Source organism: Bifidobacterium sp. LH_449 (genome assembly GCF_056356755.1).
This window is the reverse complement of the sequence record NZ_JBKEUV010000001.1, coordinates 1-115,343: the sequence shown is the minus strand read 5'-3', so window position 1 is coordinate 115,343 and position 115,343 is coordinate 1. Positions and strand designations below refer to the sequence as shown.

The following is a 115,343-nucleotide window of genomic DNA, read 5'->3' as shown; positions in this document are numbered from 1 at the left end:
CGAATCGATCGCGAGGGCCGAACGCAATACGGCGCCGTTGTCCATGCTGTTCTCGCACACGTCGTCGGTGACGTTGCTGCCTGTCGCGCTGCGTGCGTTGCATCCGATGCTGGACCGTTATGATTGTTCGGCCGATGTGCGCAATTCGGATGCGATTCTGGAGCAGGTCGGTCTGAAGGCCGTCCAGTTCGGCGTCGTGGAGAAGCCGATCATCAACGAATCGGTGGAACGGGTGACGTTGTGCGAGGATGAGCTGGTGCTGGCGGGAGATCCGGATGACGTGTGGCTGATGCGTGAGGCCGGGTCGGGCGTGCGTTATTACACCGAGTTGTTTTGCAAGATGAACGGCATCGTGCCGCGTCATACGATCACGATCTCCAGCAATTCCGCGATTGTGGCGATGCTGGGGAGCGGCGTCGGCTGTTCGGTGGTGTCGCGTTCGGCGGTGCCGAAGGATGTGCCGGTCCGTGGGATAGGCCGCGAATTCAAGCGTCGTTTCTATGCGCTGATTCCGCGTTCCGGATTGGGGCGTGAGCAGCGTGATGCCGTTGATGTGATGATCGCCGCGATGCAATCCGCGGTGATGTGACCGAACTCTGATTTGTCATTGATTTTTTCGATGACATGTATTGATATGTTCTATTTGACCGATGTTTAGCGGCGGTGTGTAATAGCAGGTATGAGAGAATTCTGTGTGAAATGGTGGAAACGCATCGCCACCGTCGATATGTTGTTCATCGCCGTGTTGACGCTGATCGCGTCCTTCATCGGCTCCTGGCTCAAACAGTATCCGGGGTTCAGCCTGTTCGGCGCGCTGATCATCGCGCTGCTGATCGGCATGGTCATCCAATTCCCGATCCGCAGCGCCTACATCGGCTCCAACGCCAGCCGTAAGGCCGGCGTCAAGGACGCGGCCGGCCTGATCTCCAACAAGCTGCTGCGCTTGGGCATCATCCTGCTGGGCTTCAAGCTCAACCTGCAGGTGCTGTTCACCCAGGGCGTCAAATGCCTGCCGATCGCCGCGGTCGTCGTCACGCTGACCATCGTCGTGGCCTACAACATCGCGCGCAGGCTCGGCGTCGAACCGCGACTGGCCATCCTGACCGCAGGCGGCACCGGCATCTGCGGCGCCGCGGCCGTGATGGGCCTGTCCGGCTCCATCAAGGTTCCGCCGGAGGAAGAGGAGGACAAAGCCGATGACGAAGTCATGGCCGTCGCCACCGTCGCCATCATGGGCACGATCTTCGCGCTGCTCGAAATCGCCATCGCGCCGCTGACCGGCATGACCAAGGACCAGATGGGCATCATGGCCGGAGCCTCCCTGCATGAGATCGCGCACGCAGTCGCCGCCGGCGACGCCTTCGGCGCGGTCGACATCGCCACGATCATGAAGCTGTCGCGCGTGCTGATGCTCGTGTTCGCCGCGATCATCATCGCCATCTGGTGGGACAGGAAGCATTCCGCCATCCACTCGGAAGGCAAGCGTTCCATCGCCTTCCCGTGGTTCATGCTCGGCTTCATCGGCGCATCCGTGATCGGCACCTTCGTGCCGGCCGTCGCCGCCGTCGCCCCGCAGCTGGTCGACCTCGCCTACATCGTACTCGGCATGGCCATGGCCGCCCTCGGCATCAACGTGAACTTCCGCGCCATCGCGGACAAGGGACGCAAGGCCTTCCTGGCGAGCTTCCTCACCTCCATCCTGCTGGTGTTCTTCGCCGCGGCGGTCGCCATCCTGTTCTTCTGACGGAAGCCCGTTTCGCATCTCCCCCTCGCGTTCCCATGCAACGCGAAGGGGATTTCCCATATTGCAGGCGAATGCCTGTCGATGCGGGTGAAAACATCGCGACTCGCGCATCAAATTTGTTTAAAGTCGGCTTGAAGTTGCTACGCTCGATATCGACAACATTAGAGAATCGAGGAGCAGCATGACCACGATGAATCTTGAGACTCTGGAGCATCGCACCGGCGACGAACGGGCCCCGGAGGTGTTCTTCACCAGCGTCATCACACCGGAAAGCCTGCAACGCGTCTACCGTGCGCTCGGCACGACGCCGAAGGGCAAGGTGGCCATCAAAATCCATTCCGGCGAATCCGAAAAATCCAATAACCTCAATCCTGCGCTGATCAAGGATCTGGTCCAGGAAATCGGCGGCACCCTCGTCGAATGCGCCACGGCATACGACGGCAACCGTGAGACCCCCGAAAAGAGCGAGGCCGTGTTCAAGGCGCGCGGCTATGGCGAGATCGCGCCGATCCAGATCATGGACATGGGCGGCGAAATCGAAATCCCGGTGGCCAGGCACCGCCACATCGCCTACGATATCGTCGGCAGGCATATCGACGACTACGACTCCTTCGTCGTGCTGTCGCATTTCAAAGGCCACCCGATGGGCGGCTTCGGCGGCGCGTTGAAGAACGTGTCCATCGGCATCGCCTCATCCAACGGCAAGCGTTGGATCCATTCCGCCGGCCAGACCAAGGACCATTGGCTTGCGGCCGAACAGGACGATTTCCTCGAGTCGATGGCCGAAGCCGACGAGGCCGTCATCACGCATATGAACGGCAACATGCTGTACATCAACGTCATGAACCGTCTGTCGGTCGACTGCGACTGCTTCGCGGAACCGGCCGAACCGGATATGCATGATGTCGGCGTTCTCGCCTCGCTCGACCCGGTCGCGCTCGACCAGGCCTGCGTCGACCTGGTCCATATCGCCCCGGACGGCGCCTCCGTCACCGAACGCATCGCCACGCGACATGGCGAACACACGCTCGAATACGCCGAGGAGCTTGGATTGGGGTCCCGCGAGTACCGCCTGACCGAGCTTGACTGACGGCGGAAGCCCGCCGAATGATGCGCCGCTTTCGCGGCATTGAATCGTTGATAGAAGGAGTATAAAGAATGTCCACCGCCATTGCGGCGCTGCGCCGCACCGATGCGCCGCGCCTGTCCGTAAGCGTCAAATCCGCCATCACCGTTCTGGGCGTCGCCGCCGCGGTCGCGTTGCCGCAGTTCTTCCATGTGCTGGGCGCCGCCTCCGGACTCGGCACGTCCCTGGGGTCGACGCTGCTGCCGATGCATCTGCCCGTGATCTTCATCGGCCTGTTCGCGGGTCCCGCAGCCGGCGCCGTCACCGGTCTGCTGGCTCCGATGATCAGCTTCGCGCTGTCGGGCATGCCGGTGCTGGCCATGGTTCCGTTCATGATGGTCGAACTGTGCGCGTACGGTCTGTTCGCCGGCCTGCTGCGTTCCGTGAAGCTGCCGGGTCTGGTGAAGGTCATCCTGGCTCAGGTCGCGGGCCGCGTGGTGCTGTCCGTGGCGACCGCCATCGCCGTGTTCGCGTTCGGCGCGCAGTCCAGCGTCGCCGCGATCTGGACCAGCACGCTGGTCGCCGGTCTGCCGGGCATCCTGCTGCAGTGGGCTCTGGTCCCGCTGGCGCTGTTCTGGGCAGAAAGCCTGATGGCGAAGCGTTCGTAGAATTCGTTTCACATAGGCGAAAGGGGCCGGTGCGGATTCTTCCGTGCCGGCCCCTCGAGTTGCCTTCCGAGTACGAGTATGTATTCGTCGGTTGCGGCGTAAGTAACAAAATGTGGGTCTAATAATACCCGTCGGCCCTTGCGGGAGTAAGCGTGTCGGGACGGTATTAACGTTTTGCCCATTAAAGGCGGCGTCCGGGATCCCCGTTTTATCCGGTGGCGTGGTTGACTGGGGCATGGCCAAACACAAATCGATCCGCGCCCGCAAATGCCCCTCGTGCGGCCGTCCGATGCGCAAGAAGGGATTCACCTCCGCCGGCAGGCAGCGATGGCGTTGCGACGAATGCCGGATGTCCACCACCGTCCGCCGCGACGATCGCACGAAGGAGGCCCGGTTCCGCGTATGGCTGCGATGGCTGCTGGGACGCCGCACCGCGGGCGAGGCCGCCGCCGATCTCGGCGTGAGCAGGCAGACGTTCTGGCGGATGACCTCGTGGTGCTGGCGGATACCTGTCCCGTCGCCGGAACCGCACGACCGCGACTACGCGCAGGCCGACGGCACGTATCTGTCCCATGGATGGTGCCTGCTGGTCGCGTGCGACGGCGACTGCCGCGTGCTGGCCTGGCAGTGGTGCGACCATGAGACCATCGCCGCGTACCGGCTGATGTTCTCAAGGATGGGCCGGATCCGGACGCTCGGCTGCGACGGGGCGATGACGACCGGCGCCGCCGCGCGCGAACGGTGGCGGGACGTGCGCGTCCAACGCTGCCTGGTGCACGTGCAGCGCGACGGAAGGCGCGACCTGACGACGAGACCGCGCACCGAGGCCGGAAAGTCGCTGCGGGGCCTGTACCTGAGGCTGACCGCGATCGGCGACGAGACACAGGCCGCGCGGTGGGCCGACGACCTGAACTCATGGCACAGCCGGTACGGTGCGTTCCTGAAGGAGCGCACCAGCGCGAAGGACGATCCGACCAATCCCAAGGCGTTGGCGGGCAGACAGTGGTGGTATACGCACATCCGGGTGCGTTCCGCGTACCACCGTCTCGAACGGCTCGTCGGCCGGGGCGAGCTCTTCGCGTTCCTGGATCCCGGCAATCCCGTGCGCGACGCGGTCCCGCCGACCACGAACATGATCGAGGGCGGCGCCGACAGCGGCGTCAAACGGCTGCCCGGCCTGCATCGCGGGATGAGCGAGGGACATATGCGCACGGCCGTCGAATGGCATCTGTACATGAAGACCGCCGACCCCGATCCGGAACGCGCGCTTGCGGCATGGCTCGCCGAACAGGGGAAGGACGCGGAACGGCCGGATCCCGAGCCGGCCGAGCCGGAACCCGGGACCGAGGTCGCAGTCCAGCTTCCCGGCGGGAAAGCCGACGGCGTCGATGCCTATGAATCCGGTTTCGGTGTCAGGAAGGGGTGGGTCCATTGAGCGGGAAACCATGTCATTAGACCCACATTTTGTTACTTATGCCTCGGTTGCGCATTCGCATAAAATCGAGGCCGCACGCTGATGCCGTGCGGCCTCGAATCGGTCAGTACGTAACGCGGGCCATTGCGGTTTCATGACTGCCGGCCCTGACGCCGTTCTGGAGAAAGTCCTACTTGCGGGTCATGTGCTTGATCGCGCCCCAGATCGCCTGGGAAAGCGCGTAGTGGCCCAGGGACGGGTCGGAGGCGGCGAGCGGGGAACGCAGAGCCTTGTTCATCATTTCGTTGTCCATCATGATGGACTCCTTTCCTTGGAATGCCGTGTTGCATACGGTGGTTTTTTCTTTATCCGTCTTCTGTTTTGCACTTATACGATAAAACGGCCCGCCTCGCGAATGCATGCCGAAATCATTGTTATTTTTGTATAATCATCGGGTAATCAGAGTTATTTACATTTTGTTCACGTACAAGGCGGGCACATATGACGCAGAACATCGTCAGCGAAGCGCGTCTGCGCTACCTCGACTTCATCGCGCGCGAAGACCGCATACGGCACCACCGTTATGTGGAGGAGATGAAACAATATGATCTGATGCGCGTCGGCGACGTCTCCGCCATCGCCGAAAGCGCACGCCTATGGGACTCCGGCCTGTACGGACACCTGTCGGACGATCCCCTGCGCAATGCGAAATACCGTTTCGTCACATCGATCACATTGGCCACACGCTTCGCCATCGACGGCGGCATGGATGAGGAGGACGCCTACAACGCCTCCGACCTGTACATACAGGACATGGACCGTTGCCGAAACGTGGAGGACGTGCGTCGTCTGCACACCGATATGATGACGTTCTTCACATGGGCGATGGCGGACATGCAGAAAACCGACGTGCATTCCAAAGCCGTCGCCGAATGCATGGACTACATCCACTATCATCTGCATGAAAAGATCACCGTGGCGATCCTGGCCGGGCACGTCCATCTGAATCCGACGTATCTTTCCGAACTGTTCGCCCGCGAAACGGGCACGCCCATATCGAGATACATCGCCGACCGGCGCATGGAGGCCGCCGAAAACATGCTGAAATATTCGCAATACGGATTCGCCGAAATCGCGCAGATTCTCGCATACCGTTCGCAAAGCCACTTTTCGAAGGCGTTCAAGCGGCATGCCGGCATGACGCCGAGCCAATACAGGAAGACCTACGCGCAGGCCGGCGTCTGGCCTGAATAGCCTCCCGTAAGATGCCACTCCTCCAAGCCTTCGATCGGGACGCGCCGAAATCGCAGGTCGAAGCCCCGGCGCAAGCCGCATCATCGGAAGACGGTTCTCGCCGCCGGGCAAGTCTGCGGATAAAGTAGGACGTCGTATATTCATGGCGGAATCGCGTGCGGTATATGCGCTGTGACGTGGAAAGCGGAATCATGCCGGAGAGAAGAATGTCGAATACAAAGTCATATGCCGCAAAACGGACGGACAGGCAACGGAGGTATCGCCGTCGCCGCATCGTGGCCGTCCTGTGCCTTGCGGCCTTCCTGCCATGTGTGGCGACGTCGGTGTTCGGCGTCGTCCAAATGCGCGCGAAGATGTTCGCCGCCGATGCGCCGACGCCGCAAAGCGTCGACGTGAGGAAGAACGGCGACGCCGACGGGAGGAACTCGGATGCGTCGGACGCGGACGATGCGCGGCCGTCCGATGCGGACGGTGAATCCGCGGCGTTGGATTGGCGTGCGCCTTCGGGCGGCGAATATCCTGATATAAGCGCGCTGCCCGATCTGTCGCTGAACGTCAGCATCGCCGACCAGCGCGTATACCTGCGGTCCAGCGGAGACGTGGTCTATACGATGATCGCCAGCACGGGACTGGACGACACCACGCCGACGGGCGATTACACGATCGGCATGCGCGGCGATCATTTCTACAACGAGTCCGAAGGCATGGGCGCCGACTATTGGGTCGCCTTCCTTGATACCACCTATTTGTTCCACAGCGTGCCCACCACGCAGAACGCCGGGGAATACATAGAGTCGGAAGCCATCAAGCTGGGGGAGCCGGCATCGCACGGATGCGTGCGGCTCACCGTCGCCGACGCGCAGTGGCTGTACGAGAACATCCCCGAAGGCACTCCCGTGCATATCGGCTGACCGCCCCCTGCGGGCGCTCCTCGACCGGAGAACGTGAATCGGCGGTGTCACGCTGCTGAATTTTTTGCGACATGATGATCGGACGGCCGTGTTTTTCCGCCGATTTCGGCTACGGTTGTGCTCTGGACGGTTATGGGCGCCCCATGCGAGGAGGAATGGGACGCGACGACGGATAAGGAGGACTCGGCATATGAGCATGCCGCTTGATCTGTATGTGATTCGCCACGGCGAATCGGAGGCGAATGTCATCGTCAACGCGGGCGAACAGGGAGACAATTCCCTGTACACGCAGGACAACGTCACCGTGCCGGACCGCTCATGGCGTCTGACCGGAACGGGCCGCAAGCAGGCCGATTGCATCGGCCGATGGCTGGTCGCGCAGCAGCCGCTGTTCGACCGCTACCTGGTCTCCCCGTATGTGCGCACCCGCGAGACCGCGGCCACGATGGCCTTGCCCAAAGCCAAATGGGAGGAGACGCGTGTGCTGCGAGAACGCTCCTGGGGCGAGATCAACACCATCACCAAAGAGGATTTCCGCAACAACTATCCGCGCAATTGGATGTTCAAAAACACCGATCCCCTATACTGGCGCCCGCCGGCGGGCGAGTCGATCGCCGACGTGGCGGAGGACCGCGTGCACAATCTGCTCACCTCGCTCAACCGCAAATCCGACGCGGAATCCGTGGTCATGGTCAGCCACGGCGATCTGATGCAGGCGCTGATGCTGACGCTCGAAGACCTGTCGGACGAGGAGTTCCTGCATCGCGCCGACGCCGAGGAATGGCGCATCACCAATTGCACATGCCTGCATTATTCCCGTCGCGATCCCGATTCGGGCCGAACCTATAAGCGCTTCCGCTGGGAACAGACCGCGCGGCCTGTGCATGACGAGGACGAAGGCCGTTGGCGGGTGCAGGTGGAGCCGTGGCGTGAATTCAAACGTCCGGTTTTGTCGAACGGAGACCTGGTCAACGTCGTGCAGACCGTCGACCCGCATCTGGTCGAATACCACGAACGCTGACGGCCGCGCCGCCGGTGGCCGGTATTTGGACATGTCTCCATTACAATGGCTGTGATGCGCGGCACAGTGCCGCCGCGCAAGAGAGTTAAGGAGATGTGAATGTCCAATCTGTTCACGTGGCAGCTGCACGGCGACGGCAAGACGCTGGCCCCCGGCGAGGTCGTCGAACCCGACGAGCGCCTGACTTGGGGCCGCACCATCGGCATCGGCGCCCAGCATGTGATCGCGATGTTCGGCGCCACCTTCCTGGTGCCGATCCTGACGGGCTTCGACCCGTCCACCACCCTGTTCTTCACTGCGATGTCGACGGCACTGTTCCTGCTGATCAACAAGAACGTCCTGCCGAGCTACCTCGGCTCGTCCTTCGGCTTCATCGCGCCGATCGCGGCCGTGACCACCGCCGACAAGGGTCTGGCCGTGGCGTCCTTCGGCATCATGGTCACCGGCCTGCTGCTGGCCTTGGTCGGCGTGCTCGTGCATTTCGCCGGCGCCAAGTGGATCGACATCATCATGCCGCCGGTCGTCAACGGCGCCATCGTCGCCATCATCGGCTTCAATCTGGCCCCGTCCGTATGGAACAACTTCCAGGCCGCGCCCGACACCGCACTGGTCACCCTGGTCGCCGTGCTGCTGATCGCCGTGCTGTTCAAGGGGCTGCTCGGCCGCCTGAACATCCTGCTCGGCGTCATCGTGGGCTATATCTACGCCTGCATCCGCGGACAGGTCGACTTCTCCGCGATCGGCGACGCCGCATGGATCGGCTTCCCGAAGTTCCACCTGCCGCAGGTCGACCTGACGATCCTGCCGATGTTCATCCCCGTCGTGCTCGTGCTCGTCGCCGAAAACGTCGGCCATGTCAAGTCCGTGGCGCAGATGACCGGTCGTGACTATGACGGCCAGATGGGCACCGCCCTGTTCGCGGACGGCCTGGGCACCGCACTCGCCGGTTTCGGCGGCGGTTCCGGCACCACCACCTACGGCGAGAACATCGGCGTCATGGCCGCGACCAAGGTGTATTCGACCGCCGCGTACTGGTGCGCCGCGGCCTTCGCGCTGCTGCTGAGCCTGTGCCCGAAGTTCGGCGCCATCATCAACACGATTCCCGCCGGCGTGCTCGGCGGCGTCACCACGCTGCTGTATGGCATGATCGGCATGATCGGCGTGCGCATCTGGGTCGAGAACAAGGTCAACTTCGACAAGCCGCTGAACGTCATGACCGCCGCGATCGTGATGATCATCGGCATCGCCGACTTCACCTTCGCCATTCAGGGCGTGTCCTTCAATGGCATCGCGCTCGGCACCATCGTCGTGCTCGTCGCCTACCACGGGCTGAAGGCCATCGGCAAGGCCACCGGCACGATCGAAAAGGACGATCCGGACATTCTGTGACGTCGGCTTCGTCCGGCGGCGATATCGTCGCATGGATGACGAAAAGCCCCTTGGAAAAGGGGCTTTTCGCTATCCATGCAAGCTGCGCGCGTATATGATGAACCATTGAAACGGCATACGCATGACAAGACAATGAAGGGATTCGCCATGGCAACAGCGCAGGGCAGGAAAATCGCCGTCGTCACGGGCAGCGCATTGGGATTGGGCTATGAGATGACCCGTCAGCTGATCGAAAAGGGATGGTTCGTCGCGGGCATCGATTTCAACGCGCGGCGACAGGCCGAACTTTCCGAGGAATTCGCGCAGGATTCATATCAGGCGTTCGTCGGCGACGTCTCGGATGAGGCATTCGTGGAGGAATCCATGTCGCGGATCGCGAAGCTGGGGCATGTCGATCTGCTGGTCAACAATGCCGGACAGCCGTCCTTCAAGGTCCCGGCCGCATACGTCGCCGCGGACGTCGACAAATGCCTCAAAGGCCTGAAGGGCATGATCCTGTGGAGCGTGGCGACATTGAAGGCCACGGGGGAGAGGGACGTCAAGATCGCCAACATCATGAGCACCGCGGCCACGCGCGGCAACGCCGGCGAAAGCGTGTACTGCGCGGCCAAATGGGGCGAAAAGGGCTATACGAAGAGCCTGCAGGCGGCATACAAGGGGACCAGCGTGAAAATCGTCGCCGTATACCCGGGCGGCATCGACACCGCGTTCTATCGCGACAGCCGCGACTACGTGTCCGAAGAGAAGCAGCACACCTTCATGCGCGCCGACCAGCTGGCCGAAGTGATCGTCTGCAATCTGACCTCACCGGCCAATCTGACGGTCAGCGACATCGAAATCAACCGCAACAGCTGACCGGCGCGCTGCGGCAGGGACATAAGGGCGCTCCGGCCGAAAGTATCGGGCGTACGGTACTGTGGATGGGCTTGCGCAACGCGCGCAACCTTTTGACATGAAAGGCCATTGTGCCAGAACACACTTTTGATGCCCTTGCGGCGGAATCGTCCATGCCCGAAACCATGCAGGACGCCGACCGCACCTACACCTTCGCCGAACTCGGCGTACCCGGTCCGCTCGTCCGAGCGCTGGCGGCGGACGGCAAGCGCACCGCATTCCCGATCCAGGCCGACACCCTTCCCGATTCGCTGGCAGGCCGTGACGTGCTTGGACGCGGCCGCACCGGCTCCGGCAAAACGCTCGCCTTTTCGATCCCGCTGGTCGCCCGGCTGGGTGAAATCGGCATGGGCGCCAATGCGCAGGGAAACCGCGGCGGCGGACGCCGTACCAAAAACCAGGGCGCCGACGAGAACGGCCGCGAAGACGACCGTCTGCCGCGCCCGCGCGGTCTGGTATTGGCTCCGACGCGCGAGCTGGCCAATCAGATCAACGATGTGCTGGCCCCTCTGGCCCGCATGTACGGCATGGCCACCACGACCGTGTACGGCGGCGTGCGCTACAACCGCCAGTTCCGCGAACTGCGCGAAGGCGCGGACATCGTCGTCGCATGCCCGGGCCGTCTGGAGGACCTGATCGAACAGAAGGCCCTCGCATTGGACAACGTGCAGGTCGCGGTCATCGACGAAGCCGACGAAATGGCCGATATGGGCTTCCTGCCGCCGGTCAAGCGACTGCTCGGCCAGATCTCCTTCGACGCCCAGGTCATGCTGTTCTCCGCGACCCTCGACCACGGCGTCGACGAGGTCGTGGAAACCTTCCTGTCCGATCCGAAGGTGCACAGCGTCGATTCGGCGACCTCCACGGTCGACGAGATGACCCATCACGTGTTCGAGACCACGCGTGACGACAAGCCCGCCCTGGTGAAGACGCTGGCCAGCGGCAAGGGCCGTCGCATCCTGTTCACGCGCACGAAGTTCCAGGCGACGAAGCTCGCCAAAACATTGACGCAAAGCGGCATCCCGGCCGCCGAGCTGCACGGCAACCTCAGCCAGAACCAGCGCGACCGCAATCTCGCGGCCTTCGACTGCGGCGACGTCCACGTCATGGTCGCCACCGATGTGGCGGCGCGAGGCATCGATATCAGCGGCGTCGAACTCGTCGTCCAGGTCGATCCGCCGGACGATCCGAAATCGTTCCTGCACCGCTCCGGCCGTACCGCGCGCGCGGGCCAGGCCGGTGACGTCGTCACCCTGATGCTTCCCGAACAGCGTCGCAAAACCCGTCGCACCATGCGCGAAGCCGGATTGCAGGTGCGCTCCGTCAAGGTGCGCTCCGATTCCCCGGAAGTGCTGGAACTGGTCGGAGAGATGGCCGAACCGGTGTTCGGCTGGACATTGGAGCAGTCGCAGCCTGCCGGCAATCCGCGTCGACGCGGCGAAAAGAACGACCATGACGGCGGTCGCGGCACGCGTCGCCGCAGGAACGACGACCGCTTCGGCAAAGGCGGCAGGAAACACGGCCGTCGCGACCGCGGGGACCGTCGCCGCGACGACGAGACCACGCGCGGTGTCGAAGCGTTCGAAGAGCCGCGCGGCAGCCGGACGGAAACCGAAGAGACGGATGTCGCCGCCAAGGGCGGGAGGCCACGCAACGACAAGCGCCGTGAAAAGTATGACCGTCGCCATGCCGCCTCCAAGGCCGAACGAGAGAGGCGCCGCCAGGAGGAATCCGGGGAGCGTGGCAACGACAGGCCGAAGTCCAAGCGCGATGCCGATCGTCCGGTGCTCCGCAAAGACGATCGCGACGCCGGCAAACCGGAAAAGCAGCGTAGAACGACGCAGAATCGTCGGGATGATCGGGATCGCCGTAACGACAGGAAGCGTCGCGGCGACCATACGCAGTATTCCGGCAAGCGCATCCACCGCGACGAGAACCGCATCCGCACCGATGAGCATTCCGAGGACGTGAAGCGTCACGAACGCCGTATGAAGGCGCGTTACGGCGAAAAACATTCCGGCGTACCCCGCCGTCGCCGCACGAAGGTCAAACGCGCCCCGTTCCGCACGCGTTGACGGACATTCGCGATTGGCTGCGTTCCATGGGCTTGGATGATAGCATGAGCCCCATGGAACGCAGCCAATCATTGTTTTCCGCACGGAACGTCACTTGCACCATGCCCGGCGAGCAAGGCGGGCGTACGTTGTTCGGCGGCATCTGCCTTGACATCGGTCCATGTGAGATAGTGGACCTGACAGGCCCATCCGGATCAGGCAAAAGCAGTCTTCTGACGGCATTCGCCCGATTGAATCCGAACGCACACGGCGAGCTCACCCTTGACGGGCGGCCGGATACGGAATTCACTCCCCAGCAGTGGCGTTGCAATGTATCATATCTGCCGCAGAAATCGATATTGCCGGGACGGACGGTGGCTGAAACGATTCGTCTGCCTTGGATGCTGCGCGCACGCTCGGCATCATATGACGCCACGGCACGTATGCGGTTCGCGCGGAACACTGCATTTCGGGGCGTCGACGACGACGCCATCCGACGCATGATGGATGCGGTCGGATGCGAGGACATCGAACTTGGCCGGCCTCCCCATGACCTGTCTGGTGGACAGGCCGCACGAGTCAGCCTGATACGAACCTTGCTGACGAAACCGCGTCTGCTGTTGGCCGATGAGGTCGACGCGGGATTGGATGACGACAACGCCGATAAGGTTGCCCAAATCATGCGGCAGGCCGCCGAAGAAGGCATGGCGATCATTCGTGTTCGGCATCGCGCGTCGGATGGCCGGGCCTCGCGCATCCTCGTATTGCGTGATGGCGCACTTCATGAGGAGCGGAACCGATGAGCGGCAACTATTATTCGATCGACCTGTGGGGGTTGCTGGTCGCCATGCTGATGGTGGCGGTGGCCGCCGCGGTGTCCGGACTCATGCGTCTGGGCGTCGGACGCACGCTGCTGTGGTCTGCCTGCCGTGCATTGCTGCAATTATGCGCGATGGGCCTGATCATGGGCTATGTCATCCGGTCGAACAATCCATGGCTGGTATTCGCGCTCATCGTGGTGATGCTGGTCGCCGCCGTGCAGATCACATTGTCTCGGGCCAAAGGAGTGCCTCACGGACTGGTCGGCCCGGTGCTGTTGAGCCTGGCCGTCACGATGCTGCTGATGCTCGCCCTCGTCGCGGAACTGATCGTTCGCCCGCAACCGTGGTATGCTCCTCAACTGGTCATTCCTTTGACCGGCATGCTGCTGGGAAACACCGTATCCGCATTGGCGGTCGGATTAAGCCGATTCTATGAGTCGATGCGAGAGCGTCGCGATGAAATCGACATGATGCTCGCCTTGGGCGCGACCACATGGGAAGCCGCCCGTCCATCCATCATGTCGTCGATTCGCCTTGGACTGTTGCCCACGACTGCATCGCTGGCATCCAGCGGCATCGTGACGATTCCCGGAATGATGGCAGGACAGGTGATCGCCGGCGGCGACCCGTTGGACGCGGCAAAATACCAGTTCGTGATTCTTGGCGCGATCGCGGCATTGACTTTGCTGGCCGATTCGCTGATCATGACGATGGTATACCGTACATGCTTCACCAAAGACGATTGCCTGAGGCTGCCGTAAGGGGGAATTTGAGTCGTATATGCAGGTCAATGCTTCCATAATGGAAGTGGTATGCGCTACTGTTGGCGCTTATGAATGAATTGATGCTTGGATATGCGGCCGGCGTTGCGCTGGCCGACGGCGTGGAATCGTGCGCCGTCGACACCGGCGGCTTCATCGGGGCCATTACGAATTGGCTGGTGCAGCTGATGTCCGCCATGGGCGCCATCGGCACGGGAATGGCGGTGCTGCTGGAAAACCTGTTTCCGCCGATCCCGAGCGAGGTGATTCTCCCTCTGGCCGGATTCACCGCCGCACAGGGGCATATGACAGTGGCCGAGGCGATCGTCGGCGCGACGGTCGGCTCGCTGCTCGGCGCCCTTCTGCTGTATGGCATCTCGCGTGCGATCGGCTCCGAAAGGATCCGTCGCCTGTTCGATTGGATGCCGCTGACCGACGCGAACGACATCGACACCGCCGATCGCTGGTTCGCCCGTTACGGTGGCGTTTCGGTGCTGATCGGCCGTGTGATCCCGATCGTGCGCAGCCTGATCTCCATTCCCGCCGGTCTGGCGGCCATGTCGCCGTGGCGTTTTGCCGCGCTGACCACGTTGGGATCGGCCGTCTGGAATACGCTGCTGGTGATGGCAGGCTATCTGCTCGGCGGCAAATGGTGCACGATTCTGGGATTCCTCGACCAGTTCCAGTATGTGGTGGCCGCGATCCTCGTGATTCTGGTCGTCTGGTACGTCGTCGTCAAAGTCAGGGAGCATAAGGCGAAGGCATCCAGGTCCTGACCGCTTTCGAGCGCGAAACGAATGGGCATCGTGAATTTCACGGCGCCCATTCGCATATTCCAATGTGATATCAATCACTGCCTGCGTCGCAGCAAGCCGTCGACAATGCCGATGACCAGGCCGACAACCGCGGGAAGCAGCCATCCAAGCTGGGCGTCATGCAACGGCAGCATCGCCATCGCTTCGGCCAGCGGCGGAATCGACAGGCCAAACAGGCCGATCAGACTGTTCACGCAATCCACGATGCTGACGATGCCGACCAGCAGCATCACCCAGAAATAGACGCGTGCGAAACGGCCTGCGATCAGTTGATGCGCGAACGAAAGGACGATCAGCACGATCGCCATCGGATACAGCGCGGACAATACCGGCACCGACACTTTGATGATCGTGCTCAGACCGGCGTTCGACACCGCAAAGCTGAATACGGCGAACACCGCGCTCCACATGCGATAACTGACACGACGGCCCGCAATGCGCGGAAAACGGTTCTGGAAATACGTGCCGCATGTGGAGATGAGGCCCGTGCACACATTGAAGCAGGCGATGACGAACACCAGCCCGACGAAGGCCGTGCCCCAAACGCCGAACGCGGAGGAGGTCAGATTCGTCAGCACCGTGGCGCCGGTATCGTTCGCCGGGTCGACGGACGCCAGCGAGCCCGAGACGACGCCGACGAATGTCAGCGCACCGTAGATGACGACCAGCATGACGCCGGTGCCGATGCCGGCCAGACCGGTCTCCCTGCGGTTCGCTTTTTCGTCCTTGACGCCCATCTGCGTGACGTTCACTGAAATGATGATGCCGAAATACAGTGCGGCAAGCAGGTCCATCGTCTGATAGCCGTCCAGAAAACCGCGGGCCATCTGTCCGGTGGCGTAATCGCCGAACGGCGCGGAGAAGACGTCGGGGGAGATGACCAGGCAGGCGACGAATAATGCGGCGATCAGCGTCAGCAGCACAGGTCCCATGACCTTGCCCAACGCTTTGGACAGACGTTCCGGATGCTGCGCCACCACATAGGACAATGCGAAGAACGCCGCCGAATACGCCAGCTGCGTCAGCCACCGCGGCGCATCGCCGGCGAACGGCACGACGACCATCTCATATGAGGTGGTGGCGGTACGCGGAATCGCAAAGCACGGGCCGATCGTCAGAATGATGGCCAATCCCAGGACGGAGGCGAACCGTGGGCCGACCTTGCCGGCCAAAGCGTCGAAGCCGCCGGCCCGGGACACGGCGATGACGCCCAGGATCGGCAGTCCCACGGCGGAGATGATGAATCCGACGGCGGCGGGGACGGCGGCCGATCCGGCCTGAGCGCCCAGGAACGGCGGGAAAATAAGATTGCCGGCGCCGAAGAACATGGAAAAGAAGGTGACGGTCAGCAATATGCGATTACGCGACGACAGGCCGCTTTGCGGGTGCCGTGCCGTAACGGCGCCCGTCTTGTCGGAATCGTCGGCGGGAGCCGCATCGCCTGTCGTCCGTGCTGATGCTGCAACTTGTGATTCGCTCATTCCGACCAGTGTAGTTGTCTTGGTTTGGGAAGGGAAAACGAATATGCATGTCGCGCATCGCGTCGATTTCCCCGATGAGCATAACCGTGAGACCGATTCTTGGCGATATGACAGGCTGGGGCTACACTGGCAACGGGAAAAGTACTACTTTTGATGGAGGACACCAGTATGACAGCTGAAGCAAACGTCGGCGTCGTCGGTCTGGCCGCAATGGGCGGCAGCCTGGCCCGCAATCTCGCACACCATGGCAACAGGGTCGCCGTCTTCAACCGCTCCTACGGCCGTACCGAAAAGCTGATGGCCGAACACGGCGGCGAAGGCGAGTTCCATCCGGCGAAGACCCTGGAAGAGTTCGTCGACAGCCTGGCCAAGCCGCGCACCGCCATCATCATGGTCAAGGCCGGAGAACCGACCGACGCGATGATCGACGCTTTGGCCGATCTGATGGAGCCGGGCGACATCATCGTGGACGCAGGCAACGCCTATTTCCCGGACACGATCCGCCGCGAAAAGGAGATCAGCGCCCGCGGCCTGCACTTCGTCGGCTGCGGCGTCTCCGGCGGCGAGGAAGGCGCATTGCGCGGCCCGTCGATGATGCCGGGCGGCACCGAGGAATCCTGGAAGACCTTGAAGCCGATCTTCGAATCCATCGCGGCGGTCGCCGAAGGCGAGCCGTGCGTGACGCATATCGGCGAGAACGGCGCCGGCCATTTCGTCAAGATGGTGCATAACGGCATCGAATACTCCGACATGCAGCTGATCGCCGAAAGCTACGATCTGATGCGTCGCGGCCTGGGCATGAGCCCGGCCGAGATCGGCGACGTGTTCGAAGAGTGGAACAAGACCGAACTCGACTCCTATCTGATCGAAATCACCGCCGAAGTGCTGCATCAGACCGACGCGAAGACCGGCAGGCCGCTGGTCGATGTGATCGTGGATCATGCCGGCATGAAGGGCACCGGCACCTGGACCGTGCAGACCGCGCTGTCCCTGGGCGTGCCGGTCACCGGCATCGCCGAAGCCGTGTTCGCCCGTGGCCTGTCCTCGCAGGGCGCGTTGCGCGAGGAGGCCCTCCGCCAGGGCTTCGAAGGCCCGTCCGATCCGATCGACATGCCGGTCGAAGAACGCCAGGCATTCATCAACGACATCCGTGAAGCGCTGTACGCCTCCAAGATCGTCGCCTACGCGCAGGGCTTCAACGAGATCACCACCGCCGCAGAGGAATACGGCTGGAACATCGACCTGGCCGCCGTCGCACGCATCTGGCGTGGCGGCTGCATCATCCGAGCGAAGTTCCTCAACCGCATCTCCGAAGCCTTCGAATCCGGAGAGGCGAACGTGTCGCTGCTGTTCGCCCCGTATTTCAAGGATGCCATCGAAACCGCGGAATCCTCGTGGCGTCGCGTCATCGCCCGCGCCGTGCGCTTCGGCATTCCGGTACCGGCCCTGTCGTCGTCGCTGGCGTACTTCGACGGCCTGCGCTCCCCGCGTCTGCCCGCCGCCCTGATCCAGGGCCAGCGCGACTTCTTCGGTGCGCACACCTACGGTCGCGTCGACGCTCCGGGCGCCTTCCACACGTTGTGGGCCGAACCGGGCCGCGAGGAGATCGAAGCCTGATCGGCGCTGACTGTCGTTGCGGCATGACGTGGGGGGCGGTTCACAATGAACCGCCCCCCACGTCATGTTTTTGGAAAATCCGTATGTCGGATGGTCCGACGACGCCTTGCGGCGCTACAGCCTGCTGACCGCTCCCACATCCACCAGCCACAGCAGCTCCTCGCCGTCGGCATAGGAGCTGGGCGCCTGCGGATTGCGCGGTTCGGCGAACGCGGCGCGCACTGCATCGGCCTTGCGCGCTTCGGACGTGAACACCCACGTATGAAGCGAACGTGCGATCATCGGCACGGTCATGGTCACGCGCAGCGGCGGCGGCTTGGGGGAGTCGCGTACGCCGGCCACCAGCACATGCGGGTCGTCGATCAGCACTTCGTCCTTGCCGGGGAACAGCGACGCGAAATGCGCATCCGGACCGACGCCGAACATAGCGATATCCATACGCGCATCATCGCCCAACTGCTCGGTCAGTTCGCGCTGGTATTCCGCTGCGGCCGCGGCGAGAACCGCGTCGGTCCGCTCAGGGGAGTCCCGGGCGATCTCCTCCGGGCGACGGCCGTCCGCCGGCATCTCATGGATGTTCTCGGCCGGCATGCGGCCTTCTTCGACCAGACGGCCGAACAACGCCTCACGCGCCTGCTTGGCGTTGCGGTCGTCATCGTCGTCGGCGACGAATCGTTCATCGCCCCACCACACGTGCACATGCGACCAGTCGACGGCGTCGCACAACGGGTCGGCGCCCATGACGGCAAGCACTTCGATGCCGTCGGTGCCGCCGGTGACGGCGATGTCGACGCGTCCACGGCCAGGTTCGGCCAGCATGTCGATGATGGTCAGCAGCGTGCGCGAAGCGACCGCCTGCGCCAACAGCTGCGGATTGGGATAGACCACGGTTTTACGTGTTCCCATATGGTGCTCCTTATATCAGATGATGACGGCGGGCGGGCGCGACGCATCGCATCGGGCGTCCGTATCGCGCCATCCGCCATGTCCGAAGACGATCGAAACCGCTATCGGCGTGGATGGATCAGATCCCAGCCTTCGGTGACGACCTCGGCGTAGATGTCGTCGGGGTAGAGGCGGCCCAGTTCCTCGCTCAGGCACTCCTCCAACGTGCGCGCAGGCACGCTGATGGTCTGCGGGGACTGGCCCGGCATGCTGATGACGGCGCAACCCTCCTCGGCGGAAGGGCGTTCCAGGCTCAGCTCGCCGTCCGCACGGGTCAGGTACACGCCGGTGACGGCGGTGGCGCCCGGAACATGCTCGATCGTGACCGGCACGTTCAGCTTCAGACGCAGCCACGCGGCGAGCAGGTCCATCGGCAGGAAGCCTTCCGGTCCGGCCACGCGCGCCGCGCTGATCGGCAGGTACGGCGGCTGGTCGAGCATCGAAGCGAGCATCGCCCGCCATACGGTCAGGCGCGTCCACGACATGTCCACGTTCTTCGACGACCAGTTGCGCCGCAGATCGTCCATCGTGCGCATGGGATTCGAAGAGCGCATCGCATCGGTGATGCGGCTGCGGGCCATCGAACCCAGCAGATCCTTCGACAGGTTCGCCGGCGCTTCGGTCGGCCACCAGGCGACCACGGGCGCGTCCGGAACCAGCAGCGGAATGACCAGCGTGTCCGCATGATGCACCAGACCGCCTCGCGGGCGAAGCACGATGATCTCGCCCGCGCCCGCATCCGAGCCGAAGCGGATCTCGGCGTCAAGATACGTGTGCGGAGCGACGCCGCCCGTTTCCTCATCGGCGTCGTCCGGGACGGCTTTGACGACCGCGCGGTTGTCCGGCGCGATGGCGATGACGCGGCATGGATGCTCGCGGCTGGCATTGTTCGCCAGCTTCAACGCATGTTCGAGCTCGTCGTCGTCGGTGGAGATCAGCAGCGTCAGCACACGGCCCAGCGCGGCCTCGCCGCGTTCCTCATGCAGGGCCTCGATTTTCTCGGCGATCTGACGGGTTTCGGTATTCGGCAACGTAATGATCATGGCATCCTCCACTGGCGTCCGTCACGGGCAAGCATCTCATCGGCCTCCTGCGGGCCCCACGTGCCCGAACGGTAGGGCTGCGGCTGGCCAAGCGTGGACCAGAACTCTTCGATCGGATCGAGGATCTCCCACGACAGTTCCACTTCACGAGTGGTGGGGAACAGCGGCGGGTCGCCCAGCAGCACGTCCAGAATCAGACGCTCATACGCTTCCGGGGAGGATTCGGTGAAGGAACGGCCGTAGCCGAAGTCCATCGACACGTCACGCACCTCCATCGAGGTGCCGCCCGGCACCTTTGCGCCGAAACGCATCGTCACGCCCTCATCGGGCTGCACGCGGATCACGATCGCGTTCTGGCCGAGTTCACGGGTCGCGGTCGATTCGAACGGCAGATGCGGCGCCTTCTTGAACACGACGGCGATTTCCGTGACGCGTTTGCCCAGACGCTTGCCGGCACGCAGGTAGAACGGCACGCCGGCCCAACGGCGCGTATCGATGTCCAGCCGGATCGCGGCGTACGTCTCCGTCGTGGACGCCGGATCGATGCCCGTCTCGTCAAGATAGCCATGCACCTCATGCGAGCCCTGCCATCCCGCGGCATACTGGCCTCGTGCGGTGTGCGCGGCCAGATCCTTCGGCAGGCGCACGGCGGAAAGCACCTTCGTCTTCTCCGCCGTCAGGTCGGACGGCGCGAAGGAGACCGGCTCCTCCATGGCGGTCAGGGCGAGCAGCTGCAGCAGGTGGTTCTGGATGATGTCGCGCGCCGCGCCGATGCCGTCATAGTAGCCGGCGCGGCCGGCCACGCCGATGTCCTCGGCCATGGTGATCTGCACATGGTCGACGTAGTTCGCGTTCCAGATCGGCTCGTACATGGCGTTCGCGAAGCGGAAGGCAAGCAGATTCTGCACGGTCTCCTTGCCCAGATAATGGTCGATGCGGAACACGCTCGACGGGTCGAACACTTCGGAGACGAGGCGGTCGAGCTCCTTGGCGCTGGCCAGGTCATGGCCGAACGGCTTTTCGATGATCACGCGACGCCAGGCGTCCTCTTCGGAACGCGCCAGACCGCAGTCGGCCAGCTGACGCGACACCTGCGGGAACGCGCGAGGCGGCACCGACATGTAGAACGCGTGGTTGCCGCGCGTGCCACGGTCCCGGTCAAGTTCGGCGACGGTGTCGGACAGGCGCGCGAACGCTTCCGGATCGTCGAAGCTGCCCTGCACGAAACGAATGCCTTCGGCCAGCTGGTTCCACGTCGATTCGCGGAAGGGGGTGCGGCAGCGGGCTTCGACGTTTTCGCGTACGAACGCCTTGAACTGGTCTTCGTTCCAGTCGCGGCGCGCGAAACCGGTCAGGCCGAAGCTGGGCGGCAGCAGACCGCGATTGGCCAGATCATAGATCGCCGGCAGCAGCTTCTTACGTGACAGATCGCCGGTCACGCCGAAGATCACGATGCTGCAGGGCCCCGCGATGCGCGGCAGACGCAGGTCGCGCGGATCGCGCAGCGGATTGGCCCATCCCTGAACCGTGTTCGACGGCAGGGATGAAGGGGAATTGGTTTGACTCATGCCCTTCATAGTAGTGCCTGTCCTGTTCTTATGCAGCATTACGCTCGTGGGGCAGGGCGAACGTGGAATATCTCACATGCGGGAATCGGCATTGCAGCCGGGCATGATGCATCGTTCCATCACCGCGCTCACATGTTCGATGGAATCCTTGCAGTCATCGTTCAGCCATTGCGAGATGATGGCCATCAATCCGTGTATGTGGAAGGACATGATGTATTGCTGATCGGGTTGCGGTACGTGGAATCGCTGCAAAATCGGAGTGAAGATATGTTCCATCATTCGCTTATAGGTCTTTTCCAATTCGAAGGGTTTGGAATACTTCAGTACGGTTCTGAACAATCGCTTATTCCGTGCAATATATTCAAGATATGGCGTTAGATATGTTGGTGTCACTAGATACAATTCATCCAAAGAACACTCACGAATATGGGAAGTGAAATCTTCTGAAGATAACGGCATTGATTCAAGGAAAAGCTTTTTCGTGTACCACATGCTTTCCGAAAGCAAATCGCCGATATTTGCATAATGCAGATAGAACGTCGAACGGTTTACACCGGCGAGGCTGCAGATTTCCTTTACGGTAATATACTCGATATCTTTTTTGTCCAATAATGTTAGAAATGCCCGATCCATACGAACGGCAGTGTTGAAATATTTGCTTTCGGATTTATTCATGGTTGCATTTCTCTTCGGCTGCGCCAATGGAACAGGCGGATAATATCGGCAATGATTGCATGGGACGCATAAGCGGCGTCACAAGATTGGTGGGTGGATGAATAAATGATGAAGGCCGCAAAAGCGTGACGGGGAAATAATCGTAGTGGATGCTTATCGGTCGCTTTGCTTTTGCAGACCGACCGATAAGCATTTCCCGTTGCATCCTGTACTGTTATTCGTTGCTGATTTTCTTTGCCAATTCCATGATTTCGAAAGCATATTTTTGTTTGCCCGCCGCCAGCATCTTCAGATGGATCGGGTAATTGACTCCCATACCGATCAACCCGATGACGCCGATTGCAATGCCGAGGATGAATACGGTGCTGCTGCCATCTCCGATCACGTTCATGGACATGCACATGCCGACTCCGGTGACAAGCGCCGCGATGATGCCGAAGGCGTAGGCGAAAATGATTGCGGGCATCTTTGCTTTGATATCCAACTTACGCAAGGCAACCACTTGGGAATCATTTTTCGGCGCGTATTCGTTGGCGATTTGCTCCGCATAGATTTTATCGGTATTCATGTGTTTTTCTCCTCTATTGTCATGGACATTTTTCAGTATAAGGACGGCAATCACAGGAGAAAAAGGACATTATCAGGCGTTTATGTTGAATTCAGCAAAAATGTCATGATATTTGTGCAGTGGACAATAGCGTTTTTATAAGTCAACGAGTTGCGATGCCGTTGAGGAAGCGGGCCAATCCCTCACGCATGCGGGAACGCGGACATGCGACATTGATGCGGACGAAGGAACGCCCGTTGCCGCCGAACTGCGCGCCGGGGGAGAGCATGACGTGGCATTCGCGCGTCAGATATTCGCATAGCGCGTTCGTGTCGGCGGTGATTGCGGAGCAGTCGACCCACAGCAGATATGTGGCGTGGGATTCGACGACGGCGATGCGGCGATTCGTCGGTGCGGCCGCGTTATACGCGTCGAACATGGCATAGGCTTCGCGTCTATTGGCCGCCAGATAGGCGCGCAGCTCCTCCAGCCATGGTTCGCCCTCGTTGAATGCGGCGATCGTGGCCGTCATCGCGAACGCATTTGGCTCGGCCACCTCGTCGGTGTTAAGCGCACGCCATACCTTATGGCGCAGCACAGGATCGGGAATCATCACGGCAGCCGTCTGCAAACCGGCGATGTTGAAGGCCTTCGTCGGTGCCAGGCAAGTCACCGAATTCATACGGCAATGCTCGCTTACCGACGCGAAAGGCACATAATCGTAGCCCGGATCGGTCAGATCGCAATGGATCTCATCGCTGATCACCGTCACATGGTGGCGGTAGCACAATTCGCCGATGCGCTCCAATTCGTCGCGATCCCAAATATGCCCCGACGGATTATGCGGATTGCACAGAATCATCAGCGTCGTCTGCGGGTCGGCCAGACCTTGTTCCAACGCATTCCAATCCACGTCATAATGGCCATTGCCGTCATATGACAGCGGCGCCTCCAATACGCGGCAGCCGTTGTTGACGATCGAATTGAAGAAGATGTTGTATACCGGCGTCTGAATCAGCACATTCTCGTTCGGCGTCGTCAACTTGCGCACCATACTCGAAATCGCCGGAACCACACCAGTGCAGAACACCAATGAATCCGCGTCAATGGCAAGCCCATGCCGACGACCCCACCAATCCGCATAGCTTTGCGCCCACTCATCAGGCACAATCGAATAGCCGAACACGCCATGATCCACGCGCCGCCGCAGCGCCTCGCGAATCTGCGGCGCCGTCGCAAAATCCATATCCGCGACCCACATCGGCAACGCGTCGCCGGCCTCATCCCACTTCAATGAAAACGTGCCGGAACGGTCAATCGGAGTGTCAAAATCATAAAACATCGGAATCATCGCCCCATCATCGCAATATGATCACTGTTCGCCAAGGACGATCGTCGTCCTGTCCGGATCGACCTTCGTCGGATCCAACGTCAGCTCCTTGATGGCGTCCGCACGGATCGTGCCGGCCAGGGGATTGAGCACGCTGTCGATCGTGCCGCGCACGTCGGCGTCGACCGTTGAATATTCGAACGCCAACGTCGTGTTGATCAGACGGCAGTTGCGCAGCGTCAGGCCATCGATATAGCACAGGCCCTGCAGGCTTTCGATCGTGCAGTTCTCGAAGGTGAGATTGCGCGAGTTCCAGCCCAGATATTCGCCGGAAACGAACGAATCGCGCACCGTGACGTTTTCGGCGTTCCAGAAGGCGTCCTTCGAGATCAGACGCGAATTCGCGATCGTCACGTTCTTCGCGCCGTCGAACGGATAGTCGCCGACCAGACGCAGGTCGTCCGCGGTGAAACCGTCCACGTTCATCGCGAAATAGTTGCCGCGCGCCGACACATGCTCCGCGACGACCCGCGAACAATGCCACAGCGTCTCCTCGGCGTTGACGAAATCCACGTCACGCAGCGTCAGATCCTCGACGCGGCGGAAATTCTTCGGCGCCTCGACCGTGCAGCGCTCCACCAGCATATGCTTCGTATACCACACGCCGGCGCGCGCCATCGCGAACCATGTGGTGTCGCGCGCGGCCACATGCTCGCAGTACCACAGCGGATACTTCCATTTGAACATGGAGCCCAGCAGCTCGATGTTCTTCGCATGCTTCAGCGGCGACTCGCCGTCGGCGAAAACCGTGTCGACATAGCGCGTGTCATGCGCGAAAAACGCGGCGCGCTCGCCGGTGAGCATACCTTGGCGTACTTCCCGAAGCTCCGTCGTCGCCGAAGGTTCCCGGCCGGACTGGCAGATGTTGCATGGCATAAGGAATTCTCTTTCCCTTGTTCTCTTCCTGTAATGCGTGAACGCGGGCCGCATCATGGACCGTTCCGGACGTCGCGGCCGACCATGGGGTGACACGCTCGTCCGGTCCATATTCGGGGCCTTTCGTTTAAAGTTAAATCCAAGTATATATTTATGCATGAAATGTTCGCGATAAGCGTGGCACGCGGTAAAACGCCTGGACGTTGTGTGGGCGGCGCGGCGCGGAGTGCAGTGATGGGAGGCAGCGACGATGCCAGTGCCGCAACGAGTGGTGGATATGATGAATTCCGGCGACATCTACGCCTGCGATGACGAGGAGATGATGCGCGCCCAACGCGAACAGCTGGAGCTGCTCTACGATTTCAACCGGACGCGCCCGAGCCAGGCGGAGGAACGCAATGACGCCGCACGGAAACTGCTGGGATCGTTCGGCGAAGGCTCGTACATCGAGCCGCCGCTGCACGCCAATTGGGGCAGCAACACCTATTTCGGGCGTGGCGTGTATGCGAATTTCAACCTGACGCTGGTCGACGACGCCGACATCACGATCGGAGACCATACGATGATCGGGCCGAACGTCACCCTCGTCACCACGGGGCATCCGATCCGCCCCGATCTGCGCGTGCGGGTCACGCAGTTCTCCATCCCCGTCACGATCGGACGCAACGTGTGGATCGGGGCGAATGTGACGGTGCTGCCGGGAGTGACCATCGGAGACAATTCGGTGATCGGCGCCGGGTCGGTCGTCACCGGGGACATCCCCGCCAACGTGGTCGCCTTCGGGCAGCCCTGCCGGGTGTACCGCGAGATCGGCGAACATGATGACGTGTACTACTGGCGCGACCGCATGATCAACCCGCCGTACGACAGGATTCAGGCCGACTGATCGCCGGCTTCGCGGCAGGTCTGCCCGAGCCGTCGCGACAGCGCCACGACATCCAGGATGCGGTCGATCTCCTCGTCCGGCATGTCAAGACGCTTCTTCGCCGCCTGCCGTACCGTCAGTCCGCTTGCGGCGGCTTCGGCGGCGATGTCGGCGGCGCGCTCATAGCCGATGGCGTCGTTCAACGCCGCCGAAATGGACATGGATTCCTCCGCATAGCGGCGCCCGACCTCAGTATTGACGACGATGCCCTCAACACAGCGCGTCCGGAACATGTCCATCGCACGCGTCAGCAATGTGATGCCGGTCAGGATCTCATGCACGATCACCGGGTCGAAGGCGTTCAGCTGCAATTGGCCTTCGGCCGCGGCCCAATTGACGGTCACGTCCATGCCGAACACCATGAAGCAGCATTGGTCGACGCATTCGGGAATCACCGGATTGACCTTGGCCGGCATGATCGACGAGCCGGCCTGGCGCGCCGGCACGTGAAGATCGCCGAAGCCCGCACGCGGGCCGGAATTGAGCAGACGCAGATCGTCGGCGGCCTTCTTCAGATGGATGGCCAGATTCTTCAGCATCGCACTGGCCGCGATATAGGCGCTCATATCGGTGACCGCCGCGATCGGATCGGGCGCCGCCGTCACCGGCAGCCCCGTGATGCGCGCCAGATGTTCGGTGGCGGATTTACGGAATCGCAGATCCGCGCAAATGCCGGTGCCCAATGCGGTGGCGCCGAGATTGACCTGCGCCAGTTGCGGGACCAGCGATTCGATCGTCGCCAGATCAGTTTTCAGGAACGTCGCGAACGCGTGCAGCTCCTGCCCGAAGGTCATCGGCACGGCGTCCTGCAGCTGCGTGCGTCCAAGCTTGACGTCATTGGCGTGGCGGTCGGCCAGATCATGGAACGCGCGCATAAGCCTGCGGCATGAATCCGCCAAAGGATGCAGCGCATCGATGATGGCCAGCTTGCAGGCGGCGGGATACGTGTCGTTCGTCGACTGCGAATGATTGACATGATCATTGGGATGGATGTAGGCGTAATCGCCGCGTGGCCGGCCCGCGATCTGCAACGCGCGATTGGCGACGACCTCGTTCATGTTCATATTGCAGCTCGTGCCGGCGCCGCCCTGCAGCACATCCACCGGAAACTGGTCGAGCAGAAGACCGGCCTCGATGTCACGGCAGGCCGCGCGGATCAGACGGGAACGCTCCGCATCCAGCAGCCCCAGCTCCTCGTTCGCCGCGGCGCAGGCGCGCTTCACCGTCGCATACGCGCGGATCAGCATCGGATGCGTGGCGTCGGACAATCCGGAAACATCGAAATTGCCGATCGCACGCTGCGTATGGATGCCCCAATACGCGTCCGCCGGCACCCGCAAAGTGCCGATGCAATCATGTTCGATGCGTGTATCCGCGGCCGCGGTGCCGTCAGTCACCGTATGCGTCGTCGTGTTCATGGCGTCTCTCCTTCAACGTCATCCCTCAATGCCATCCGCACATCATCATGGCGTATGGGGCGCGTATGCGCTGCCAGCGTAGCTGTTCCGTGCCTGACGTTAGGCTGTATCCATGTCATTTTTCGATGTATTTGGACCCATGTTCGACCCGGGTGACGACCCGCGTCGCTCCGACGGCGGAAAGCCCGACGACGGCGAGCCCGTGATCCTCGACGTGCAGGCCGACGGCGACGGACACGCCGAACAGGCGCGCCGTACGGACGCACACGGCGATATGCCGCCCACCAGACCGACCGGCCCGCGCATCGCGCCGCGTCCGACGCCGCCGCCGCGCAGCTCGTTCGGCACCAAAATACTGATCGGCGTCGTACTGGCCTTGGTCATTGTCGCAGGACTGTTCTTCGGCCTATCCCGTTTCATCACCGACCTGATGTGGTATGACCAGCTCGGCTTCGAAAGCGTCGTATGGACGCAGCTGGGTACGAAGGTCGGATTATGGGTCGCCTATGCGGCCCTGATGGCGTTGGTGAGCTTCGTCTCCGCCACGCTCGCCATCCGTGCGCGCCCGGACTCCGCCGACGGATCGACGATCCGCGTCAACGGCGACACCATTGAAATCGGCAAAACCGTCACCTCGAAGCACGCGCGCCGCGTGGCCGTCATCATCTCGCTGGTCGTCGGCCTCGTATTCGGCTCCCGATTCAACGCGAACTGGTCCGAAATCCTGCTCATGTTCAACGCGCAGAGCTTCGGCACCACCGACCCGCAATTCGGCCTCGACAACGGTTTCTACGTCTTCATCCTGCCCGGCCTGAAACTCATCATGTCCGCGGTGTCGCTGCTGCTGCTCGCCGGCATCGTCTTCTCCATCGCCACCCACGTGCTCATGGGAGGCATCCGCATCACCATGCCGGTCAACGGACGGGGCCTGTTCGCCATCACCAAACGCGCCCGCAGGCAGATCGCGATCTGGCTGATGCTGAACATGTTCGTGCTCGCGGTCAACCAGGTTCTGGGCGTGTTCGACCATCTGACGTCGGAAGGCGACCGCATCACCGGCGCCACCTACACCACGGTGAACGCCACCATCCCCGTCACCTTCATCATGGCCGCGCTGACCGTGGTCCTCGGCGTCATATTGGGCGTGTGGATGATGACCTCGCACCAGCTGGAAGGTCCGGCGACGATCGGCGTGCGAGCCTCCGCGGCGATCAAGGCATGGCGTACCCCGATCGTCGCCATCGCCGCCGTCATCGTCGTCTCGATGGTGCTGAGCATCGTATGGCCGATGCTGCTGCAGCGTTTCCGCGTCAACCCGAACGCGCAGGAGATGGAATCCACCTATATCCAGCGCAACATCGACGCCACCCGCGCCGCCTACGGATTGGGCGACGTGCAGATCGAACAGTATGAGGCGACCACCGAAGGCGAGGCCGGCGCGCTGAGCGAGGACTCCGAATCCACGGCGCAGATCCGTCTGCTCGATCCGCAGGTCGTTTCCCCGACCTTCAAGCAGCTGCAGCAGTCCAAGCAGTATTACACCTTCGCCGACACGCTTGCCGTCGACAAGTACGAGATCGACGGGCAAAGCCAGGATACGGTGATCGCGGCCCGCGAACTCAACCTCGACGGCCTCGACAACCGCAACTGGGTGAACGACCACACCGTATACACGCACGGCTACGGCGTCGTCGCGGCCTACGGCAACAAGGTGACCTCCGACGGGCAGCCGGAATTCTTCGAATCAGGCATCCCGACGCAGGGCGCGCTGACCGATGAGGAATCCTACGAGCCGCGCATCTACTTCTCGCCGAACGCCACCGAATATTCGATCGTCGGCGCTCCGGAAGGCACCGAATCCTGGGAATTCGACTATCCGACCGGATCCGAAGGCGCGACGAACACCTTCGACGGCGACGGCGGCCCTTCCGTGGGCAACATCTTCTCCCGTCTGCTCTATGCGATCCGATTCGGCTCCGACCAGATCCTGTTCTCCAACCGTGTGACCTCCGAATCCCAGATCCTCTACGACCGTTCCCCGAGGGAACGCGTCGCCAAGGTCGCGCCGTATCTGACGCTGGACGGTCGCGTGTACCCGGCGGTGGTCGACGGACGGGTCAAGTGGATCGTGGACGGCTACACCACATCCGACGCATACCCGTACTCGCAGATGACCGACCTGGCCGAAGCCACCGAGGATTCGACCACCGTTTCCTCCGACACCGTGCAGGGCCTGGGTCGTCAGGAGGCGAACTACATCCGCAATTCCGTCAAGGCGACCGTTGACGCCTACGACGGTTCCGTGGACCTGTATGTATGGGACGAAAGCGATCCGGTCATCAAGGCATGGTCGCGGATCTTCCCGGGTCAATACCATTCGCTGGACGAGATCTCCGGCGACCTGATGAGCCATATGCGCTATCCGGAAGGCCTGTTCAAGGTGCAGCGCCAACTGCTGGCGAAGTACCATGTGAGCTCCGCCAGCCAGTTCTTCTCCGGCGAAGACTTCTGGCAGACCCCGGTCGACCCGACCGAATCCCAGCAGGCCCAGGCGAACGATATTCTGCAGCCGCCGTACTATCTGACGCTGCAGACCGGCGGGTCGAAGGAGCCGGTGTTCTCGCTGACCTCCACATACATTCCGGCCGGCGCTTCCACCCGTGAGATCCTGACCGGCTTCCTGTCGGTGGATTCCGACGCGGGCAACGAGGCGGGCGTGATCGGCAAGAGCTACGGCACGATCCGGTTGCAGGAACTGCCGAAGGATTCCAACGTCCCGGGCCCCGGACAGGCGCAGAACAACTTCAACGCGAATGCCGACGTGTCCAAGGAGCTCAACCTGCTGGAATCCGGTTCCACGAACGTCGAGCGTGGCAATCTGCTGACCCTGCCGCTGGGCGGCGGCCTGGTGTATGTGCAGCCGGTATACGTCAAGTCGTCCGGCTCGACCAGCTTCCCGCTGCTGAAGAAGGTGCTGGTCGCCTTCGGCGATCAGGTCGGTTTCGCCGACACGTTGGATGAGGCGCTTGACCAGGTGTTCGGCGGCGATTCCGGCGCGTATGCCGGCGATGCCGAGAACGCCGCGGATTCGTCCGATCCGCAGGATCCGTCGGATGGCGATTCCTCGGCCGACGCTCCGGACGGCTCCTCGACGGGGGATCCTTCGACAGGGGACTCCCCGGCAAACGGCGACGCCGATTCGGACGCTTCGCAGGACGGCCAGTCCGACGCCTCTCCGTCCGGCGACCTGAAGAGCGCGTTGGAGGACGCCGCGCAGGCGATGAAGGATTCCGACGCCGCGATGAAGAACGGCGACTGGAGCGCCTACGGCGAAGCCCAGCAGCGTCTGGAGGAGGCGCTGAACAAGGCGCTTGAGCTGGATCGGTAAGGCGATCATGCCCGTCGCCGGCGTATTCGCCGGATCCTCCGGGCATGAGGCCATTCGGCATTGACATTGGGGAGGCCGCCTCGCATGAGGCGGCCTCCCCAATGTTGTATCGCCTGCGTTATGCTGGTATGCCATGACCATGAAGCACATGATGGAGCACACGATACGCAACGCCGAACCGGCTGACTTGCGGGCCATCACCGATATCTACAATGAGGCGGTGATCCGAGGAGGCTCGTCCGCCGACCTGAAGCCCGTCACATTACAGCAGCGTCGCGCATGGGTGGATTCCCATGAGCCACGCGACCGTTATCCGGTTGTCGTCATCGAAACCGAAGACGGACATGTCGCCGGATTCGGCTCACTGTCGAAATTCCATCAGCGTGCCGGCTATGACGGCGTCTGCGAATTGAGCTACTACATCGCCGACGCCTTCCGCGGGGCGGGCTTGGGCACGGCGATGGTCTCCTGGCTGCTGGACGCCGCCGCCGGGCGCGGCTTCACGCATGCCGCCGCGATCATCTACGCCGACAATGCCGGATCGAATGCGCTGATGCATCGTTTCGGCTTCACCCGCTTCGGCCTGCTGCAAGGCGCCGTGCTGAGCGGCGACGGCCGTATCCACGACATGGGCTACTGGATCAGACCCCTCTGACGGGGATATGCCGACGGCTTCGCCGCTTGGCTTGTGTCTCGAGTACAATTCTGACGGTGTTTTTCGGGCGCGAGCCGTATGCGATGCCGCGCCGAACGAATGATGTTGCAGATATGCGGATGATGAGGAGATACGCGCAATGGCGTCCGATTTTTGGCTGATCGTGGGATTGGGCAATCCCGGCAGGAAATATGAAGACACCCGTCATAACATGGGATTCATGGTGGCCGACGTGCTGGCCGAACGCTGGTCGGTCGCCTTTTCCGACCATAAGGGCCTGTCGCTGCTGGGCAAGGGCGCGATGAGCCTGTCGGGACGCAATGTGAAATTCTTCCTCGCCAAGCCGTTGACGTATATGAACGAATCCGGCAACGCCGTCGCCTCGATCAGCGCCTACTATCAGATCGAGCCGGATCATATCATTGTGATCCACGACGACATGGATTTGGATTTCGGCCGCATCAAGGTCAAGTCCGGCGGCTCCGCCGGCGGGCACAACGGCATCAAATCGATCGACCGTTCGCTTAATACGCCGAAATACGCGCGTGTGCGCATGGGAGTGGGCCATGCCCGTCGCGGCGCGAACGCGCATGACAACACCGTCAACTGGGTGCTGGGCGGTTTCGGCGCCGACCAGCGCAAACAGCTTCCCGAATTCCTGATGGACGGCGCCGACGCCGCGGAAACGATCGTTTTCGACGGTCTGGCGAAAACGCAGGAGAAGTTCAATGGCCGTTGACGCGCGTCGCGGCGGGACGGCCGATTCCCCAAGGCGGCAGGACGTTCAGCCGACGCGGGCCACGCCTCAGGCTCCCGCCTCAGGCTCATTGTCGGGCCTGCTGGAATCGCTGTACGCCGATCAGACCTTCCAGGACCTGGCCTCCGGCAATATCGACGTTCCCCGATCCGACGTCGATCCGAGTGTGACCATCGGCGCTCCGGAAGGCGTTCGCCCCGCGCTGGCCGCGGCCGTCGCCGAGGAACGCCCGGTGGTGCTGGTCGTCGCGTCGGGGCGTGAGGCGGAGGAGACCGTCGACTCTTTGCGTTCCTGGTATGCGGGCGATCCGAATGAAATCGCCCAGCTGGAAGCGTGGGAGACGCTGCCGCATGAACGGTTGAGCCCGCGCGCCGACACCGTCGCCAGCCGTATGGCGGTATTCCGCCGTTTGAGCCACCCGAGGGACGACGATCCGCTGTTCGGACCGATCCGCATCCTGGTGATGCCGATCCGTTCGCTGATCCAGCCGGTGGTGCGCGGCCTTGGCGACGTCGAACCACTGGTCTTCGTGCAGGGCGAAGAGCTTGCGCTCGACAAGGCCGCCGCACGTCTGGTGGAGAACGCCTATACGCGCGTCGATCTGGTGATGGACCGCGGCGAGTTCGCGGTGCGAGGCGGCATCATCGATGTGTTCCCGCCGACGGCGCCGCATCCGGTGCGTATCGAATTCTTCGGCGATGAGATCGACACGATCCGTGAATTCCATTCCGCCGACCAGCGCACATACGGCGAGCCTCTGCGGCGCATCTGGGCGACGCCGTGCCGTGAGCTGCAGCTGACCGAGACCGTGCGCAAGCGCGCGAAGTCGCTGATCGGCTCGATACCGAACGCCGAGGACATGCTGGAGTCCATCGCGAACGCGATTCCGGTGGAAGGCATGGAATCGTTGATGCCGGCCTTGATCGACGACATGGAGCCGGTATACGGCATGCTGCCGAACCGTGCGGTGGTGATGCTGTCGGATCCGGAAAAGCTGCGTCGCGCCGCCGAAGACCTTGCGAAAACGGCGAACGAATTCCTCGCCGCCAGCTGGCATGTCGCCGCATCCGGGCATGGCGCGGGCGCGCCGATCACCTTCGATCAGGCCAGCTTCCTCAATTTCGACGAAACCATCGCCGCATTGGCGTTCTCCAAGCATGACCTGTGGAAGCTCACCGGTTTCGGCGTCGACGTCAGCCGCGAAGGCCATTACGCGCTTCATGCGCGCACCCCCGGCGAGTACCGCGGCGACGGCGGCAAGGCCGCGCGCGGCATCGAGGACCTGATTGACGCGGGATACGCGCTTACCGTCACCGCCGCCGCGCAAGGCACGCTGTCGCGTTTGAAGCGTGCCATCAACGAAACGGGCATCGCGAATTTCGATTGCATCCGGTCGCACGCCTTCGACGGCTTCGTCGACGACGCCGCGAAAATCGCATTGCTGACGGAACGCGATCTGACCGGCCGCACCAGCGCCGCAGGCCAGGCGAAGACGCCGAAACGCCGCCGCAAGGCCATCGACCTGATGGAATTGAAGGCCGGCGACTATGTCGTGCACGAACAGCACGGCATCGGGCGGTTCATCGAAATGCGGCAGCGCAAGGTCGGCTCCGGCGCGAACGGCACGACACGTGAATATCTGGTCATCGAATACGCTCCGAGCAAACGCAACGCGCCGCCCGACAAGCTGTTCATCCCCACCGACCAGCTCGATCAGGTCAGCAAATACATCGGCGCGGACGCGCCGAAGCTCAACAAGTTGGGCGGTTCCGACTGGGCGGCCACCAAGGCGAAGGCCCGCAAGCACGTGCATGAGATCGCCGAGGACCTGGTCAAGCTGTATTCCGCCCGCCAGCGCGCCGCAGGCTACGCGTTCGGCGCGGACACGCCATGGCAGAAGGAATTGGAGGACGCGTTCCCATACCAGGAAACGGCCGACCAGCTCACCACCATCGACGAAGTCAAGTCCGATATGGAAAAGCCCGTGCCGATGGACCGTCTTATCTGCGGCGACGTCGGCTTCGGCAAAACCGAAATCGCCGTGCGCGCGGCCTTCAAGGCCGTGCAGGATTCCAAGCAGGTGGCCGTGCTCGTGCCGACCACGCTGCTGGTGCAGCAGCATTTCGAAACGTTCAGCGAACGGTATGAGGGCTTCCCCGTGAACGTGGCGGCGATGAGCCGATTCCAGACGACGAAGGAAATCAACGCCACCATGCAGGGGCTTGCCGACGGCACGGTCGACGTGGTGATCGGCACGCACAAGCTGCTCAACCCGAAGGTCAAATTCAAGGACCTCGGGCTTGTCATCATCGACGAGGAACAGCGTTTCGGCGTCGAGCACAAGGAGACGCTGAAGGCGCTGCGCACGAACGTGGATGTGCTGAGCCTGTCGGCGACGCCCATTCCGCGCACGCTGGAAATGGCGGTCACCGGCATCAGGGAGATGTCCACGCTGGCGACCCCGCCGGAGGACCGTCTGCCGGTGCTCACCTATGTGGGCGCCTACGAGGACGCGCAGGTCGTCGCGGCGATTCGGCGCGAGCTGCTGCGCGGAGGCCAGGTGTTCTACGTGCACAATCGAGTGGAGGACATCGGCCGCGTCGCCGAAAAGATCCATGCGCTCGTCCCCGAATCGCATGTGGGCGTCGCCCACGGCAAGATGGGGGAGAAGCAGCTCGACGGCATCATCAGGGATTTCTGGCGTCGTGACATCGACGTGCTGGTGTGCACGACGATCATCGAAACCGGATTGGACATCTCCAACGCGAATACGCTGATCGTCGACCGCGCCGACCGCTTCGGCCTGTCTCAGCTGCATCAGCTGCGCGGCAGGGTCGGCCGCGGCCGCGAGCGCGCCTACGCCTACTTCCTGTACGATCCGTCGAAGCCGATGACCCAGCAGTCGCATGACCGACTGGCCACGATCGCGCAGAACACGTCGTTGGGCTCCGGCTTCGACGTCGCGATGAAGGATCTGGAGCTGCGCGGCACCGGCAATCTGCTCGGCGACGAACAGTCCGGCCATATCGAAGGCGTCGGCTTCGACCTGTATGTGCGCATGGTGTCCGAGGCGGTGGAGGAATACAAGGAACCCGACCGCATCGAACCGGTGGCGGTGTCCATCGATCTGCCGATCGAAGCGTCGATCCCGGTCGACTATATCGATTCCGACAAGCTGCGTCTGGAGGCGTATCGCAAGATCGCCGCGGCGCATACCGAGCGCGATCTGTCCGATCTGACCGAGGAGCTGACCGACCGCTACGGGCCGCTGCCGAAGGAATTCGACACGCTGTTCGAAGTCGCGCGCCTGCGCGAGCGTGCGCGCGCGTTGGGGATCTCCGAAGTCATCGCGCAGGGGCGCAACGTGCGCATCGCGAAGTTCACGCCGCGCGAATCCGTGCAGATGCGCATGGCGCGCATCTACAAGGGCATCCAGTACCGTCCTGTGACGCAGACGTATCTGATTCCGGCGCCGTTCGCCGGATCCCTGGGTTCGGGGCCGATGGGATCGGATGAGGTGATGCGTTGGATGAACCAGCTGTTCGACGATCTCGATTGGACGCCGAACAGGCGTTGAAAGCGCCGGACGTATGATGACGGGCGGCGTCGCTGGCAATGCGACGCCGCCCATCATGTCACGGCAGGGCCATTCCGTAGGGGGGCTGTGCGTATCGCGCTACGCCCGCCGCAGGAATGCGCGGAGCGCGTCCTCCGATCGGGCATGCCCGGCAGGCCGCCCCTCATCGTCAAGGGTGTTGCGGTCGATCGTCATATCGTGGCTGATTCCGCCGCCGTGAAGCACCAGCACGCGGTCCGACAGGCGCACCGCCTCCGCGATGTCATGCGTCACCATCAGCGTCGCCCAGCCGTATTCGGCCTGCAACGAGGCGAGCAGATCCTGCATGTCCAATCGCGTCAACGCGTCCAACGCGCCGAACGGCTCGTCGAGCAGCAGCAGCGACGGCTTTCTCACCAGCGCCCGCGCCAGCGACACGCGTTGGGCCTGCCCGCCCGAAAGCGAACCCGGCCACGCGTCCGCATGATCGGCGAGACCGACCTGCGCCAACGCGGCGTCGGCAAGCGCGCGGCGTTCCCTTTTGCCGCCGGGCATGCCGAGCGTCACGTTATCCCAGACCTTCAGCCATGGCACAAGGCGTGCATCCTGGAAGCCCAATGCCTGCGCGTCGCTCGCCCGCACCTGCCCGGCGTCGGGCGTGATCAGCCGCGCGATGACGCGCAGCAGCGTCGACTTGCCGCATCCGGACCGTCCGATCAGCGATACGAATTCGCCGGGGGCGATCGTCAGCGACACATCGCGTAGAACGGCGGTCCCGTCGAAGGTGACGGCGACATCGGCGAGTCGCGCGACGGGGTCCGTTGATTCGGTGTTCTGCTGCATGGTAACCGTCCTTTTCCTGACTGTTCATCGCCGTTCGGTACGCCGGCCGCCTGCGCGCCGGGTCCGGACGGCATCCGATCATTTGCTGCAGTCGATGACCGCGGAAGCGAGATCCGGCGTTTCGTCGATGAAACCGAAGTCGACGTACTGCTGCGCCTGCCGTTCCAGCATGGCCAGGCCGTCGGCGTCGATCGGGCGGATCTCCGGCACGTCGAATTGCGCGACCTGCTTGATGATGCCGTCGGCCGCGCCGAATTCCCTATAGGCGTCGGTGATGATGGAAGGATCGTCCTGCGCCTTGTCGGATTCCCTGACAAGCGCCCGATACATGCGCTTGACGGTATCCGGGTGCGCCTGGGCGAAGCTCTTGGAGACCATGTGGATCGTCACGTTGAGGTTGCCGTAGTCCTCGGCGCTGACGAGCAGCTTCGCGCCCGGAACGCTCATGGCGGCGGCGAGGTTCTGGTCGAAGCTGGCTACGGCGTCGACCTGGCCGGAGGTGAAGGCCGTCATCAGATTGCTGGCGCTCATCTCGACCTCCTCGACTTTGGACACGTCGAGCCCGGCGTCGGCGAAGGCCGCGTGCACGACGTAGTCTCCGGTGGCGCCCTTGGTGGTGATGGCGACCTTCTTGCCGTACAGGTCTTCGAGGCTGTCGACGCCGCTGTCGGGCGCGGCGACGATGCCTTGCGAATCGCCCTCGTAGTATTCGATGGCGAACGCCACCCACGGCTGGCCGTCCGCGATCAGATCGATGAAATGGCCGGTGCCGTCGGATGTGGCGTCGGCGTTGCCGGAGGTGACCGCGGCGAACGCGTCGGTCGGATTGTACGGGCCGGTGTATTCGACGGTGTCGGGGGAGAGCGTGTCGTCGATGAAATCCTCGTTTTTGAGCGTGGTCAGATAGTTGGCGGTCGACAGATAGGCGACGCGCATGGTGGTTGCGCCGTCGTTTCGCGGGGTGGCGTTGCCGTTCGCGGCGCAGCCGGCGAGCGGCGTCAGCATGATCGCGGCGCAGGCTGCGGCGACGGCGCGGATCGTACGGGTATTGGCATGGTCAAACATGATGGTCTCTCTTTTGATTGGTTGTCCGATTGCATGATGCGACGCAATCGATGATGGTCGTGGACGTCCTGATGGTCGCCGTATGCGTGATGTGCGTTTGGACGGTGCGGCAAGGACTCGTTCAGCCGGCATGACGCCATGGCGTCGCCTTGCGTTCGACCAGTCCGACCAAGGCTTCGCCCGCAAGGCCGAGCGCGGCATACAGCACGATGCACAGCACCATCTGGTCGGTGCGGTAGAACTGCTGTGAGCGCGACAGGATGTATCCGATGCCGGTCGACGAGTTCACCGTTTCGCAGGTGACCAGTGCGATCCACGATACGGTGAGCGCGAAACGCAGTCCTGTCATGAAATTCGGCAGAGTGCCGAGGAACAGGATCTTGAAGAACGTCGTCCGTCCGCCAACATGATAGGAGCGGGCGAGTTCCAGCAGTTTCTCATCGATGCCGCGCACGCCGTCGCGAACATTGACGTAGATCAAAGAGAATGCGCCGATGGCGATCAGGATGATCTTCATGCCTTCGCCGATGCCGAGGCAGACGATCAGCAGGGGCGCCAACGCCGGAAACGGTATGGCGCGTAGCATATGCACCGGTTTGTCGATGACGGTGCGGCCGAGTCGCGAAGCGCCCGCGACGATGCCGGCGGGCACGCCGGCGGCGACGCCGAGCGCCAGTCCGGATATGACGCGCAGCAGGCTGACTGCGATGGAGGGCAGAAGAAGCCCCTCGTCGTTGAGGTCCACGCCTGCGGCGATCACTTCGGCCGGGGACGGGAGGGGTCTGGAGTCGGCGGGCGTGCCGGCTGTGGCGAACAGCCACCAGCACAGCAGCGCGATGGTGGAGATCCAGGCCGTTACATGGTTGTTCAACCGATGCACGAGGACATTCCCTTCGATAGTACGAGCTATATCAGGTTCGACGAGTGTGATCTCAGCCCAGCCGATTCGCTTTGACGCGCGATGGGCGTGTTCCAGCATGTTTGAAATCTTGGCCCGGGCACCCCGTGTCGCGCACCATTGTTGTGATGCGGGGTGGACATTGCGGCGTGGCGCGGATGGAGGCCCGGTCGGACGGAATTGATGTGAGCGCTAACGCAAATATGCGGCCGCCTGTTTGCAAATCGTCCACAAATCGCACTATTCTAGGAAACGTCAACACAACCTAACGTTTTAAGGAGTAGTTGTGGCAGTAATTGAAAGCGTGTACGCGCGTCAGATCCTCGACTCCCGCGGCAACCCGACCGTTGAGGTCGTCCTCGACACCGAAGACGGCGCTCAGGGCCTGGGCCTGGTTCCGTCCGGCGCCTCCACCGGCGAAGCCGAGGCTTGGGAGCGTCGTGACGGCGACAAGTCCGTGTATCTGGGCAAGGGCGTTCTGAACGCAGTCAAGGCTGTGAACGAAGAGATCGCCCCGAAGGTCATCGGCATGGATGCCGCCGACCAGCGCGCTCTCGACGAGGTCATGATCGAGCTCGACGGCACCCCGAACAAGGGCCGCCTCGGCGCCAACGCCATCCTGGGCGTCTCCCTGGCTGCCCTGTACGCCTCCGCCGAATCCGCAGGCATGCCGCTGTACCGCTACATCGGCGGCACCAACGGCCACATCCTGCCGGTTCCGAACATGAACATCATGAACGGCGGCGCCCATGCCGACTTCGCCACCGACATCCAGGAGTACATGATCTCCCCGTACGGCTTCGAAACCTATTCCGAGGCTCTGCGCGCCGGCGTCGAGGTCTACCACACCCTCAAGTCCGTGCTGAAGAAGCAGGGCCTGGCCACCGGTCTGGGCGACGAGGGCGGCTTCGCTCCGAAGATGAAGTCCAACGAAGACTCCATCAAGTTCATCATGGACGCCATCTCCGCCGCCGGCTACGAGCCGGGCAAGCAGATCGGCATCTCCCTGGACGTCGCCTCCTCCGAGTTCTACAACAAGGAGACCGGCAAGTACCGCTTCGACGGCGAAGAGCGTGAATCCGCCTACATGCTGGACTACTACGAGAACCTCGTCAACGAGTACCCGATCGTCTCCATCGAGGATCCGTTCCAGGAAGAAGGCTGGGAAGACTGGGCCGCCATCACCGCTCGCCTGGGCGACCGCCTGCAGTTCGTCGGCGACGATCTGCTCGTGACCAACCCGAAGCGTCTGGCCAAGGGCATCGAGCTCGGCGCCGCCAACTCCCTGCTGGTCAAGCTCAACCAGATCGGCTCCGTCACCGAAACCCTGGACGCCATCGAACTGGCCACCAAGAACGGCTTCACCTCCATGGTCTCCCATCGTTCCGGCGAAACCCCGGACACCACCATCTCCGATCTCGCCGTCGCCAAGAACACCGGCCAGATCAAGACCGGTGCCCCGGCACGTGGCGAGCGTATCGCCAAGTACAACCGTCTGCTCGAGATCGAGGAGGAGCTCGGCTCCACCGCTCAGTACGCCGGCTACAGCGCCTTCAAGGCCTGCAAGAAGTACATGTGATCTGATGTTTCGGCGCGCATCTGAAATACTCGCCGAAACCGTTCGCTAAGCGCTTCAAAGAATGCCCGCCGCATGACGTCAAGTCGCATGCGGCGGGTATTTTCGTGTGCATGAGCAAAAAAAGCCGTGGCAGCGATTCCAAAAAAAGCAGGACTTCGTCCAAACGCGGCGGTGCGGGGCCGGTGGCGTTCTTCGTCTCCATGTTCATCGTGGCTTTGGGAGCCCTCCAGCTGCTCTCCACGTTCCACACCTACGCTTTGAATCTGGCCGAGCTCAACAGCCTGAAGAAGCAGGAAGCCGCGCTCGTCGCCGAAAAGCAGGAGCTGGAGAACAGCATCAAACGTTGGGACGACAAGGCGTATGTCACCGCCCAGGCCCGCAAGCAGCTCGGATTCGTTTTCCCCGGAGAGCAGGCAATCCGCGTCCTGCATCCGGAGGCGGTGACGGGCCAGCCGCAATCGCAGGATGCGGACAAGACGACGTCCGATGCAGGTTCGGACACGCTGCCGTGGTATAAAGAGCTGGCGTATTCGCTCGAACAGATCGACAAGGAGCCGCAGGGCGACGCCGCACAAGGCGGTTCCGCTTCCTCGGGCGATGCCGCGGCGCCCGAGGACAGGCGGGAAGGGAATGCGTCGGATGACGCGAACGCAGCAGCTGAAGACTCCGCTGCGGATACGACCGACAACACTTCGGAAGGACAGTAGATGACGCAGAACATGACCGTTGAACAGCAGGCCAAGGCGTTGCTGTCCCGCATAATGGCCACTCCGGCCACCGATGCCGACACCGCCATCGTAGAACGGCAGCTTGGCCGTTTTCCGCGCGGCATGATGGCCGTCGGCGCGCGATGCGTATGCGGCAGGCCCTTGGCCGTGGTCACCCGGCCGATGCTGCCGGGCGGCGTGCCGTTTCCGACGACCTGCTATCTGACCAGTCCGGAAGCGGTGAAGGCCGTTTCCCATATCGAAGCGGCCGGCGCCATGTACGAATACAACGACATGCTTGCCGAAGACGAAGCGCTGCGCGCCGATTACGAGCGCGCGCACCGGCTGTATCTGGCGTTCCGCCATGAATTGGCGCTGATGACGGGCGACGGCGAGGAGCATATCGCGGGAACCAGCGCCGGCGGCATGCCGGTGCGCGTCAAATGCCTGCACGCATTGCTGGCCCAGACGCTGGTGATGGGCGAAGGCGCCAATCCGATCGGAGACATGGCGTTGGCGCGCATCCGTGACGAATTCAGCCCGACCGTCTGCCGCTGCGCGGTCGATGGCATCGGCAGATAAGCACGCCTTAAGTTAAGGAGCATGATGATGAGCGAATCAGTGGTGGTCGCAGGCATCGATTGCGGCACGAACTCCATCCGTCTGAAGATCGCCCGCGTCGACGCCGGCGGCATGCACGACATCGTGCCGCGCACGCTGCGCGTGATCCGTCTGGGGCAGGACGTCGACAAAACGCACCGTTTCGCCGACGACGCGCTGGAACGCGCCTATGCGGCCGCACGCGAATTCGCCGACATCCTTGCGGACCATAAGGTCGACGCCGTCCGATTCGTCGCGACCTCGGCCACCCGTGACGCGCAGAACCGTGTTGAATTCGAAGACACGATCGAAAGCATCCTCGGCGTCAGGCCTGAAGTCATCAGCGGCGCCGAAGAGGCGGACCTGAGCTTTCTCGCCGCCACCGGCGTGGTCAGACGAGACGATCTGACGCCGCCGTTCCTCGTCGTCGATCTGGGCGGCGGATCCACCGAAATGGTTTTGGGAGGCGACGGCGTCGACCTGCCGGTAACCCGTGTGCGTTCGGAATATTCAATGAACATCGGATCGGTGCGCATGACCGAACGCCACCTGCTGAGCGACCCGCCTACGGACGGGCAGATCGCATCGGCCGTCGCCGACATCGACGCCCACATCGATGAGGCCTTCAAGCATGTGCCGGCGGGCAAGGCCCGGACCATCATCGGGGTGTCGGGAACGGTGACGACGATGACCGCCCTGACGATGGGGCTGAAGGAATACGACCATACGCTGGTCGACGGCGTGCGCGTCGGATTGGACGAGGCCTACGCCGTCAACGATCGCTTCCTCAGGATGACGCGCGCCGAGCGCAGCGGATACAAGACGATCCATCCCGGTCGCATCGACGTGGTCGGCGGCGGCGCACTGGTATGGAGCCGCGTGCTGGCCCGCGTGTCCGAAGCGGCGGCGCTCGATCACGGCGAGGCCATCGATTCCTTCGTCGCCAGCGAACACGGATTGCTGGACGGCATCGTGCTCGACCTCGGACGCGGATTGCTTGCCGCGCGATGACGTGGCATAATACCTGTGGTCGCGATATGCGTCCACGAACGCCCCCATGGCGAAATCGGTATACGCAGCTGACTTAAAATCAGCCGCTTCGGCTTGCGGGTTCGAGTCCCGCTGGGGGCACTGGTGATACGCCGGCATGTTCTTGGCCAGAAGGCCTGGAACATGCCGGCATCATTGTCTTGAACGTCGCCCGTACGCCCGACCTGCCGGACGACGGCGAGATTGCAGACAACAGCATGATTGGAAAGCGGTATGTTCAGCGTTCTTGAAATGTTCTCCATCGGAGTCGGTCCCAGCTCCTCCCATACCGTCGGCCCGATGTGCGCGGCGAAGGAATTCGCCGACGCGCTGGCCGACGCCGGAAAACTGGCGGAAACGGCCCGCGTGCGTGTCGTCCTCTATGGATCGCTGTCGATGACCGGACTCGGACACGGCACCGACCGTGCCGCAATGGCCGGATTGGAAGGCAATCTGCCGAAAACCGTGGATACGGATCATCTGGCGGCGATACGCGAGGAATGCGCGGCGAGCGGCGTCCTGAATCTTGGCGGTTCGCATCCGATCCCCTTCGACTACGATTGCGATATCGTCATGGAACGTTGGCTGCGTCTTGCCGCGCATCCCAACGGCATGCGTTTCCAGGCGTTCGATATGCATGGTGGTGTGTTGCTGGAACAGGTCTGGTATTCGATCGGCGGCGGATTCATCCGGCAGGGCGGCATCGACGATCCGCTGATCGGCATGCACGACCATGCCGTATCCGACGACGCTTCCGGTGACGCCGCGGACGACGCCTTCGACGCCGATGACGACGGATCCGCCGCCCTGCCGTATCCGTTCACGACATGCGACGAATTGGTCGCGGCCTGCGTCGACAATCACATGACGATGGCGCAGGTCGTGTGGGCCAATGAGATCGCGCAGCGTCCCGGATCCGAGGTGAGGCGCGATCTGATCGAAGTGTGGAACGCCATGCGTCAGTGCGTCGACAACGGCTGCACCAGCGGGCGGCGCATTCTCCCCGGCGGCCTTGACGTGCCACGTCGCGCCCCCCATATGTATGCGCGTCTTGCCGCGAACAGCGATGTGCTGCACCGCGGGGAGCGCCGCGCGGACGCCGTCCTGGAGGCCTCCGACGCCGCGTGGGTCAATCTGTTCGCCTTGGCGGTCTCCGAAGAGAACGCGGCAGGCGGACGCATCGTCACCGCGCCGACCAACGGCTCCGCCGGCATCATCCCCGCGGTGCTGCATTATTACTGGCATTTCGTCGAAAGCGCAAACGAAGACGGCATAATCGATTTTCTGCTCACCGCCGGCGCGGTCGGATACCTGTTCAAACGCAACGCGTCGATTTCCGGTGCCGAAGTCGGTTGCCAGGGCGAAGTCGGCACGGCATGCTCGATGGCCGCCGCCGGACTGTGCGCCGTTATGGGAGGCACCGTCCAGCAGGTGGAGAACGCCGCGGAGATCGGCATCGAGCATAATCTTGGACTGACCTGCGACCCCGTCGGGGGACTGGTGCAGATCCCATGCATCGAACGCAATGCGATGGCCGCGAATACGGCCATCAACGCGGTGCGTATGGCGATGCTGGGCGACGGCACGCATATCGTCACGTTGGATCAGGCCATCAAGACGATGAAGGACACCGGCGAAGACATGATGGCCAAGTACAAGGAGACCTCCAAGGGCGGCCTTGCCGTGAACGTCGTGGAATGCTGAATGCCGGGATGGTGCTATTGTATGTGGCATTGCGCTTATAAGGAGGTTATACGACATGTCCAATCAGATGCCTGAAGTCAACGCCGAGTTCGGCGCCGCGCCGTCCATCGTCTTCCCGACCGCCGAGGCCCCGACCGGCCTGAAGGTCGTCGAACTGGTCGAAGGCGACGGCCCGATGGTCCGCCGGGGGGACACCGTGACCGTGAACTATCATGGCGTGGTCTGGGGCAAGGACTCCGCCTTCGATTCCAGCTTCGAACGCCACCAGCCGGCCAGCTTCGGCATCGGCGTGGGCCAGGTCATCAAGGGCTGGGACCAGACCGTTCCCGGCCATAACGTCGGCTCCCGTCTGGTGGTCTCGATCCCGCCGGAATACGGATACGGCACCCGTGGCGTTCCGCAGGCCGGCATCGGCGGCGGGGACACCCTGGTATTCGTCATCGACATCATTTCGACGCGCTGAATCAGGCCGCCGGATCTTCGCGATTCGACGGGGATCCGGCGCAAGGATTCGTCCAAGGAGGAAACATGACTGAGGAAAAAACCATCCTGCTTACGCAGGAAGCGTACGACAAGCTTAAGGAAGAGCTCACGTACCGCGAAGGCGAATACCGTGACGAGATCACCGAACGCATCGCCGCGGCCCGCGCCGAAGGCGATCTGTCGGAAAACGGCGGCTATCATGCCGCACGCGAGGAGCAGAGCAAGAACGAGGGGCGCATCAACGAACTGATCGTCAAGCTGCGTAACGCGAAGATCCTGGAAGCCCCCCAGGCCGGCCTGGTCGGCAACGGCTCCGTCGTCACGATCGACATGGCCGGTCGTGAAATGACGTATGTGCTGGGCTCCCGCGATATCGCGGTGGCCACCGATTATGACGTGATCAGTCCGGAATCGCCGATCGGCGCCGCCATCATCGGCTCCCACACGGGGGACACGGTGACCTATAAGGCTCCGAACGGCCGCGAGATTTCGGTGACGATCAAGGACTCGAAGCCGCTGAACTGACGGCGTCGCATAGACGTCAATGAGGTCCCCCGTATCGCGCCGGCTTGCCCCGGTACGATACGGGGGACCTCATCGCTATGCGGGCCGATTCCCCGGCGCTATTGCCACAGGGCGACGATCACCATGTAGATCGCGACCATGTGGCACGCATATCCCGCGACGGTGCCGATGTGGAAGATTTCGTGGAATCCGAATACGCGCGGCCATGGATCGGGCCTGCGCAGCGCGTATACGATCGCGCCGGCGATATAGCAGGCGCCGCCGGAGGCCAACAGCACGACGACGGCGGGGCCTGCCGCGGGGGAGAGCCAGAACATGCCCATATAGGCCACGCCCGACACGCCGAAGATGATGTAGACGATGACATACAGCCAGCGTGGCGCATCGATCCAGATCACATGGATGATCAGCGCGATGGTCGTGCAGACCCACATGCCGATGATGATGGCGTTGCGCCAGAACGGTTCCAGTGCGAACGACACCGGGGTGTAGGTGCCTGCGATCAGCAGGAAGATGTTCATATGGTCGATGCGACGCAGCACATTGGTCACCTTCGGCGACCAATCGCCGAGATGGTAGGCGGCGGAGTTGCCGAACAGCACCAGCGAACAGACCATGAACACGGCGCAGGCCCACTTCAATGCGATGTCCTGGGCAAGGCAGATCAGCACTATGCCCGCCGCCAGCGCAAGCGGGGCCGCCGCGGCGTGGATCCATCCTCGCATCAGCGGCTTGGGGCGCCCATGTACGTCGAGGCGTATCCTGCGCGCCGGTTTGTCGGGAACGAGCCCCTGTATGCGTGCCGCCTTGTATTCGCCCTTGGCGATGGCCTTGCGGGCTCGGGCCTCGGCCTTATGCCGGATGTCGTCGGCCTTGTTGCGCGCCTTCGCCCTGACAGCGGCCACGTCCGCCGCAAGGGCCTGCGCCTTGAGCTCGTCGAGCGTCGCCCGGATGTCTTCTTGTTCGCTCTGCTGTGTCGTATCGTTCATCGTTTCGATCCTGTGCACTGTCGGTTACGGAACCGTAGCTTACGATACCGTAGGTTGCGGATATTGTCGAGAGCGACGCCGGCATGCGGCGGTCCGAGCCGAAAGCGGCGCGGCATGTCCGGCATTGCGGTAACGGCGACACGAAATATGCGTATCATGGGACGCATGGCTGATTTTTCACATATTCTGATGACACGCCCTGATTTCGGCGACGAAGACCGCGAATGGCTGCACCATCTTGTCGCCGATTGGCAGGTGATCGCGGATCTGAGCTTCGCCGATCTGCTGCTGATCCTGCAGTCGGGGGACGGGAAATACATCATCGCCGAACAGTGCCGTCCCTCCACGGTGATGAGCCTTCGCAGCGAAGACGTCGTCGGCATGGAAGTCGATTCGCAGATGTCGGTCGAACTGGATGCCGCGATGAAATCCGAAACGGTGTTCCGGTCCACGGTCCTGCGCACCGTCGGCGGATCGACGGTATGCAATGTCTATGCGCCCGTCCGCCATAACGGCAAGACCCTGGGGCTGGTCGTGCGTGAAACGAACATGGCCACGCGCGAGTCGAACGGCCGCTACGAGTCCGAAAGCATCAATGCCGGCAAGCAGCTGTATGAGATGATCCCACGAGGTCAGTTCCCCTATCATAATCCGGTGATGAACCAGCGCCACAACGCCCGGGTCGCCGACGGCTTCATCGTGCTCACCGTCGACGGCGTGGTGCGCTACGCCTCTCCGAATGCGATAAGCTGCTTCCGCCGTCTGGGGTGGGTGACCACGATGCAGGGGGAGTACCTCAGCGAAATCGGCACGAATCTGATCCGGGAAAAGGATCCGGTTCCGGAAACCCTGCCGTTGGTGTTGAGCGGCAAGGCCGCAGTCGATTCCGAATTGGACGCCAACAAATCCGCAGTATCCATGCGTTCCCTGCCTTTGATGGACAACAACGGCCGTTCCGGCGGCATCGTCCTGTGCCGTGACGTCACCGAGCTGCGACGCCGCGAAAAGGAACTGCAGACCAAGAATGCGACGATCTCCGAAATCCACCATCGCGTGAAGAACAATCTGCAGGCGGTATCCGCGTTGCTGCGCCTCCAGGCGCGGAAGACCAAGTCCCAGGAGGTCAAGAAGGAGCTGGAGGAGGCCCAGCGCCGCGTGCAGACGATCGCGATGGTCCATGAAGGCCTGAGCCAGACCGCAGACGAGGTCGTCGACTTCGACAAGGTCATTTCGAATCTGCTGAAGATGAGCGTGGATCTGGCCACGATGCGCGACCAGCATATCTCCATCAATTTCGTCGGAAAATTCGGCATGATGCCGGCCCAGGACGCCACCCCGCTGTCGCTGGTGCTGACCGAGCTGATCACCAATGCGGTCGAGCATGGATTCGAAGGCCGCAAGGACGGCCATATCGTGATCTCCGTCGGACGTGGCGGCAATTCGCTCAATGTCGTGGTCGAAGACGACGGCATCGGTCTGGACAATGAGGAACATGACGGAATGGCGCGTTCCTCCGGATCGGGATTGGGAACGCAGATCATCAACACGTTCGTGACCAATGATTTCGGAGGCTCCGTGCGTTGGGAGCCGCGTCGGGGAGGCGGCACGCGCGTCGTGCTCGACATGACGCTGCGCGCGGCCCAGGCGGAGAACTGATATACGGATGTGCCTCCGATGCGATATCGCATCGGAGGCACATCCATCATGTCCGCGTCGCAGCCGAACCGCCGGTGGCCGGCAGAATCCGGATCCTTCGATCAGACCTGCATCTGCATGGCCTGCGAACGGCGGGCGCGCATGGCGCGACGCTTCAAGGCGCGACGCTCGTCCTCGCTCAATCCGCCCCAGACGCCATAATCCTGATTGGTGTCCAGCGCGCACTTGAGGCATGCGTCGATGACCTTGCAGGTGCGGCATACGGCCTTCGCCTCTTCGATCTGCTGATACGCGGCACCGGTGTTGCCCACCGGGAAGAACAACTCAGGATCCTTATCCCGGCATGCGGCCTTGGCACGCCAATCAAAAGCACTGCTCATATTTTTCCTCATCGCCTATCGTCATATCCGCATGTTTGCGGTTTACTAAACAGGAAAACACGAAAAAGATGTTTTTTCAAGAGTTTTGAGCTAAAAACTTCGTTCGTTCACATGTTTTCCGCAATGGGTCGACCCGCGTGGAAGCATACACTGCACCGGCTGACATGTCGCGCCGTCAATCCAAATCGCACGTCCCGGAACGGACATGTCGTGCGTGTCGAAGGAGCCGAGCGTCGCGGCCGGGACCCCGGTCATCAGATCCGTGGTCCTGTCGGCGTACGGAAAGACGATCCTGGTCGGGCAATGTTCGGGAATCCTGATATGGCGAATGCGTTCCGCCGTGAACACCACGGTGCGATGCGGGTCGGCAAGCGCACGCATGAATCGCTTCGCGTCGGACGACGTGCAGAAAGGATCGAACAGGTCGTCGGCATCGTCGACGAACCATATGCGGTGCCTGCCGGGCGGCTGCGGAGGAATATCAGGCCTGATCCGCACGGTCACGTAGCCATGCGCGTCCCGGATGGTATGCAGCGCGTCCAAACCGTCGATATGCATCGTCTGTTCGATGATCGCGCGCAACACGGTCGTTTTGCCGTGCCCGCGTGGTCCGAATACGCCGATGTTGCCCGCACGCAACGTCAGCGTGACCGTCCGCAGGCGCGTTCCGTCGTCCCCGACGGCGAAAGGGACCGATTCAGTCGATCGCGCGGCGGGCATCGTGTGAGGCGATACGATCGCGGGCAGGGGAGCGGTGAACAACGCGGCCGGCGGCGCTTGTCCGACGAATGAGTACGCGGTGCGTATCGCGTCGACGCATCGGGCGATGTCGTATGCGGGGATGCATCGCATGGCGACGACTTCGGCGCCGTCGTTGCAGTAGGCGACTCCGGGCCTGGCCGGGTCGATGGACGCGGCGCGCGCGTCTCCGATGAGCTCGCGGGACTGCGCGCCATCCCTGACCCGCAGGCATATGTTCAACGAAATATTAGCTTTCATGTCGGCGCTGACCTGCCCTGAAGGATTTTGCGTGCAGGCGATCAGATGCATTCCCAAGGATCTTCCCTGTGCGGCGATTCGGTTGAGTCGGCCCATATAATCCGGCAGCTGATCCTTAAGGGCCTGGAATTCATCGACGATGATGATGAGGCGCGGCTGCGCCGGGCTTAGCAGATCGATCGAGGGCACCCGGGCATCGGCCGCCAACCGCTCCCGGCGTCGCAGCTCCCGCTCCAAGGCTTCGAGCGCTCGTACCGCATGCTTGAGATTCAGGTCGCATACGTTGCCGATGGTATGGGGAAGCTCGGCGAGCTGATGGAATGTGGAGCCGCCTTTGAAATCCAGGAAGACGAATCGCAGTTCGTTCGGCGCGATATTGGCGGCGAGGGCAAGACACCAGCTTTGCAGCAGCACCGATTTGCCTGATCCCGTGGTTCCCGCCACCAACGCGTGAGGCCCCTGCCTGCGCAGGTCGATGGAGTAGGGGCCGTCGGCGCTCCATCCGATGGCGACATCGAATGACGACGGCATAAGCCAGTTGAATACGATATGCCGCCACATAAGATGATCGTCTTCGAATCCCAGCATCTCCTCGAGCACATGCTGGGGCGACGACGGCACGGCGACGCCACACGAGTCGTCCGTCCGCCCGTCCGATGCGGTGTGCCACGCATGCACGCCGCCTTCGGCCGCCGCCGTTGCGGGCTTTTCGGTACCGTGCGGGAAGGACAGCAGCATATTGGACAGGCTGACGAGAATGCCCGGCACGATCATCAGACAGAACAGCCAATTGCCTTGGACGAACATGACCGTCAGCATCATCGATTGCGCGCAGGTGGGCGCAACCCATGCAAGTATGCGCAGGATACGGCGATCGCCGTATCCGCCTGATCGATGCCGTCGCCGTCCATGCTTCCTGATCCTTCGCGTCATGTCGTCAGTGTGCGGTGACGCGTGAACGCCTGTCAATCCATTCCGGCAATTGTGGACGAAAAGAAACGGTTATCCACAATTGCGGCGTGTCGAAGGCATATGACCAGTGGACACGCCGACGCCGCGTGTCGTGGCTTCGGATGAACCGGATCAGCCCTCCGCGAGGGAACCCACGGCCCCCGGCTCGTGGCTGCCGTCATTGAGCGCATCGAATAGCTTCAGGTTGCTCTCATCGTCCAGAAGCACGCTGGACCCGACTCCATCAATGTAGTATGCGGGATCCTGCCAATATATGGTGCCGCTGATGCCCTGATCGCTTGAGGCGTTTCTGAAGGCCAGCATCATTTGCGCCAATGTGTACGGGGTGGTGTTCTCGTCTACGTTCAACGCGTCCAATCCGGCTTGTGCGACATCATGAATCGTCCCGAAACTGGTCAGCACTTCCTTGGACATTCCTTTTTTCACAATGGCGCCGATGACCTGACGCTGACGTTCGGAGCGTCCGAAATCGCTTTGTACATCGGAATACCGCATACGGGCGAACGCAAGCGCGGTGCCGCCATCGACGACATGGCATCCGGCCGTCCACTGCAATCCGGAATACGGGTCATCGACATCCTGATCGTAGCACAATTCGATGCCGCCCAAAGCGTCGACCACATTGATCAGACCGCCGAACTGCAATTGCGCGACATGATCGATTCTGTGGCCTGTGATTTGTTCGATTTGCTCCACAAGCGCCTGCCTGCCGTACAATTCCGCAACCGCATTGATTTTCATGTATTGGTCGTTGACGACGACCAACGAGTCGCGCGGAATGGAGATCAGGGAACTCGGACCATTGGTCGGTTTGGTCAGCACCAGAATCGTATCGGTTCTGAAACCGACGGCGTCACCGACGTCTCCGCCGACGGTTCCGTCGCGCTCGTCGGAACCGAGAATCAGCCATGACGTCGCAGGGGAATCGTCCATATCAGACAGCCAAGCGGTTCTGTTCAGATGCCCATCCACCCAATTCCACGTGCCGAACAGACCGACGACCAACGTGATGACCAGAACGACCAGAGCGACGACGAAGGCGTTGAACGCCTTTCGCGCTTTGGACGGCGCGCGTCGTGCCATCGCTCCGGATTCGGCGAATGATGACAGCGCGGGAGCCTGTTTTGCCGGTGCCACGTTTGCGGTGCGTGATGCGGATGTGCTTGTCGATCCATGGGAACGCCGCGCGGCGGGCGTATGCGCGGTCGCCGGCGGAAAGCTTGGCGCCTGATCGATCGGCGTGCCCGCAATCCGGCCGGACGGTTGGCCGACGGAACCGCCATGCGTCCGCGAAGCCGACGCTGATGGGTGGGGCCTCGAAGCGGCCGGAGCGAAACTGGGCGGGGTGGCGCCGGAGCTGCCTGGCCTGCTGGAATATGTTTGCCCGGAGCCGGTCTTGCGGCCGTTTGACGGAACAAAGCTGGGCGGAATGTCCTGGGGCTGCCGGCTTCCGGTCTTTTCGCTCATGGTCTCCTCTTACAAGGGCTTGTACGGTGTTCTGCCACACACTTTTTTACATGGAACGGACCATGTACGGTCCAAACCCGTGATTCCTACTCAGTAACGGCACATACGGTGGCATTCAGATAACGGTCCGCTATGCCGATGTATTCGCCGGTGTTCGGATCGAGGATGCTTCCGTCTTCGGGGTCGACGATGCCGCCGGTGTCCGGATCGACCAGTGTGCCGTCCTCCAGGGTGATCAGTCCGGTGACCGGATCCGGTGTCGGTGCGGCCGGCGTCTCGGTCGTCGCGGAATCCCCGGCGGATGCTCCGTCGCCGCTTGCCGTGCCGTCGGTCGTGCCGTCGGTCGGCTGCTGATCGGCGCCGGCATCAGGACCGTCCGTGTTGGCCTGCGTGTTTTCCGTCAGCGGTTTGCCTTCGCGTATCTTGGCCCACAACAGGTCGGCGTCATCGGTCCAGACGCGGCGGTTTTCGTCCGAAGGGGCCGGTATGACCGGAACGGTCTGCGCATACAGGTTGCTGATGTCGAACGATGCCAGACTCATCGCCAGGCCGACCAGTGTGGACAGGTCTCCAAGACCCTCGCTGAAATTGAGCGATTGCAGGGCGGACTTTGCGAGCTGATACAGCTGTGAGGTGTCGGTAAACAGGTTTTTGCTCAGCGCGGTACGTATGAGCTGCTTGATCAGATATTGCTGACGCGTGGTGCGCATCGTGTCGGTGCCGTTGCCGACGCCGTGGCGTACTCGCGCGTACTGCGTGGCCTGCGTGCCGTCGAGATGCTGCAGGCCTTTCGACAGGGTGAGTCCGGTGTATACGTCCTGGATGTCGGTCGGGATGCAAAGGTCCACGCCGCCCAAAGCGTCGATCATATTGCGCAGGCCTTGGAAGTCGACGACGACGAAGTTCGTGATATTCAATCCTGTCAGCGAATTGACCGCATTCATGGTGCAGCTGGCGGCAGAGGCAAGATTGCCGCCGAAGCTCCATGCGTTCGGGAAGATCGAGTTGAACATCACGCCGTACTGCGCCGCCATCGTGCCGTTGGTGGTTTCGCATTGCGGCACATCGACGATGGAATCCCTTGGAATGGATATCAGATTGATCCACGAACGATCTGCTGAGATCTGCATGACCATCGTGGTATCTGCATTATGCAAACTTGCATCCGCCGGATCCTGGGATCCGCCGAGCGCGGAATTGCCTTCGCCTTCGCGCGTGTCCTGACCGAGAATCAGCAGTTCGATGCTTTTGCCCGCATTCGGATCGATGATGCGTTCCTCTTCCTCATTATCGTCGGCCTGGACGATGGGCTTCACGACTCCGCTTTGCACCGTGGAATTCAGGTCGACCCACACCGCCGCCGCGGCCGATCCCGTGAACATGAAGCAGGCGATCGCCACCATGGCGATGATGCTGCGCAGCCTGAGCCCCATACGGTAACCGAGGCTATGCTTCGGGCATGCGTTGCGCAGACCGCTGATATGGGGGAGCTTGTCGTCGGTGGTGTTAGGGTGCACAGTGACTACCTTCCTCGGTTGGGCGGATACGTGCCGTAGCCGTGTGCGCATAGCGCGACACGCCGATGTTTGAATACGGCGAACCCGGTACATTGTACGGCACTGATATGCCACTTTACTCCGTCTTCTGCACCGCGAAGGAAACATGCGTCGTCGCGATGCATTCGGTGCCCGTCCCGCCCGGCATATCCGCCTAGCACGTTTTGTCCCGAACATTGGTATTGCCGATAAATAAATTTGACATTTTTGCTTCGCGTGTGTTCAATCGTAAACATCAGGCATCTGTTGCTGAAGAAAGGACAGGAGGGCGCATGCAGGATATGGCCAGCGATTCCTCCGACAACCCGTGGATAGAGCTTTGGGGACTGTTCACACAGGACGACGGTTTGTCTTGGCAGCACAAGGCGTTATGCTCCCAAACGGATCCAGAGGCGTTCTTTCCGGAAAAAGGCGGATCGACACGGGACGCAAAGCGTGTATGCGCGCAATGCGAGGTTCGCGAGCAGTGTCTGCAGTGGGCCATCGACCATGATGAGCGTTTCGGCATATGGGGCGGCATGAGCGAGCGTGAACGTCGCAAGTACAAGAAGGAACTGAAGGAACGGGCATAGCAGGGCGTCGCGTACACTTGAGCTTATGAATTCCACAGGCAATAATGAAATCCAGCGGATGGTGGCCGAAGCGTTGGGCAAGGGGACGGCCTGCCACCCCCGAGATATCGCCGCCGACGTCGCTGCGGTCATCACGGTTGAGGCTGATTGGAGATTCTTCCCGGAGACGTTGGACGCGGTATTGTCGCAGCGCGTGATGCCGGGCATGGTCGTCATCGTCGATTGCACGGGCGGGCAGAAGGAGCCTGTAGGACTTGAACTCGTCGTGACGCCGGTCGTGTCGACGGGCGTCATCGCCGAGATGCCGCCAAGGACCGTACAAGTCCAGATCGTAGGCGTCGAAGGCGCCGTCTCTTTCGCGGATGCGGTAGGCAGGGGAATCCGGCAGACGAACGTAGGTGGTCATGTGCAGGCGTTGTGGCTGCTGCACGACGATTCGCGTCCCGCCGATGACCATTGTCTTGAAGCCTTGACCGATACGTGGCGCAATACATCCACCGCTTCGCTGTTGGGGGCCAAGCAGCTGGATTGGCAGGGCGAAAACCTGCATGATGTCGGCATGTACGCGTCGAAACGCGGCGTGGCTTCCTTGGTCGTGGACGGTGAGCCCGATCAGGAGCAGTATGACAGCCGTCAGGATGTGTTTGCGGTGTCTCTGGCGGGGGCTCTCGTCCCCCTGAAGACATTGACGATGCTGGGCGGCGTGAATTCCTGGTTCACGACGCTGGGGGAGTCGGTGGATTTCTCCCGCCGCGTGGTGTATAGCGGCGGCCGTGTGGTGGTCGTGCCGCGAGCCCGTATGGCGCATCGTCGTGCGAGGTATGAAGGCATACGCTCGCGCGGAGGGCATGCCTTGGACGAATCCGAGCCGAACAATCCCTCGTTGGGCGTGCTGCGCGCCAGCCAGCGCTATCGCTATTGCGAAACGCATCGCGTGCTGTGGCCGTTGTGGTGGCTGTGGTCGCTGCTGCGCGCATTGGGGCTGTTCGTGTCGCAGCTGGTGCACAAACGTCCGTATGAGGCATTGTGCGAGCTTATGTTGCCTTGGCTGGCCGTTCTTGACATTCCCGGCGCCTTTCACGCACGCTCCACGGTGGTCGCGCAACGTGTCGTACCCAAGTCCCAGCTATCCGCATTGATGGCCACCGGAAAACAGATCGCCCAATGGCATGACCGTCGTAACGCCTTCGAAGCCCAACGCGACCATGTCGTGCTGAGTCCTTTGGCGAAGGCCCATCTGCGGCGTCGTCTGATTCGGCGCTGGACCATCGCCCTGATCATGGCGTTGGCCGTGTCGGTCGCCGTCATCGCGTCGCAATGGGATGTGTTCCGTGCCTCATGGTCTTCCGGTTCGTTGTATTCGGATTCCCTTTTGCCCACAGGCGCGAATTTCAATCAACTGGTGCAGGCCGCCACCACGCCTTGGGTTTTCGGATACGGTACGGGCGTTCCCGCTCCTCCGACGCCGTGGCTGCTGGTGTTGATGTGCGCCAGCATGATTACGCTTGGCAATGTATCCGTGGCTCTTTCGGCGATGTTCTTCATGTCGGCGCCTTTAAGCGCATTGTCGTTCTGGGCTTTTGCCGGCATATTCACCCGTTCCGACGCCGTGCGCGCCGCTACGTCGCTGCTGTGGGTCTCCTTCTCGTTCTCTTTGGGCTTTTATGCCGATGCGAATCTGCCGATGCTTACGGTGATGACCTTCCTGCCTACGGCGTTCGCGTTCACTTTCCGCGCCGTCGGCATGTACCGAACGGAAGAGCCGGTGTATTCCCGTGCATCGGTGCAGTCCGCGGCTTTGGGAGCGCTGTGCTTCGTCGCGGTCGTCGCGGCCGAGCCGCAGCTGCTGTTCCCCTTGGTGGTGACGTTCGTCGCGTTCGTATTGTTCGTTCGAGGGCATCGGATGATGCTGTGGCTGATTCCGCTGCCTTCCGCACTGGTCTGCGCGCCGAGTCTGATGAATGCCGTGCGGTATGCGCCGCAGGGCCTATGGCGCGCGCTGTTCGGCGACATCATGATTCCTTCGACCGGGCGGAACGGCGCTCCCGAAGCCTTGAGTCTTATCGGCGTCATCAATCGGGCCTTTGATATTGATATCTCGGCAATGAAGTCCGGGTTGGCCGGCGCCGATGCGATATGCGCACTCATCGTGGTGTCGGTGCTCGCATTGCTGATGGCGGTGTCGTTGATCACCTTGGCGTTGCCGTTCGGCATCCGAGCCTCACGTATGATGTGGGTCGTCGTATTGACGGGCATGCTGCTTTCCTGCATCGCCGCGCGCATCGCGGTCGGCATCGATGCCGGTGGTCTGACCGCGGCCTCGACTCAGCCGGGAGTCGTTTTCGCGCTGGTCGGCATGATGGGTTGCCTATGCCTGGTCTCCGGGTCGGCGGTGCAGCGTTTCATGATGCTCCGACCTGGATCCATGTCGCGCGTGGCACGTTCCTCGTCGCGTTCCGTTCCCGTTCCGACTGTCGCGCGTGGCGTCTTGGCGGTGCTTCTTGCCCTTGCGAGCGTCGCTGGTCTGTCGACGCAGATGATGCGTCCGCAGGAGGACACCGTCGGATTCAGTGACGGCGGCCTGCCGATGGTGGCGGTCGATTATCTGCAGCAGGACGACCATCGGGTTTTGGCCTTGCGTGCGGAATCCGCCAATCAGGTGAGCTTCACCGTGATGCGTACGCAGCGCGGCGATCTGATCGACAGTTCTCCGGCGCAACGCGCGCAATATATTACCGATCAGGGCAACGCCGCCAGCGAAGCCATCTCCACGGCGGCCGTCCGTTTGCTGGCGAATCCTGACGCGGATGCGATCTCACAGATTCACGATCTGGGATTCGGCGGCATCTACGTTTCGTTCGACCCTCAGGATGGCGATTTGGATGCCGCGACGCAGCTGATGTCCAATATCACGGCCTCTGACGGTACGCAGAGCGTCGTAAGCAACAATGAGGGCACGTATTATCGTCTGACGATTTCCGATGCGGACGGCCAAGGGATCGACACGTCATGGCAGCGGCGGACGCAGTCGAGCCAATGGCGTTATGCGTGGCTATGGTGTATGGGGATCGTGATGTTCATGTACTGTCTGGTGGCTTTGCCGCGTCTGCACGGTCGAATCGAGGAGTCCGTATGAGTCAGGGAATGCATTCGAAGCCTGCCGCAGGCAATAAGGCGTTGCGTATTACAGGCGCGGTGGCCTCCGCATTGTCGATCGCCGCCGCAGCCGGTATCTGTGCTGTCGGGATGCCGTTCACGCAATTCGCCGACGATGCCGTTTCGGCGCAATCCGCGACGTCCCAGCAGGTCAGTCCCAAGCAATTGCTGATGTACTGCCCGGCTCAGATGCAGCTTGCGGATACCGGAAGCTATGGCGACAGCCAGTTCCAGAGCAGCGCAGGCGATCTGAAGTCCTCCGCCAGATACACCGCCTTCGGCGCGGTGTACGGTTCCGAAGCATCCGCTCTTGCGGATGAGGGGGCGGATGCGGTCCCCTTGTCTGCGAACGGGGACGAAGGTCGGGATTCTCCGCTTACCGCGGTTTCGGACGCCTCTTCCCCGGTTGTGCAGAATACGCGTCTGCTGGAGTCCAGGGATGGCACGGGCCCCACATCATCGGTGATGTCATGGGCCACGACCGGTGATCTTCGAGGCGTGTCCGCGACCTCCTGCCTGCCGCCTTCTCTGGATCAGTCCTTTGTTCTGGGCGGTACGCAGACGGGTACGACGCAGCAGCTGATCGCGGCCAACCTCTCTTCCAAGGCGACGTCGATCACCGTGCATGTCTGGGGCACGCGCGGCGCAGGCGAATTGGAGCTGAGTACGGGCGCGATGATCAATGTGCCTGCGCATTCGGAGTCCGTGTTCGACCTGTCGGCTGCCGCAAGCAATCAGGATGGCCTGTATGTTACCGTGTCGAGCGCGCAGACCCCGATTGCGGCGTACGTACGAAGTGTGGCGATGGATGGACTGGCTTCAAAGGGAAGTGAGTATGCGGTTCCCGTCACCGAAACGCAGGGCGTGGCATACATTCCGTCGGTGCGCGAAAACGACGAGACGAAACTCGTCGTCTACAGCGAGGCCGAACAGGATATCAGCGTGGCATGGGTAGGCGAGAACGGCTCGACCGGTGCCGAGAACCATCATCTGCAAGCCGATCGAGTGTCCGTCATCGATATGGGCACGGCTCCGCAAGACGCGTTGGCCATCGAAGTCGGATCGGATTCCCCGGCGACGTTCAGCGCGATTCTGACGCGTTCCGACGGGAACGACGGGCAGTCGGATTTCGCGCTGGCCTCGGTCCCGGCGTCGGCGCGGTCTTCGGCTGTCGCGATTCCCGATCAGTGCGATGCGGAATTGACTTTTGCCGCAGCCCGGAACGATGAGGTTTCCGTGACGGCGTACGACTCGGCGGGCAGTGCGGTCGGCACTCGCCGCATCTCCGTAGACGCCGGACATGCCACGTCCTTTGCCGCATCCGAGCTCGGTGAGGATGTGGCCGCCGTATCGGTCGATGACGAAGGCGGTGAAGCGTCGTGGGGCGTCCGCATAGGTCAGCGATCCGTTACGGATGCGGGGCTGGCCGGGCTGTCCGCGATGAAGCCTGAGGCCTTGACCGTGTCCACGGAGCTGATTTGGGCGAACAATGACCCCACCATCGTGAGATGAACGTTTCGGCTCACATTCCCCAATCGGGATCGATCTCCTCGGGACGCCTGCCGTACAGGTCGGCCAGGCACGACACCATTTCGTCCCTGATGAGCAGTTGCAGGTCGATCCGACTGGTCGCATGCGATTGCATCGGCATGCGGTAGAGAACGACCCGGGCCGGGATGCCGTGCTGTGCGGGGAAGGATTGCGACATCGGCACCGAGCGCCGCTCCCATGGCGCCGGATCCGAAGGCGGGACATCCTCCACGGCGAACTGCACCGGCTTGATAAGTTGGGGCCATGCGGCGCTCAGACGGCGAAGCTGGGCGGCGACCATGTCGTCGAACATGCCGCTGCGCGTACGGTAACGGGGGAGTCTGGTGCCGAACATGGGCGTCCTGACCCCGCGGCCATGTCGATTGCGATACACTGTAGATTCCCAAGGTGGTCGTTGCATGCTAACCACCTTATGCCAAGGGATGACATTGAAAGGCTGAAGGCGACCGAGAGGAGAGGCCGGGCATGTGCGTGATTCAGGTTCCTTCATGGAATGAAGTGGACGTCTGTGCGATGGCCGCCCGGACGCGTGCGATCGCATTCGACCTTGACAATACCCTTGCCCGGAGCAAGAAGCCGATGAAACCGCAGATGGCGCAACGCGTCGCGGCGCTGACCCGCGAAATGCCCGTCGCGGTGATTTCCGGCGGTAAATTCCAACTGGTCACCGGCCAGGTCACGGATGTCCTGCCGCGGGACGCCGACCTGTTCAACATGCATCTGATGCCTACCAGCGGCACCCTGTACTATCGCTGGGACGGGCATGGGTGGTCCGAAGTGCACGCATATAATCTGAGCGACGAGGATTGCGAACGGGCCGTTGAAGCGTTGGAGCGCAACGCGCGTGCGCAGGGGCTATGGGCCGAACGGGTGTGGGGGAGCCGCATCGAGAACCGCGGCAGCCAGATCACGTTCTCCGCATTGGGCCAGCAGGCGCCCAATGAGCTCAAGGCCGCGTGGGACCCGGACAATACGAAGAAAAACCGTCTGGCGCAGGCCGTGGCGGCGGAGCTGCCGCATTTGGGTGTGCGTCCCGGCGGCATGACGAGCGTCGACGTATACATGCGGGGCCGTGACAAATCCCATGCGATACGCGATCTGGCGCAATCCCTGGCGGTCAGGCCGGAAGAGATCATCTTCGTCGGCGATCGCATGACTCCCGACGGCAACGACTATCCTGCCGCATTGGCCGGCGCGATGGCCGTGCAGGTCAACTGTCCCGATGACACCCTGCGCTTCTGCAATCTGTTGATCGGCTGCCTGCGATGAATGCGCGCGGCGCGTCGTTCCGGGTGCTTGGGGGCGTAGCCGCCGCCGGCCGTTGCGTGCTCGACCTGATGCTGCCGCGTGGCTGCGCGGGCTGCGACCGCCCGGACATCGTGCTGTGCGAACGCTGCAGGGGGCTCTTGCGTGAATATCGACGATTTCCCTGCGAGGAAAGCGTTACGGGCTTCTGGTACGCCTGCGGACGATATGAAGGGTGTGTACGGCGCGCGATCCTTGCGTGGAAGGATCATGGCGACGAACAGTGCGACGCGCCTTTTGCGGATGCGTTGGCGGACATGATCATAGGCCTTGGCCTCCTTCATGGCCGAGATCGCGTGCTGATAGTGCCTGCGCCGTCGTCGGCCCGTTCGCTGCATGAGCGCGGGCGCGCCCACATGGAATCATTGGCCGGACAGGTGGCGGCCCGCATACGGGGCGAAGGCGTGGACGTCTGCGCGAAAAGCATGCTGTGTGTTCGCGATACGCACATCAAATCGGTGCAAACGGCCAATGCCCGCCAGCGTGCCAGTCGCATAGCGGGACGCGTCGCGATTCGCGGCGATGTGGACCTGTCGGGTGCGCCGGTGCTGCTGATCGACGATATCGTGACGACGGGGGCGACGATGCGTCAGTGCATCGCGGCCCTGAGACGGTCGGGGGCCGAAGTGCTGTCCGTATGCGCGCTGTCGTATACGCCGTCGAATGCGCCGACTACGACGCCCCAGACATGAATGCCGTCAGCGGCGCCCGTATACCGGGCGATGACGAATTCCCCCGCGGAACGGAGGATGACGATGTCCCCGGGCGCGGCTATGTCACGACGCTGCGCGAGTATCGACAGCCGCCTGACGCCTCGCGCGCCGTGCTGCGGCGCCATGCGTTTACGCATAGGGCTCACCGCAACGGTCATGATGACATAGCCGTTGCGGCGGGCCGGTTTCCCGGTGACCAACGTGCCTCCCAGCACCCCTCACAGCCGCCATCGAACATTTGTTCTAATCAGTATGCGATGCGGGCGGGACGAATCATTTTACGGACGCACGGTGGTGTTTCGGCAGCAGGATCTCGAAATTGGCCCCTCGCGCATCATCCACCACGCGCACGGTGCCGCCGTGCAGTTGGGCCGCCCAGCGTGCGATCGACAGGCCGAGGCCCGTGCCGCCGGATTCGGTTCCCGGCCCCGTCTTGCCTTTGACGAAGCGTCGGAAAATGTCGGAACGGGCTTCTTTGGGGATCTGGGAACCGAAATTGACGACATTGGTCACCACGGTGTCGTGGGCCTTGTCCTCATGCGCCTCGATCAGCACGGTCGTGCCGTTGGGCGAGTGCTTGAGCGCATTGGAGATGATGTTGGTGAACAGCTGACGCAGACGGTCCTGATCGCCTTCCATGACGATGTCCGAGGCGATGTTGACTTCGATGTTGTGCGCATGCCCGGCATCGGCGATCTCAAGGGGCTCGATGGTTTCGTCAAGGAAATCGGAAAAGCGGAATTTCTTGATCTGCAGGCTTGCCGCGCCGGCCTCCATGCGGGAGGAATCAAGAAGGAAGGTGATCAGATCCGTCAGACGATGCGTCTGATTGAGGATGCTTTCCAGATTGGCCGGAGTGGGATCGGTCACCCCGTCGGCCATGTTCTCGACCATGGCCTGCAACGCGGACACGGGGGTGCGCAGTTCATGGCTGACATTGGCGACCATGTCGCGACGCAACTGGTCGGCGTGTTGCAGTTCCTCGGCCATTTCGTTGAATGACCGGGCCAGCCGCCCCACTTCGTCCCGCCGGGATTCCTCGATGTGCACGCGCACGCTGTAGTCGCCTTCGGACATCGCCTGGGCCGCGTCCCTCATCTGGCGCAGGGGCGCCGTCAGGCCGCGGGAGAAGATATAGGTGATGCCGAGCGCCACCGCCAGGGTCAACGGCATGGCGATCCAGCCGCTGAAATTGATTTTCAGCAGGATCCATGCCATGGCGAACGCGATCGACGTGGCGATGACGATGAGTACACTCAATTCGACTTTGAGCGAGGCGAACATGCCGAGGGGACGCTCGGCCAACGGTGTGGCGGAACGTCCCCGACGCAACGGCTTAGCCATATCGTCTACCTGCTCATTCACTCGGAGGCTCGAACGCGTATCCGACGCCGTGCACGGTGCGGATCATCTCGCTTCCAAGCTTATGGCGCAGCGCCTTGACATGCGAGTCGACGGTGCGGGTGCCCGAGGCGTCGACCCAATCCCAAACCTCTTCGAGCAGTTTTTCCCGGGTCAGTACCGACTTCGGCTTGCGGGCCAGAGTGGCCAGCAGGTCGAATTCGGTCGGGGTCAGGTGCACCGGTTCGCCGTTCAGCGTGACTATGCGCTGGGCGGGGTCGATGACCAGCGAACCGAAGTCGAGCACCTTTTCGTTTTCTGAGTTCTTCGCGATGATCTTCGCGCGTTCGACGCGACGCAGCAGCGCCTTGCAGCGTGCGATGAGTTCGCGCATGGAGAAGGGCTTCGTCATGTAATCGTCAGCGCCGGCCCCCAGCCCGATGACCTTGTCCGCCTCGTCGTCGCGGGCGGTCAGGATCAGCACGGGAACGGGGCGCGCCGCCACGATGCGCTTGGTGGCTTCCAGACCATCCATCACCGGCAGCATGATGTCCATGATGACCAGATCGGGATGGAACTGCGACGCGGTCTGCACCGCGCTTGCTCCGTCGGAAGCGACCCGTGCGGTCCAGCCTTCCGCGGTGATGCGTTGGGCGATGGCCGTTGCCAGGGTCGGTTCGTCTTCGACGATCAAAACGGTGCGCGGGGCCGAGGGCTGCGGTGACGTATTAAGCATGTGAAGCTGCCTTTCTCAGAGTTCCGGTTCCAAGAATACCGCTCCGAACGCAGGAATGGTGAGCTTTGCCGACCAATCGCGCGAATGGTATTCGCCGGCCTCGGCTTCGAAGACGCCGTTGCTGATGCCGGAACCGCCGTACTCTTCGGCGTCGCTGGTCAGCACTTCCTTCCAACGTCCGCCCTTGGGCAGCGGGACCTGGTAATCCTGCCATGCGTTGCCGGAGAAGTTGACGACCACGACCATCTGCTCGCCGTCCTTGCCGACACGCATGAAGCTCAGCGTATTGTGGTCGGCGTCGTCGCTGGTGAGCCACTGGAACCCTTCCGGATCGAAATCCTGGCTCCACAGCGCGGGGGAGGCCTTGTACAGCCTGTTCAGATCGGCGACGAAACGCTGCACGCCGCGATGGTCCGGCCAGTTAAGCGCATCCCAATCGACGGAGCCGTTATGGTCCCATTCGCCGTACTGCGCGATTTCGTTGCCCATGAAGCTCAGCTTTTTGCCCGGGTGCGCCCACTGGTATGCGAACAGGGCCCTGACCCCTGCATAGCGCTGCCAGTCGTCGCCCGGCATCTTGCCGAACAGCGCGCCCTTGCCGTATACGACCTCGTCGTGGCTGATCGGCAGCACATAATGCTCGGAATACGCGTACACCATGGAGAACGTGATCTCGTTGTGATGCCACTTGCGGTCGATCGGCGCGTGATGCAGGTATTCCAGCGTGTCATGCATCCAGCCCATATTCCACTTGAGGCCGAATCCCAGGCCGTTGGCGTCGGTCGGCGCGGTGATGCCCGGGTAGGCGGTGGATTCCTCGGCGATCATCATGATGCCGGGGTTGTTCTTGTACGCCGTGGCGTTGGCTTCCTTGAGGAAGTCGATCGCCTCGAGGTTTTCGCGTCCGCCGTAGATGTTGGGGCGCCACTGGCCGGCTTCGCGGCTGTAGTCGAGGTACAGCATCGAGCTGACCGCATCCACGCGCAGCGCGTCGATATGGTATTCGTCCAGCCAGAAGCAGGCGTTGGCCACGAGGAAGTTGCGCACCTCGTTGCGGCCGAAGTTGAAGACGTATGTGCCCCAATCCGGGTGTTCGCCGCGTAGGGGATCGGGATCCTCGTACAGCGGCGTGCCGTCGAATCGGCCCAGAGCGAACGCGTCCTTCGGGAAGTGGGCCGGGACCCAGTCCATGATCACGCCGATGCCTGCATCATGCAGCTTTTCGACGAGATACTTGAAGTCGTCCGGTCCGCCGAGACGGGAATCGACCGCATAGTAGCCGGTGACCTGATAGCCCCAGGATCCCGCGAACGGGTGCTCCGCCAGCGGCATGAACTCCACATGGGTGAATCCCATCTCGCTGACGTAGGGGACCAGCTTGTCGGCCAGTTCCCGGTAGTCCTTCACGTCCGTGCGCCAGCTGTTGGCGTGGACTTCGTAGATGCTGACGGGGCCGGCGTGCGGGTCGGTGACGGCGCGCTTCTTCAGCCACGCGTCGTCGTTCCATTCGTATTCGGATTCGACGACGATGGAACCGGTGCGCGGGGGAATCTCATGGGAGCGTTCCATCGGGTCGGCCTTCATGATCGTCTGGCCGTATTGCGTCAGGATCTCATACTTGTAGACCTCTCCGGCGCCGATGCCCGGGATGAACAGCTCCCACACGCCGGAAGAGCCGATTTCGCGCATGGCATGGCATTGGCCGCCCCAATTGTTGAAATCGCCCACCACATGCACGGCGCGGGCGTTCGGCGCCCATACGGTGAACGACGTGCCGGTCAGCTGTTCGCCCGCGGTGCCGTCGTTGGAGCCCATCGGATCGTCGAAATGCTTCACGTGGGCGCCCAACGCCTCCCACAGGCGTTCGTGGCGCCCCTCGCCGAACAGGTACGTATCCATATCGCCGATCATCGGCAGATACCGGTACGGGTCGTCCTGCACGTTGGTCTGCCCGTTCTCATAGGACGTGCGGATGCGATAATCCGGAATCCTGAAGCCCTCATCGGTCTTCAGCGCCGGCATGGCCGCAGCGAATACGCCATTGTATTCATGCTCGGCTTCATATTCCCCTCCCTGGGTGACGATCGTCACGGTTTTCGCCATCGGTCGAAGCACGCGGACCGTGACGGTGCCCTCATGCTCTCCGGAGCCAAGATGCCCGCCGAGGACCTCGTGCGGGTTGTAGTATTCGGCGTTGCTGACCGCGTCCAGGGTATCCTGGTCGACGGCGACGATATCTTCATTGATTGTGGAATGTTTGACCATGGGAAAAGCATACCCACGCCTGTGCGGTTTTCGGTAGGTTTTCAAGCGCCGTGTCGTGCGGTTTTCGACGGATTTCCGCCCGCAGTGCGCCAAGTCCGCACGGGCTGGCATAATAGTTCGGGTTTTTTCGAATGATTTCACGGAGGATTCATGGGCTACAAGGTCGGCGATATGGTCGTCTATCCGCGTCACGGCGCCGCTAAGGTGGAAGCCATCACCGAACGGACGGTCAAGGGCGTGACCCGTCAATACCTGCAGCTGTCGGTGCTGTCCTCTGACGGGCTTGTCATCAATGTTCCGATCGATAACGCGCAGAAGGTGGGCGTTCGCGATATCGTCGACGGCCGTGCGGTCGCCAGGGTGTTCGAGATCCTGCGTACGCCGATCATCGAAAAGGAGATGAACTGGTCCCGCCGATACAAGCTGAATGTGGAGAAGATCGCCACCGGCGACGTCAACAAGATCGCTGAGGTCGTACGCGATCTTGCGCAGCGCGACGTCGACGAACATGGCCTGTCCGCGGGCGAGAAGCGCATGCTGACCAAGGCCCGCAGCATTCTGACCTCCGAAATTTCGCTGTCCGAGAATCTGGAGGAATCGGAGGCGCAGCGTCTGCTGGACGTCAATCTCGGATACGAAGAACCGCAGCCGGGTGATGAGAAGCATCACACCGAAGCCCCGCAGGAGGCCGCCGCCGACACCTTGGCGCGCGTCGCGGCCGAAGGCAAGGGGCGCAAGAAGAAGTGACCGCGTCAAGGCCCGTCGTGCTGACGGGCCTTTTCCTTTCCCATGTGACGTGGTGCGCCGGAGCGCGATGCAGATGTCGTCCGCGTTTCGCATGAACGACTATGAGTATGCGGAGGTTGCATATGTGCAATATGCTGATCGGGCAGGGGTTCGATGCACATCGTTTCGCGACGCCGGAAAGCGGCCGCGCGTTGTGGCTGGCCTGTCTGCAATGGCCCGGAGTCGGCATCGAAGGCGATTCCGATGGCGATGTCGCCGCGCATGCGTTGATCGACGCGCTGCTCGCGGCCGCGCATCTGGGGGATATCGGTACGCTGTTCGGCGTCGGAGCGGATTCGTCGGGCGCCGGCATGCATGGCGAGGCCATGCTGCGTATGACGGCGGATCATCTGCGCGAGCATGGATTCGAGCCGGCAAGTGCAAGCGTGGCGGTCGTCGGCAACAGGCCGAAGATCGGTACGCGTCGTGATGAGGCGCAACGGGCGATGTCGGATGCCGTCGGATGCGTGGTGTCGCTGAGCGCGACCACGACCGACGGCATGGGATTCACCGGTGCGGGGGAGGGCTTGGCCGCCATGGCCAATGCGTTGGTGCGGCCGCTGGAATAGCCGCCTGGAACCGGTGCTATCGCTGCAGGACCGATTGGAGGATCCGGGCCAAAGCCCACAGCAGCGTTGACAGGGTGACGATGATGAAGCTCGGCGGCGCCGGGAACATGGCGGACAGCACCAGTCCGCCCCAAATCGATATGAGGCAGATCGCCGATGCGACGATCATCGCCTTCAACGGCGAGCCCGCGATGATGTTCGCGGTCGCCGCCGGCGTGATGACAAGGGCGAAGACCAGCAGCGTCCCCACCGCCGGTACCGCAAGGGTGATCACACCGGCCATGATGGCCATGAACGCGATGTTCATGGCCGCGATCGGCACGCCTTTCGCCTGCGCCACCTGTTCGTCCAGGGAGCTGAACAGCAACGGCCGGTAGATGATCGCGATGACGATGAGCAGCAGCGCGTCGAAGAGGGCGAATCCGACGATCTGTTCGTCGGTGATGGTGAGGATCGATCCGAACAGCACCGATTGCATCTGCTGGGAGGCCGAGCTGGACAGGCGTGCGAAGAACAGGCCCAGGCCCGTCGCGAACGCCAGCACCGTACCGGTTGCGATTTCACGCTGTGAGACTTTTTTGCCCAGCGCGCCGATCACCAGCGCGCCGGCGAGGGCGAACGCCCCCATGCCCAAACTCACCGGCAGGCCCAGCAAGGCCGCGCCCGTCGCCCCCGGGAGCCCGATATGCGCCAACGCGTGGGCGGCGAAAGTCGATTGCCTTGCGATGGTGAAATAGCCCATGACGCCTGCCGCCAGTGCGATGCACAGGCCCGCTTGGAACGCGTTCGCCATGAACGGCGCCGACAGCGTCGTCATCCAGTTCGGGTCAAAAGCGAAGCTGATGCCATCCATATGATTGTCTACTTCCTTTCCGCGTCCGCATGATGATGGAATGCGGCGACTTCGTCGGCGTGATGCATGTCGGGATGCGCCGTATGTTCGTCGTCCGGACTCGGGGTGACGAACATATCGCCTTGTGGAGTGGTGACGACCTGCACCGTCGTGCCGTACAGGTGCGTCAGCAGATTCGCGTCGAGCACGGCGTCCATCGGGGCATAGTGCGGATGTCCGTCCAGTAGATACACGGCTCCGGTGAGGATGGGCAGCAGCATGTTCAGATCGTGCGCGACGATCTGGATGGTCATGCCCAGGTCGTGGCTGAGCTTGGCGAGGATATGGACCATCGAACGCTGGCTTGCCAGATCGAGGTTCGCAAGCGGCTCGTCGAGCATCAGCAGTTCGGGATCCGAGACCAGCGCCTGCGCGATGGCCACGCGCTGCCGCTGTCCGCCTGAGAGCTGGGACAGCCGGTGGCGGGCTTTCTCGTCCATTCCGACGAAGTCCAGGGCCTCACGCGCCCTTGCGCGCTGGAGCGCCGTGACCGGGTGGAAACCGAACCGTGTTCCGGTCAATCCCAGCAATACGGACTGTTCCACGGTCAGGTTCGATTCCGTGTCCGCGATATAGCTTTGCGGCACATATCCGATGCGTTGGTTGGCGGAGCCTGCGGGCTGGCCCAGTACGGTGATCGAGCCTTCGGCCAACGGCAGAAGGCCGAGCTCAGCCTGCATCATCGTGGTTTTGCCGGTGCCGTTCGTGCCGACTATCGCGGTGACGGAGCCTTTGGGAATGCGGAACGTGCCCTGCGACCAGACCAGATGGTCGCCGCGTCGGACGGCGGCGTTGTCGAAGATGATGCAGGACGTGGCGCCGTCGGATGCGTCGCCTTGATGTCCACTGCGCGGCTGAACCATCGTTGCTCCTGAATTGTCAAGGGAATGGGGACTGTCTGCAAGGATTGTCGCAAATGAGGTTGACAATCATTCTCATTTAGGGTGCGGTTTGAGGAGACTGCGATGCGGCAAAAAAATTGGGTTACGGCGAAGACTCCGTAACCCAATTCATAGACCTTCCAATGTCTCCGTCATTCGGACGACATGGGCCGTGCGATGGGAATCACGCGCCGGGATCGGCCTGTCCCGACGTATCCGGAACCTCGGCGTCCGTGCCGTCGTCGGTGACGGCGTCGTCGTGGCCGGCCGTATCCGACGATTCGTCCGAAACGGCCGCATCGTCGAACAGTGTGGCGATGCCGTCGACCAACGAGGCGATCCAATCGGTGAGATCCTGCGCCTCTTCGGGCATCTGCTCGCTGACGTCGAATACCGGAACGTCCGATTTGCCGGCGATGCCGGTGATCATATTCGTGGCGTCGGAGGCCGACTGCGTGTTGTTGATCAGCAGGTCGACGCCGTGGGCTTCGACCAGCGTCTGGAAATCCTGCAGATCCGCCGGTGCGGGCTCGCTTTCCGAAGCCGCCGACTGCGCGTAGCCCTGCGGCGTGGCGTCGGTGAACCCCATGTCGTTGAGCAGATAATAGGCCACCGCCTCGGTCGCGGCATAGGTCGCATCGGGATGGGCCTCGGAGAAAGCCTTCATGGCGTCGGCGAGCTCCTGCTCGCGGTCCTTCCAGTCCTCCAGACGCTGGTCGAAATCGTCCTGCTTGTCCGGAAGGAGCTTGCCGAACGCACTGGCCAGTTCGGTGGCCACGGCATCGCGCGCGTCCTTGGAGAACCACAGATGCGGGTTGTCCTCTTCGGAAGCGCCGACGGTCGACGCGGCGGAAACCGATACGACGTCATCGCCGAGATTCTTGGTGGCCCATTCGTCGTATCCGGCGCCATTGGACACGACGACCTGAGCGGTCTGCAGCGCCGCGACATCCGCGGTGGCCGGCTCGAAATCGTGCGCGTCCACCGACGTGGACGAAAGGATCGAAGTCACCTCAACGTCGTCGCCGCCGATGAGCTCGGCCAAAGAGCCCCACTGATTGACCGAAGCCACCACGACGATGGGCCCGTCGGCCTGCCCGGAGGCCTGCGGGGCGCCGCCTTCCCCGGCCGGCGTCGTTCCGCAGCCGCCCAACGCCAACAGACCGGCGGCGGAAAGCGTGAACAATGCGGTCGCTGCGCGACGGATTCCGCTACTCATGGTTTGCCCTCATTCCTACCCATCGAGTCAGGGGCCATCGGTATCATAATGTTCCCGGACTCGTACGTGAATATCGGATGCATCCACAATAGCCCACAACACGGAGCGAAACGCATAACAGGGGGACGACGCTATGGCCATCGCAATCGACGGAAAACTGGCTGCCTCCAATGTCAGGAAGGAACTGGCCCGGCGGGTCGAGCGTCTGAAGGGCCGCGGCGTCGTCCCCGGCCTCGGGACCGTCCTGGTCGGGCAGGACCCGGGCTCCATGAAATACGTCGCCGGAAAACACGCGGACTGCGCCGAGATCGGCATCGATTCGATCCGTCGGGAACTGCCGGCCGACGCCTCGTTCGAACAGATCGCGTCCGTGGTGCGCGAACTGAACGAGGATCCCGGCTGCACCGGGTATATCGTGCAGTTGCCGCTGCCGCAGGGCATCGACGAAAACGCCATCATCGCGATGATCGACCCGGGCAAGGACGTCGACGGCATGCATCCGTATAATCTGGGCGAACTCGTGCTGCACGTCTCCGGCGAACTCTCGACGCCGCTGCCCTGCACGCCGCGAGGCGTCATCGAATTGCTCGACGGGTACGGCATCGACTTCAAGGGCAAGGACGTGTGCGTTCTAGGCCGGGGCATCACCATCGGGCGGACCATCGGCCTGCTGCTGACGCGGCGCGGCGTCGACGCGACGGTGACGCTGTGCCATACCGGCACGAAGAACATAGAAGAGCATATGCGCCGCGCCGACATCATCGTGGCGGCGATGGGCGTCGCCGGATTCGTGAAGCCGGAAGACATCAAAGAGGGCGCGGTGCTGGTCGACGTCGGCGTCTCGCGCGTATATGACGAGGCCGCAGGCCGTTACCGCATCAAAGGCGACATCGACCCCGCCTGCTACGACAAGGCGTATGCCTATACGCCGAATCCCGGCGGAGTCGGACCGATGACGCGCGCGATGCTGCTGCGCAACGTCGTGGAGATCGCGGAACGATCGGTCGCGTGATTTCCGCGTGGCCCCGCTTTCTGCGATTGCCGCGACACGCCCGAATTTTTTCAGGAATTTTGTGCAGGGCTTCGGTTATCCTTGATTCTTGCTGCTCGTACGGCGAACCGTGCATGCGGCGCGATAACTGAATAACGATTTTATCCATCACTCATTTATGTAAGAACCACATTAATGGCAGAGAACAATTTCGAAGTCACCAAGGTCGCCATCAACGACATCGGCACCGAAGAAGACTTCATCAAGGCAGTCGATTCCACCATCAAGAACTTCGATGATGGTGATCTGGTCGAAGGTACCGTCGTCAAGGTCGATCACGATGAGGTCCTGCTCGACATCGGCTACAAGACCGAGGGCGTCATCCCCTCCCGTGAGCTTTCCATCAAGAAGGACGTCGATCCGGACGAGGTCGTCGAGGTCGGCGACACCATCGAAGCCCTTGTCGTCACCAAGGAAGACAAGGAAGGCCGTCTGATCCTGTCCAAGAAGCGTGCTCAGTACGAGCGCGCCTGGGGCGACATCGAGAAGATCAAGGAAGCCGACGGCGTCGTCGAAGGCACCGTCATCGAAGCCGTCAAGGGTGGCCTCATCGTGGACATCGGCCTGCGTGGCTTCCTGCCGGCATCGCTGGTCGAAATGCGTCGCGTCCGCGACCTGTCCCCGTACATCGGCCAGACCATCAAGGCCAAGATCCTCGAGCTCGACAAGAACCGCAACAACGTGGTCCTGTCCCGCCGCCAGTACCTCGAAGAGACCCAGTCCGAGGTCCGCGAGACCTTCCTCTCGCAGCTCAAGAAGGGCCAGATTCGCGAAGGCGTCGTGTCCTCCATCGTCAACTTCGGTGCATTCGTCGATCTGGGCGGCGTTGACGGCCTGATCCACGTCTCCGAGCTGTCCTGGAAGCACATCGACCACCCGTCCGAGGTCGTCAAGGTCGGCGACAAGGTCACCGTCGAGGTCCTCGACGTCGATCTCGATCGCGAACGCATCTCCCTGTCCCTGAAGGCCACCCAGGAAGATCCGTGGCAGCGCTTCGCCCGCACCCACGTTCCGGGCCAGATCGTCAAGGGCAAGGTCACCAAGATCGTTCAGTTCGGCGTGTTCATCTCCGTCGAAGACGGCATCGAAGGCCTCGTGCACATCTCCGAGCTGGCCAACCGCCACGTGGAGAACCCGGAGACCGTCGTCAAGCCGGGCGAAGAGGTGTTCGTCAAGGTGATCGACGTCGACCTGGATCGTCGTCGCATCTCCCTGTCCCTCAAGCAGGCCAACGACTCCGTTGATCCGGCTTCCGAAGACTTCGATCCGGCCCTGTACGGCATGCCGGCCGAGTACGACGAAGACGGCAACTACAAGTATCCGGAAGGCTTCGACCCGAACACCAACGAGTGGATCGCCGGTTACGAGAAGCAGCGCGAGGAATGGGAATCCCAGTACGCCGCCGCTCACGACCTGTGGGAAGAGCATAAGGAATTCGTCGCCAAGGAGCTGGAGAACGCAGCTGCCTCCGCGGCCGAAGACGGCCAGGCCGCCAAGGAAGAGAAGGTCGAAGAGGTGTCCAACTACTCCTCCGAGAACACTTCCACCGGCACCCTCGCCGATTCCGATCAGCTCGCCGCCCTGCGCGACCAGCTGCTCGGCAAGTGAGTTTTCCCTACGGAGAGCGACTTCGCATTAACCGACTAGTCTAGCCGGCTGCTGTGTGGCCCCTCATCCTTTTCGGATGAGGGGCCACACGCATATTTCGCCATGCACGGTTCAAGCGCCGTTGCCCGTCACATGCCAGGCACGGTAGTATGACGGTGTGATACGAGTGGGACTGACGGGCGGCATCGCCGCGGGCAAAAGCACGGTATCGGCGCGCCTGCGCGAACTGGGCGCTGCCGTCATCGATTACGACCGGCTCGCACGTGACGTCGTGGCTCCGGGAAGCGCGGGCCTGAAACGCATCGAAGAGGCCTTCGGGCCGGACGCCATCAGCGAGGATGGCACGCTGAACCGCCCATGGATGGCCGAACACGTGTTTTCCGCATCCGCGCCCGAAGGCGCGCGAGAACGCCTTGACGCAATAGAGCATCCTCTTATCTACGAGCTGGCGGCACAAAGGGAACTGCAGGCGGTCGCCGAACATCGAGACGTCATCGTGCATGATGTGCCGCTCCTGGCCGAAGTGATCGACGCCATCCCGTTCCGATTCGACCGCATCATCACCGTGGAGGCGCCGGAAACGGTGCGTGTGCGGCGTATGGTGCGGACACGCGGCATGAGCGAAGAGCAGGCTCTCGACCGCATCCGGCACCAATCCTCACAGGCGGCGCGCCGAGCCATCGCCGACGCCGTCATCGATTCGACGCAGCCGAAGCATGTCATGCTGCAGGCCGTGGAAGCAATCTACAAGCATTGGGGAGACCATCATGGGATTTAACATCGAGCGCACCGACAAGCCCTTCGTCGTCAAATCGCCGTACAAGCCGAGCGGCGACCAGCCTCAGGCCATCGAAGAGCTCGCGCGCCGCATAGAGGACGGCGAAAACGACGTCGTGCTGATGGGCGCGACCGGCACCGGCAAGACCGCGACGACGGCATGGCTTATCGAACGCCTGCAGCGCCCGACGCTGATCATCGAGCCGAATAAGACGCTGGCGGCGCAGTTGTGCGCGGAATTCCGCGAGCTTATGCCCGACAACGCCGTGAGCTATTTCGTGAGCTACTACGACTACTATCAGCCGGAGGCGTATATCCCGCAGACCGATACGTATATCGAGAAGGATTCCAACATCAACGACGACGTGGAGCGCCTTCGCCATGCGGCCACGGCCAATCTGCTGACACGCCGCGACTGCGTGGTCGTCGCCACCGTCAGCTGCATCTACGGCCTGGGCACGCCGGAGGAATACGCGGGGCGCATGCTTCTGCTGCGCCAGGGCCAGCAGATCGACCGCGACCAGCTGCTGCGCCAATTCGTCTCCATGCAATACAAACGCAACGACATCGCGTTCACGCGCGGCACGTTCCGCGTGCGCGGCGACACCGTCGAAATCATTCCCGTCTATGAGGAGCTGGCGGTACGCATCGAATTCTTCGGCGACGAGATCGACCGCATCTGCACGCTGCATCCGCTGACCGGCGACGTGATCGGGGAGGAGACGGAAATCCACATCTTTCCCGCCTCGCACTATGTGGCCGGTCCGGAACGCATGGAACGCGCGCTGCACACCATCCAGGAGGAGCTGGACCGGCGTGTGGCCGAATTGCGCAAGCAGGGCAAGGAGTTGGAGGCGCAGCGTCTGACGATGCGCACCACGTACGACCTGGAGATGCTCGCCCAGGTGGGCGTGTGCTCCGGCGTGGAGAACTATTCGCGGCATTTCGACGGGCGTGAGCCGGGGACGCCGCCGCATACGCTGCTGGATTTCTTCCCGGACGATTTTCTGCTGGTCATCGACGAATCCCACGTGACCGTGCCGCAGATCGGCGCGATGTACGAAGGCGATGCCTCCCGTAAGCGCACGCTGGTCGAACATGGTTTCCGTCTGCCGTCCGCAATGGACAATCGTCCGCTGAAATGGCCGGAATTTCTGGAACGCGTCGGCCAGACCGTGTATCTGTCGGCGACGCCCGGCGATTATGAGATGGGCCTGTCCGACGGCGTGGTCGAACAGATCATCCGACCGACCGGTCTGGTCGACCCGCGGATCGACGTGCGCCCGGTCGAGGGACAGGTCGATGATCTGCTGGCTGAGATCAAGGATCGCGTGGCGAAGGGGGAGCGCACGCTGGTCACGACGCTGACCAAGAAAATGGCGGAGGACCTGACCGATTATCTTCTGGAGCGCGGCATCAAGGTCGAATATCTGCATTCCGACGTCGACACCCTTCGGCGCGTGGAATTGCTGCGGGAACTGCGTGAAGGCAAGATCGACGTCATCGTCGGCATCAATCTGCTGCGAGAGGGCCTTGACCTGCCGGAGGTGTCGCTTGTCGCGATCCTCGACGCCGACAAGGAAGGATTCCTGCGTTCCTATCGTTCGCTGATCCAGACGATCGGCCGCGCCGCGCGAAACGTCTCGGGCACCGTCATCATGTATGCCGACGAAATCACCGACGCCATGGATAAGGCCATTGAAGAGACGAATCGTCGCCGTGACCGCCAGATCGCCTACAACAAGGAGCACGGCATCGATCCGAAGCCGCTCATCAAGAAGATCAGCGACGTCAACGACATGCTCGCCAAAGAGGACGTCGATACGCAGACGCTGCTGGCAGGCGGATACCGTAATGCCGGCAAGGCCGGAAACACGCATCTGGGCGTGCCGTCGGCGAATGAGGACGAGATGCGCAAGCGCCATGAGCGGATCGTGAAGGCCGGTCTGCCGGCGCAGGATCTGGCCGATCTGATTCGCCAGCTGTCCGAACAGATGCATACCGCCGCGGAACAGCTGCAATTCGAATTGGCGGCGCGCCTGCGCGATGAGATCCGCGATCTGAAGAAGGAATTGCGGCAGATGACGGAGGCGAAACGCTGATCCGTGCCGACGGGCGGCGCGTGCCGCCGATGACGTCTTCTGCGGCCGTGAGCGGGCGAGTTGTATGCCCTCGGCGTAAGCTAGGTGCTTATGTCAGAGACTCCAGTTGCTTTTATGGTTGCCACATTCGTGGTGTTGGCGATTTTCTTCGTCGTTGATCTGTTCGTCGTCGGACGCAGGCCGCATGTTCCTTCCACGAAGGAATGCGTGCAGCATATTGGGTTCTTCGTCGTGATGGCGTTGATCTTCGGCGCCCTTGTATGGGCGGTCTCCGGCCCCCAGCCCGCGATCGAGTTCTATTCCGGCTGGCTGACCGAATATTCGCTGAGCCTGGACAACCTGTTCGTGTTCGTCATCATCATGTCGAATTTCGTCGTGCCCAAGGAAATGCAGAAATACGTGCTGAGCGTCGGCATCACGATCGCCTTGGTCTTCCGCGGATGCTTCATTCTGGTGGGAGCCGCCATCATCTCGCGTTTCACCTGGGTGTTCTTCCTGTTCGGCGCGTTCCTGATCTTCACCGCCGTCAAGTTGGTCATCGGCGGCGACGATGAGGAGGAGTATCACGAGAATGCGCTGATTCACGCGTTGCGCAAGGTGGTGCGCATCACCGACGAATACGACGGCGAGCATCTGCGCACGGAAAAGGACGGCGTGAAGTATTGGACGCCGATGCTGATCGTGTTCCTGACCATCGGCACCACCGATGTGATGTTCGCGTTCGATTCGATTCCCGCGATCTTCGGCCTGACCAAGGATCCGTTCATCGTGTTCACCTCCAATGTGTTCGCGTTGCTCGGCCTGCAGCAGCTGTACTTCCTGCTCGGCGCGCTGCTTGACAAGCTGGTCTATCTGCCCGTCGGCCTGTCTGTCGTGCTCGGCTTCATCGGCGTCAAGCTGATCATGGAGGCGCTGCACGGCAATTCCCTGCCGTTCATCAACGGCGGCGACCCGGTCGAATGGGTGCCCGAAGTGCCCACCTGGCTGTCGCTCGCCGTCATCGTCGTGGCGATCGGCGGCGCGGCGCTTGCCAGCGTGATAAAAATGCGTTCTTTGCAATCGAAAGGCAAGTAAGTGCGCCAAAGCGTTGCCGCAGTAAGGAAATCCTTTTCCCGAAAATGATGTGAGCGCTCACAACACACCTTTTGCCCGGTGTGACTGATCGCAAAAAAACTAGTAGACTAAAACTCGAACAGGGGCTATCCATGCCCCTACCAAGAAGAATAGGATAGGCAGGCATTCATGCGTAAAGCCAAGATCGTAGATACCATCGGTCCCGCTACCGAATCTCTTGAGAACCTCACCAAGATCGTCGAAGCGGGCATGGACGTCGCTCGACTCAACCGCTCCCACGGTACTCCTGAAGATCACCTGCGCGTGTACAACAACGTTCGCGAAGCGGGCAAGGCCACCGGCCGCAACGTCGCAGTTCTGGTTGACCTGCAGGGCCCGAAGATCCGCTGCGGCTGGTTCAAGAAGAACGCCGAAGGCGAAGACAAGGTCTATCTGACCGAAGGCCAGGAATTCGTCATCACCACCGATGACATCGAAGGCGACGAGCATGTCACCTCCACCACCTTCAAGGGCCTGCCGGGCGACTGCCATCCGGGCGATCCGATCCTGATCGACGACGGCAAGGTCCGTCTGGAGGTCACCAAGGTCGAAGGCAACAACGTGCACACCAAGGTCATCGTCGCCGGACCGGTCTCCAGCCACAAGGGCATCAATCTGCCGGGCGTCGCGGTCTCCCTGCCGGCCCTGACCGAAAAGGACGAGGCCGATCTGCGCTGGGCCATCCAGACCGGCGCCGACATCATCGCGATGTCCTTCGTCCGTTTCGCCACCGACATCGATCGCGCCCATGAGATCATGGACGAGGAAGGCCGTCGCATCCCGGTCGTCGCCAAGATCGAAAAGCCGCAGGCTCTCGAAAACCTCGAAGACATCGTCAAGGCCTTCGACGGCATCATGGTCGCCCGTGGCGACATGGCCGTCGAATGCCCGCTGGAAGAGGTCCCGCTGGCCACCAAGCGTTGCATCGAACTGGCCCGCCAGTACGCCAAGCCGGTCATCGTCGCCACCGAAGTCCTGGGCTCCATGGTCAACTCCCCGGTCCCGACCCGCGCTGAGGCCTCCGACTGCGCCAACGCCGTCCTCGACGGCACCGACGCCACGATGACCTCCAATGAAACCGCCGTCGGCAAGTATCCGGCCGAGACCGTGAACACGATGAGCCGCATCTCCAGCTTCGCAACCGAACATGGCTTCGACCGCATTCCGACGCTGAAGAACCTCGACATGTCCTCCACCGGCGCCGTTTCCTCCGCCGCCGTGGACTTGGCCGACAAGCTCAACGCCAAGGCCATCGTGGCCTACACCCAGACCGGCGCCACCGTGCACCGCGTCTCCCGTGAACGCCCGGCCACCCCGATCTTCGGCCTGACCAACAACGAGCATACCTATCACTGGCTGGCTCTGAGCTGGGGCACCGAAGCCTTCCTGCTGGACGAGGACTATCACGACAAGTCCCGCAAGGACCTGATGATCTTCACCGACAAGGTTCTGAGTGAAGTCGGCAAGGTCTCCGACGGCGACAAGATCGTCGTGCTGAGCTCCGCCCAGGGTGAGCATCAGCCGGGCCGCACGGATTCCATCTACGTGCACACCGTCGGCACCTGCGACTGATCGTCCGAAAGCGATCGCTCGTAAGTAGCCCCGTATGATTGTGGCCCATGCCGGTGAAGGCATGGGCCACAATCATACGGGGCTAACGGCATCCATGCGTTCCGTACGTATATGCGTAAAAACGTGTTGTGGGCGCTGCGGAACTGTTCGCAGCGCCCACAACACGTATGCTGCACGGTTTTTGGAATCGGCTGGGTCAGCCTGCGTTTTCCGGATCATCGATAACGCCCATCGGCGCGGAATGCGCGCGAAGAATGGCGATGATCGTCTTGGAATCGATGATGGTTCCATTAAGGACCATGTCATACGCTTCGTCCACGGTGTACAGGCGGACCTCGGAACGTGGCGTCTCGGGGCCGAAATCGCCGCGCCCGACCGGAGTCAGGCCGGTGGCGAGAAACAGCACGGTATGCTGGTCGGAGAAACTGGGCGTATTGACATAGCGGCTGAATTGCGTCAGATGCTTCGCCTTGAAGCCCGCCTCGTCGCGCAGCTTGCGTTCGGCGATCTGCAAAGGCCGTTCGTTCGGCGTAACCGCATGGCCGGCCGGAATCTCCAACGTCCAACGATGCGTGGGGATGCGGTATTGTTCGACCAACGGAATGCGGCCATCGTCGGTGACGGCCAGCACGCCCACGGTGTCCCCGTTGTTTTCGTGCACGAGATAACGTTCGAAATGCCCGACGTCGTTGGAATCAAGCACCACATGATCAACATTGAAATAGTGGCTGGTGATGATCTGATGACGGGACTCCTCGCTTACCGGGGCGGGACGCCATGGATCGAACCGGCGGTAGGTTTTGTCGCTCATAGAGCCTCCTTGATGGGGTCAGTGCAACCTATCCGATATTGTAGATGAGCCAAGTCGCAAAGCGTGGGAGGCTTCGCCGTTTCTCTTTGCGGATTTTCCGTTCCGTCCACGTTGCGGCGACACGCTGTTTTGCGAGTGTTGGAGAATGTGGTATCTTAATCGAGTTGCTTGCAACGCCCCTGTATCCCAATTGGTAGAGGAAACAGCCTCAAAATCTGTGCAGTGTGGGTTCGAGTCCCACCGGGGGCACCGGTCCAACGAACGTCCGCAGTCGGGTATCGCCCGCTGCGGGCGTTTTGCTTTCCGCGGCCATGTTCGACGCATCCGCACTTTCTTATGACTGCGAATTGAATCCAAGGAGGCATTCGATGTTCGTCAAGCTGGCCGAAAGGCGCCATTGGAGGCTGAAGGGTGAGCCTGTCCGGCTGGAAGGCGGCCTCATGCACAAGATGTACAGGATCGATACGGATCAGGGCGTCTATGCGGTGAAGCTGCTGAATCCGTCCGTCATGCAACGCGATTCGGCCATGGCGAATTACGCGCGTGCGGAGCGGCTTGAGTTCCTGCTGGAGGCGCACGGCATCCCGATCCTCCCCGCGTTGTCCTTTGATGGGAAGAAGATGCAGGAAGTGGACGGGGCATATTGCTACGTGTTCGACTACTATCCCGGAAGGCCGCTGGCGGACGGCGAGATAACGGAACGTCATTGCGAGGCGGTCGGGAATGCCCTCGCCGGCATTCATGGCGTGGACGGAAGGGCCGAATGCGACGTTCGCCCAGAGACATCCATTGACTGGGACTTCTACCTTGCCATGCTGGACAAGACCGATGTCCGGCTGTATGGGATTCTGAAGAACGCCATGCCTGTGATCCGGGACGGTCAGAGCAGGGGCGATCGGGCGGGCAGGCGGCTGCCCTCCGTCATGTCGATCTGCCATAACGACATGGATCCCAAAAACGTTCTTTGGAACGGGGAGGATTATCGCATCATCGACCTTGAATGCCTGTCCTACGGCAATCCGTCCCTGGAATTGCTCAATACGGCGCTTTGCTGGTCGGGATATGAAAGCTGCCGGGTGGATTTTCGCCTGTTCCAGGCGTTTCTGCGAGGGTATGCGGATGCGGGCGGGCGACTGCCGGAGGATTGGGAAACCCTGTACGACTGCGACGACGGCATGCTGGCGTGGCTGGAATACAGCATACGGCGCGTTCTGGGCATCGATTGCGAAGACGATGAGAGGGGAGTCGGGGCCGAACAGGTCGAGCAAACCGTTCGGCGCATCATCTACCGTTCGAAGATGAAGAGGCGGGTGCTTGAACATTGCGTCGTATGACCCGTCCCATTATGACCGCAGTTCACGCCGGAGCCCGTGCCCGTGAAATCCCGTGCGCTGTGTTCTTGCCAACCGCGGGCACGCCGTTCTACAGTGGTTGCCATGACTGATGCTGCACATGATGCTTACCGCTTGCCCGCAGGATTCGAAGGCTGCCCGAAGTTGCGGCCGGTGGTGGAGGCCACAAGCGCGCTCGATCGCGTTCGCGCCGTTGTGACGGTTCTCGCGGCTCCGGGAGGATGCCCGTGGGATGGCGGGCAGACCAGCCGCACGCTGTTGAAGAACCTCATCGAGGAGACTTACGAATACGTCGATACCGTGGAGGCGGACGACAGGGAAGGCATGCGTGAGGAACTGGGCGATTTGCTGCTGCAGTCGGTGTTCCAGGGCGTCGTCTGCCAGAAGGACGTCTCGGATCCGTTCACGCTTGACGAAGTGTGCGATCGGCTTGTCGACAAGCTCATTACGCGTCATCCGGCGGTGTTCGCGCCTGATGCCGACACGGCGGATGATGCCGAGCGGTCGCCGCAGGAGGTGCTGCGGCTTTGGGACGAGATGAAGCGCAAGGAGAAGCATCGCACTTCGGTGCTTGAAGGCATTTCGCAGTCGCAGGGCGCGTTCCTGCGTGCGGCAAAGGTGGTCCATCGCGTGGCCGGCTCCGAACGCGCCGACGAATTGGAAGCCGCATTCGATGCGGCGCGATCCGAGCGGTCGGACGCCGTCGCCGACGATGTCCTCGCGCTCATCCGCCGTGCGGACGCCGATGGCATCGACGTGGAGGCGGCGTTGCGTAATCGGCTGCGTGCCGTCGAGGCGGCGATCGTCGAAATCGAGCATCGTTGATGCCGGATGGTGCGGCGGGTCCGGGAAGACACCCGTTTTCCTGTCGGCTGCGCTGCGGTTCCGCGTGATATGGCGGAGCGGGGCGGACGTATTGGCGTCCGCCTTTTTTGTTGTAGCGGATTCGTGGCGCGGACGGAGGGTTAGGGCTTCCGCGTCTTTCGCCGGCGGTTTGAGGGGAATCCGGAGCGCTGGCGGTTCCGTGTCTGTCCACTTTTTGACACTCCATTTGTCAAACGTTTGACGGCAAACGTTTGGCGTTATATAGTCAAAGGCGTCGAAAGGCATAGGAGCCATAGGGAGAAGAATTCATAGGATGCCGTTTTTCTGTGGTTCTTGGCCGATATGAGACGTAATGCACATCGAAAAGGAGAAGACATGAGACGCAGTGGTCTGTGCGGAATACGCTCCGCAATCGCCGCGGGCACCGCCCTGGCTCTGGTCGTGCCATTGGCTGCATGCGGAGACAGCCAGGAAGCGACCGTCGACGAGCAGGGCAAGCCGATCGTCCGTATCATGGTCCGGCGCAACGTCACCGACAATCCCATTGAGGACATGGGGTACGACGATGAATTGGAAGCGGCCTGCGATTGCACGATCGAATGGTCGGAAGTCGATGACAATTCGTGGGGCCAGTAGAAGGCGCCGCGAATGGCCGCCGGGGAGTTCCCCGACATCGGTCTGACGTTGTACGACTACACCGACGTCAGCCGTTTCTATTCGGAATTCCTTGATCTGGCCCCGTATCTGGACAAGATGCCGAACGTCAGGAAATTCTTCGACGAACGCCCCGTCGCATTGAAGATGGCGCAGGACGGCGACAAAATCTACAACATCCCATCCGATCGAGGCAAAGGCTATCGAGTCTCGGCCACCCACATGTTCATCAACAAGACATGGCTGGATGATCTCGGACTTGAAGTGCCGACGACGTGGGACGAGTTGGAGACGGTGCTTGAAGCGTTCAAGACCCGGGACCCGAACGGCAATGGCGAGGCCGATGAGGTCCCGATGAACATCCGCAGCCTCGGGTTCGGATTGTGGAGCGCCCTCGTACTGCTCAACTCCACCGGCATCGCCACCAGCTTCATGGGGACGTCGGCCTCCAGCCAAGGCTTTTACGTGGAGGACGGCGAGGTCAGAAGCTACTACACGTCCGAAAACCTCAAGGATGTGCTGACCTTCCTGCACGAACTGGTCGAAAAGGGATTGATCCCGAAGGATTCGCTGACGCGTGACGCTTCACAATATGACGCCCAGACCATCGGGGACGGGAAGACCGCCACCACAGGCGTCTCCATCGGCTGGTCCACAAACAGCGAGTACGGGCAGCTCGCCGACCAATACATCACCCTGCCCCCGCTGAAACAGGACGCATCGATGTCGGACGGCGACGTCAAGTGGGATTATTCGGCGGACGCCACCGAATTCGCCTATTCGGTCACGGTGTCTCCCGACGCCCCGAACCTCGACGCCGTGCTCAAGGTCGTCGATGCGATGTACGGAGAACGCCTGTCCGTTGAAGGCTACTTCGGATCCATCCCGGCGGTGGTCGGCGACGACGGCGACCACCAGTACACCATCGACCCGGAAGTCGCCTATGCCGAATACACCGACACGCGTGCGGTGGCGCTGCAGGACCGTTTCGGCGGGTACATCCCCGACGAGGTGACGATAGTCAACGACACGAACGCCGAATACGTGATCGCCAGCAATAAGGCATGCGAAGAGGCGCTCGCCAACGTCGACCCGACAGGCGACGTGATCCCGATCTATGTGCGTCCCGACAGCTCCGACATGGAGACGCTGCAGAACAACAACACCTCGATCGGCAACTACGCGAACAACATGATCGCCCAATGGTTCCAGAACGGCGGCATCGACGAACAATGGGACGACTACATCAAGAAGCTGAATACGCCGAGCCTGGGACTGCAGGAAAACATCGATATTTGGCAGAAGTACTACGACGAGGCCACCAAGTGACCGGGCCGGAACATACAAGATAGGAAACAGCGATGAGTATACGAAATTCCTCAGCGGTCGCGGACGCGACGCCGATGGCCGGCGTCGAACATGGAAAACCGGGCCTGCTTGAACGTTTTGCCGATCATTTCCGCAGATACTGGCAGCTGTGGGTGCTTTCCGCGCCGGCCATCGTCTTCGTCGCGTTGTTCGCCTATGTGCCCATGTGGGGCATCCAGCTGGCGTTCCGCGAATTCGATTCGGCCAAGGGCCTGACCGGCGGCGACTGGGTCGGCCTGCACTATTTCGAGCAGTTCTTCACCTCGCCGCTTTTCGGCGAGATCATGTGGAACACCTTCCGGATCAGTCTGTGGACGCTGGTCACCGGCTTCATCTTCCCGATCATCCTGGCGCTGCTGATCAACCAAATCAACTCCAGCAAGGTCAAAGGGTTCGTGCAGACGGTCACCTACATGCCGCATTTCATCTCGACGGTGGTTATCGTCTCGATGCTGAACATCTTCCTCGATCCGAACAACGGTTTCATCGGCAAGATGTTCGGCGACGAAAGCCTGTTGGGCAGCACCTCGGCCATCACCGCCGTCTACTGGATATCCGAAGTCTGGCAGCACTGCGGCTGGAACTGCATCATCTATCTGGCCGCACTGAGCTCGGTGGACACCTCGCTGTACGAGGCCGCTAAAATCGACGGCGCGGGAAGGTTCCAGCTCGTCCGCTATGTCGATTTCCCGGCCATCCTGCCCACCGCTGGCGTGCTGCTGATCATGCAGATGGGATCCGTGCTCAACGTCGGCTTCGACAAGATCTACCTGCTGCAGAACTCTTTGAACCTGCCGGCGACCGAGGTCATTTCGACCTACACCTTCAAGATCGGTATCCAAAGCGCGCAGTTCTCGTATTCGACGGCAATCGGCCTGTTCAACACCGTCGTCAACTTCGTCTTCCTGATCACGGCCAACGCGATTTCGAAGCGCGTGGCGAATTCGAGCATTTTCTAAGGAGCATCTGCTATGAGTGCACAAACCACTGTCAGTGTGTCGCAACTGGCTCCGCGGTCTTCCGGCGACGACATTCCATGGAACAAGAAGCGTCGCCAATCCAAGACCGTCGGCGATTGGGTGGCGGATATCATCATCTGGGCGCTGATCGCGGCCGTCACGGTCGCTGTGCTCTATCCGCTATGGTTCATCATCATCTCATCGATCTCCGATCCGAATGCGGTGGCCGGCGGCCGTGTCAGCTGGCTTCCCGTTGACGTGACCTTTGCCGGATTCGAACGCATCTTCGAAGAGTCGAGCATTTGGATCGGCTACCGTAACACGTTGGTGTATTCGGTCGTCGGCACCGCGCTGAACATGGTCGTCACGATCCCGGTCGCCTTCGCCCTGTCCCGCAGGGAATTCAAGCCCCGTCGCGCCATCCTGTTCATGTTCACGGTGACGATGTTCTTCTCCGGCGGCCTGATCCCCGCCTACATGCTGTACCGCGATCTTCACATCCTCAACACCTGGTGGGTGTTCATTCTGCCGGGAGCGGTGAGCGTGTACAATGTGATCGTGGCGCGCTCGTTCTTCGAGACCTCGATCCCCGAGGAATTGCATGACGCCGCCCAGCTCGATGGATTGAGCTACTTCGGATATTTCTTCCGCATCGTGATCCCGCTGAGCTCCGCCATTCTGGCGGTTATCGGCCTGTACTATTTCGTCGGACATTGGAACGACTTCATGACCGGCCTCATCTACATCATCGATCAGGATAAGAAACCGTTGCAGAACGTGCTGCAGCAGCTGCTGCTGGTGAATCAGACCACGTCCACCGCATCGGTCGGCGTCTCGGACGCGCAGCGCGCGGCTGACCAGATGAAATTCGGCATCATCATCGTTTCCACGCTGCCGTTGCTGGTCCTCTACCCGTTCCTGCAGCGCTACTTCAACAAGGGCGTCATGCTTGGCGCCGTCAAGGGCTAGGCAAGGCGGGAGGCCGGAGGAGACCGGGCTTTCCCCGGCCTCCTCCGATTCTCGACGCATTCGGGTTTCAAAGTGATGAGAGGTCGACGATTATGATGGGACGTTTCGCCATCGGCTATGAGCGGTGCTGCCGTGCGGTGCTCATCGCGTTCACCCTTAACGTCGCCGCGCTGGTCCACACCCTGCTGGGGCTGGCCGTTCTGGGACTCTTCCCCTCGATCGGAGCCATGTACGGATTGTGGCGCACATGGCTGCTGAAGCCGGAGGACCGTTCCTGGACGGTTCGCCGGACTTGGACGATGTTCCACAGGGAGTGGAAAGCCGAACTGCGTTCCGCGAACCTGCTGGGATGGCCCATGGCGTTGCTGGGACTGCTGGTCCTGTACGACTATTGGGTGGTCAATTGGCATGACGTGGGCATGTTCGGATACGCGTGCGCGGGGATCCTCCTGCTGCTGATCGTCGCCGTGGGCGCGTTCTCGATGCTGGTCTGGACGGTGCGCGCGAATTTCGCCGAAAACAATCGCTGGTGCGTGCGCGTCACGCTGCAGATGCTGATCGCCCGCCCCCTGTGCACGCTGACGATGGTCGTCGTCGCCGTTCTCACCATCGCGATCTGGCTGAAGTGGCCGGGAATCGCGGTCGTGTTCGGATCGGCCCTGCCGTCGTTCCTGACATCGGTATGCGTGTACTGGTTCGCCCGTTTGCCGGGCATGGACGTCCGCGACAGCGAATCGTACCGGGCACATCATAAGGTCGCCGTACATTGATATGAAGACCGGGATAACGAAGATTGGCGGAACGCCTCCGGGGGACACGGCGTCGCGGCATCGCCGGCAACGCGTCGAAGGATGGAAGGAAACGAACATGGTGACGATGAAGGATGTGGCGCTCGCGACCGAAGTGTCGATCTCCACCGTTTCCCGTGTGCTCAGCGGCAAGGAGCGGGGGCGCATCAAGCCCGAGATGGCGGAAAGGATCCGCAAGGTCGCCGAGGAGATGGGATACCGTCCGAATCTCGTCGCCCGTAATCTGAAGACCAACAGCAGCCGTATCCTGGGGTTCATCAGCGACGAGATCGCCACCACGCCCTTCGCCGGGCGCATCATGCTCGGCGCTCAGGATGCCGCCCGGGATCTTGGGTATATTTTGTTCTCCATGAATACCGGCAACGATCCCGAGCTGGAAAAGCGGGAGATCGATGCGGCGAAGCGCTATGGCGTGGACGGGTTCCTGTATGCGATGATGTACGACCGTCCTGTGACCGTTCCAGCGGTGCTCGACGGCATCCCCACCGTCGTGGTCGATGCGGTGGATGAGAACGGCAGCCATCCTTCGATCGGTCCGGATGAGCGCGGCATCGCCCGCAGCGCGGTCGAAAGGCTGCTGCAGGCGGGATGCCGCCGCATCGTCTATCTTGATGCCGATGCGCCGATCTATGCGCGGAAGGAACGTCTGATCGGGTATCGTGAGGCGATGGAACGGTCCCGCTGCGGATTCGACGAGTCCATGGTGTTGGCCGTCAATGAACGCGAACCGCAGGATGTGGTCGATCGTTTCTTCGACGAGACGAATCCGGACGGCGTGTTTTGCTTCAACGATGTCCGTGCGCCGTTGGCCTATCGTGCGATCGCCCGCAGGGGATGGCGCGTCGGCCGGGAATGCTCGGTGATCGGTGTGGACAACCAGCCTTTCGTCGCGGGACTGCTCGTTCCGGAGTTGTCTTCGGTGGAGTTTCCGCACTACGAAATGGGCTATTGGGGCGTGAGGAAACTGGTTTCCCTCGTCGAGGAGTGGAACGACGGTGCGGATATCGCAGCGGAAGGCGCGTCGGCCGCGGGCAATGCGAATATCCGCGTGCCGCTTCCTTCCTTGCGCCTCGACGCCCCGCGCATCCCCTGCATGCTCATCGAAAAGGGTTCCGTCGCGCGCTAGACGTTCGGCGGTGTGCTGCGGGCTCGGGTCTTACTATCGAGGCAAACGATTGCCTCATCATTATTCATCAATACGACAACGATCAATGACAAAGAAGGGATTCATGATGACATCAATCGCGCCAACGCATTCGAACGGCGTGGCCTTCGACGCGGACGGATACACGCGGCTCGATCTGTTCCTGGAACGAGCGGCGGAGAGGGAGCCATCGGTCCGACTGGCTTCCCGCGGCGGCGTTGCGGCCGAGCGGACCATGGACGCCGATCTGTTCCGGCAGCATGTGCGGTTCGAACTCGCGCCCGAACGTGAATACACGCTGACGATCGAGGGATGCACCGCTCCCTTCGCCTATCTGTCGGGCGGGGAGCATCTGATCGATCGCGGCATCCGGGTGCTGGACGTCGCGACAGGCCTTGCTGCCGCCGATGGCCGGGCATCGGAGTCCACGGCACACCGCCGTTGCGCGGTTCATTTCGAACCGCCGGAACACTGGATGAACGATCCGAACGGCCTGTGCCGGTTCCAGGGCCGTTACCACATGTTCTACCAGTTCAACCCCTACGGTTGGGGCTGGGACAATATGCACTGGGGGCATGCAGTCAGCCGCGACCTTGTGCATTGGACATATCTTCCCATCATCCTGGAGCCGCAGCGCGAGCTCCACACCCGTCGAGGCATCGCGGGAGGCGCTTTCTCCGGGTCCGCGATCACCGTCGACGCCGACGGGCATCCATGCGACGGCGATGCGGCCGCGGCCATCCGGTTCTATCTGACCCGTCATTTCGAGCGGCCGGGACACCCCGAATCGGTGGAGGAATACCAGACCACATGCCTGAGCACCGACGGTTTGACCGTCGGTCCGGAAATGGTGGTCGTGCGTCGCGAGGACGAGGATTTCGGACGTGATTTCCGCGATGCGAAGGTGGAAACCGGTTTCGGCGGCGCGATCATGGCAATCGCCACGAATCTGCCGGCCGATCGGGTCCCTCCCGCGGGAGGCGCCGGTGCGTCCTGCGACAACGAGGGCGGCTGGTTCACGCTGAACAGCCTGGGGGTCGCGGGGGCCGACCGTCCCGATCCCGATCGCGTGCCTTCCATCGTCGCGTTCCGCAATGATACGCCGGACCTGAAGGATGACGCCTGGGTGTATTCCGGGCCGCTGCTTTCCGACCGCGGCTATGCGGAGGGGCGCACCTACGAATGCCCCGACGTCTTTCCGCTGGACGGTCGCGCGGTGGCCGTGGGCGCGATCATGCACATCCGCACGGCCAACGGGTGCTTCCAGCCGATCCGCTGGTACGTGGGAGATATGGACGATTCCGGACGTTTGAGTGTGGAACGTTCCGGCTGGTGTGATTTTGGCGACAGCTTCTACGCAGTTCAATCGTTCCGCAACGACGATGGACGTAGGATCGCCATCGGATGGCTGGCGGATTGGTACGGCGTTCGCAAAGAGACGGAAAAGGGCGTCAACGGAGCGATGTCTCTGCCTCGCGAGCTGCATGTCCGTGACGGTCGCCTCTATGCGCGGCCGGTCGGCGAAGTCTACGACCTGCTGCTTGGCGACGAGCCGTCATCGGAGAAAACCGATGGCGGCGTCGTCTGGAACGTGCCCGGTAACGCCTATTACGCCGATATCCGCCCCGAGGGCGATTGCTCGGTCGTCATGGCGGACACCGGCGACGTGGTGTGGGAGATGGACGTCCGTCAGGACGGGCGGTTGCGCTGCTTCAGCAAGGGGGCGCCCACCGATTGCCTGTCCTGCGCGGTCGACGTCGAATCGGTGCATCGGGTCGAAGTGTTCTACGACCGCGGAGTCATCGAAGTGTTCGTAAACGGCGGCGAAGCGGCCGGGGCCATGCTCGTCGACGATCCCCGTGCCGACGGTTTCCTGACGGTGAAGGCGGAAGCCTCCTGCAGCGTCAGGACACTGTGCCGATAGCCGCTGCGTCGGACGGGGCGCGCGCGTCGTTTTTGCGGATGTGGTTGAGACACGGCGTCTGTCGCGGTATCGTGTACCATAAGTGAGTCATTTTGGCGGCGCTGTGTCGTTGCGCATGTATTCGCCGGATGACATGGGGCTTATGCCGGGGATCGGATTCGGGAACCGAAGACAAGCAAGGATAGAAAGAGGCTGACATGACTGGAGAAAAGACCACGGATCAGGCCGACGCAACGGAGGAGGTGCTGACTGCGGAGGAGCTGAAGGCCGTTGCCCGAGGCGACGCCGATCAGGTCAAGCCGCAGGGTTCGCGCAAGCGCACCGTCGTCGTGGCGGAAGACGAGTCCGTGAACCGTATGGATCTTGTCGCAATGCTTGAGGACGGCGGCTATGAGGTCGTCGGCGAGGCGGCCAACGGCGAGGAGGCGGTCGAACTGACCCGCAAGCATCGTCCGGACGTGGTGTGCATGGACGTCAAGATGCCGCGCATGGACGGCATCGCCGCGGCAGGCGTCATCTGCGACGAGAACATCGCCCCCGTTGTGATGCTGACCGCGTTCTCGCAGCCGGATCTGGTCAAGCAGGCCACCGGCGCGGGCGCCATGGCGTATGTGACCAAGCCGTATGAGGAATCCAAGCTGCTTCCGGCCCTGGAGGTCGCCATGGGGCGCTTCGCTGAGATCAACGACTTGCTCGACAATGTGGAGCGCAGCGAATCCAAGCTGCGTGACGCGGAAGAGCAGTTGAAGAAGACCGAAGAGCAGCTGAAGAAGGTCGAGGAGACCCTTGAAGAGCGCAAGCTCGTCGATCGCGCCAAGGGCCTGCTGATGGATAAGGCGGACTTCTCCGAACAGGGTGCGTTCCGTTGGATCCAGAAGACCTCCATGGACCAGCGCATTCCGAAGAAGCGTTTGGCCATGGCCATCATCGCCAAGTACGGCGAGCAGAAGTCGGAAGCAGAGGATGAACGCTAATCCGCAGAATACGGAAGGCGCTTCGCGCGGAACGTTGCTGGTCGTTGACGGCCATTCGCTGGCGTTCCGCGCTTTTTTTGCCTTGCCGGTAGAGAATTTCAGTACGCAGAGCGGTCAGGCCACGAATGCGGTCTGGGGATTCGCCTCAATGCTGGCCCAGGTCATCGATGCGGAGCATCCCGACCATCTGGCGGTGGCCTTCGACGTCAAAGGCGGCACGTTCCGCAGCGAAATGCTGCCCGAATACAAGGGAACGCGCGAAGCCGCTCCCGAGGAGCTGCTTTCCCAGCTGCCGCTGATCCAGCGCATGCTCAAGGCGCTTGGCGTCACCTATATCGAAAAGCCCGGCTATGAAGGCGACGACGTCATCGGCACGCTCGCCACGATGGGGGAGAAGGCCGGCTACCATACGTTGGTGCTGTCCGGAGACCGCGACGCTTTCCAATTGGTGACCGACAACGTCACCGTGCTGTACCCGGGACATCATTTCAAAGACCTGAAGCACATGACGCCGGACGCCATCGAGGAGAAATACCATGTCAAACCATGGCAGTACCCCGATCTGGCGGCGTTGCGCGGAGAGACCTCCGACAATATTCCGGGTGTGCCCGGCGTGGGCGACGGCTTCGCCGCGAAGTGGATCAACCAATTCGGCGGTCTTGACGGCATCATCGAGCATGCCGATGAGATCGGCGGCAAAAAAGGCGAGGCCTTGCGCGCGAACATCGATCAGGTTCGTCTGAACCGTTCGGTGAACGCGTTGGTGCGCGACCTTGATCTGGGCATCGAGATCGAGGATCTGACGTTCGGCGAATTGCACGCCGACGAAGTCAACGATCTGTTCGGCGAATTGGAATTCGGCGCCAGAACGAAAAGCCGCGTGCTGAAGTCCTTCAACGGCGGCGAGAAGCCCAAGCTTACCGGCACGGCAAAGGGCGCCGCACAAGAGGAAACCGACCCGTTGGATGTGCGGTTGGATTCCGTTGCCGACGCCGACGCGCTGCAGCGGTGGACGCAGCGGCATTTGCCGGATTCGCATGATCATGCGCAGTGCAAGCCTGCCTGCGGCATCGACGCCGGACGGATCGACCATCAGGCGCTCAGCGCGCAGGCCGTCGGCGTATCATGGGTGCTTTACGCCGAAGGCGACAGCCGACCGGCCCGGGCCGAATTGCATACGGTGACGCTGCATGCGCGGGGCAAGGCCGTCGTGCTGGCCGCTCCGTTCGACGATGCGACGGTGGACACGTTGCGCACGATTATCGACGAACATCATGATTCGATGGTGACGCACGGCTTCAAAGAGCAGTCCCATCTGTTCGGCTCTATCGGCATCGACCTGCCGGTTCCGCTGTTCGATACCAAATTGGCCGGATATCTGGTGCATCCGGATTTTCATGCTGAAACGCTGCAGGACGCCGTCAGCCATTTCCTCAAGTGGCATTTCGAAGAGGAGCGGAAGCAGGAGGCCACGCAGGGGCTTCTCGATTTCGACGATGCGCCGGATGACGCGGGGCGCGATGACGACGCCGAATTGCAGGCCGCCGCGCAACATGCCGCGATGGTGGACGCGTTGGCCGTCGAATTGTCCCGTTCGCTGGACGAACGCGCCCAATTCGGCCTGCTGCGCGCCATCGAACTGCCGGTTTCCGCAGTGCTGCACGGCATGGAAGGTGTCGGCGCGCAGGTCGACGAATTGCGCTTGACGCAGATGCGCGACCAGTTCGCGGCCGACGCGAATGAGGCTCAGGAGATCGCCTGGAACAACGCCGGCACCCAAGTGAACCTGCAAAGCCCGAAGCAGCTGCAGAAAGTGCTGTTCGAAGACATGGGCCTGAAACCCACGAAACGCACGAAAAGCGGTTCGTATACGACGAACGCCGCCGCCTTGCAGGACCTGTACGTCAAATCCGTCGACAACGAGCGCGCGAACCAGTTCCTGGGAGCGCTGCTGCGGCATCGTGAGACGAACAAGCTCAAGCAGATCGTGCAGACGCTGATCGATGCGACGAATCCCAGGGACGGCCGTATCCATACGACCTTCGAGCAGACGGTCGCCGCGACGGGCCGTTTGAGCTCCGTCGATCCGAATCTGCAGAATATTCCGAACCGCAATGCGGCAGGACGTGAGATCCGTTCCGCATTCGTGCCGGGCGAAGGCTATGAATCGCTGCTGAGCGCCGACTATTCGCAGGTGGAATTGCGCATCATGGCCGAACTTTCCGGTGACGAGGCTCTGATCGACGCCTTCAGGTCCGGGGCCGACTTCCACCGCTATGTGGCGAGCCTGGTCTATCAGATTCCGGTCGACGAGATCACCTCCGACCAGCGCGGCCACGTGAAGGCGATGAGCTACGGCTTGGCCTACGGCTTGAGCACGTACGGTTTGGCGCAGCAGCTGAAGATCGCCCCGAAGGCCGCCGAAGTGCTGAAGCAGAAGTATTTCGCCACGTTCGGCAAGGTCCACCGGTATTTGGAATCATTGGTGTCGGACGCGCGCGAAAAAGGCTATACCGAAACGATGTTCGGCCGTCGCCGGTATTTCCCCGGCCTGCAGTCGCCGAATCGCGCAGTGCGCGAGGCCGCCGAACGTGCCGCGTTGAACGCGCCGATTCAGGGATCCGCCGCGGATATCATGAAAATCGCGATGATCCGCGCCGAAGCCGCATTGCGTGCCGGCAATATGGCCAGCCGCATCATTCTGCAGATCCATGATGAATTGGTGGTCGAAATCGCGCCGGGCGAGGCGCAGCAGGCCACGCGACTGGTCAAGGACGCGATGGAGCATGCCGTCGAAATGGCCGTGCCGTTGGACGTTTCCACCGGCATCGGCTCGGATTGGCAGCTTGCAGCGCACTGATCGCCGTCGTGCGACGGCATGAAGCCGTGAATGGCGCCGCCGTTCGCGGCTTCGACGTTATGGAAAGGAGCCGTCATGGCCACGTTGAAGCAGGTCGTTGACGTTTTGGAAACGTTGTATCCGTTGCGGTACGCGGAAAAATGGGATGAGCCGGGCCTGATCGTCGGCGATCTGCGCCATGAGGTCCGGCATATCGTATTCGCCGCCGATCCGTCGATGCGCATCATCGACGAGGCGATCGCCGAAGGCGCCGATCTGCTGGTCACTCATCATCCGCTGTTCTTCCGTTCCGTCCATGCGGTATCCGGTTTGGGATTCCGCGGCGAAATCGTGCGCCGTCTGAATGAGCATGGCTGCGCGCTTTGGGTGGGCCATACGAACGCCGACGCGTCCTATCGCGGCGTCGGCACGGCCGCCGCGGATCTGTTCGGACTGGTCGATCAGCGGCCGCTTGTGCCGATCGACGATCCGTCGGCGGCGCATTCCGTCGGCCTGGGACGTGTCGGCAGCCTGCCCGAGGCGATGACCTTGCATGATTTCGCCGCCCGCGTCGCCTCCGTGCTGCCGCATACGGAATTGGGGATTCAGATCTGCGGCGATCCGGAAGGGCTCGTCCGCACGGTCGCCGTATTGCCGGGTTCCGGCGATTCATTATTCGATGAGGTGCGTGCCGCCGGCGTGGACGTGTACGTCACCAGCGACCTGCGCCATCATCCGGTCACCGACGCCATCGAACAGGCCAGATATGAGGCCGCCATGCGTGCGGGCGGCGTCATGCTGGGACAAGGCGACATCGCGGTGCGTCCGACCTTCATCAACACGCCGCACAGCGCCATCGAATCATTGTGGTTCCATTATGCGCAGACCGACATCCCGGACGCCGTCGAAGCGGCCACCGGCACACGTCCGACCGTGCATTGGAATCGCCGCAACACCGATCCCTGGAGCTTCTCCATCCCATGCCCGGGGCAGGGGATGGCATGATGGAAACGCTGACGGCGGGCTCCTGGAACACGATATGCGACGCCGCGCATGCGCCGGCGGATCATGGCGTGATGGCGGCAGACGTGCGGCGGCGTCTCGCGGCGTCGGGCGACGTCGTGGACATGTCGGGCAAAGCCGAAAAGGTATCCGCCGAAACCGTATATCGTGGCGCGGTGTTCCACGTCGACGACGAACGGATCGCGCTGCCGAAGCGAGGCGGCGGCTCGCTCATCGTCCGCAGGCAGGTGATGCGCCACGCGCCTTGCGTGGTGATGCTCGTGCACGACACGGCGAACGACATGTATCTCATGGAGCGTGAATATCGTGCCGGCTCCGACCTGTTCGCCTACGGGCTGCCCGCCGGATTGATGGACGACGGCGAGACCGTCATGCAGGCCGCATTGCGTGAACTGCAGGAGGAGACCGGCATCGTGCCGGACACGCCCGAATCCTGTCATGTGGACTATATCGGCGGGTTCTACTCGTCGGAAGGCATGTGCGACGAACTGGCCCACATCATGGTCATCCACCTTGATGCATGGCATGCGGCGGAACGTCGTTTCGACGCCGACGAACACGTGCAATCGGCGTGGCTGCCATGGCGGATGCTCATCCATACACGCATCACGTCATCGAACTCCTGGCTGGCCGTGCAGCATGAGGCGCTGCGCCGACTGCAAGGGCTGCATGCGGGCGGTCCAACGATTGACTAGACAAGAAACCGTGTTTTACCTCGATTCGTGAGATACTGGAAACTATGCAGATCAGACCTGGCTCTATGTACCCGCTTGGCGCAAGCTATGATGGCGCCGGTGTGAACTTCGCTTTGTTCTCCCAAGTCGCCCAGAAGGTCGAATTGTGCCTGTTCGACGAGAACGACAATGAGACACGCGTCGAGATGACGGAGCAGAACTCATACGTATGGCACAACTACCTGCCAGGATTGCAACCGGGGCAACGATACGGATATCGCGTATACGGTCCGTACGATCCGGCGAACGGTCTGCGCTGCAACCCGAACAAACTGCTTCTCGACCCGTACGCGAAAGCCATCGAAGGCAATATCGACGGCGATGAAAGCCTCTTCTCGTATTGGTTCCGCAACCCGTACGACAACAACGACATGAACACGCTCGATTCGTCGGCGCACACCATGAAAGCCGCCGTGATCAACCCGTACTTCGATTGGGGGGCCGACAGACACCCCAACATCCCATACCACGATTCGGTGATCTACGAAGCGCATGTGCGCGGCATGACCAACCTCAACAAGGAAGTGCCCCCGGACATCCGCGGCACCTACGCGGGCCTGGCATACCCGACGGTCATCGAATACCTGAAGAAGCTCGGCGTAACCGCCATCGAACTCATGCCGATCCACCAGTTCGTCAACGACAGCTTCCTGCAGGACAAAGGCCTGAGCAACTACTGGGGCTACAACACCATAGGCTTCTTCGCGCCGCACAACGCCTACTCCAGTTCAGGCCAGCGCGGCGAACAGGTCAACGAATTCAAATCCATGGTGAAGGCCTACCATCAGGCCGGCATGGAAGTCATCCTCGACGTGGTGTACAACCATACAGCCGAAGGCAACGACCGCGGCCCGACCCTAAGCTTCAGAGGCATCGACAACCAGTCCTACTATCGACTGGTCGACAACGACCGTCAGCACTACTTCGACACCACCGGCACGGGCAACTCCCTGCTCATGCGCTCGCCGCACGCATTGCAGCTCATCACCGACAGCCTGCGCTACTGGGTGACGGAAATGCATGTGGACGGCTTCCGATTCGATCTGGCCGCGACCCTCGCCCGCCAGTTCCAGGAAGTCGACAAGCTGTCCGCGTTCTTCGACATCGTCGAACAGGATCCGGTCATCAGCCGCGTCAAACTCATCGCCGAACCATGGGATCTGGGCTCCGGCGGCTACCAGGTCGGCGGCTTCCCGTCAAGCTGGTCCGAATGGAACGGCCGCTTCCGCGATTGCGTGCGCGACTTCTGGCGTTCGCTGCCGTCCACGCTGCCGGAATTCGCCAGCCGTCTCATGGGCAGCTCGGACCTGTATCAGATGAACGGGCGGCGTCCGGTCGCCTCCGTGAACTTCATCACCGCGCACGACGGCTTCACGATGAACGATCTGGTCAGCTACAACGACAAGCACAACATGGCCAACGGCGAAGGCAACCGCGACGGCGAAAGCAACAACCGTTCATGGAACTGCGGCGTGGAAGGCCCCACCACCATCAGCGACGTCAACAACCTGCGCTTCCAGCAGATGCGCAACATGTTCTCGACGCTGCTGCTCAGCCAGGGCATTCCGATGATCTGCGGCGGCGACGAGGTGTGCCGCACGCAGCAGGGCAACAACAACGCCTACTGCCAGGACAACGAGATCTCCTGGACGCATTGGGACCTGAGCGAAGAACAGCAGGACATGTTCGACTTCGTGTCCAAGCTCATCCATCTGAGGCTGGAACATCCGGTGCTGCATCGCCGCCGCTTCTTCACCGGGCGAAAGCAGGGGGACGACGCTTCGGTCATTCCACAGGTCGAATGGATGGACCACACCGGTTCCATCATGGATATGGCCGACTGGCAGAACACGCACGCCTTCTCCGTGATGATCTACCTGAACGGTTCCGACATTCCGGAAGTCGACTGGTACGGCAACAAGATGATCGACAACGACTTCCTGCTGATCTTCAACGCCCACTACGAGCCGCTGATGTTCACCCTGCCGGACGAACGCTACGGCAGAAAATGGCGTCTGATCGTCGACACGCATAATCCGAAGGGACCGGAACTCAACTATGAGGCCGGTTTCATGATCACCGCGCAGGCGCGCAGCTTCATGATGCTGATCAGCGACGACGACAAATGATATGGCATGATGCGTGACGCGGCGTAACACGCCGCGGAATGCGGCTGCGGGCCGTGCGATCCTTCAAAGGAGGCGCGGCCCGCAATCATATTCATGCATTCGTGATTTCATTTATTGGACGACAGGCGTGATTCCAATAGTCCGTTGCCGTCCAACAGTCCGTCGCCGTCCGAATCGAGCATGCGCTCGACGTTGGCGTTATACGATTGCACCATCGCCAACTGCGTCTGCACGCGATCTGATTCGATCGCGGCGATCTGTCGTGAAAAAACGATGAACCAGCCCAAAAACATGAAGCCGGCCAAAGCCTCCACATTCGTCAACGTATCATTGCCGAGCATCATGTTGATCCAGAATCCCGCGCAGACGAGGCCGCCGATATCCGAAATCGCCATCATCGCCTTCGACAGGCGCGGCGCCAGCCAGGGAAGCGACAAAAACAGCGCCGCCATCACAACGGGCAGGCTTTTGGCGAACATATTGTGCACGATCTTATGCGGCGTGTAACGGAACATGCCGATTCCCATGAACGCCAGTCCCGCAAGCGTCAGCAGAATCGACAGCAGCAGCATGCGAAGCATGAAATGGGAGATCTCAAAACCGTGATTCGTCTCGCTGCGGTCATGATGCAATTGCATACGGCGCAGGCGTTCCGTCGTGATCAGTTCCGACACGGAAAAGTAGCTGACGATGATCACACAGACGCCGCACATGACCAGCGTCGCATTGAACATCGTCGCGGCGAATGTGGTGCTGTCACCCAATTGCGAAAAGTTGTTGTGATACCAATTCGGATCGTCCGTCGTCAAACCGGCCGTACACACTCCCGCAACCACGAAAAACGGCAGCAGCGCCGCCAGCGTCTTCGCGTTCATCATTTTCGCCTGCACCAGCGTCATGTAGCCGGTCACGCCGGCGCAGCCCGCGCATACCGCAGGCAGATAATTGATGAACAGTTCGCTTCCCATCATTTCATTGACGGCATTGAGCAAAGCGAACACCGACAGAAACAACGTCGCCGCATACACCGCAGACAGGGCGAGCGTCTCAAACACTCGACGCAGAGGAACAAGCCAGCCGCGCTTCAGATTCAGCGAACGGGAACGCTGCATATATCCGACGCAGAACGATACGACGCCGCAGGCCGCCACGATGCCGGCGCTCACCATGAACCGGCGTTGCATCAGCTGCCAGATGGCGGGCGCGGTCTTCAGATAGATGACTATTGCGGCTTCGCCGACGCAGGCGCAAATGAAAAACGAGATCAGGCCGGCCGTTTCCGCACGTTGATGACGTCCCACGCACCCTCCTTTGCCGGACATTAAAGAATACGGCCAATTGTAGTGCAGTTGCTGCGAGGGATTGCTGGAGTGGCGATGAAGCGGGGGGGGATTCTCTTCTTCGGGAAAAATATGATTTCGGCTTGTCGCGGAGAAAATATGCGTTATACTGTCTACTTGTGTTCATCGCCCGTTCCACGGGTATGCACGACGGGCTGTAGCGCAGTTTGGTAGCGCGCCTGCTTTGGGAGCAGGATGTCGCAGGTTCAAATCCTGTCAGCCCGACAAAAAGGGCGGAAAATCAACGATTTCCGCCCTTCTGCTTTTCGGGTGAAATGCCATCGGGTACATTTCGGGTACATTGCGGGAATTATATTAAATCATTCGACTGGGTTGACGGTATTGTCGTCGACCCATCGGTCGATGTCGGTCTGCCGGTATCGTATGAGCCTGCCGACGGTCACGTACGGCAGCTCGCGACGTTCGCTACGCCAACGTGAGAGCGTCGAGACGGGGATGTTGAGCTGCTCGGCGGTCTGCTTGGGGGTGAGCAGGCTATATCCGGTGTTGGCGTTGTTGTTCTTCACGTCGTACTTCTATGCGGCGCGCGTCTGGGCGCATAGGTGACGGTCATGGCTAGGAGTTGGATTAACGATCGGTGGCTGACCGATGCGGTGAAGACGTTGGATGACGGCTCGAAGGTGCGCGTGGCTCCTTCTGCGGCGATGAAGCGTGCGTTATCAATGCACACGGGTGATCCCGAGAAGGCAAAGGTCCCGGTTGAGTTCCGGACCAGCGTGTTCGGCAAGGGATCCAGATGGACCGTGTACTGGATGGCGGACGGTGAACGTCACCGCAGGAATTTCAGGGATTACCGCAAGGCGGATGAGTTCCGGGCCGGCTTGGAGGACGACATCAGGTCCGCGAAATACGTGAATCCCAAGGATTCCGAACGTACCTTTGGCGAGGTCGCCGAAATCTGGATCGCGGGACTGCGGGGGAGCATCAAACAGTCCACGGAGGCCCGTTACCTGCGTGAGTTGCGGATCTGGGTGCTTCCGCGCTGGGGCATGGTGCCCTTGGGACGTATCGGCACGGCAGCCATACAGCGGTGGGTGGCGCAGCTCGTTTCCGGCGATGCCGTCCGTGACGCGAAAATCGGCCAGGCAAGACCGTTGGCCCCGAAATCCATCCGTTCGATCGTGAAAATCGTGTTCAAAGCCGTACTGGATCTCGCCGTATCGAACGGATGGCTGACGGCCAATCCCGTCGATCGAGTGAAACTGCCACGGGCCCTGCCCGTACACCGGCGCATCTATCTGACCCCCATCGAGGTCAAAGCCATCGCCGACGAGATGAGTGACGACAATGCCATCGCCGTATACCTGTTGGCCTATACCGGGGTACGCATCGGTGAGCTGCTTGCATTGCGATGCGGCGATGTGGATCTTGACCGGATGGCGATATCGATCACGAAGACCCAGTCCGTAGACGTGGGCAACCGGACGCTTGAAACCACGCCCAAAGGCAACCGGTCCCGCACAGTGCCGATCCCCGACGGACTACGACCGGGAATCATACGACTGATCGACGGGCACGGATCGGACGAATACCTCATCCGCGCGCCGCGCGGAGGCATGCAGACCGTGCAGAACTGGCGCAACCGGGTCTGGTCTCCGGCATTGCGGGCCGCGGGCATGGATGACATCGACGGGTTGACGATACACTCGCTGAGGCACACGTATGCAAGCTTGGCGATCAAGGCCGGTGCGGATGTGAAGACCTTGCAGGCGGTCATGGGCCATGCATCCGCGGCGGAAACATTGGACACGTACGCGGACCTGTGGCCCAGCAGGACCGGCGAGGTCGCGGCCGCCATCAACAAAGAGATCCTGCTTTAGTACGTACGTACGTACATAAACGCGGTTAATTACGTTACCTGCCCCAGCTGATGCCGTGGCAGATTGCCGATATCACAAGCGATGCAAGTGACGTATTTGCGTCAACGCTCAGTGCGGCGTTGGCAAGGTCTACTGCGATTTGGTAGTCCCCAAGTACCCAGTGCAGGTAGGCCGCGGATGCCAGCGGATGCGCCAGATGCCGGCGTGCGCCCTCCTCGGCAAGCCCGTCTGCAATGCGCTGCACCCGGATTCGAGGGATGCTGTCGGGATGATGGTAGGCGCGGGTCAAGCGGTTGTCCATTTCGTCCTTTGTCCCGTGCGGATCTTTGACGATGCGGATGAACGTGTCCCTATCCAGAGTGTCGTCAACCGTGGATAGCAGTACTGCGTCACGTATCGCGTAGCTGTGGTTGATGGTTTCCGCCAGGTCTGCCAGGCTTGCTCGTTCTGGATTCTGCAAATCGTGCCAGATGTTGTTGATGGTGATGTTGATATCGCTCATTGAGATCTCCTATCCTGTGACTTTGTTTTTTGCCGTTCCTCGGCACGCTTCGCAGGATCCGGTCGGTGTGGTCATGCAAAACGACGGTCGGGAGAAGACTCCGCGTGCGGCGATTTGCATGACCACACCGACCGGATCAGGCTGGAACGTGCGAGGAACGGGAAAACCACGCCGGCCGTCGGCCGGCAAAGAGTATGGGGAGAGATAGTCGTCCGGCCTCGATGCCGGACGCCCCTATCAACGGCGGGCCGTGCCCGCTCCGTATCCTGTCGCTGTCAAAAACGTCGTCGTTCCGCCCGCGGATGGTGGGATTGTCGGATACTGGTGTATGCCCGCGCGTAAGCGCGGGCGAGCCCCCGGCCGGCGTTAGCCGGCAAGGGGGCGGCTCGGTAACTAATACGCGACTAATTGCGCGCCGGTGCGGTGCATTCCTCGATGACTTGTACGGCGATGGGCACTTCGCCGTTCTCGATATGTTGCAATGCAAAAGCATAGATTGATGGCGATGTGCGCAGCATGCGGTACTGATCGACGGTCAACGGCAAGACAGGTACGCCGTGTACGGATTGTCGGATGATCTGCTCGTCGGTAGGCTCGTCGCCGGTGATGCCCATATCATGCCGCAGGTGCCGGCTCCAGGTGATTGTGCGTCGGCGTCTGGTCGCGTCCACGTATTCGATCCACAGGCGTTTTGCCGTGTCCATGCCGAGTTCGCCAGTCACGTCATCGTCCAGGAGTTGGAGGGGATTGATTCCGTCATTGCTCCGTGACGACTTGCGGTCGCCTCGGATGATTTCGGACGCGATGTCCCTGCGTCTGTCCGGCGGCTTGACCAGATAGTCGGCGATCATGGTTTTCCCGTCAACCTCCTCCAGTAGCACGCCGTGACGTTTGGAAGGAGCTTTCCTCGCGGGATCGATGGCGTGCAGGTTCGCCACCCACATCTCCGTGATTTGTTTACGGTCCGGGAGCGTGTGACTGGCGGTGAACAGGAGGATGTGCAGGTGGGGATGCCATCCATGCCGGGCTGACCATGTGATTTCCGCGGCCCGCACATAATGTTCAATCGCATAGTCCCGGGCATAGCGCCTCCATGCCTGCGATCCGCGCATACGCGACCACGCGGCCGAGACGAGAGGCAGCAGCTCGTCGAGCGGATCCGTTTTACCGTGGGGAATAGTCAATGTGGCAAACCACAGGCCATGCCCCTCGACGGCCATCCACCGTTCGACCGCGGTCCGTAGATCCCTTGCCCGTCGCGTGCGGATGATTGGCGTGCAGATCGGACAGCACCATGGATTGGCGCAATGTTCCGCGCCCGCTATATAGGCCTTACCGTTGCGCAGTCGGATGCTGGTCCCTGTCAATGGCCAGCCGCAGCGTGCTGGTCTCGGCAGGTCTCGCAACTGCCATGACTTCAATCGTCCGCTCCCGCCGGAAGCACGATCCAACAGCCACGCCTGCGACCGGGATCGGCGTGCGTATTGATCCTCGCGCCAGCGACGCAGGTCATCAGATCTGCGACGTGCCTCTCGTTGTTCGTCTGTCCGGATGGTCATTTAAAACCCTCCAGCCCATGGGAGTCAACGGTGCGAAAACGTACCGCCTGCCGACGCATGGCATCGTGCCAGTATCCCGTGCCAGGCATATCCGTCGGGATGGTGTGCGGTGTGCAGCCGTCCCTGACAGCGTCTTCGCCCATCATCATGACCGTTTCCGCGCGGGAATTCAAGGCCAGCGCGATACGGTTGGGAAACCTGTCGCGCAGGGGCGTGGCTTCTTTTCGCGGGTCCTGCGACGCTCCGATTATCGTGATTCCCGCGCTCCTGCCTAATCGTAGGATCCGGTCAAGCAGGCGTTGGCATTGCTCCTGTCGAGCCCGATCCTCCTTACCGACCGCGCCGCCCAGCTCAGCCATCTCATCTATGATCAGCACAATTAGGGGCGTATCAGCGCCGATATCGACCTTGGTCCGTTTTTGCTCACGCAACGCCTGATTGCGTTCCCTGCGAATCTGGTCGATTTGGCTGAGCAGGGGAGAGACCTTGTCCGGCTCGTCGGCTAGGTCCTGCATCCAACGCCGCCACGGGCCGAGTTCAACGCCATCCTTCAAATCGACACCGAACAGGACGGCTGTTCCATGGAGGATATCGGGCAGCAGATTAATGATTATCTGACCGATCAGCCGGCTTTTGCCTGAACCGGTCATGCCCGCGACGAACGTATGCATGCCGGGCGGGATGGCAATAATCCCGCCGTCCAGCGCATTGCGGTACCACATGATCCCATGGCCGGACGGCGGGGGCGAAACACGATGCATCATCGCGTCAGCGTCCAATCACGGTATCGGGCGCGATGCTTGGACGATTGCGCGTCATCCATGTCGAGTGACCGCATCAGTGTCACGCCCATCTCGACCGCATCCTCGGGGGTGACGATATGCGGAATCAGCTTGTCGGGCACATGGATGCGGATGGTGCGGGCGTAGCCCAGCGTGCAGGGCAGGCCGGGCCCGTACGTGACACGTACCATGTGACGGGCCTCGGGCTTAATCCGCAGCAGCGAGCATATGGTCTCATGGTTTTCGCGGGTTTCGTACGCGGCGCGTGCGATCACAATGCCAACGATTATCAAGGGTATGACGATCGGCAGCAGATAGATCGGATTGTCGATGATTTGATTCATGGCATCTCTCCTTTACAGATAGAGGGCATCAGCCAAAACGACTGATGTCCTCTATCTATGTGGTTTGAATTGCTCTCCGGTGGCTGCTTACGGTTTTGGCGCACCTCCGATCTGGTTGATCCCGGCAGCGGACCAGCTGATACCCGACCGTCCATCAGTGGACCATGGCATCGCGGTCAGGTCATCGATCCGCACCTTGGCATTGTCATCCATGCTGATCGGGGCGGCGCTGGGTATGTTGATATCGATCACCTCCGGCTTGTCGCCGCGAGGCCTTACGAGCACGCTGACACGTTGCACGGGCAGGCCGTCGCGCATCACTATCGCGCCATCCGGCGTGGTGCGGGTCTCCGATTGCACATAGCGCATGTCGCCCATCGCCCCTAGATCCACTGGTATTCGACGCATGTTGTCCTCCTCGGGTTGACGGGGACGGCGGTATGCCGTCTCCACGACGTGTGACTATGCGGCGTAATCCATACCGGCGTACGGTGATCTTCGGACGGACTGGCGGATCGGCGAATCCGGAAGCGCCACGCCCTCGGGCAGGCTCAACCGCCATGTCTTGACCTTGCGATGGGCGTCCTTATTCTGCATGATCTGGATTCGTAATGCCTGCAACGCCGGCAGAACCCGGTTCATGTTCTGCGCCAATGCTCGAGGCGATCTTGGAGACAAGCGTTGAGTCCCGGCATCGCCGGCATTAATGCGATCAAATGCCGGGGAGAGGAGGTCGAAGAGCTCCTCGCACGTCAGCGTCCGGTCGCGGATGGAGTCCCACTGGTCGATGATCGCCATGACTATCGGATCATCCGACTGCTGTAGCTGCTGGTCATCGTCCAACATATCCAGCCAGGATCGCTCGGCGTGCGTCCCCAGGATACGGTCGACACGGCGCATGGTGGTCTCAAAATCACGGAGACGCCCGGGCATGCCGGCCAGGGAGATGCAATTATCCTGCTCGGACTGCAGTACATCGGCGCATAGACGCCACAATGCCGCGCGGAGTGTTGGCAATATGTGGTCCCAAGCTGTCCATAATCCCGCGTCGGTCATCGTCGCATCGCTGGAGCGGGGGGACAGGGTCACGTGGAGGAGTCTCGTGACAAGGTCTCCGTTCAGACGTCCCAGTGAGATGCCGGTCAGGACGATCTGTGCGATCAGATACCACCGGACGACGTCGGTTTGGGAGTACAGCTTTCGGGCTGTTTCGGATCCCTTCGTGGCGATTACGCACAGGAGGTCTGACAGGACCTGCGTGATCCGGGTGGCGTTGCCGAGCACCAGGACGGACATGCGGGAGGCGCTCATGCGGACGGACTCCGGGTCGAGGGTTCCGGCCGCCACCTCCTCGCGTGAGGTCTTGGGGTCGACGAGATCCTGATACATCAACGACAGCACGGTCTTGCCGGCTCCCGCCGGTCCTTCGATGAGGATGATGGGCTGTTGGGATCCGGCGTCCGTCGGATGCAGGATGCGATGTGCGGCTGCGGACAGCAGCTGGGCCACCACGTCGGCGTCCTGCCCCCACATGCGCATGCATTCCCCAAGCAAGGTTTTTGATGGGGTGTCAAGGATGTCGGCCGGAACATCGATGGCGGCGCATGATTCGTCGCGCAGCCAGATGAGACCATCCGGCACCCGTCCGATTTCGACGCGGCCGGCCGAAATGTGCAGTGCGGTGCCGTCATCTTTGCCCAGGTCCAACCACACGTCGCCGTCGCGACGGTAGCTACGGGCGGCCGGCACGATGCCGCAACGTTCGGCTTCGACCATGCCGAAGCTGAAGGCCGAAAGGATTTTCGAGCCGGACGGCGTGGCGTACAGCATGCCGGTCACGGGGTCCTGCGTCTGGGAGATCGCAACCATGGTCCGATGATAGAGATTGTCGCTCCGGTCCGGCGAGAAGGGTTCGGCAACATGCGTCGCCTTGTCTATCTTGTAGATGGTTGATTTGTTTCGCGTGTCGTGTGCGAACCCATACTGCTGCGAGATGGTCTGGTAGATTTCGGCGGCCGACATCGTCGGCTGAGGCACTTTCAGCATCATGCCGCCACCTCCTGCAGAGCAAAAGGCATGCCGGCGAACGGGTTGCACGGATCCCCGTAGCCGGGCCTCGGCGGCAGCACATGATGCTGCACCCAGGTCCACATGCCGTAGGCCTCGCGCAATGCGGTCGCCGCATCGGACCGGTCCGACACGAGCGTCGCAAAATCATGGGCTATCCGTCCGGCCATCAGCGTCGCCCCGACATGCCCGCGGGCTTCGCCCGCCAGCATCCCGTGGTACAGGTGGAGCAGCCCGTCATGACGGCTGCTGCACCCGCAGTATGGATCCCGATACCATCGCCGTATGACGGCCTGCATGTACGGGCATGGCTGGTTCCGGTCGGCGTCCAGCCGGGCCTGCCAGTCGGACAGGTCCTCCACGTGAGGTAGGTCCGTCATCGGCAGCGCGCTCTTGGCGTTGCGCAGTATCCGATCACGCCACGCGTCCGGCATCATCGGCAGCCGCTTCGGGTCGGGGATCCCGCAGACGTGCCCGTCGGGGTCGGCCCACTCGTACGTCTCGCCCGACCTATGGACGGACGGCCATACGATGGCGTACCGATTCCACGGCGTCAGCAGGTCCACGCCGGGGCCGAGCTGAGACACCCGTTCCATGTCCTTGACGCGATAGAAGCGGTGCCGGTATGGGGACGTCGGGTCGCCGTGGCCGTTGGTCCACGTCGGGGGCAGGGCCCCCAGTTCGGCCTCCAATCCTGCCAATGTCGCGGCGCCGTCGCCCTCGGCCTTGTGCTCCGACGGCTTGTCCACGTCCAAGCCGATCACGCTGACGCGCCCGAAGGTGGGCATGACCACGCCGATGTTCGCGGCGGCGAGCTTCGGGGTGTACAGCCATCGGTTGATGTCGAGGTTGGTCACGAGCTTCTTCTTCCGCCCGTGGTAGCCGCGCACCAGGGGCGTCTTCCCGTCGCAGGGGATAGTCTGCAGCCAATCCTTGTCACGGTAGTTCCGGGCTGCGGCGGCGAACGGGTCCGATATCGTCTGGCACATGATGTGCGCTCCTTGCTGGAGAGACCTTCTCTCCTCGCCTGCCTATATGCGTCCCCGTTTCGCTTTTTTTCGTGCAAACGGCAACCACAAGGTAAACGGATGCTGTACAAAGAGTGATGAAATTGTGCATGCGGGGAGGTGCGGGTATCCGCAAACGGGGATACCCGCAGGAAGAATCGGCTTCATTGCAACGATATCTGCTGTTTTTGCGGGTAAGCGGAAGCTTTTACACAACCAAGAAGGCTTGGAAGAAGACGATATGGGCGGAAGAGGGGAGGAACACGGCAGAGCAAGGAAAAGCTAACCCGCATTCCGCGAGGGGAACGGGACGTAGATGTATAGGGCTGTGCCCGGGACGACGCCCTCCTTCGCCTTGACGGTGTGGATCACGGCCTTGGGATGCGCCGTCCGAGGAATCCGACGCAGCAGGAAGTATGCCTTGCGCCGTCTGGGCCCGACCGTGCAGATGTACTCCCCGTACGCGTCGAAGACCTGCATTCGCGGCAGGTTCCGGGGTCCGTTGTCCGCCGCTTTGATGACGCAGTATCCCTCCCATTCCGGGTGCGCCATGATGAAAGGCGACAGCAGCGACCGGCTCGGAAAGAACAGTTCCGTCCCGCGTCCTGCAGCCACGGCCTGATCCGCCTTGTCCCTCCATGTCAGGTGGTCGATGGCCTTGTCGGCGTCCACCGGCCATCCGTACCGGTCTATCAGATCCGACAGTGCGTCTATCCGGTCATCGCAGTCGGGCACCATGATCAGCCTGTCCGGCGCGACGCGTCCCCTTCGGCATTCGACCAGAAGGCGGTAGCCCCGTTCCGCGAGCAGCCGGTTGAGTCTGATGATCGGGTGTCCCGCCGATATGGCCGCGACTGTCGTCCGGTTGATGACCAACGCCCTGCGCCCATGGTCCTTCTTCTGTTTCCTTTTCGGTTTCGACCCATTGATTGGGATTTCGCCGTCGTCCGTGACCAGGGTTCGTACGTCGGTGCTAACCGCCGCGTACACCGTTTCCCCGTCTACGTATTCCTCGCAATGCCTGCCGGGATCCTTGACGGTGCGTATCTGCATCTGGTCGACGCCTTTGAGTATCAGTGACCCGTTCACCGGCCGGGCTTTGCCCCGGCTTTTCGCGGGTTCGGCGTAGGGCTGCAGCAGGGCTGTCAGTCGGAGTACTTTTTCGCGGTTCCCTTCCCGCACTGCGTCCGGCTGTTTTTTCCGCCGGAGATACGGATTGTTGGCCATAGCGTCATGGTATCCGATTGGCCCGCGGATTATACAAGGCCCGTTCCTTTCCGCTGCATAGAGGGATGCATATGCCCAGTAGCACACACATTGAAAGGATGTCATCATGACCATGCCCGACGATATCGCCCGTCGCATCATCATGTCCCTGCCCGACCCGCCGTCAGACAGCGAGCTGACCGATCTGGCCGAGGTCGGGTTGGATGGGATCATGATGTTTGACGTGCCGCGACGCTTTGTCGATTTGCCGGATGGCCTGTCCGCTCGGGAGCAGGCGGAGGCGGATGACCGCCTGTGGCGGTTTTACGACCACACGGTTTCGGTGATGCAGGCGGTCGGCTGTGGCCCGTATTTTGCGGCTTTGACTCAAATCATGCCGTCCGTGACGGATTATCCGATCAGTGTGATGATGCAGATGTGCGACAGGGAGGATCTGGACCCTCGCGCGCTTGATATCACGCGTGACTGCATCACTGCGTCGCTGCGCTCCGAGGCACGGAAACAAGGCGTGTATTGCTGAGCGTATTGCCGGGGACTGCTGCTCCGCCGTCGCTTTTGTGGAAGTCGCAGAGCGCTATCATTGGCCCGCCCATATCCCGATATCCTTTTCAAGATGAATTGTCCGTCATTCGGGCTTGTCTCCGAATGGTTTTCGACTGTGATTCGGTACAGTTGAGAGAGGAACAGTGTCGCCCGGGGTGAAAGGATGTCGTGCGTATGGTTACGACCGTTGATGAGGTGTTTGATCAGATCGTTTCCGATTCGGCCGATCTGCGGCAGCAGGGCACGCGTTGGGAGCGGGCGGTCCAGTATTTCCTGCAGCATGATCCGGCATGGTCCGAACGTTTCGCGAACGTGTGGATGTGGGATGACGCGCCGGAAGCGTTGAATCCCGGCCGTCAGGACACGGGCATCGATTTGGTCGCCCAGGACATGGACGGCGAGTATTGGGCGATCCAGGCGAAATGCTATTCCAAACAGCTGTCGAATCTGGACGTGAGCACGTTCTTCATGACGGCCATGGCCGACGCGCGGTACAAGCATTACATCATCGCGGACACCGCCCCGTCGATCAGCCATAATCTGGAAAGCTATATCAGCGAGCATGCCGATCGCGACATCGTGCGCATCGACTTGGATTGGATCCGTAACGCCAATATCGACTGGTCGCCGTTCACCGGCGCGGGCGTTGGTGCGGGCCGTGTCATCTACGAGCCTCGCGACTACCAGCGTGAGGCCATCGACGCCATCAAAAAGGAATTGAAGGATCATGACCGTGCATTGGCGGTCATGGCGTGCGGCACCGGCAAGACATTGACGTCGTTGCGTTTGTCGGAGGAACTGTGCCCGGGCGGCACGGTCCTGTTCCTCGCTCCCTCGATCAGTTTGGTATCGCAGACCATGCGCAGCTGGGTCAACCAGGTGCGCGGCAGGATCAACACGTATGTCGTCTGCTCGGACGGCAAGGCCTCCAAGGTCGTGGACGAAAGCTATGGGCAACTGTCCGACATCCCCTATCCGGCGACCACGAACGCGTATACGATCGCGGAACGCTTCAAACAGCGCGAGGACGCGTTGAACGTGGTGTTCAGCACGTACCAGTCGATCGACGTGGTCGCCAAGGCGCAGGAGCTGGGCCTGCCCGATTTCGATCTGGTGATCTGCGACGAGGCGCACCGCACCACGGGCATGGTCAAGGAGGAAGGCGCTTTCCAAAAGGTTCACGACAATGATTTCCTGCATGCGCGCAAGCGCGTGTATATGACGGCCACGCCGCGCATCTACGATACGGGCGCGAAGACCAAGGCGGAGACTATGGGAGCGGTCGCCGTCGCCAGCATGGATGACGTGGACACGTACGGCCGCTTGTGCTACAAGCTCGGTTTCGGCAAGGCCGTGGAGAAGGGTATCCTGACCGACTACAAGATCGTGGTCATGCAGATCAGTGAGAGCATGATTCCCGCGAGCATGCAGCAGCGTCTCGCCGAAATCACAGGAAGCGCGGAGATCAAGGTCGATGATCAGGCCAAATTCGTCGGTATCTGGAAGGCCCTGTTCGACCGTCGGCACGCCAGCGACCTCAAGGGCGTGGGCCGCCACGCGCGATTCGAAGGGGATGAGGATGCGGGCCGTCTTCTGCATCATTCGATCGCGTTCGCCGCGAGCATCAAAGCGTCGAAACAGTTGAGCAACGAATTCCAGAACGTCATCAACGCGTACACGGCCGCGTTGGGTGATGAGAACGAGGAGGAGCGCAAGGCCCTCATGGACGAGGCCGGCAACATCACCTTCGAGGTGGATCATGTCGATGGCGGCATGGACGCGGTCACGCGTGCAGGCAAGCTCGCCGACCTGGCCGAGGACGACGGCGCCTGCCATATCCTGTCGAACGCGCGTTGTCTGGCCGAAGGCATCGACGTGCCCGCATTGGACGCTATCATCTATCTGAGCAGCCGCAAGTCGCGTACCGATATCATCCAGTCCGTCGGCCGTGTGATGCGCAAGGCCCCAGGCAAGGAGTACGGGTACATCATCCTGCCGATCTTCGTGCCCAAGGGCATGGACCCGACCGTCAGTCTGGCCAACAGCCCGGAATACCAGATCGTTTGGCAGGTCGTCAACGCGCTGCGCGGCCACGATGAACGTTTGGAAGCCAAGATCAACGCGGCCGCGTTGGGCGACGCGGAGGCATTGAGCCATATCGTCGAGGTCGAAGTGCTCGACGAAAGCCGCATCGTCGACCGCAAGAGGAAAAAGCCCGATAATCGTATCGGTGATCCGGAACAGCGGAAGCCGAATCCCGGGGATGATGATACTGATAAAAAACCGTCGCCTGAGCAGGGCGAGCTGCGACTTGATGATCTGCGCGAGCTGGCGGAATCCATCACGGCTCAGATCGTACGCAAGTGCGGTACCAAGATCTACTGGGGCGAATGGACGCGCGACGTGGCCGACATCACCGCGGCCAGGGCGGCAAGAATCCATGAACTGGTCTCCAATGGCGCGGCCGAAAAGGAGTTCGGCCGGTTCCTCAAGAGCCTGCGTAATAGTCTGAATGAGAACTATACGCAGGAGGAGGCGGTCAGCGTCCTCGCCCAGCACGAGGTCACGCGCCCGATCTTCGAATCCCTGTTCGATAATCCGACCGTCATCGGCAACAACCCCATCGTCAAGGGCATGGAACGCGCGCTCGAAAGCCTGTACAAGGCCGGATTGCCGCGCGGTTTGGGCGACAGCCGGCTGGACGACCTGTATGCGTCGGTACGTACCTGCGCGGCCCAGGTCGTGTCGGATACGGCCCGGCAGAATCTGATCAAGGAGATCTACAATGATTTCTTCTCGATCGCGTTCCGTGACATGGCGGCGGAACTGGGCATCGTCTACACGCCGGTCGAGGTGGTGGACGCCCAATTGCATATGGTCCAACGAGTCCTGCAACGCGAGTTCGGACAGAATCTCGGCGACCGCGACGTGCACGTATTGGACGGTTTCGCCGGCACGGGCACCTATCTATGCCGTCTCATCGAGGACGAGACGCTCATCGACGGTAAAGACCTGCCATACAAGTATGTGAATGACCTGCATTCCAACGAGATCGTGCCGTTGGCGGCGATGATCATGGACGTGAACATCGAGCAGTCGTATCACAAGCGTATGGGCGGCGACTACATCCCGTTCCCGGGTGCCCTGCTGACCGATACGTTCAAGATGAAGGATGCCGCGAACGGTTTCACGGACAGCGTGTTCGAGGAAAACGTCGAACGTCTCGTCCGCCAGCAGGAGACCCCCATCCAGGTGATTGTCGGCAATCCTCCATACCGTGCCGGAGACATCAACAACACCGGTAAACTGCTGGTGAAATCGTCAGCCAGGACAGCGACACGGAACAAGCGTACTTGGCGTTTATCTGCAAACGGCTCAAGCTGAATTTTAGGAAGCTGTCAGTAGAAGAACGGAAGTGGCTGAAAAAGATTGCGGAAAAATCCGACTTGCTGAAGAATCCAAAACCGCAGAGAGGACGAAGATAAAAAATGCCTGAACGGCGGTTCTGGTTTTTCAGAACCACCATCCAGGCATTTTGTTTAGTAATAGAAAAAGGTGCAGTTGATTATTGCGTATTGTCAATCTCTCTCAAACCGGGTAGTAAAAATACGGCAAGCGCAACGATGATAATGCCAATTCCGCAAATGACAAACCATTTCTCAACTCCCAGCCGCTCCGCCAGAGGCCCGGAAATGACAAGGCCAAACGGCATGGCGAGGGAAGCGGCGCTTGTCAGTAGAGAAAAAACTCTCCCCAGATATTCTGGTTTGACCGTTTCTTGAAAAATCGCATTTTGCACACCGTAAAATGGAGCGGAAATTCCCATAACAGTACAGCACACAACAAAGACAAGAAATGCGTCTGGCGGCAAAAGCCCGGAGAGCATATTGCTAACGCCCATCAGGAGAACGGAAAGACCGATGGTGTACCGCCGTTTCTTAAAACCGCCCCAAATGCTCAGAATGACTCCGCCAAGCAGCATACCAACCGCAAAAGCAATTTCAGCGGCAGAGGCATGGGCCGGTGTTCCTTTGAAGTATGACATACAGATGAGAGGAAAAAGCGTACTGATTGGCATATAAAAGAACATATAAATTACACCAATCCAGAGCAGAGCAAAGAGGCCCCTGTTTTGCTTTAATACCACATACCCCTCTTTCATATCCTGTAAAAACTGTTGTCTTTTCGTTTCTGGACATAGTTCAGGCGTTGGTATGGACGAAATCGCAACAGTCACACAGGCAAGGATTGCACCCACAATATCTAACAATATAATTGCATTAAGAGGCCAAACAGCATATAAAAACGCTGCGGCAGCTGGACTGATAATCGCACTTACTGCTTGCATGGTCTGCGTGTAACCAGCGCATTTTGTAAGTTCCTCTTTTGGCACAATCATAGGTGTTGCTGCGCTGAATGCTGGAGAATGAAAAGCAGTTCCCGCACTTCGGATTAACAGGACAACCATAATAGACCATACGGGCAATTCCATGTAAAACGCCACCAGCGCCAGAATACCGCCAGCGGCGGCAATTATCAAATCCGCACCAATCATTACGCTTTTACGGCTGTGCCGGTCAACAAAAGCACCTGCAAACGGGCCTAAACAGGCTTGCGGCAAAAATCCAATCAGTGTTGCTGCCGTCAATATGATTGCAGAATTAGTTTTCGCAACCAAATAAAAGATAATGGCCATTTGCAAAATACCGCTGCTAATAAAGGATATTGCTTGTCCGGCAAGAAGTGTAAAATAAGTTTTTCTCCATGAATTGTTGTTTTGGGTCATAATGCGAACCTCCTTTTTTATTGCATTGTTCCTTTGTTTCTGCAATAAAAAGCAGGCGTTGTCCCACAGAGAGGGCAGACGCCTGCATAACAACAAAGCACGAAAAAACACCACGATACAGTTCAAAGACTGCTCGTGTCAAACCTACGTGTTCCTTTGCATACGCACGCAAAAAAAGCCCACCATCATGTGGAAAGGTACTTCTACTTTTTATTGCTTATTAGCGTACACAAATTAACACACGTAAGCCTCCTTCCAATCTCAAACTGTCGCACAGTATAACACACATCCGATAGACTTGTCAACCATTTTTAACCTTGTTTTCCATCTTGTTTTTCCATCTCTTACGGGCAGTAGCAAAGCCAGGCGAGCCAGTCAACGGTCAAGATGAACGGCGCTTTCAGCGCCGCCGTTGACAGTCTCGCCCGTCTTTGCTAATGGGTAATCAAGGCGGGAAAGCCATTTTAGGGCTTTCCCGCCCATTTCAATTTTGGGAGAAGAAAGGCCCCAAAATGAACGAGTGCGGCCAAACACTTTTAGGGATTGGCCACCTTGTCCACCCATCCAGCGGGGCGGCGGGGAACGGTCAAGGCCGGGCGTCAGCCCATTCATTTCAGCCTTGACGGTTTCCTGCCGTCCTGCTACTTTTCCCGGAGTGTGGCCACACATCTGGTCACGGTGTCCAGAGCTTTGGGACTTTTTGTCCCATAGGCCGGGGGCGGAGGACGAGGGACGGGGGCTTTCATAATACGCCCTGTCTGCTGCTGAAATCAGCCCTTTGTTTCCGGCTTACCAGCCCCAAACAAAGCCCTGCTTTCCTGCCGCGTCAAATGCCCTTGCCCTCCCCGGCGGCAACGGTATTTTCAGGGCAACGCCGACAGAGCGTATAACACACTACACTTTGCTCCGCAAAGTCGTGTGCCAAATGGGGCGCTGCCCCCTTTGGAAACCCCCGCAACAAACAGGTGCTATGCACCCAGCCGGGAGCATAGCGCCGTTTGTTGTCAGCAGCCCGTTTCACGGTCTGCGTGTAGTTCCTTGTAAACTGACCTAATCAGAACACGAAATACCCGGACCTAGATCGGCGCATCGAAGACACGTATGTCGCGCAATCCGATGCCACGCTCAACAACTCCCTATACAACCATTACATTCGTGCGTTCCGCTGGGCGTCCGACCGTATCGGAGATTCCGGCATTGTTTGTTTCGTTTCCGGTGCAGGATGGCTGAAAGGCAATTCTGGGGTTGGCGTTAGGAAAACCTTTGTTAAGGAGTTCAATTCCATTTATGTTTTCGATTTAAGAGGCAACAAAGAATTCCGACGTTTGTCTAAGCAGCAGTTGGATGAAGAAGGCGACAATATTTTTGCCAATAGTTCTAAATCGCCAATTGCAATCTCATTGTTGGTGAAGAATCCGAAGTCAACAGAACACGGGGTGATTCACTATTGTGATGTTGGTAAATCACTAACTCGAGACGACAAGCTGCATGTTTTAATCAACATCAATGAGCGTGATCCCGAATGGGTGATTCTCCAGCCGGACAAGCACGGCGACTGGTTGGACCAGCGAGACGACTCGTTTAATGAGTTCATACCACTCGGCGTACAGGATGGGACGAAAAAGACCCCGAACGGTTTGTTTGCCACTTGGTCGGCAGGAGTGAAAACCAACCGTGATGCTTGGTGTTATAACTCGAATCGTGAACGGTTGTGCGGTAATGCCGAATTGATGGTGGCGACATATAGATCAGAGCTGGCACGATGGAAAAAGTCAGACAAGACTGTCGATGTGAAAGCATTCCTGACTTCCGATGAGACGCGGATCAAATGGACACGAGAGCTTTATTCGGATATCACACATCTGTATGATGCGGCATACGATTCTTCTCATATCCGGAAGGCCTTGTATCGTCCGTTCTTTAAGCAATGGCAGTACATGGACCAGCAGTTCAATAACTGTGTCTATCTTCAACCGAGATTATTCCCATATCCTGAGATAAAGAATCTTGAAATCTGTATGGTGGGTCCTGCCTCAGGTCGAGAATATTCGTGTCTGATGACGAACTGTGTTCCTGATCTGCATATGCAGAGTACCTCGCAGTGCTTCCCCCTGTATTGGTACGAAGAAGAGGACTTAACCGATTCTGAGTATCAGGATATGGGAACTCTTGATGACGGTCTCTTCGTCGAAGGGCCACAACAGGGGATGCTCCGGATTCGTTCGAATGACGACATTTCAAACAATGCAAGACATTGGGTTCGCCATGACGCCATCACCGACGCCGGGTTGAAAGTGTTCCAGGAGGCGTATCCCTCGTTGGACATCACCAAGGAGGACATCTTCTACTACGTGTACGGCATCCTGCACAGCAACGAATACCGTACGCGCTTCGCGAACAATCTTCAGAAGGAACTGCCTCGCATCCCGCTCGCGCGCAACTTCAAGGCGTTCGAGCAGGCCGGCCGCAAGCTGGCGAAACTGCACGTGGATTACGAGAAGGTCAAACCGTGGGAGGTCACCGAGGTCGGCGATTCCGCCAATCCGGGACGTACCATCAAATTGACGTATCCGCGTAAGATCAAGGATCCGGAAACCGGCAAGAAGGTTCCCGACCTGACCGCGCTTCAGGTCGCCGAAAACCTGATTATCGAGAACATTCCGCCACGCGCCTACGAATATGTGGTGAACGGCAAGACCGCCATCGGCTGGCTGATCGACCGCTACAAGGTCACCAAGGACGAGAAGAGCGGCATCGTCAACGATCCGAACGAGTACTCGGACGATCCGCGCTACATCGTCGACCTCGTCGAGAAGGTCATCCGTGTCAGCGTGGAAACCATCGACATCGTCAACGGGTTGCCGAAGCTGGATGAGATCGGTAGGACGGCGAGCTGGCCGGAAGTGTGGAACCGCTGAGATTGTGCGGCATTCCCGTGCTTTTGCGATATGGCGCTTTGTAGTGTCATAAGGTGCTGGCTGCGGCCGTTGCGGTCGTAGCCAGCCGCGTAATATGTGGGTTTTTCCTACAGTCCGACGACTATAAAATGGATCATTCCATGCGTCAAAATCGGGTACGAATCGGGTACATTGCTATCCTCAACAGCGCGAAACAGCGTGTCCCTACGCAAAGTTAGAATCGCTGGAAAACGTTGGAAAATAGCCAAAAAGGTGGTTAACGCATGACAGTGCAAAACAGCGCAAAAACCACCCGTTATAGCAGGATGTCGCAGGTTCAAATCCTGTCAGCCCGACAAGAAGGGCGGAAAATCAACGATTTTCGACACCCTATTTTTCGGGTGCAAACACATCGGGCACATTTCGGGTACATTGATGGACAAAGGTGCCCCCCCCCCCTCAACGCGACGGATCGATCGTATGCGAGGCGATTCAACCATCGATATGAGGTGTACCCCACATTCCGTACACATGTTCCGAAACCGTGAATAAACCGGAATCGGAACCAAGGCCGGCGGGCACGAAAGGAGCCCGTGACATGAAAAACGGAATGTTCACTC

The 115,343-nt window shown here is 61.1% G+C and carries 96 protein-coding genes, 3 tRNA genes and 1 pseudogene (1 of these 100 running past the window's edge); 62 read left to right on the top strand and 38 right to left on the bottom strand.

The features are described 5' to 3' along the window. The 5 genes from AC1AX7_RS00500 to AC1AX7_RS00480 all read left to right on the top strand — a co-directional run. On the top strand, positions 1-589 hold the 3' portion of the coding sequence (locus AC1AX7_RS00500) for a LysR family transcriptional regulator (protein WP_476508155.1). It extends 236 nt beyond the left edge of the window; only the last 589 of its 825 coding nucleotides appear in the window; its start codon lies off the left edge, out of view; it ends in the stop codon at positions 587-589. Positions 590-679: 90 nt separating this feature from the next. After that, complete coding sequence (locus tag AC1AX7_RS00495; RefSeq protein ID WP_476508154.1) at positions 680-1,744, top strand: YeiH family protein; 1,065 nt, start codon at positions 680-682, stop codon at positions 1,742-1,744. A 181-nt stretch (positions 1,745-1,925) separates the two neighbouring features. Beyond that, positions 1,926-2,834, top strand: coding sequence for a DUF362 domain-containing protein (locus AC1AX7_RS00490; RefSeq protein ID WP_476508153.1), 909 nt, complete (start codon positions 1,926-1,928; stop codon positions 2,832-2,834). A 68-nt stretch (positions 2,835-2,902) separates the two neighbouring features. Next, positions 2,903-3,478 carry an ECF transporter S component gene (locus tag AC1AX7_RS00485; RefSeq protein ID WP_476508152.1) on the top strand — a complete coding sequence of 192 codons (576 nt, stop codon included), beginning with the start codon at positions 2,903-2,905 and terminating at the stop codon, positions 3,476-3,478. A 235-nt stretch (positions 3,479-3,713) separates the two neighbouring features. Next, positions 3,714-4,913: an IS1249 family transposase gene (locus AC1AX7_RS00480; protein WP_476508151.1), complete on the top strand. Its 1,200-nt coding sequence runs from the start codon at positions 3,714-3,716 to the stop codon at positions 4,911-4,913. Positions 4,914-5,082: 169 nt separating this feature from the next. Here the strand turns inward: AC1AX7_RS00480 and AC1AX7_RS00475 are convergent, their stop codons facing one another. After that, a complete protein-coding gene (locus AC1AX7_RS00475; protein WP_476508150.1) occupies positions 5,083-5,208 on the bottom strand; it encodes a hypothetical protein in 126 nt (41 codons plus the stop codon). 185 nt (positions 5,209-5,393) lie between these two features. Between AC1AX7_RS00475 and AC1AX7_RS00470 the strand changes: the two genes are divergently transcribed. The 9 genes from AC1AX7_RS00470 (at position 5,394) to AC1AX7_RS00430 (ending at position 14,773) form a co-directional block, all read left to right on the top strand. Then, positions 5,394-6,146, top strand: coding sequence for a helix-turn-helix domain-containing protein (locus AC1AX7_RS00470; protein WP_476508149.1), 753 nt, complete (start codon positions 5,394-5,396; stop codon positions 6,144-6,146). Positions 6,147-6,352: 206 nt separating this feature from the next. Beyond that, the gene (locus AC1AX7_RS00465) at positions 6,353-7,057 is read left to right on the top strand and encodes a L,D-transpeptidase (protein ID WP_476508148.1); all 705 of its coding nucleotides are present in this window, start codon (positions 6,353-6,355) and stop codon (positions 7,055-7,057) included. A 190-nt stretch (positions 7,058-7,247) separates the two neighbouring features. Beyond that, the gene (locus AC1AX7_RS00460) at positions 7,248-8,078 is read left to right on the top strand and encodes a histidine phosphatase family protein (RefSeq protein ID WP_476508147.1); all 831 of its coding nucleotides are present in this window, start codon (positions 7,248-7,250) and stop codon (positions 8,076-8,078) included. A gap of 99 nt (positions 8,079-8,177) precedes the next feature. Continuing rightward, complete coding sequence (locus AC1AX7_RS00455; protein ID WP_476508146.1) at positions 8,178-9,467, top strand: uracil-xanthine permease family protein; 1,290 nt, start codon at positions 8,178-8,180, stop codon at positions 9,465-9,467. Between the two features lie 147 nt (positions 9,468-9,614). After that, positions 9,615-10,322: an SDR family NAD(P)-dependent oxidoreductase gene (locus AC1AX7_RS00450; protein WP_476508145.1), complete on the top strand. Its 708-nt coding sequence runs from the start codon at positions 9,615-9,617 to the stop codon at positions 10,320-10,322. A gap of 110 nt (positions 10,323-10,432) precedes the next feature. After that, positions 10,433-12,436, top strand: coding sequence for a DEAD/DEAH box helicase (locus tag AC1AX7_RS00445; protein ID WP_476508144.1), 2,004 nt, complete (start codon positions 10,433-10,435; stop codon positions 12,434-12,436). 44 nt (positions 12,437-12,480) lie between these two features. Next, positions 12,481-13,218 (top strand): ABC transporter ATP-binding protein, encoded by a 738-nt coding sequence (locus AC1AX7_RS00440; protein WP_476508143.1) that lies wholly within the window; start codon positions 12,481-12,483, stop codon positions 13,216-13,218. After that, complete coding sequence (locus tag AC1AX7_RS00435) at positions 13,215-13,997, top strand: ABC transporter permease (RefSeq protein WP_476508142.1); 783 nt, start codon at positions 13,215-13,217, stop codon at positions 13,995-13,997. Before AC1AX7_RS00440 ends, AC1AX7_RS00435 begins: the two co-directional genes overlap by 4 nt. A gap of 71 nt (positions 13,998-14,068) precedes the next feature. Further along, positions 14,069-14,773 carry a DedA family protein gene (locus AC1AX7_RS00430; protein ID WP_476508380.1) on the top strand — a complete coding sequence of 235 codons (705 nt, stop codon included), beginning with the start codon at positions 14,069-14,071 and terminating at the stop codon, positions 14,771-14,773. A gap of 74 nt (positions 14,774-14,847) precedes the next feature. On the opposite strand, the gene brnQ is transcribed toward AC1AX7_RS00430, so the two are convergent. Next, positions 14,848-16,293 carry a branched-chain amino acid transport system II carrier protein gene (brnQ, locus tag AC1AX7_RS00425; RefSeq protein ID WP_476508141.1) on the bottom strand — a complete coding sequence of 482 codons (1,446 nt, stop codon included), beginning with the start codon at positions 16,291-16,293 and terminating at the stop codon, positions 14,848-14,850. A gap of 168 nt (positions 16,294-16,461) precedes the next feature. Here brnQ and gndA point away from each other — a divergent pair, with 168 nt between their 5' ends. Continuing rightward, a complete protein-coding gene (gene gndA / locus AC1AX7_RS00420) occupies positions 16,462-17,910 on the top strand; it encodes an NADP-dependent phosphogluconate dehydrogenase (protein ID WP_476508140.1) in 1,449 nt (482 codons plus the stop codon). A gap of 114 nt (positions 17,911-18,024) precedes the next feature. Here gndA and pgl read toward each other — a convergent pair whose 3' ends face one another. The 7 genes from pgl to AC1AX7_RS00385 all read right to left on the bottom strand — a co-directional run bounded on the left by pgl (position 18,025) and on the right by AC1AX7_RS00385 (position 24,882). Continuing rightward, positions 18,025-18,816 (bottom strand): 6-phosphogluconolactonase, encoded by a 792-nt coding sequence (pgl, locus tag AC1AX7_RS00415; protein WP_476508139.1) that lies wholly within the window; start codon positions 18,814-18,816, stop codon positions 18,025-18,027. A 101-nt stretch (positions 18,817-18,917) separates the two neighbouring features. Beyond that, the gene (locus tag AC1AX7_RS00410; RefSeq protein ID WP_476508138.1) at positions 18,918-19,898 is read right to left on the bottom strand and encodes a glucose-6-phosphate dehydrogenase assembly protein OpcA; all 981 of its coding nucleotides are present in this window, start codon (positions 19,896-19,898) and stop codon (positions 18,918-18,920) included. Further along, positions 19,895-21,475, bottom strand: a complete 1,581-nt coding sequence (gene zwf, locus AC1AX7_RS00405) for a glucose-6-phosphate dehydrogenase (protein WP_476508137.1) — start codon at positions 21,473-21,475, stop codon at positions 19,895-19,897. Before zwf ends, AC1AX7_RS00410 begins: the two co-directional genes overlap by 4 nt. 63 nt (positions 21,476-21,538) lie before the next feature. After that, on the bottom strand, positions 21,539-22,141 hold the full coding sequence (locus tag AC1AX7_RS00400; protein ID WP_476508136.1) for a TetR/AcrR family transcriptional regulator: 603 nt from the start codon (positions 22,139-22,141) through the stop codon (positions 21,539-21,541). Positions 22,142-22,355: 214 nt separating this feature from the next. Further along, entirely contained in the window at positions 22,356-22,709 is a 354-nt protein-coding gene (locus AC1AX7_RS00395; protein WP_476508135.1) for a dihydropteridine reductase, read from the bottom strand. Between the two features lie 142 nt (positions 22,710-22,851). Then, on the bottom strand, positions 22,852-24,030 hold the full coding sequence (locus tag AC1AX7_RS00390) for a MalY/PatB family protein (protein ID WP_476508134.1): 1,179 nt from the start codon (positions 24,028-24,030) through the stop codon (positions 22,852-22,854). 30 nt (positions 24,031-24,060) lie between these two features. Then, entirely contained in the window at positions 24,061-24,882 is an 822-nt protein-coding gene (locus tag AC1AX7_RS00385; RefSeq protein ID WP_476508133.1) for a DUF3737 family protein, read from the bottom strand. Positions 24,883-25,204: 322 nt separating this feature from the next. Between AC1AX7_RS00385 and AC1AX7_RS00380 the strand changes: the two genes are divergently transcribed. Beyond that, positions 25,205-25,840: a sugar O-acetyltransferase gene (locus tag AC1AX7_RS00380; protein WP_476508132.1), complete on the top strand. Its 636-nt coding sequence runs from the start codon at positions 25,205-25,207 to the stop codon at positions 25,838-25,840. On the opposite strand, the gene AC1AX7_RS00375 is transcribed toward AC1AX7_RS00380, so the two are convergent. Further along, positions 25,828-27,297 carry an aspartate ammonia-lyase gene (locus tag AC1AX7_RS00375; RefSeq protein WP_476508131.1) on the bottom strand — a complete coding sequence of 490 codons (1,470 nt, stop codon included), beginning with the start codon at positions 27,295-27,297 and terminating at the stop codon, positions 25,828-25,830. The two genes, AC1AX7_RS00380 and AC1AX7_RS00375, sit on opposite strands and share 13 nt — an antisense overlap. A 112-nt stretch (positions 27,298-27,409) precedes the next feature. Here AC1AX7_RS00375 and AC1AX7_RS00370 point away from each other — a divergent pair, with 112 nt between their 5' ends. From AC1AX7_RS00370 to mfd, 4 genes are all read left to right on the top strand, one after another. Continuing rightward, on the top strand, positions 27,410-30,685 hold the full coding sequence (locus AC1AX7_RS00370; protein WP_476508130.1) for a UPF0182 family membrane protein: 3,276 nt from the start codon (positions 27,410-27,412) through the stop codon (positions 30,683-30,685). A gap of 151 nt (positions 30,686-30,836) precedes the next feature. Further along, on the top strand, positions 30,837-31,340 hold the full coding sequence (locus tag AC1AX7_RS00365; protein WP_476508379.1) for an N-acetyltransferase family protein: 504 nt from the start codon (positions 30,837-30,839) through the stop codon (positions 31,338-31,340). Positions 31,341-31,479: 139 nt separating this feature from the next. Then, positions 31,480-32,079, top strand: a complete 600-nt coding sequence (pth, locus tag AC1AX7_RS00360; RefSeq protein WP_476508129.1) for an aminoacyl-tRNA hydrolase — start codon at positions 31,480-31,482, stop codon at positions 32,077-32,079. Further along, positions 32,069-35,674, top strand: a complete 3,606-nt coding sequence (gene mfd, locus AC1AX7_RS00355) for a transcription-repair coupling factor (protein ID WP_476508128.1) — start codon at positions 32,069-32,071, stop codon at positions 35,672-35,674. The genes pth and mfd overlap by 11 nt, the downstream gene beginning before the upstream one ends. A 99-nt stretch (positions 35,675-35,773) precedes the next feature. On the opposite strand, the gene AC1AX7_RS00350 is transcribed toward mfd, so the two are convergent. From AC1AX7_RS00350 to AC1AX7_RS00340, 3 genes are all read right to left on the bottom strand, one after another. Further along, the gene (locus AC1AX7_RS00350) at positions 35,774-36,496 is read right to left on the bottom strand and encodes an ABC transporter ATP-binding protein (RefSeq protein ID WP_476508127.1); all 723 of its coding nucleotides are present in this window, start codon (positions 36,494-36,496) and stop codon (positions 35,774-35,776) included. Between the two features lie 78 nt (positions 36,497-36,574). Then, positions 36,575-37,561, bottom strand: a complete 987-nt coding sequence (locus AC1AX7_RS00345) for an ABC transporter substrate-binding protein (protein WP_476508126.1) — start codon at positions 37,559-37,561, stop codon at positions 36,575-36,577. A 121-nt stretch (positions 37,562-37,682) separates the two neighbouring features. After that, on the bottom strand, positions 37,683-38,441 hold the full coding sequence (locus AC1AX7_RS00340) for an ABC transporter permease (protein WP_476508125.1): 759 nt from the start codon (positions 38,439-38,441) through the stop codon (positions 37,683-37,685). 304 nt (positions 38,442-38,745) lie between these two features. Between AC1AX7_RS00340 and eno the strand changes: the two genes are divergently transcribed. From eno to AC1AX7_RS00300, 8 genes are all read left to right on the top strand, one after another. After that, on the top strand, positions 38,746-40,038 hold the full coding sequence (gene eno / locus AC1AX7_RS00335) for a phosphopyruvate hydratase (protein WP_476508124.1): 1,293 nt from the start codon (positions 38,746-38,748) through the stop codon (positions 40,036-40,038). A 110-nt stretch (positions 40,039-40,148) separates the two neighbouring features. Continuing rightward, positions 40,149-40,745: an FtsB family cell division protein gene (locus tag AC1AX7_RS00330; RefSeq protein ID WP_476508123.1), complete on the top strand. Its 597-nt coding sequence runs from the start codon at positions 40,149-40,151 to the stop codon at positions 40,743-40,745. A 12-nt stretch (positions 40,746-40,757) separates the two neighbouring features. Further along, positions 40,758-41,327 carry a DUF501 domain-containing protein gene (locus AC1AX7_RS00325; protein ID WP_476508378.1) on the top strand — a complete coding sequence of 190 codons (570 nt, stop codon included), beginning with the start codon at positions 40,758-40,760 and terminating at the stop codon, positions 41,325-41,327. Between the two features lie 24 nt (positions 41,328-41,351). Continuing rightward, a complete protein-coding gene (locus tag AC1AX7_RS00320; protein WP_476508122.1) occupies positions 41,352-42,356 on the top strand; it encodes a Ppx/GppA phosphatase family protein in 1,005 nt (334 codons plus the stop codon). 40 nt (positions 42,357-42,396) lie between these two features. After that, positions 42,397-42,476 (top strand) — tRNA-Leu (locus tag AC1AX7_RS00315). A gap of 132 nt (positions 42,477-42,608) precedes the next feature. Next, on the top strand, positions 42,609-44,078 hold the full coding sequence (locus tag AC1AX7_RS00310; protein ID WP_476508121.1) for an L-serine ammonia-lyase: 1,470 nt from the start codon (positions 42,609-42,611) through the stop codon (positions 44,076-44,078). Positions 44,079-44,133: 55 nt separating this feature from the next. After that, positions 44,134-44,541: an FKBP-type peptidyl-prolyl cis-trans isomerase gene (locus AC1AX7_RS00305; protein WP_476508120.1), complete on the top strand. Its 408-nt coding sequence runs from the start codon at positions 44,134-44,136 to the stop codon at positions 44,539-44,541. Between the two features lie 65 nt (positions 44,542-44,606). Continuing rightward, positions 44,607-45,086 (top strand): GreA/GreB family elongation factor, encoded by a 480-nt coding sequence (locus AC1AX7_RS00300; RefSeq protein WP_476508119.1) that lies wholly within the window; start codon positions 44,607-44,609, stop codon positions 45,084-45,086. Between the two features lie 98 nt (positions 45,087-45,184). Here the strand turns inward: AC1AX7_RS00300 and trhA are convergent, their stop codons facing one another. Beyond that, complete coding sequence (gene trhA / locus AC1AX7_RS00295) at positions 45,185-46,075, bottom strand: PAQR family membrane homeostasis protein TrhA (RefSeq protein WP_476508118.1); 891 nt, start codon at positions 46,073-46,075, stop codon at positions 45,185-45,187. A 165-nt stretch (positions 46,076-46,240) separates the two neighbouring features. Here trhA and AC1AX7_RS00290 point away from each other — a divergent pair, with 165 nt between their 5' ends. Further along, on the top strand, positions 46,241-47,731 hold the full coding sequence (locus AC1AX7_RS00290) for a sensor histidine kinase (RefSeq protein WP_476508117.1): 1,491 nt from the start codon (positions 46,241-46,243) through the stop codon (positions 47,729-47,731). Positions 47,732-47,832: 101 nt separating this feature from the next. Here AC1AX7_RS00290 and AC1AX7_RS00285 read toward each other — a convergent pair whose 3' ends face one another. From AC1AX7_RS00285 to AC1AX7_RS00270, 4 genes are all read right to left on the bottom strand, one after another. Next, a complete protein-coding gene (locus AC1AX7_RS00285; RefSeq protein WP_003809589.1) occupies positions 47,833-48,111 on the bottom strand; it encodes a WhiB family transcriptional regulator in 279 nt (92 codons plus the stop codon). A gap of 90 nt (positions 48,112-48,201) precedes the next feature. Continuing rightward, entirely contained in the window at positions 48,202-49,932 is a 1,731-nt protein-coding gene (locus AC1AX7_RS00280) for an FtsK/SpoIIIE domain-containing protein (RefSeq protein WP_476508116.1), read from the bottom strand. A gap of 261 nt (positions 49,933-50,193) precedes the next feature. Next, positions 50,194-51,549: an LCP family protein gene (locus tag AC1AX7_RS00275; RefSeq protein ID WP_476508115.1), complete on the bottom strand. Its 1,356-nt coding sequence runs from the start codon at positions 51,547-51,549 to the stop codon at positions 50,194-50,196. Positions 51,550-51,635: 86 nt separating this feature from the next. Further along, positions 51,636-53,066 (bottom strand): LCP family protein, encoded by a 1,431-nt coding sequence (locus AC1AX7_RS00270; protein ID WP_476508114.1) that lies wholly within the window; start codon positions 53,064-53,066, stop codon positions 51,636-51,638. Between the two features lie 311 nt (positions 53,067-53,377). Here AC1AX7_RS00270 and AC1AX7_RS00265 point away from each other — a divergent pair, with 311 nt between their 5' ends. From AC1AX7_RS00265 to AC1AX7_RS00255, 3 genes are read left to right on the top strand one after another with little or no spacing between them, the layout of a single operon-like run. Then, entirely contained in the window at positions 53,378-53,677 is a 300-nt protein-coding gene (locus tag AC1AX7_RS00265; protein WP_476508113.1) for a WhiB family transcriptional regulator, read from the top strand. Positions 53,678-53,702: 25 nt separating this feature from the next. Beyond that, positions 53,703-56,813 (top strand): glycosyltransferase family 2 protein, encoded by a 3,111-nt coding sequence (locus tag AC1AX7_RS00260; RefSeq protein ID WP_476508112.1) that lies wholly within the window; start codon positions 53,703-53,705, stop codon positions 56,811-56,813. After that, a complete protein-coding gene (locus AC1AX7_RS00255; RefSeq protein ID WP_476508111.1) occupies positions 56,810-58,345 on the top strand; it encodes a DUF5719 family protein in 1,536 nt (511 codons plus the stop codon). The genes AC1AX7_RS00260 and AC1AX7_RS00255 overlap by 4 nt, the downstream gene beginning before the upstream one ends. A gap of 10 nt (positions 58,346-58,355) precedes the next feature. On the opposite strand, the gene AC1AX7_RS00250 is transcribed toward AC1AX7_RS00255, so the two are convergent. Continuing rightward, positions 58,356-58,784 (bottom strand): metallopeptidase family protein, encoded by a 429-nt coding sequence (locus AC1AX7_RS00250; protein ID WP_476508110.1) that lies wholly within the window; start codon positions 58,782-58,784, stop codon positions 58,356-58,358. Positions 58,785-58,849: 65 nt separating this feature from the next. Between AC1AX7_RS00250 and AC1AX7_RS00245 the strand changes: the two genes are divergently transcribed. Next, positions 58,850-59,653: an HAD-IIB family hydrolase gene (locus AC1AX7_RS00245; RefSeq protein WP_476508109.1), complete on the top strand. Its 804-nt coding sequence runs from the start codon at positions 58,850-58,852 to the stop codon at positions 59,651-59,653. Between the two features lie 332 nt (positions 59,654-59,985). After that, positions 59,986-60,381 (top strand): ComF family protein, encoded by a 396-nt coding sequence (locus AC1AX7_RS00240; RefSeq protein WP_476508108.1) that lies wholly within the window; start codon positions 59,986-59,988, stop codon positions 60,379-60,381. A gap of 294 nt (positions 60,382-60,675) precedes the next feature. Here the strand turns inward: AC1AX7_RS00240 and AC1AX7_RS00235 are convergent, their stop codons facing one another. The 3 genes from AC1AX7_RS00235 to glgB are packed head-to-tail and all read right to left on the bottom strand — an operon-like array spanning position 60,676 to position 64,744. Further along, the gene (locus AC1AX7_RS00235; protein ID WP_476508107.1) at positions 60,676-61,746 is read right to left on the bottom strand and encodes a sensor histidine kinase; all 1,071 of its coding nucleotides are present in this window, start codon (positions 61,744-61,746) and stop codon (positions 60,676-60,678) included. 13 nt (positions 61,747-61,759) lie between these two features. After that, complete coding sequence (locus AC1AX7_RS00230) at positions 61,760-62,479, bottom strand: response regulator transcription factor (RefSeq protein ID WP_476508106.1); 720 nt, start codon at positions 62,477-62,479, stop codon at positions 61,760-61,762. Between the two features lie 15 nt (positions 62,480-62,494). Beyond that, entirely contained in the window at positions 62,495-64,744 is a 2,250-nt protein-coding gene (gene glgB / locus AC1AX7_RS00225; RefSeq protein WP_476508105.1) for a 1,4-alpha-glucan branching protein GlgB, read from the bottom strand. Positions 64,745-64,894: 150 nt separating this feature from the next. Here glgB and AC1AX7_RS00220 point away from each other — a divergent pair, with 150 nt between their 5' ends. Both AC1AX7_RS00220 and AC1AX7_RS00215 read left to right on the top strand, forming a co-directional pair. After that, complete coding sequence (locus tag AC1AX7_RS00220) at positions 64,895-65,491, top strand: CarD family transcriptional regulator (protein ID WP_476508104.1); 597 nt, start codon at positions 64,895-64,897, stop codon at positions 65,489-65,491. A 131-nt stretch (positions 65,492-65,622) separates the two neighbouring features. After that, positions 65,623-66,099 (top strand): 2-C-methyl-D-erythritol 2,4-cyclodiphosphate synthase, encoded by a 477-nt coding sequence (locus AC1AX7_RS00215; protein ID WP_476508377.1) that lies wholly within the window; start codon positions 65,623-65,625, stop codon positions 66,097-66,099. Between the two features lie 16 nt (positions 66,100-66,115). Here AC1AX7_RS00215 and AC1AX7_RS00210 read toward each other — a convergent pair whose 3' ends face one another. From AC1AX7_RS00210 to AC1AX7_RS00200, 3 genes are all read right to left on the bottom strand, one after another. Next, positions 66,116-66,952 (bottom strand): metal ABC transporter permease, encoded by an 837-nt coding sequence (locus AC1AX7_RS00210; protein WP_476508103.1) that lies wholly within the window; start codon positions 66,950-66,952, stop codon positions 66,116-66,118. An 8-nt stretch (positions 66,953-66,960) separates the two neighbouring features. After that, entirely contained in the window at positions 66,961-67,854 is an 894-nt protein-coding gene (locus AC1AX7_RS00205; RefSeq protein WP_476508102.1) for an ABC transporter ATP-binding protein, read from the bottom strand. A gap of 202 nt (positions 67,855-68,056) precedes the next feature. After that, entirely contained in the window at positions 68,057-69,091 is a 1,035-nt protein-coding gene (locus AC1AX7_RS00200; protein ID WP_476508101.1) for a metal ABC transporter solute-binding protein, Zn/Mn family, read from the bottom strand. Positions 69,092-69,224: 133 nt separating this feature from the next. Here AC1AX7_RS00200 and AC1AX7_RS00195 point away from each other — a divergent pair, with 133 nt between their 5' ends. The 6 genes from AC1AX7_RS00195 to pyk all read left to right on the top strand — a co-directional run bounded on the left by AC1AX7_RS00195 (position 69,225) and on the right by pyk (position 77,314). After that, positions 69,225-70,103 carry a bifunctional methylenetetrahydrofolate dehydrogenase/methenyltetrahydrofolate cyclohydrolase gene (locus AC1AX7_RS00195; RefSeq protein ID WP_476508100.1) on the top strand — a complete coding sequence of 293 codons (879 nt, stop codon included), beginning with the start codon at positions 69,225-69,227 and terminating at the stop codon, positions 70,101-70,103. Positions 70,104-70,277: 174 nt separating this feature from the next. Beyond that, entirely contained in the window at positions 70,278-71,750 is a 1,473-nt protein-coding gene (rpsA, locus tag AC1AX7_RS00190; protein WP_476508099.1) for a 30S ribosomal protein S1, read from the top strand. Positions 71,751-71,907: 157 nt separating this feature from the next. Beyond that, positions 71,908-72,528, top strand: coding sequence for a dephospho-CoA kinase (coaE, locus tag AC1AX7_RS00185; RefSeq protein ID WP_476508098.1), 621 nt, complete (start codon positions 71,908-71,910; stop codon positions 72,526-72,528). Then, the gene (gene uvrB / locus AC1AX7_RS00180; RefSeq protein WP_476508097.1) at positions 72,518-74,629 is read left to right on the top strand and encodes an excinuclease ABC subunit UvrB; all 2,112 of its coding nucleotides are present in this window, start codon (positions 72,518-72,520) and stop codon (positions 74,627-74,629) included. The genes coaE and uvrB overlap by 11 nt, the downstream gene beginning before the upstream one ends. 90 nt (positions 74,630-74,719) lie before the next feature. Continuing rightward, positions 74,720-75,703 (top strand): TerC family protein, encoded by a 984-nt coding sequence (locus AC1AX7_RS00175; RefSeq protein WP_476508096.1) that lies wholly within the window; start codon positions 74,720-74,722, stop codon positions 75,701-75,703. 168 nt (positions 75,704-75,871) lie between these two features. After that, positions 75,872-77,314, top strand: a complete 1,443-nt coding sequence (gene pyk / locus AC1AX7_RS00170) for a pyruvate kinase (protein WP_476508095.1) — start codon at positions 75,872-75,874, stop codon at positions 77,312-77,314. Between the two features lie 196 nt (positions 77,315-77,510). Here the strand turns inward: pyk and AC1AX7_RS00165 are convergent, their stop codons facing one another. Further along, positions 77,511-78,125, bottom strand: coding sequence for an NUDIX domain-containing protein (locus tag AC1AX7_RS00165; protein WP_476508094.1), 615 nt, complete (start codon positions 78,123-78,125; stop codon positions 77,511-77,513). Positions 78,126-78,300: 175 nt separating this feature from the next. Between AC1AX7_RS00165 and AC1AX7_RS00160 the strand changes: the two genes are divergently transcribed. The 15 genes from AC1AX7_RS00160 (at position 78,301) to glgX (ending at position 95,828) form a co-directional block, all read left to right on the top strand. Next, positions 78,301-78,374, top strand: a tRNA-Leu gene (locus tag AC1AX7_RS00160). A 119-nt stretch (positions 78,375-78,493) separates the two neighbouring features. Beyond that, positions 78,494-79,459, top strand: a complete 966-nt coding sequence (locus AC1AX7_RS00155; RefSeq protein WP_476508093.1) for a phosphotransferase — start codon at positions 78,494-78,496, stop codon at positions 79,457-79,459. 102 nt (positions 79,460-79,561) lie between these two features. Next, a complete protein-coding gene (locus AC1AX7_RS00150) occupies positions 79,562-80,302 on the top strand; it encodes a MazG nucleotide pyrophosphohydrolase domain-containing protein (protein WP_476508092.1) in 741 nt (246 codons plus the stop codon). A 375-nt stretch (positions 80,303-80,677) separates the two neighbouring features. Beyond that, a complete protein-coding gene (locus tag AC1AX7_RS00145; RefSeq protein ID WP_476508091.1) occupies positions 80,678-80,938 on the top strand; it encodes a hypothetical protein in 261 nt (86 codons plus the stop codon). A 12-nt stretch (positions 80,939-80,950) separates the two neighbouring features. After that, positions 80,951-82,285, top strand: a complete 1,335-nt coding sequence (locus AC1AX7_RS00140; RefSeq protein ID WP_476508090.1) for a type 2 periplasmic-binding domain-containing protein — start codon at positions 80,951-80,953, stop codon at positions 82,283-82,285. A gap of 74 nt (positions 82,286-82,359) precedes the next feature. Continuing rightward, positions 82,360-83,283: an ABC transporter permease gene (locus tag AC1AX7_RS00135; RefSeq protein WP_476508376.1), complete on the top strand. Its 924-nt coding sequence runs from the start codon at positions 82,360-82,362 to the stop codon at positions 83,281-83,283. A gap of 12 nt (positions 83,284-83,295) precedes the next feature. Continuing rightward, positions 83,296-84,252 (top strand): carbohydrate ABC transporter permease, encoded by a 957-nt coding sequence (locus AC1AX7_RS00130; protein WP_476508089.1) that lies wholly within the window; start codon positions 83,296-83,298, stop codon positions 84,250-84,252. 92 nt (positions 84,253-84,344) lie between these two features. Continuing rightward, on the top strand, positions 84,345-85,022 hold the full coding sequence (locus AC1AX7_RS00125) for a YesL family protein (RefSeq protein WP_476508088.1): 678 nt from the start codon (positions 84,345-84,347) through the stop codon (positions 85,020-85,022). 97 nt (positions 85,023-85,119) lie between these two features. Continuing rightward, positions 85,120-86,187: a LacI family DNA-binding transcriptional regulator gene (locus AC1AX7_RS00120; RefSeq protein WP_476508087.1), complete on the top strand. Its 1,068-nt coding sequence runs from the start codon at positions 85,120-85,122 to the stop codon at positions 86,185-86,187. Positions 86,188-86,290: 103 nt separating this feature from the next. Next, positions 86,291-88,129: a glycoside hydrolase family protein gene (locus tag AC1AX7_RS00115; protein WP_476508086.1), complete on the top strand. Its 1,839-nt coding sequence runs from the start codon at positions 86,291-86,293 to the stop codon at positions 88,127-88,129. 197 nt (positions 88,130-88,326) lie between these two features. Next, positions 88,327-89,103: an ANTAR domain-containing response regulator gene (locus AC1AX7_RS00110; RefSeq protein WP_476508085.1), complete on the top strand. Its 777-nt coding sequence runs from the start codon at positions 88,327-88,329 to the stop codon at positions 89,101-89,103. Continuing rightward, complete coding sequence (gene polA / locus AC1AX7_RS00105; protein WP_476508084.1) at positions 89,093-91,963, top strand: DNA polymerase I; 2,871 nt, start codon at positions 89,093-89,095, stop codon at positions 91,961-91,963. Before AC1AX7_RS00110 ends, polA begins: the two co-directional genes overlap by 11 nt. Before the next feature lie 75 nt (positions 91,964-92,038). Next, positions 92,039-92,947 (top strand): Nif3-like dinuclear metal center hexameric protein, encoded by a 909-nt coding sequence (locus AC1AX7_RS00100; RefSeq protein ID WP_476508083.1) that lies wholly within the window; start codon positions 92,039-92,041, stop codon positions 92,945-92,947. A gap of 71 nt (positions 92,948-93,018) precedes the next feature. Continuing rightward, a complete protein-coding gene (locus AC1AX7_RS00095) occupies positions 93,019-93,660 on the top strand; it encodes an NUDIX hydrolase (RefSeq protein ID WP_476508375.1) in 642 nt (213 codons plus the stop codon). A gap of 44 nt (positions 93,661-93,704) precedes the next feature. After that, positions 93,705-95,828, top strand: coding sequence for a glycogen debranching protein GlgX (glgX, locus tag AC1AX7_RS00090; protein WP_476508082.1), 2,124 nt, complete (start codon positions 93,705-93,707; stop codon positions 95,826-95,828). Between the two features lie 107 nt (positions 95,829-95,935). On the opposite strand, the gene AC1AX7_RS00085 is transcribed toward glgX, so the two are convergent. After that, on the bottom strand, positions 95,936-97,129 hold the full coding sequence (locus AC1AX7_RS00085; protein WP_476508081.1) for an ABC transporter permease: 1,194 nt from the start codon (positions 97,127-97,129) through the stop codon (positions 95,936-95,938). A 190-nt stretch (positions 97,130-97,319) separates the two neighbouring features. On the opposite strand from AC1AX7_RS00085, the gene AC1AX7_RS00080 reads away from it, so the two are divergent. Next, positions 97,320-97,393 (top strand) — tRNA-Pro (locus AC1AX7_RS00080). A gap of 95 nt (positions 97,394-97,488) precedes the next feature. Here AC1AX7_RS00080 and AC1AX7_RS00075 read toward each other — a convergent pair. Further along, positions 97,489-97,695, bottom strand: coding sequence for a helix-turn-helix domain-containing protein (locus AC1AX7_RS00075; RefSeq protein WP_476508080.1), 207 nt, complete (start codon positions 97,693-97,695; stop codon positions 97,489-97,491). 45 nt (positions 97,696-97,740) lie between these two features. Between AC1AX7_RS00075 and AC1AX7_RS00070 the strand changes: the two genes are divergently transcribed. Further along, a complete protein-coding gene (locus AC1AX7_RS00070; RefSeq protein WP_476508079.1) occupies positions 97,741-99,009 on the top strand; it encodes a tyrosine-type recombinase/integrase in 1,269 nt (422 codons plus the stop codon). Positions 99,010-99,043: 34 nt separating this feature from the next. On the opposite strand, the gene AC1AX7_RS00065 is transcribed toward AC1AX7_RS00070, so the two are convergent. From AC1AX7_RS00065 to AC1AX7_RS00025, 9 genes and pseudogenes are all read right to left on the bottom strand, one after another. Further along, complete coding sequence (locus AC1AX7_RS00065; protein WP_476508078.1) at positions 99,044-99,511, bottom strand: hypothetical protein; 468 nt, start codon at positions 99,509-99,511, stop codon at positions 99,044-99,046. A gap of 404 nt (positions 99,512-99,915) precedes the next feature. Further along, positions 99,916-100,449 carry a hypothetical protein gene (locus AC1AX7_RS00060; protein ID WP_476508411.1) on the bottom strand — a complete coding sequence of 178 codons (534 nt, stop codon included), beginning with the start codon at positions 100,447-100,449 and terminating at the stop codon, positions 99,916-99,918. Between the two features lie 36 nt (positions 100,450-100,485). After that, positions 100,486-101,070, bottom strand: a pseudogene (locus AC1AX7_RS00055) (protein rep); the annotation flags it as partial. Next, a complete protein-coding gene (locus tag AC1AX7_RS00050) occupies positions 101,067-101,792 on the bottom strand; it encodes an FtsK/SpoIIIE domain-containing protein (RefSeq protein ID WP_476508077.1) in 726 nt (241 codons plus the stop codon). The pseudogene AC1AX7_RS00055 and the gene AC1AX7_RS00050, both read right to left, overlap by 4 nt. Positions 101,793-101,830: 38 nt before the next feature. Next, on the bottom strand, positions 101,831-102,196 hold the full coding sequence (locus AC1AX7_RS00045) for a hypothetical protein (RefSeq protein WP_476508076.1): 366 nt from the start codon (positions 102,194-102,196) through the stop codon (positions 101,831-101,833). Between the two features lie 87 nt (positions 102,197-102,283). Further along, complete coding sequence (locus tag AC1AX7_RS00040; RefSeq protein WP_476508075.1) at positions 102,284-102,574, bottom strand: hypothetical protein; 291 nt, start codon at positions 102,572-102,574, stop codon at positions 102,284-102,286. Positions 102,575-102,658: 84 nt separating this feature from the next. Then, positions 102,659-104,245, bottom strand: coding sequence for a hypothetical protein (locus tag AC1AX7_RS00035; protein ID WP_476508074.1), 1,587 nt, complete (start codon positions 104,243-104,245; stop codon positions 102,659-102,661). Then, the gene (locus tag AC1AX7_RS00030; RefSeq protein ID WP_476508073.1) at positions 104,242-105,252 is read right to left on the bottom strand and encodes a bifunctional DNA primase/polymerase; all 1,011 of its coding nucleotides are present in this window, start codon (positions 105,250-105,252) and stop codon (positions 104,242-104,244) included. Before AC1AX7_RS00030 ends, AC1AX7_RS00035 begins: the two co-directional genes overlap by 4 nt. A gap of 300 nt (positions 105,253-105,552) precedes the next feature. Then, positions 105,553-106,497, bottom strand: coding sequence for a hypothetical protein (locus AC1AX7_RS00025; protein ID WP_476508072.1), 945 nt, complete (start codon positions 106,495-106,497; stop codon positions 105,553-105,555). Positions 106,498-106,603: 106 nt separating this feature from the next. Between AC1AX7_RS00025 and AC1AX7_RS00020 the strand changes: the two genes are divergently transcribed. Next, entirely contained in the window at positions 106,604-107,017 is a 414-nt protein-coding gene (locus AC1AX7_RS00020) for a hypothetical protein (protein ID WP_476508071.1), read from the top strand. A 197-nt stretch (positions 107,018-107,214) separates the two neighbouring features. Further along, the gene (locus AC1AX7_RS00015; protein ID WP_476508070.1) at positions 107,215-110,424 is read left to right on the top strand and encodes a restriction endonuclease; all 3,210 of its coding nucleotides are present in this window, start codon (positions 107,215-107,217) and stop codon (positions 110,422-110,424) included. Positions 110,425-110,605: 181 nt separating this feature from the next. On the opposite strand, the gene AC1AX7_RS00010 is transcribed toward AC1AX7_RS00015, so the two are convergent. Beyond that, positions 110,606-111,826, bottom strand: coding sequence for an MFS transporter (locus AC1AX7_RS00010; RefSeq protein ID WP_002584949.1), 1,221 nt, complete (start codon positions 111,824-111,826; stop codon positions 110,606-110,608). A 1,325-nt stretch (positions 111,827-113,151) separates the two neighbouring features. Here AC1AX7_RS00010 and AC1AX7_RS00005 point away from each other — a divergent pair. Next, positions 113,152-114,744, top strand: a complete 1,593-nt coding sequence (locus tag AC1AX7_RS00005) for a type ISP restriction/modification enzyme (RefSeq protein WP_476508069.1) — start codon at positions 113,152-113,154, stop codon at positions 114,742-114,744. Positions 114,745-115,343: the final 599 nt, after the last annotated feature.

What these genes read in the sequence shown, in the direction of transcription:
- AC1AX7_RS00065 (WP_476508078.1), bottom strand. Translation starts at nt 99,511, where the DNA reads ATGAGCGATATCAACATCACCATCAACAACATCTGGCACGATTTGCAG.
- AC1AX7_RS00175 (WP_476508096.1), top strand. Translation starts at nt 74,720, where the DNA reads ATGTCAGAGACTCCAGTTGCTTTTATGGTTGCCACATTCGTGGTGTTG.
- rpsA (WP_476508099.1), top strand. Translation starts at nt 70,278, where the DNA reads ATGGCAGAGAACAATTTCGAAGTCACCAAGGTCGCCATCAACGACATC.
- AC1AX7_RS00410 (WP_476508138.1), bottom strand. Translation starts at nt 19,898, where the DNA reads ATGATCATTACGTTGCCGAATACCGAAACCCGTCAGATCGCCGAGAAA.
- AC1AX7_RS00020 (WP_476508071.1), top strand. Translation starts at nt 106,604, where the DNA reads ATGACCATGCCCGACGATATCGCCCGTCGCATCATCATGTCCCTGCCC.
- glgB (WP_476508105.1), bottom strand. Translation starts at nt 64,744, where the DNA reads ATGGTCAAACATTCCACAATCAATGAAGATATCGTCGCCGTCGACCAG.
- AC1AX7_RS00095 (WP_476508375.1), top strand. Translation starts at nt 93,019, where the DNA reads ATGGCGGCAGACGTGCGGCGGCGTCTCGCGGCGTCGGGCGACGTCGTG.
- AC1AX7_RS00150 (WP_476508092.1), top strand. Translation starts at nt 79,562, where the DNA reads ATGACTGATGCTGCACATGATGCTTACCGCTTGCCCGCAGGATTCGAA.
- AC1AX7_RS00265 (WP_476508113.1), top strand. Translation starts at nt 53,378, where the DNA reads ATGCAGGATATGGCCAGCGATTCCTCCGACAACCCGTGGATAGAGCTT.
- AC1AX7_RS00325 (WP_476508378.1), top strand. Translation starts at nt 40,758, where the DNA reads ATGACCGTTGAACAGCAGGCCAAGGCGTTGCTGTCCCGCATAATGGCC.
- AC1AX7_RS00465 (WP_476508148.1), top strand. Translation starts at nt 6,353, where the DNA reads ATGTCGAATACAAAGTCATATGCCGCAAAACGGACGGACAGGCAACGG.
- AC1AX7_RS00275 (WP_476508115.1), bottom strand. Translation starts at nt 51,549, where the DNA reads ATGAGCGAAAAGACCGGAAGCCGGCAGCCCCAGGACATTCCGCCCAGC.
- AC1AX7_RS00250 (WP_476508110.1), bottom strand. Translation starts at nt 58,784, where the DNA reads ATGCAACGACCACCTTGGGAATCTACAGTGTATCGCAATCGACATGGC.
- AC1AX7_RS00430 (WP_476508380.1), top strand. Translation starts at nt 14,069, where the DNA reads ATGAATGAATTGATGCTTGGATATGCGGCCGGCGTTGCGCTGGCCGAC.
- AC1AX7_RS00455 (WP_476508146.1), top strand. Translation starts at nt 8,178, where the DNA reads ATGTCCAATCTGTTCACGTGGCAGCTGCACGGCGACGGCAAGACGCTG.
- AC1AX7_RS00210 (WP_476508103.1), bottom strand. Translation starts at nt 66,952, where the DNA reads ATGGATGGCATCAGCTTCGCTTTTGACCCGAACTGGATGACGACGCTG.
- pth (WP_476508129.1), top strand. Translation starts at nt 31,480, where the DNA reads ATGGCGTCCGATTTTTGGCTGATCGTGGGATTGGGCAATCCCGGCAGG.
- AC1AX7_RS00320 (WP_476508122.1), top strand. Translation starts at nt 41,352, where the DNA reads ATGATGAGCGAATCAGTGGTGGTCGCAGGCATCGATTGCGGCACGAAC.
- AC1AX7_RS00030 (WP_476508073.1), bottom strand. Translation starts at nt 105,252, where the DNA reads ATGTGCCAGACGATATCGGACCCGTTCGCCGCCGCAGCCCGGAACTAC.
- glgX (WP_476508082.1), top strand. Translation starts at nt 93,705, where the DNA reads ATGCAGATCAGACCTGGCTCTATGTACCCGCTTGGCGCAAGCTATGAT.
- AC1AX7_RS00375 (WP_476508131.1), bottom strand. Translation starts at nt 27,297, where the DNA reads ATGAACACGACGACGCATACGGTGACTGACGGCACCGCGGCCGCGGAT.
- uvrB (WP_476508097.1), top strand. Translation starts at nt 72,518, where the DNA reads ATGGGATTTAACATCGAGCGCACCGACAAGCCCTTCGTCGTCAAATCG.
- AC1AX7_RS00220 (WP_476508104.1), top strand. Translation starts at nt 64,895, where the DNA reads ATGGGCTACAAGGTCGGCGATATGGTCGTCTATCCGCGTCACGGCGCC.
- AC1AX7_RS00050 (WP_476508077.1), bottom strand. Translation starts at nt 101,792, where the DNA reads ATGTGGTACCGCAATGCGCTGGACGGCGGGATTATTGCCATCCCGCCC.
- AC1AX7_RS00035 (WP_476508074.1), bottom strand. Translation starts at nt 104,245, where the DNA reads ATGATGCTGAAAGTGCCTCAGCCGACGATGTCGGCCGCCGAAATCTAC.
- AC1AX7_RS00385 (WP_476508133.1), bottom strand. Translation starts at nt 24,882, where the DNA reads ATGCTCACCGGCGAGCGCGCCGCGTTTTTCGCGCATGACACGCGCTAT.
- brnQ (WP_476508141.1), bottom strand. Translation starts at nt 16,293, where the DNA reads ATGAGCGAATCACAAGTTGCAGCATCAGCACGGACGACAGGCGATGCG.
- AC1AX7_RS00450 (WP_476508145.1), top strand. Translation starts at nt 9,615, where the DNA reads ATGGCAACAGCGCAGGGCAGGAAAATCGCCGTCGTCACGGGCAGCGCA.
- AC1AX7_RS00330 (WP_476508123.1), top strand. Translation starts at nt 40,149, where the DNA reads ATGAGCAAAAAAAGCCGTGGCAGCGATTCCAAAAAAAGCAGGACTTCG.
- AC1AX7_RS00475 (WP_476508150.1), bottom strand. Translation starts at nt 5,208, where the DNA reads ATGATGGACAACGAAATGATGAACAAGGCTCTGCGTTCCCCGCTCGCC.
- AC1AX7_RS00310 (WP_476508121.1), top strand. Translation starts at nt 42,609, where the DNA reads ATGTTCAGCGTTCTTGAAATGTTCTCCATCGGAGTCGGTCCCAGCTCC.
- AC1AX7_RS00370 (WP_476508130.1), top strand. Translation starts at nt 27,410, where the DNA reads ATGTCATTTTTCGATGTATTTGGACCCATGTTCGACCCGGGTGACGAC.
- AC1AX7_RS00495 (WP_476508154.1), top strand. Translation starts at nt 680, where the DNA reads ATGAGAGAATTCTGTGTGAAATGGTGGAAACGCATCGCCACCGTCGAT.
- AC1AX7_RS00200 (WP_476508101.1), bottom strand. Translation starts at nt 69,091, where the DNA reads ATGAGTAGCGGAATCCGTCGCGCAGCGACCGCATTGTTCACGCTTTCC.
- AC1AX7_RS00460 (WP_476508147.1), top strand. Translation starts at nt 7,248, where the DNA reads ATGAGCATGCCGCTTGATCTGTATGTGATTCGCCACGGCGAATCGGAG.
- AC1AX7_RS00440 (WP_476508143.1), top strand. Translation starts at nt 12,481, where the DNA reads ATGAGCCCCATGGAACGCAGCCAATCATTGTTTTCCGCACGGAACGTC.
- AC1AX7_RS00490 (WP_476508153.1), top strand. Translation starts at nt 1,926, where the DNA reads ATGACCACGATGAATCTTGAGACTCTGGAGCATCGCACCGGCGACGAA.
- AC1AX7_RS00115 (WP_476508086.1), top strand. Translation starts at nt 86,291, where the DNA reads ATGATGACATCAATCGCGCCAACGCATTCGAACGGCGTGGCCTTCGAC.
- AC1AX7_RS00215 (WP_476508377.1), top strand. Translation starts at nt 65,623, where the DNA reads ATGCTGATCGGGCAGGGGTTCGATGCACATCGTTTCGCGACGCCGGAA.
- AC1AX7_RS00195 (WP_476508100.1), top strand. Translation starts at nt 69,225, where the DNA reads ATGGCCATCGCAATCGACGGAAAACTGGCTGCCTCCAATGTCAGGAAG.
- polA (WP_476508084.1), top strand. Translation starts at nt 89,093, where the DNA reads ATGAACGCTAATCCGCAGAATACGGAAGGCGCTTCGCGCGGAACGTTG.
- AC1AX7_RS00165 (WP_476508094.1), bottom strand. Translation starts at nt 78,125, where the DNA reads ATGAGCGACAAAACCTACCGCCGGTTCGATCCATGGCGTCCCGCCCCG.
- mfd (WP_476508128.1), top strand. Translation starts at nt 32,069, where the DNA reads ATGGCCGTTGACGCGCGTCGCGGCGGGACGGCCGATTCCCCAAGGCGG.
- AC1AX7_RS00260 (WP_476508112.1), top strand. Translation starts at nt 53,703, where the DNA reads ATGAATTCCACAGGCAATAATGAAATCCAGCGGATGGTGGCCGAAGCG.
- AC1AX7_RS00135 (WP_476508376.1), top strand. Translation starts at nt 82,360, where the DNA reads ATGGCCGGCGTCGAACATGGAAAACCGGGCCTGCTTGAACGTTTTGCC.
- AC1AX7_RS00365 (WP_476508379.1), top strand. Translation starts at nt 30,837, where the DNA reads ATGGAGCACACGATACGCAACGCCGAACCGGCTGACTTGCGGGCCATC.
- AC1AX7_RS00300 (WP_476508119.1), top strand. Translation starts at nt 44,607, where the DNA reads ATGACTGAGGAAAAAACCATCCTGCTTACGCAGGAAGCGTACGACAAG.
- AC1AX7_RS00255 (WP_476508111.1), top strand. Translation starts at nt 56,810, where the DNA reads ATGAGTCAGGGAATGCATTCGAAGCCTGCCGCAGGCAATAAGGCGTTG.
- pgl (WP_476508139.1), bottom strand. Translation starts at nt 18,816, where the DNA reads ATGGGAACACGTAAAACCGTGGTCTATCCCAATCCGCAGCTGTTGGCG.
- trhA (WP_476508118.1), bottom strand. Translation starts at nt 46,075, where the DNA reads ATGAACGATACGACACAGCAGAGCGAACAAGAAGACATCCGGGCGACG.
- AC1AX7_RS00230 (WP_476508106.1), bottom strand. Translation starts at nt 62,479, where the DNA reads ATGCTTAATACGTCACCGCAGCCCTCGGCCCCGCGCACCGTTTTGATC.
- AC1AX7_RS00380 (WP_476508132.1), top strand. Translation starts at nt 25,205, where the DNA reads ATGCCAGTGCCGCAACGAGTGGTGGATATGATGAATTCCGGCGACATC.
- AC1AX7_RS00470 (WP_476508149.1), top strand. Translation starts at nt 5,394, where the DNA reads ATGACGCAGAACATCGTCAGCGAAGCGCGTCTGCGCTACCTCGACTTC.
- AC1AX7_RS00110 (WP_476508085.1), top strand. Translation starts at nt 88,327, where the DNA reads ATGACTGGAGAAAAGACCACGGATCAGGCCGACGCAACGGAGGAGGTG.
- AC1AX7_RS00390 (WP_476508134.1), bottom strand. Translation starts at nt 24,030, where the DNA reads ATGTTTTATGATTTTGACACTCCGATTGACCGTTCCGGCACGTTTTCA.
- AC1AX7_RS00205 (WP_476508102.1), bottom strand. Translation starts at nt 67,854, where the DNA reads ATGGTTCAGCCGCGCAGTGGACATCAAGGCGACGCATCCGACGGCGCC.
- AC1AX7_RS00145 (WP_476508091.1), top strand. Translation starts at nt 80,678, where the DNA reads ATGAGACGCAGTGGTCTGTGCGGAATACGCTCCGCAATCGCCGCGGGC.
- AC1AX7_RS00480 (WP_476508151.1), top strand. Translation starts at nt 3,714, where the DNA reads ATGGCCAAACACAAATCGATCCGCGCCCGCAAATGCCCCTCGTGCGGC.
- AC1AX7_RS00100 (WP_476508083.1), top strand. Translation starts at nt 92,039, where the DNA reads ATGGCCACGTTGAAGCAGGTCGTTGACGTTTTGGAAACGTTGTATCCG.
- AC1AX7_RS00040 (WP_476508075.1), bottom strand. Translation starts at nt 102,574, where the DNA reads ATGGGCGACATGCGCTATGTGCAATCGGAGACCCGCACCACGCCGGAT.
- AC1AX7_RS00130 (WP_476508089.1), top strand. Translation starts at nt 83,296, where the DNA reads ATGAGTGCACAAACCACTGTCAGTGTGTCGCAACTGGCTCCGCGGTCT.
- AC1AX7_RS00045 (WP_476508076.1), bottom strand. Translation starts at nt 102,196, where the DNA reads ATGAATCAAATCATCGACAATCCGATCTATCTGCTGCCGATCGTCATA.
- pyk (WP_476508095.1), top strand. Translation starts at nt 75,872, where the DNA reads ATGCGTAAAGCCAAGATCGTAGATACCATCGGTCCCGCTACCGAATCT.
- AC1AX7_RS00280 (WP_476508116.1), bottom strand. Translation starts at nt 49,932, where the DNA reads ATGATGCTGACGGTCATGTTCGTCCAAGGCAATTGGCTGTTCTGTCTG.
- gndA (WP_476508140.1), top strand. Translation starts at nt 16,462, where the DNA reads ATGACAGCTGAAGCAAACGTCGGCGTCGTCGGTCTGGCCGCAATGGGC.
- zwf (WP_476508137.1), bottom strand. Translation starts at nt 21,475, where the DNA reads ATGAAGGGCATGAGTCAAACCAATTCCCCTTCATCCCTGCCGTCGAAC.
- AC1AX7_RS00235 (WP_476508107.1), bottom strand. Translation starts at nt 61,746, where the DNA reads ATGGCTAAGCCGTTGCGTCGGGGACGTTCCGCCACACCGTTGGCCGAG.
- AC1AX7_RS00015 (WP_476508070.1), top strand. Translation starts at nt 107,215, where the DNA reads ATGGTTACGACCGTTGATGAGGTGTTTGATCAGATCGTTTCCGATTCG.
- AC1AX7_RS00400 (WP_476508136.1), bottom strand. Translation starts at nt 22,141, where the DNA reads ATGAATAAATCCGAAAGCAAATATTTCAACACTGCCGTTCGTATGGAT.
- AC1AX7_RS00435 (WP_476508142.1), top strand. Translation starts at nt 13,215, where the DNA reads ATGAGCGGCAACTATTATTCGATCGACCTGTGGGGGTTGCTGGTCGCC.
- AC1AX7_RS00070 (WP_476508079.1), top strand. Translation starts at nt 97,741, where the DNA reads ATGGCTAGGAGTTGGATTAACGATCGGTGGCTGACCGATGCGGTGAAG.
- AC1AX7_RS00305 (WP_476508120.1), top strand. Translation starts at nt 44,134, where the DNA reads ATGTCCAATCAGATGCCTGAAGTCAACGCCGAGTTCGGCGCCGCGCCG.
- AC1AX7_RS00245 (WP_476508109.1), top strand. Translation starts at nt 58,850, where the DNA reads ATGTGCGTGATTCAGGTTCCTTCATGGAATGAAGTGGACGTCTGTGCG.
- AC1AX7_RS00285 (WP_003809589.1), bottom strand. Translation starts at nt 48,111, where the DNA reads ATGAGCAGTGCTTTTGATTGGCGTGCCAAGGCCGCATGCCGGGATAAG.
- AC1AX7_RS00395 (WP_476508135.1), bottom strand. Translation starts at nt 22,709, where the DNA reads ATGAATACCGATAAAATCTATGCGGAGCAAATCGCCAACGAATACGCG.
- AC1AX7_RS00290 (WP_476508117.1), top strand. Translation starts at nt 46,241, where the DNA reads ATGGCTGATTTTTCACATATTCTGATGACACGCCCTGATTTCGGCGAC.
- AC1AX7_RS00120 (WP_476508087.1), top strand. Translation starts at nt 85,120, where the DNA reads ATGGTGACGATGAAGGATGTGGCGCTCGCGACCGAAGTGTCGATCTCC.
- AC1AX7_RS00345 (WP_476508126.1), bottom strand. Translation starts at nt 37,561, where the DNA reads ATGTTTGACCATGCCAATACCCGTACGATCCGCGCCGTCGCCGCAGCC.
- AC1AX7_RS00010 (WP_002584949.1), bottom strand. Translation starts at nt 111,826, where the DNA reads ATGACCCAAAACAACAATTCATGGAGAAAAACTTATTTTACACTTCTT.
- AC1AX7_RS00140 (WP_476508090.1), top strand. Translation starts at nt 80,951, where the DNA reads ATGGCCGCCGGGGAGTTCCCCGACATCGGTCTGACGTTGTACGACTAC.
- AC1AX7_RS00155 (WP_476508093.1), top strand. Translation starts at nt 78,494, where the DNA reads ATGTTCGTCAAGCTGGCCGAAAGGCGCCATTGGAGGCTGAAGGGTGAG.
- AC1AX7_RS00485 (WP_476508152.1), top strand. Translation starts at nt 2,903, where the DNA reads ATGTCCACCGCCATTGCGGCGCTGCGCCGCACCGATGCGCCGCGCCTG.
- AC1AX7_RS00350 (WP_476508127.1), bottom strand. Translation starts at nt 36,496, where the DNA reads ATGCAGCAGAACACCGAATCAACGGACCCCGTCGCGCGACTCGCCGAT.
- AC1AX7_RS00025 (WP_476508072.1), bottom strand. Translation starts at nt 106,497, where the DNA reads ATGGCCAACAATCCGTATCTCCGGCGGAAAAAACAGCCGGACGCAGTG.
- AC1AX7_RS00125 (WP_476508088.1), top strand. Translation starts at nt 84,345, where the DNA reads ATGATGGGACGTTTCGCCATCGGCTATGAGCGGTGCTGCCGTGCGGTG.